Origin of the sequence: uncultured Tenacibaculum sp. (assembly GCF_947504135.1) — a bacterium.
In the GTDB taxonomy this organism is placed as follows: Bacteria; Bacteroidota; Bacteroidia; order Flavobacteriales; family Flavobacteriaceae; genus Polaribacter.
On record NZ_CANNGG010000001.1, the window covers coordinates 461373 to 576715 of the forward strand.

Genomic DNA, 115343 nt, shown 5'->3' on the forward strand with positions numbered 1-115343 from the left:
GAAAAAGTCATACCTCTACCTTTAAAGGTTGAGTGGTATTCTCCTCCAAAAATATGATTAGACAACCTACGTGTCTTTATTTCTATTTTTCGAACTTTTTTTAGTAACTCTTTTGTATCCATGTTTTCAATTGTCAGTTAACAGTTATCAATAATCAGTAAAGTATTTTAGGCTGATAATTGCTCATTGATAATTGATTAAGGTACTTGTACTTCGTTAATAATAGAGTTTATAATATCAATAGATGTAATGTTTTCAGCTTCTGCTTCATATGTAATACCAATTCTGTGGCGTAAAACATCATTTACTATTGCTCTAACATCTTCAGGTATCACGTATCCTCTTCGTTTGATGAAAGCATAACACTTTGCAGCTTTTGCTAAAGCGATACTACCACGAGGAGAAGATCCAAAACTGATAAGAGGCTTCAATTTCTCTAAATTATATTTTTCAGGATAACGAGTTGCGAAAACAATATCTAGGATATACTTTTCGATTTTTTCATCCATATAAACTTCATTAACTACGTTACGAGCTTTTATAATTTGGTCTATAGAAATTACAGGGTTTATTTTTTGAAAACTTCCATTTAAGTTTTGACGCATAATAAGTTGCTCGTCTTGCAATTTTGGATAATCAATTACAGTTTTTAGCATAAAACGGTCTACTTGTGCTTCAGGAAGAGGATAAGTTCCTTCTTGTTCTACTGGGTTTTGAGTGGCCATTACCAAGAATGGTTCATCTAATTTAAAAGTTTCATCTCCAATAGTGATTTGACGCTCTTGCATGGCTTCTAACAATGCAGATTGCACTTTAGCAGGAGCACGGTTAATCTCATCAGCTAATACAAAGTTGGCAAAAATTGGTCCTTTTTTAATAGAAAAATCATTTTCCTTTACATTGTATATCATAGTACCTACCACATCAGCAGGTAATAAATCTGGAGTAAACTGAATACGACTAAAGCTTCCGTCAACAGCTTTTGAAAGTGTGTTGATGGCTAAGGTTTTTGCCAGCCCAGGAACACCTTCTAATAAGATATGTCCATTTCCTAAAAGTCCAATTAGTAATCGCTCAATCATGTGTTTTTGACCCACAATTACTTTGTTCATTTCTGTAGTTAATAAGTCTACAAAAGCACTTTCTCTTTCTATTTTTTCATTGATGGCTCTTACATCTATATTCATAGTAATTGAAATAAATTAGAATTTTTATGAAACAAAGCTACAATAATAAGAAAATACCAGCTGTTAAAGTATGGTTAAAGCTAAAAACATTCTAGGTTGTCATTGTTTTTTCAAATAGATGCATATATTTTTATGTTTTTGTTTATTTTTTATGTTTAAATTTATTATTATTGTTATAAATTAACATATTTTAACGTTTTAACTTTAACTAAACTTAATTACTTATGGATAAAAAAAATAAAGTAATTGTCTTCATTTTATTGATGTCTTTTGCGTCAGTGATTGGTCAGACAATAAAAGGTAAAGTAACGGATGAAAGCGGAGCTCCGCTACCTTTTGTAAATGTTTTAGAAAAAGAGACTACTAATGGAGTAAGTACAGATGATAAAGGAGAGTTTACTCTTAATATAAAAAAGATACCAGTTACGTTGGTGTTCTCTTCGGTAGGATTCTCTACTTTAGAAAAAACAGTATACAAGGCTTCCTATGTTACAGTTGTTTTAAGAGATGATAATGTTTTAGATGAGGTTGTTTTAACAGGTAACCGTTCTAAACCGAGAACAATTTTAGACTCTGCTGTTCCAATTGATAATGTAAGTGTGAGGGAACTACAAGCAACAGGTCAAACAAATATTGACCAGATGTTAACGTACACAGTTCCTTCATACAATTCAAGTAACCAAACAATTTCTGATGCAACAGCGCATTTTGATCCAGCTGATTTACGAGGATTAGGGCCTAGTAGAACATTGGTTTTGGTAAACGGAAAGCGTAAAAATCAGAGTGCTTTAGTGTATGTAAATGATACACCAGGAAAAGGTGAAGTAGGTGTGGATATGAAAAGTATTCCTACTGCGGCTATTGAGAGAGTGGAGATTTTACGTGATGGGGCTTCTGCTCAATATGGTTCAGATGCTGTAGCTGGGGTTGTAAACATTATTTTAAAAAAAGGTGTTGAATTTACTCAAGTAAATGTAAACTCTGGAGTAACGAAAGAAGGAGACGGATTTAATATTGATGGAGATGTTAATCATACATTTACCTTTGGTGAAGGAGGTTTTGTGAATGCTACACTTGGTTTAAGTTATCAAGAGAAAACCGATAGGGCTGGTGAACCAGGAAAAGATGATTTGTTTGGTGTAGATAATCAATGGACACGAGATAATCCAGATTTAGGAATGATTATTGGACAGCCAGAAATGAAAAAAGGAGATTTGTTTGTGAATGCAGAATATCCTTTAAACGAGAATACTACACTATATGGTTTTGGTGGATTTAATATGCGACAAGGTAAAAGTTTTGCTCTTTATAGACCTCCATATTGGATTACAGATGATTTTGGATTGTTAACACCTCCAGGAGAAACTTATGATGGATTTCAACCAACCTTTGAAACAGATATTCAAGATGTTTTATTTACAGCAGGTAGTAGGTTTAAGTTAGGAGGATTTAATGCAGATTTAAGTGGTAGTTATGGTCGTAACTCTGTTGATTATACAATAGGTAATACAATTAATGTAAGCTTAGGAGCTAATAGTCCTACTTCTTTTGATGCAGGAGCATATGCTTTCAGTAATATTGTAGGAAACTTTGACATGAGTCGTTCTTTTGGAGATGTAAGTATAGGGTTTGGTGTTGAAGCAAGACAAGAACGATTTGAAGTAACAGCTGGAGAGGAGGCTTCGTATATTGATGGTGGAGCACAATCTTTTCCTGGTTTACAACCAAGTAATGCTTTAAATGAAACAAGAACTAACGTAGGTGGTTATGGTACATTAGATTGGGATGTTTCAGAAGACTTTTTAATAGGCGGGGCAGTTCGTTATGAGAATTATTCAGATTTTGGAGATAATTTTTCATGGAAAGTAAATTCTAGATATAAGTTAGGGGAAGCAGGAGTGTTAAGAGCTTCATATAGTACAGGATTTAGAGCGCCATCATTACATCAGGTATATTTGAGTAATGTACAAACTTTAGTTTCAGGAGGTACTATTTCAAATCAAGGAACATTCAATAATGTAAGTACAGTGATTCGAGATTTAGGAGTTGATCCGCTATTTGCTGAAACTTCTAAAAATGTTTCGGCAGGTATTACGGTAAAGGCTTCGAATGACTTTACAATTTCGTTAGATTATTACAATGTTAAAGTAGATGATAGAGTAGTGTTTTCTGGAGAAATTGGAGGTACTGACGATGACGGGAATCCAAATGCAGATGTTCAACAGATTTTAGATGATAATAGTGTTACAAGTATTAAGTTTTTTATTAATGCAGCAGATACAAAAACAGAAGGGTTTGATTATACAATGCGTTACAAAAATATAGATTTTGCTGCAGGAAAACTTGGATTGAATTTAGCGTTAAATATTAACAGAACAAAGTTAGAAGGAGAGGTGAAAACCCCTACTAAATTGGCAAATTATAAGAATGCCATATTTAACAGAAAAGAACAATCTAGAATTATTAGTGCAAGGCCTAATACTAAACTATTGTTTGGAGCAGATTATAAGTATAAAAAATTAACCGCATACTTAAATAATACATATTTTGGAGAAGTAACTTGGCAACATGCTACAGATCCTAATAAAGATCAAACATTTAGTGGAAAGATAATTACAGACATCTCTTTTGGGTATGAGTTTTCTGATATGATTTCGTTTAATGCACAAGTAAATAATTTATTTGATGTGTACCCAGACGAAATTGATACAAAGGGAGATGTTGTAACTGATTTAGGAGGTCGTTTTAAATACCCTTGGGAAGTAAATCAATTTGGATTCAATGGTATGACTTTTAAAGCAGGATTAACTTTTAAGTTCTAAGTTAATTATTTGATAATGAAAAAAAGCACCTTTTTGAGGTGCTTTTTTTTATTTTTTATATTCTTTTAAAAATAGTTTATCGTTTTCAAAAACCGCATAGGTATAATACTCAATCCAATCACCTGTATTAAGGTAAACACTGTTCTCTTTAAGTTGAATTTCTAAAGGAAGATGTCTGTGTCCAAAAACAAAATAATCGTAGTGTTTAGTTTCTAATTTACGTTTACAATATTGTACAAGCCACTCATTGTCTTCGCCTAAAAATTTAGCGTCCTCATCACCAGAAATCAATTTGTTTTTTACCGACATATATTGTCCTAATCGAACACCTAAATCTGGATGTAGCCAACGAAACATCCATTGAAATAGTGGGAATGTAAACACTTTTTTCATGCGTTTATACCCTTTGTCTCCAGGTCCTAATCCATCTCCATGACCAATTAAAAATAATTTATCATTGATTTTAAATTCTTGAGGAGAATGATACACGGGGATATTTAATTCTTTTTCAAAATAATCATGCATCCATAAATCGTGATTTCCAACAAAAAAGTAAATAGGAATACCACTATCTTTTATTTCTGCGAGTTTACCTAAAACACGTACAAAGCCTTTAGGAACAACAGTTTTATACTCAAACCAAAAATCGAATAAATCACCTAGAATAAAAATAGCTTCGGCATCTTTTTTAACTTCGTTTAACCATGCAACAAACTTTTGTTCACGAGGAAAACTAGCCTCAGAAGTTGGAGCTCCTAAATGTTGATCGGAAGCAAAATAGACTTTTTTATTTTCAGAAGTGTTGATTGAAATCAAATCGTAAATTTTGGTAAAAATAAGTATTTTACGCAGAGCTAGCACAAACAAATTTTGGCTACATTTGTTCAAGAACTTACATGAATCCACGTATATGAATCCGTTTGATGATACTTACTTTATGAAAAAAGCCTTACAAGAAGCAGAGTTAGCTTTTGATAAAGGAGAAGTTCCAGTAGGTGCAGTAATTGTTTTTAATAATCAAATTATTGCTAGAGCGCATAATTTAACTGAGTTGTTAAACGATGTTACAGCACATGCCGAAATGCAAGCGTTTACTGCAGCAGCAGATTTTTTAGGTGGAAAATATTTAAAGGACTGTGTCTTGTATGTGACCTTAGAGCCTTGTCAAATGTGTGCAGGAGCAAGTTACTGGACGCAAATAGGGAAAATAGTATACGGAGCAAGTGAACCAAAACTTGGTTTTAGTGTATTAAAAACAAAAATACATCCAAAAACAAAAGTAATATCAGGGGTTTTAGAAGAGGAATGCGGCTTTTTGTTGAAGAAGTTTTTTATTGAAAAACGCAATTTGAATTAAACATTATTTGATTTTCTAAAAATTAGAATAATGTTTGTTGTTTTGCTCCACTTTCGTGTTCCAATAACCACTTTTTACGCCAAACACCGCCTGCATATCCTGTTAATGAACCATCAGAACCTACAACTCTGTGACATGGAATAACTATCCAAATAGGGTTTTTACCATTCGCTGAAGCTACAGCTCTAATAGCTTTTACGTCGCCTAATTGTTTGGTTTGTTCTAAGTAGGTTCTAGTTCTTCCAAAGGGAATGTTTAATAATTCTTCCCAAACCGATTGTTGAAAGTTTGTTCCTTGTGGATTCAATTGTAGATTAAACGCTGTTCTTGTTCCTGCAAAATACTCGTCCAATTGTGTAACACATTCTTGTAAGCAATTTGGAGTCTCTTTCGGAAAGCTAACTGTAGCCAAAGTATCTTCATCCAATACAGAAATCGATTGGACTCCATTTTCATCACCATCAATTTTGGCAATTCCGATTGGGGTTTTATAATATGTGGTTTGTAAGTTAAACACCAAAAACGTCTTTAGAGTTCTGTGTTGTAATTTCCGAAATTTCATCGAAAGTCAATCCATAAATATCAACCAATTTATCTACTACATTAGTAATGTAACTACTCTCATTACGTTTTCCTCGGTACGGAGTAGGAGCTAGGTAAGGAGAATCGGTTTCTAAGACAATGTGTTTGATGTCAATTTGATGTAGAAACTTATCGATCTTTCCATTTTTAAACGTAGCTACACCACCAATTCCTAATTTCATGTTATAAGAAATTGCTTTTTCAGCTTGTGCTAAAGTTCCTGTAAAACAGTGAAAAATTCCATATAAATCCTCTCCTTTTTCAGTTTCTAAAACTTCAAAAATTTCATCAAAAGCATCACGACAGTGAATAACAATCGGTAGTTTTTTCTCTTTTGCCCACTGAATTTGTGTACGAAAAGCTTCTTGTTGTTGTGGTAAAAATGATTTATCCCAATACAAATCGATACCAATTTCACCAATTGCATAAAAATCACGTTGGTCTAACCACTCTTTTACATGTGCTAACTCTTCTTGGTAGTTTTCTTTTACCGAAGTTGGGTGTAACCCCATCATTAAAAACACATCGTTCGGGTAGTTTTTTTCTAAATCGAACATACGTTCAGTATAAGAACTATCAATAGCAGGAATAAAGAAACGAGAAACCCCAGCATCTTTTGCACGTTGTATCATTTCGTTTCTGTCTTCATCAAACTGGCTTGAGTATAGGTGTGTATGTGTATCGGTTATCATAATTTTAATAAAAATCCCTTTCGACTGTGTTCAAGGGGACATTGTATTATATTGTATCTTTGCGAGGACAAAAGTACAAGAAATGGCAAGTTTGAAAAAAGTATTACGAAAAAAGAAATACATCAAAATAAAACTCAAAAAAATGGTGACTAATCATTTGGAGTTAACTGCTGAAATTAATGGGGTAAATGGAACCTTTATTCTGGATACAGGAGCGTCTAATTCATGTGTTGGATTGGACTTAATTGAGCGTTTTAAACTTGTCTCTGAAGAGAGTGAGGTAAAAGCAGCAGGAGCTGGAGCAACCGATATGGAAACACAAAAGTCGGAAAATAATTCACTGAAAATTGGAAAGTGGAAAACCGAAGCTTGTGATTTAGTATTGTTTGACTTAACGCATGTAAATACTGCCTTAAAACAACATAATGCACAAGAGGTTGATGGAATTATAGGTGCAGATATCTTGGAAGCTGGTAAAGCGTTTATTGACTATAACAAAAAAGCATTGTACTTAAAGAAGCTTAAAAAGAAAAAAGTTAGAAAATTGAAAGTTCCTTTTTAATATTTAAGGAGGGCTCCCATTTCTGTTAACCTCTGATGTACATCATCATTAGGGTTAATTTTAATAATTTCTATATGAACATGGTTGTGGAATATTTTTCTCAAATGAGTAAGTAACTCTTGTTTGGAACTTTCTGAAATATTGTCAAAACCTAATAAATAATAAAAACCTTCAGTGTTTATATATCTGCCTAGATAGATATTTTGATTAGTAATGATACCTCTGGTTTTCTTTATAGATTTTATAAAGTCTTTTTCTGTTGATTTTTCAGGTTTTTTGAAAATCGTATAAATATATTCAATCTTAACTTTTTTAGATTTCAAAGAATCTTCGGTTAAGTTAAGCATGATATCATCTGTTACATCAACACCTCCTCTTATGTTAGTTTTGATGCTGTTTATAGTATTAGTCGGTCCATTTGGAATAGACCACCAACCAAGTATTGAAGAAATTAAATTATATTTTAATGTGTGTTTTTTAGTTTCTTCTTTATTGAGAAAGTATACAGGAGAAAATAAATTTATATTACCTACAATTAAGGAAATACTATAAGGATAGGTAATAAACCTATATCCCCTGTTAATACTTTTCTTTAAATCTTCTATTTTTAGTTCGTCTATATTTTTTAGGCGATATACCATTTAGAACTTTATAGCGAATTAACTTAAAACTTCTTTAATTCTCTTGATAGCTTCACGTAATTGTAATTCAGAAGCAGCATATGATAAACGAACACAGTTTGGTGCGCCAAAAGCTTCACCAGTTACTGTAGCTACATTTGCTTCTTCTAATAATAACATAGAAAAATCATTTGCATCTTTAATTTCTTTTCCTTGGATTGTTTTTCCAAAGAAATCAGAAATGTCGGGGAACACATAAAAAGCACCTTCAGGTACGTTTAACTTGAATCCTTCAATTTCTCCTAATAATTGTAATACTAAGTCTCTACGATTTTTAAACTCATCTACCATATACTGTACTTTTTCTGGTGATGCTTTTACTGCGGTAATTGCAGCACGTTGAGCGATACAGTTGGTTCCTGAAGTAATTTGACCTTGCATTTTTGTACATGCTTTAGCAATCCATTCAGGAGCTCCGATATAACCGATTCTCCATCCTGTCATTGCAAAAGCTTTCGCTAAACCGTTCACGGTAATGGTACGATCGTACATACTTTCAATAGCAGCAAAACTAAAAGGTTTTGTTCCGTAGTTAATGTGCTCATATATTTCGTCAGATAAAATATAAATATCCGGATGCTTCTCTAATACTTTAGCCAATGCTCTGTATTCTTCCTCGCTATAAATTGTTCCACTAGGGTTATTCGGCGAGTTAAAGAAAATCATTTTTGTTTTTGGCGAAATAGCGGCTTCTAATTGTTCTGGAGTGATTTTGAAATCGTTTTCAATAGAAGAAGGAATTTCGGTAAACTTAGCCTCACACAAAGTTGCAATTGCAGAATAGCTTACCCAATATGGAGCTGGTAATAATACTTCATCACCAGGGTTTAATAATACCTGAGCTACGTTGGCAATAGATTGTTTTGCTCCTGTAGAAACAACTACTTGGTTTGGAGCATATGTTAAGTTATTATCACGTTTAAACTTCTCGCAAATAGCTTCTTTTAACTCTACATACCCGTCAACTGGAGTGTATGAGTTGTAGTCTTGATTAATAGCTTCAATTGCAGCATCTTTAATAAAATTAGGAGTGTTAAAATCTGGTTCTCCTAAACTTAAACTAATGATGTCTTTACCTTCAGCTTTTAATTCTCTCGCTTTAGCAGCCATTGCTAAAGTTTGCGATACTGGTAAACTTTGAATTCTGTTTGATAATGCGTTTGACATTGTGTTGTTATGTTGTATGTTGATTTATGCTAATTGCGGTTTTTTTCCTAATTCAGCTAAGTGTCTAAAATGCTCTATAACTGCTTTACGTGTGGTTTTATATTCATTATAAGGAAGGTTAAATTCCTTAGCAGTTTCTTTTACAATTTGAGCTAACTTATTATAGTGAATATGAGAAATATTTGGGAAAATGTGGTGCTCTACTTGATGATTTAATCCACCTGTATAAAAGTTGATAAACCAATTTTTAGGGGCAAAATTTGCAGTGGTATATAACTGATGAATAGCCCAAGTGTTTTTCATATTACCATCTTCATCTGGTAAAGGAGTTTCTGTTTTAGGAACTATGTGTGCTAATTGGAAAACCACGCTTAAAATGATTCCTGCAGTATAGTGCATTACAAAAAATCCGATTAATACTTTCCACCAAGCAATATTCATTACTGCAATTGGTAATACAATCCAAAGTGAATAATAAATAACTTTCGAAACTACTAGTTTAGTCCATTCTCTAGCTGGATTTGGAAATTCTCCATACGATAACTTTCGCTTTAAGTAACTGTGCATTTGTTTAAAATCAGTAGTAATTGCCCAGTTAATCGTTAACAATCCGTATAAAAAGATTGAATAATATTTTTGGAATTTATGAATCCATAACCATTGTGTGTGTTTTGAAAAACGGATAATTCTACCAGCATCCATATCTTCATCATGATCTTGAATGTTAGTATAAGTATGGTGTAATACATTGTGTTGTACTTTCCAGTTATACACGTTACCTGCTAAAATATAAATACTGCTTCCAAAAAGTTTATTTACCCATTTTTTGCTTGAGAAAGATTCATGGTTAGCATCGTGCATCACATTCATTCCAACTCCAGCCATTCCAACTCCCATTAATACAGTTAAGGCTAATTTTATCCATTGAGACATATCAACAGTTAAAATTAATATGAATGGAACGATAAAAGTAGCTAACATAATTATTGCTTTTGAATATAGTTTCCAGTTACCTGTACGCTTAATGTTGTTTTCTTTAAAGTAAGTGTTAACTCTTTTATTCAGAGTTCTAAAAAACTTGGCTTTGTCTATTCTTGAGAAGTTTACTGTCTTCATTTATTGTTTGTTTGTACCGCAAAAATAAACGTTTTTGGTTCACGGTTATTGCTAAAGCTTAACTTTTTAACTAGATTAATATCTTTTGCAGAAAAATTAACAATACCAATTAGTTTTTTATTTTTGCAGCGGAAAAAATCACTAGATGGAACTTATAAAAAAATACTTTGGCAATTTAACGGAAACACAATTAGAACAATTTTCTAAGTTGCAAGAATTGTATCAAGATTGGAATTTGAAAATTAACGTTGTTTCTCGTAAAGATATTGATGAATTGTATTTACGTCATGTATTACATTCGTTAGGAATAGCGAAGGTAATGGAGTTTCAACCAGGAGCCAAAGTGATGGATGTAGGTACAGGAGGAGGTTTTCCAGGAATTCCGTTAGCTATTTTATTTCCTGAAACCCAATTTCATTTGGTAGATTCTATCGGAAAGAAAATTAAAGTAGTAAATGAAGTTGCTGAAGGTTTAGGTTTACAGAATGTGAAAACAACTCATGGGCGTGTTGAAGAAGTTGATGATACATACGATTTTATTGTAAGTAGAGCGGTAGCGCAAATGGAAACATTTCACCGTTGGGTGAAAAATAAAGTGCATAAAAAACAAAATCATGCACTTAAAAACGGAATTTTATATTTAAAAGGTGGTGACCTTACGGAAGAACTTGCGAACTTTCCTAAAGCCACCATTTATGATTTACCAGACTTTTTTGAAGAAGATTTCTTCGAAACTAAAAAAGTGGTGCATTTACCTATGAAATATAAAGGCTAAGCTTTTACAGAAGAAAAAACATAGTACATTTCAGTAGCAATTTGTAGGCTACACTCTAAGTATTTCTCTTTTTCTATAGGTGTACCGTCATATAGTTTAGGGTCTTCATAAGTAACAGGTACTCTTTTATCAGCACCAGCAATGAATTGACAACCCTCATCGGCTTGTGAACAAGTCATGATAGCGCAAAAAGCTGAGCTTGGATTAAAGTCATTATCATACTTTTTAGAAAAACCTATAATAGGTGATGCGTTATCAGCATATTTTACCGCGTATATAGGATTTGTTCCACCAGATAATTGTTGAATTTGAAATCCGTTATCAACCAAAGTGCTTGCTACTATTTCGTTCATCTCTGTAGCTTCTGTACCGCCAGAGTATGCGTTTACATTTGGTATTTGATAATAAAAAGTCATCGTTTGTGACCATACTTGCGACAAATGACTTCTTCTTGAATTATGAGTACAAATAAAATTTAGGCTTATCATCTCCTTATTCTCCAGTTTTTCCTGAATGTAACTTATAAGCGGTTGTAAAACTTGTTTTCGCTCTTCCGAAACAGTTGGTAAACTAGAAATAGTTTCCTGTAGTTCAGAAAACAGAGTTGAGGTTTGTGTTTTCATATTAACAGCATCCTGAGTTTGGTTCACATGCAGTTTGTTTTTGTAAATCAGATAATTTTACTCTTGGTTTTTCTTGTGGAATTCCGCAGTTATCTTTCGCCAAACAATCTGTTTGTTTTGTAGTTAATAAGAAGTTGGTTCCGTCAAAATCTAATCCATACTTCCCAATCGTACTTCCTTGATATTCCACTTCAATTTCTAAGTTAGGTGAAATGTTTAATGTCTTTTCAGATAATTCTATAATAGATATTAGTTTCTCAGGGTGTAATCGATGATCATAATCATTTGCGTTCCAAAGCTGAAAGTTAACCACTTCTTCATTTCTTACCACTCCACCACAATCGATAAAGTTATTAGTAACTTTTCCTACTTCTGTTACGTGAAAATGATTCGGAACTAAGCTACCGTCAGGTAATTGAAAAGCAATTGTTTTTAATGTGCTTAAATGTTGTTTAATTTCTGAGAGTTTCATGGTTATAGTGTTTATTGTAATATTACGATTAACGTATTCAAATTTTTTTAGCAACAGTTTTGGTTATTCACGTCAAGGTTTAAAAAAGAAGAAAGTAAGGTTTTAGTCTCTTTCCATGTTGATGGATTGATGCAATAGCAAACGCTAGTTCCTTCAATGGTTCCTTTAATAATGCCAATCTTCTTTAATTCCTTTAAATGCTGCGAAATGGTAGGTTGCGCTAAACCGATTTCATTTACCAAATCACCACACACGCAAGAATTCAATTTGAATAAGTGTTGTATAATAGCAATACGAGCTGGGTGCCCTAACACTTTTGCGATGGTAGCCAATTGATTTTGCTCTTCAGTAAATATTTCTGATTTGGTTAATCCCATTGATTCATTATTATATTGCAATATTACGATTAATAAGTAAAACACCAATTATTTTTAGTGTTATTTTTTATAAAAAGTTTAATACCAGCGCCTTTTCTTCTTTTTAGAAGCTTCTGATTTTCTTCCTTTTTTGTGTTTGCTAATGGTGTTTGGCTGCTTTTTAGGCTTAGGTTTTGCTAATGGAAATGGATGATCTTCTATAACTTTTATAGTTCTATCCGTAAATTCCTGAATAGCTTTAATGTACGAAGTTTCATCGGCACTACATAGTGAAAAAGCGATTCCAGATTTACCTGCTCTACCAGTTCTACCAATTCGGTGTACGTAAGTTTCAGGAATGTTAGGTAAGTCAACATTAATTACCGCATCTACTTTGCTAACGTCAATTCCACGAGCAGCAACATCGGTCGCAATTAAAATGTTGGCTTTATTGTTTTTGAAATCTTCAATAGCTTGGTTTCGTAAGTTTTGTGACTTATCACCATGCACACTGGTTGCTTTATAGCCGTTTTTCTGAAGTGTTTTCTCTAGTTTGTCAACCCCAAATTTGGTACGACGAAATATAATAATACGACCTTTTATGGTATTACGTAATAAGTGCAAACACAAATCGACCTTATGCTTTTTAGGGGTGTAGTACAGTAACTGACCAATGTTTGTTGAAGTAGTTTCTGCAGGTGAAATGTCTATCTTCTCTGGCTTGTATAACATTGATCGAGCCAAGTCACTTACTTTGTCAGGCATTGTTGCAGAAAATAGTAAGGTTTGTTTTTTACGTGGACATAATTCTTCAATCTTTCTTACATCGTCAATAAAGCCCATATCTAACATTAAATCAGCTTCATCTAAAACAAAAGTTTTCAGTTGGCGGACATCAATACTACCTTGTTTATGCAAGTCGATAAAACGACCTGGTGTAGCGATTAAAATATCTACCCCTTTTTCTAACACATCTTTTTGAGGCTGTGTAGACATACCACCGTATATAACAGTACTTCTTAAGTTGGTGTACTTACTATATGCTTTAAAATTTTCTTCAATTTGAATAGCTAGTTCTCGAGTAGGACTTACAATTAAAGCTTTGATTTTTTTTGCTCTTTTTTCAACATCATCTTCCTTAGAAAGCTCATGAATGATAGGTAAGGCAAAAGCAGCAGTTTTACCTGTACCCGTTTGTGCAGTTACAATTACATCTTTTTTATCGAGTACTAACGGAATTACTTCTTCTTGTACTGGAGTTGGTTTGTGGTGTCTTTCTTCAGTAAGTGCTTTTAAGATAGACTTGCTTAGGTGTAGGTCTGAAAACTGCATCAAAAATATTTTTTGCAAAGGTAGGCCAAAACAGAGAATGAAAAATTTATTTTATAGTATTTCAGAGGGCTAACTAAGTATAAACCCTTGCTAAAGGTACTTTTTACACTTTTTTGACAATTGATTTACACTTTTAACGGAAGCTTGCGATAGTTTTGATGAAAATTTTAAATACGAATAGTATGAAAACCATTAAAAATAGAATTTTGTTAGTTGGGGCATTGCTAACTATAGTTTTGGTAAGCGGGTTTGCTAAAAGTACTTCAATAGTTAAAACAAAAGAAAAAAAGGAGGTAACAGAAACTGAAAAAAATCAAACAATCAATATGTTTGTAACACACGGACATTGTAGTACGCCGTTTGGAGGTATTGTAGACGATTTAAAAGTAGATGTTCCAGTGCGAATGGATGCTGGAAATCCGTTAGAAAACATGCGTATTTCGTTTGAGGTTGATCCAAACTCATTCAAAGCATGTGGAGGCGATGAAGCTGATTTGACAGCAAGAATTAAAACCAAGGGAGTGTTTATTAATAATAAGAACGACAACATAACGTTTAGAACTACAAATGTTTTTGTTATGGGAGTAGATTGGTATCAAATTAACGGAATGCTATCTATTAAAGGAGTTGAAAAAGAAGTGAAGTTTTTTGCAACAGGAATTAGAGAATTTAATAATGCTATGGCTAGCTCATTGGTATTGCAAGGTCAAGTAAATTTATTGGATTGGGGTATTGACTATGATAAGCTAGTAAACGGACAATCATTAGATGTTCCTACAAAATGGTTGTATTTGAATATGAAAATTGAGTTGAGTTAACGTTAACTATCCATTATAACCTAATATAATTTCTGTAAAGTCGATAAAAAAAGTGTGATTCTGATGAAGTATCTTTTCTTTGCTTTTCTGTAGAGTTTAAAAGTGTTTTTATATCCTTCTTTATGAACTCTAACTCTAAAAGGATATTTAGGATTTCAGCCAATCTTTCTTTTAGAATTTGTGTTTCAGGTTTCATAGGTTTTTTACAAAAAAATATTTTTAAAGATATAAAATGATTTTAAAAGTAAGTATTCATTAAAAAATAGACTGCTCAGAAAGGGTAGTAAACTCCTCTAAAAAGCGCATGCCTCTGTAGGAGTTTCCTTTTTTATTCAATTTGGGGCTCCATACTGCAATCGCATATTGATTAGAGTGTATGGCAATAATGCCTCCTCCAACACCACTTTTGCCTGCGAGTCCTACTTTAAAAGCAAACTCACCAGATTCGTCGTAAAACCCACAGGTTTGCATCAAGGCATTAATCCTTTTCGATTGACTTTTGGTTAATATTTGTTTTCCTTGTCGTGTTTGTCCGTTATTGGCTAAAAAGAAGAATAATTCCGAAAGTTGTTCGCAAGTCAATTCCAGCGAACATAAATCGAAATAGAAGTCCAATACCACTTCAGGGTCGTTGTAGATGTTTCCGTAAGACTTTATAAAATTACACAAGGCAACATTTCTGTATCCTACCGATTTTTCTGAAGCCGCAATTTTTGCAGAATAGTTGATGTCTTTATTTTTAGAAAGACTTTTAATGAAACTCAATAAATCTTCCTTCGGGTTTACCAAACTGCTAATTAAAATATCGGCAATTATAATAGCACCTGCGTTGATAAACGGATTTCTAGGAATACCATTGTCAGTTTCTAATTGAACAAGTGAATTGAAACTGTTACCAGAGGGTTCTACACCCAATCTGTCCCAAATAGATTCACCAAGATGTTGATAAGCCAAACAAAGTGATAATACTTTAGCAATACTTTGAATAGAGAATTTTTCTTGAAAGTTTCCTAAACCAAAATTGGTGTTAGTAACTGTTGAAATATATACGCCAAATTTATCAGTATCAATGGTAGCTAATTCAGGAATATAGGTAGCCAACTCACCTATATTTTTCAATAGGAGCTATTTTTTGATATACAGCTTCAAGTATTTCTTTATAATTCATTGTTTATAAACGCTAATATGTGTTAAACGAAATTAGTTGAAATCTGTTTGAAAACAAATAAAAAAAGCAACCTCATTGAGGTTGCTTTTAACTTATAGTAAATTTCCGTAATCGGAATATTTTATCCTAAGAAAGGGTAACGATAATCAGTTGGAGAAACAAAAGTTTCTTTGATTAAACGAGGAGATACCCAACGTAATAAATTTTGAGCAGATCCTGCTTTATCGTTTGTTCCTGAAGCTCTTGCTCCACCAAATGGTTGTTGTCCTACTACAGCTCCTGTTGGCTTATCGTTTACGTAGAAGTTACCTGCACAGTTTTCTAGTGCTTTAGTAGCTTCAGCAATTGCATAACGATCTGTAGAGAATACAGCCCCTGTTAAAGCGTATTCAGAAGTTCCGTCAACTAATTGTAATGTTTCAGCCCAATCAGCATCTTCGTATACATAAATAGTAACTACAGGACCGAATAATTCAGTTTCCATAGTCGTGTATTTAGGGTTGGTAGTTAAGATAACTGTTGGCTCGATAAAGTATCCTTTAGATTTATCGTAGTTACCACCTGCAATAACTTCAGCGTCAGCATCAGCTTTAGCTTGGTCGATATAGCTAGCTAATTTATCAAAAGATCCTTCGTGGATTACAGCTGTGATAAAGTTGCTCATGTCTTCTGGAGAGCCCATTTTAAAAGAAGCGATATCTTCTTTTACATAATTTAAAGTTTCTTCAGCTAATGATTTTGGTAAGTATACTCTTGAAGCTGCAGAACATTTTTGTCCTTGGAATTCGAAAGCACCACGAGAAATACCAGTAGCTACTTGTTTAGCGTTTGCTGATGGGTGAGCAACGATAAAATCTTTACCTCCTGTTTCACCAACAATTTTTGGATATGTTTTATAGATGTGGATGTTTTCTCCAATTTTCTTCCAAATATCTTGGAATACGTTTGTAGAACCTGTAAAGTGGATTCCAGCAAAATCAGGAGAAGCTAATACAACTTCAGTAATATCAGCAGGATTTCCTAATACTAAATTGATAACACCATCAGGTAAACCAGCTTCTTTAAAGATTTGCATAATTACGTTCGCAGAAAAAACTTGGCTACTAGAAGGTTTCCAAACTACAACATTCCCCATCATTGCTGCAGATGCAGGTAAGTTTCCAGCAATAGCAGTAAAGTTAAACGGAGTTACAGCGTACACAAATCCTTCTAATGGTCTGTATTCAACGCGGTTCCAAATTCCGTCGTCAGAATTAGGTTGCTCACTGTAAATATCAGTCATATACTCTACGTTAAAACGTAAGAAGTCGATTAACTCACAAGCTGAATCAATTTCTGCTTGGTGAACTGTTTTAGATTGTGCAATCATTGTTGCAGCATTAATCTTTGCACGGTACGGACCTGCGATTAATTCAGCAGCACGTAAAAAGATAGCAGCTCTTTGCTCCCAAGGCATTTGTGCCCATTTAGTACGAGCTTCTAAAGCAGCAGCGATAGCTTTTTCAGCGTGCGATTTGTCTCCTACATGAAATTGTCCTACTACGTGTTGGTGGTCGTGAGGAGGAGTCATGTTTTCAGTCTTTCCTGTTCTAACTTCTTCACTACCGATATACATTGGTACATCCATAGATCCGTTAAAATATTCTTTGTATTGTTTAGAAACTGCTTCGCGCTCTGGAGATCCAGGAGCGTATCCTTTTACAGTTTCATTAATGGCAGTCGGTACGTGAAAAAATCCTTTTCCCATTTTGTATGTTGTTTGTTGAATTAAATTTCTTTCTTTGCTATTGAAAAGTTTTGAAAACTTTCTTAAAAAACAAAGTTAAGGTTATTTTAGGAATATTTAGGTAGACAAAAGGCTTGAATTTAATAAAAGAAGAACAACATGTGTACGGTAACTTATTTACCTTTAAAGGATAATAATTTTATTTTAACTTCTAATAGAGATGAAGATCCGAAGCGTAAAACAATTGCGCCAAAAACCTACTGTGAAGAAGGAGTGAAGTTAACATATCCAAAAGATGAGCTAGCTGGAGGAACATGGATTGGTTTAAGTGAAAAACACCGGTTGGTTTGTTTATTGAACGGAGGTTTTACCAAACACAAAAGAGCTGAGTCGTACCGCATGAGTAGGGGAGTTATTGTAAAGCAATTACTAAAGGTTGATAATCCTGTTGAAATGATTGAGAATTTTAATTTTGAAGGAATTGAACCTTTTACAATTGTTTTGGTTGATTGGAGTAAGAGTTTACAAGCGTATGAATTGGTTTGGGATGGGGATAAAAAACATTTTCAAGAGCTAGATGAAACTCCTAAAATATGGTCGTCTTCAACCTTGTACGATGAAGAAACAAAACAATTAAGAAAACAGTGGTTTACTGATTGGTTAAAAGAACACCCTTCGTACAATCAATCAGACATAATTGCTTTTCATCAAGATGAAACCAGAGGAACTCCAGAAATTTCATTAAAAATGAAACGTAGTTATGTTGAAACGGTAAGTATTACTTCTGTGGTAAAAAAAGAGGATGAACTTACCATGATTTACTACGACTTACATTCAAATATTAACACAATACAAGAAGAAATCATTCGTTCGTAATTAAACCTATTTGGTATCTTTGCCAAAAAAATAATATGAACAAAAGATTACTATTGCTATTCTCACTTATTTCTACTTTTTTGTTTACAAGCTGCTTTGAGTTTGTAGAAGAAGTTAGCTTTAATAAAGATGGTTCAGGTAGTGCTGTATTAACTATCAATTTAAGTAAAAGTAAAACAAAATTAGCCTCAATAATGTTGCTTGATAGTATTAATGGTTACAAAGTACCATCTAAAACTACTATTAGAAACAAAGTAAACGAAATAGTTTACAAAATAAAGCAGACCAAAGGGGTTCATAACGTAAAAAATACGCTAGATTTTAACGAATTTATAGTAACTGTTTCGTGTGATTTTGATAATGTTGAAGCTTTGAACGAAGTGATTTCTAACTTCAGTTCAAAAAAACATATAGAGGCGATTAAGAAGAATCAGCATTTCACATTTAACAAAGAAAATAAAACGTTTACTCGTAGTCATCATTTTGATTTAGGAAAAGAGTTTAAAAAAACAAAAAATCAAGATCGTAAAGTATTTGAAACGGCTACTTATACGAGTGTTTATCGATTTCAAGAGCCTATAAAATCAACGGAAAATACTCAAGCGAGAATATCACAAAGTAAAAAAGCAATTATGCTGCACTTACAAGCACAAGATATCATATCGAACACACAAACAATCAAAAATAAAATACAATTAGAGAATTAAATTTAGGATGAAAAAAATTATTGCTACACTACTGTTTTTAAATATACTTACAGTTATACAGGCTCAACGACTAGAGTCTAAGATACCTAACAACATAGATGTGTTAGTTTCTGCAAACGCAGAAAATTTATTTAAATTGATAGAAGTATCAGATATTGACAAAAATGCTATTGGAAAAGAAATTTTAAAGGATATTAATAGAAGACGTGATGAAGATAAAGTTTCTTCGGTTGCTAATGCAGGTGTGAATATTAATTCAAACGCATATTATTTCTTAACAAAGACGGATAGTATTTCGTATCATAACTTTTATGTTGAGTTAAACGATAGAAAAACGTTTGAATCTTTGTTGTATGAACGCGAAAAGAAGAAGCTTAAAACGGAAGGAAATTATAGTTACATCGCAGGACGTTCTTCTTTTAAAATTTGGAATGACCACACGTTATTACTTATAAACGGAAGTATGTCTTCATCATATTTCTCTTATAACAAAGAGCGTTTAGAGCAATTAAAGGAAGAAGGAGAATACAATTATAACTTTAAGAGAAGATTAGCTAGAGAATGGTCGAAAGAACATGGATTGAATGTTTTTGATAAAAACTACTCTAAATCAATTGCTTCAAACAGAAAATTCCAAAAAAGTAAAAAGAAAAATTCATCAGCAACATTATGGGTGCGTAATTATGGTGAGTTAATGACAGATATTTTTAAATCTTTTGGAAACAGCTTTTATCCTTTGTATGCAGAAGGAAATCAAAATGTTTACGGAGTAGAAGAAGTAACAGCAAACTTGTTTTTTGAAAAAGAAGATGCAAGAGTTTTGTTAGATATGGCAGTTAGTTCTGATATGAAAAGGTCTTTTAAGAAGATTTATAATAAGAGAATGGATCGTAATTTAGTTAATAGCTTCGATCATGATAAAGCTTTAGCTTTTTGGAGTATTTCTTTAAACACTGAAGAAACATTAAAGCAGTATCCAGAATTAATCAATAAAATGTATGGAGGTATTTTGCCTAAGTTTCAAGAAGAAATTGAAATTGTAGGAGATTTATTTTCTTTAGTAATAGACGAAAAAGCAATTGGCGAATTAATTACAGGTGATGCGTTGTTGGTATTGAACGATTTTGCTAAACAAGAAGTTGAGTACACTACTTACGAGTATGATAAGAATTATAAGCGTAAAGAGGTAACAAAAACAAAAGAAGATTTTGTGCCAGATTTTACATTAATGATTGGCTCTGAAAAAGAAGATTTATTAAATAAGTTTTACAGAATAGGAGAAAAGCACAAGGCGGTAAAAATTCAGGATAATGTGGTTGAGTTTGTAACTAAAAAAGCTGATTTACCATTTGGGTTATACTCAGTGGTTAAAAACGATGTGTTGTATTTAACGACTTCTAAAACTGGAGCATTAAATATTGCAAACGGTACTACAAATTTCAATACTAAAAAACACAGTAAATTAGTTAGGAATAACTCAACAGTATTATATGTTGATGTAAATGCTGTTTTAAACAAAGTACCAAACGAGTGGATGAGTAAGTCAGAAAAAGAAGCGTTACATTTTTCTACTGAAAACATGAATGATGCTTTATTTAGAGTGTCTAGAATGAAAGGAAATACAATTTCTTCTGAGTTAAAACTTTCAACACAAGGTACAGAAGAAAACACCTTAAAATTATTATTAAAGTTTATCAATTCGGTAGCTAAATAAACTGAATGATAAAAAAAATAGCATATACCTTTTTAATACTATGCTGTATTATAGTTACGGTTGGGTTTTTTAGATACAATCCAACCGTAATTTATGCAGGTAAGGTTCCTGTTTCTGCAGAGACGGTTATCCATATTAATCTTCGAGAAATAGAATACAATATACTTACCAGTTTTTTAGAGCATCCACTTTCTCAAGTAGACTTTAAAAAATCATCTGCAGTAAAAGAAAAACAACGCTCGTTGTTAGATCAAATTGAAATTCCAAGTAATGTGTTTCTGTATACCAATAAACAAGAGTTTAAAGGGTTTTTAATCAGTGATAAAGTTTCGGTTAAAAATAATTTTGTTGAAGTTTTAAAAGAGACGGGATTTAAAGAAGAAAAGGTAGGTATAACTACCATTTACAGGAAACAACAAGTTACTTGTGTAGTTAACAATAATAAAGTTCAAGTACTATTTAAGATTGATAAAAGTGCTAAGGTTTCTAATGAGTTAATAAAGGCTCTTGATAAAGGGAATTACTTTTCTGATGATGCTGAAATTTTTTCGAATATTAAAAAGCATAAAAGCCCGATAGCTTTTAGTGCGAATAAAGGAGGTTTTTTCAAAGTCTTGGTTGATGAAGGTCAGTTAAGTATTGAAGGGAAATTAAATGAAAATAACGATATTTTCTTGCCTTTTGAAGCTGGTTTTGAAGCTGGTGCTATCGCTACTATTTCAGGGAAACTAAATATAAAAAAGTTAGTCAATATTTTGCCTGAAAATGCTTCAGGAAAATTTAAAAAGCTTACTACATTATCGTTGGATTCTATCACTGCTAAATGGAATGGGGTAATGGACTTTAACCTCTCTTCCTTTGTTACGAAATCAGACACTATTGTAACTTATGAGTACGATGATGACTTTAACAAGGTTGCCAAAAAAGAAATTCAAAATATGATAACTCCCAACGTAACTTTTAACTTAGAAGGAGAAGGGTTGTGTGAGTATTTAAATAAAAAAGAGGTAATTAAAAGAGTAAACAATAGCGAAGTGTTAACTCTTATGCCTTTATTTACTACCTATAGTTTTTGTAATGAGGGAGAGCTACAATTCACTTCGCAAAAACAACCAGTTTTAAATAAGCTTAAAAAACTTGATGATAAGTTTTATTTTTTGTTTGATGTGGCTCAATATCAAGCAAAAGATAGGGGCGTATACTCCGTCAAAAACAAATATCTAGATAAAGTACAATCAATACAATTGTTTGTAGCTAGTAGTAATGACTTAAAAGCAACAGTAAAGTTAAAAAATACTTCAAAAAACTTCTTTTTACAACTATTGAATTAAAAATTAATACAGAGCGAAAGTTATAATCCACACAACTAGAATACCTATAAACATTAAGTTTATAAAAACGGTGTTTACAATAAAGTATTTTACTAGGGTTTTAAAGAACGACTGCCCGTAAAACTTTTTCATTGCTATAAATAAATATAGTAAAAAAAGCACTGAAAAAATTGTAGGTAAATTATTGCCACCTTTATTGATGAAGCTTATAATGTAAAAAATACTGGCGAGTAAGAAAAATACGGTTTGAACATGAAAAACAAAGACTAAATGTTCAACATAAGTGTATTTTCTTCGGGTGTATATAAATGCTAAGAAAAGAGTAAATAAAGGAAGTAAAACAAATAACGAAATAGAGATGTACGAGAAAAGCTGTTTGTTGAACTTGTTACGTTCATCGTCGTTTCTTACATATGAGTTTACGAGTTTAACTTTAGAGTATAAAAAACGGTTACTAAAATTCTTTTCAATTTTTAAACTATCTAGAGCGCTTTCAGTAGAAAGGTTTGGTTTTCTTCTTTAAACTTTAAAAAACTATAAAATACAGAATTGTTAATATGATTTTCAACTGAGTCTAATTCGGTTATTGAATCTTTTTTATTAGGTTTTAAAGAGTCATTTTTTTTTTGGGATTAAGTTTTATTTCTCCAAATACAAGGTCGTGTAGTTGACTAATATTAAGCTGTGTTTTCTTTTTGTTTTCAACGTTAATACTTAAAAGTGAGCTATTTTTAGGATATCCATTTCTAAGTTTTTCAAAATGGTCATAACTATTAATTGCTCCCAGAGTCAAAAAGAAAATAATTGTAGTAGCTAGATAAAACCGAAACGGATTAGTGTATCGAATTCTTCTTCCTTCAATATAGTCTTTTGAAACTTTTCCAGGGTTAATTAGCAAAGGAATTAATGTTCTCCAAAACTTCGTGTCTAAAGAAAAGAAACCAGCAAAAAGTTCACGTAAGAAAACACTTAAGGTAATTTTTTTCCTCTATTATGTTGTCCGCATTCAGGGCAAAATTTTTCACCACGAGTAAAAGGATATCCACAATTTAAACAGTTAAGGTCTTTTATAACTGTAACTTTATTTTTTTTGCTCATTAGTTTAAAATAGCAGTAGTAGTTAATTGAAAAGTTGGTATGATAACTAGGAATTCTTCTAAAGTTTTAGTGTTAATCATTTTATAGTTGCCGCCCATTGCTCCTGTTGTTGAGAGTAAGAAGCAATTAGATTTATAGTTGTAAATATCGTTTGGTTTTAAGATAGGAGTTTCTCCAACAACACCTTCGCCTTCTACATATTCAGTATTGTTAAGAGCATCGAAAATGACCCAAAATCGCTCAAGTAGTTTTACGGTTTCTTTTGATCTGTTTTCAATAGTGATGTAGTAGCTAAAGGCATAGTATTGCTGATAGCCCCTGTAAACGGTTCCTTTGAAAGAAGTTTTTACCGAAATTTTTATCCCCTTAGTTACTTGCTGAAACATAGGATAAAGATAGTTCTTTTTCACTTTTTAGTCAATGTTTATTATGAGACTCACCTGTTTTGATTAAAATATCCATTACCTACACCTATTACTCTGTCATAAATTTCACCAAAAGGTTTGTAGTAAACAATCACAGTGTATTCGTTTTCAGTTTGATAAAATGAACCATCGATTTCATGTAGATTTACAGAGTTTTTTGAGTTTAAAGTAGCGTAACTGTAGTTGTAAAACCCTTGTTTAAAAGGTAAAATAGCCTTGTATATTCCTTGACTAGAATCGTAGGTCATTTTATTTTCTCGTGTCAATTCGTAGTTGTTAAAAGCTCCATAAACATAAACTTCCTTGTTTTCGTAAGGCTCAAAAGCATCTAAAGAGAAATGAACTAAAGAATAATCAGCTTCAGTGTTATCTCTGTTATCAGCAACATCACGTTCAGTGGTTCTTATAACAAACTGTCCGTTAATATCAGGGTTGTAGGTATATGTTTTATCAGCCCTAGGCTCGTCTGTGTAGAGGTAGCTGTGGTATACGTTTTTGCGTTCTACTTTAGCAATATTTAAACTAGAGTTTCGTATCAGTTTAGTGTCAAAATTTAAAAACTCATTTCCACCCCAGAAATTAGTTTTTTCAGTGTGATTATATAAAAGTTGTTGAGGTTTTATAAAAATAGGTTGAAGATTAGTAATAGCTGTATTCCAATTATGGTTTTGAAACAATGTAATATTAATTTCTTGTGAAGGATTGTTGATTTGTAAATTGGGATGGTTTATTGAAAATTGAACAGTTTGTTGTTTGTTGGCTGTAGTGGCATTTCTACTTCTAAAAACAGCTACACCTACAGTGGTTAAATCTTCATAAAAAACACATCTTCTGGTAAAAACTACCTCGTAATTTTCATCAATAACAGAAATTAAATAATTGCCACTTTTGGTGATAATGGTGTTCTGATTAGGGATTTCTACCCAATAATGCGTGTAGGGCTGAAGCGTGTTGAATGAATTTGAAAAATTGATGATTTCGTTTTGTTCAAAACCTTGAATGTATTGGTTGCTAGTCATAGTGCTAGGTTTCCAATCATGTGTCATGTGTTCAATTTTGTATTGATATTGTTTGCTATCAGCCTCTAAATCATCAAAAGATAGTTTTAAAACATCTCCTAAACGTACAATTGGTGCGTATTGTTCAGAATTGTGCATAGGACGTAGTTGAACTGTTTTTATGTTTTGAGCATAGTTTGAAATAGCACAGAAAAAAATAGCGATAAATAAGTTTCTTATTTTCATGATATAACAAAAATATCAAAATATACGCCAAAGACAAGGTTTTTATTTAGAATAAATATAAATAAAGAGGTAAAGTAAATATATGGATTGTTTTGTTCTGTAAAGGGGGGTAAAATTTTTAAATTTGCGTGTTTTTAAGAAAATCAAATTAATCAGTTCCTATGTCAAAAGACATCCGTATTAAGAAAGGCTTGGATATCAAGCTAGTTGGCGAGGCAGAACAGGTAACTACCGAACTTCAATCAGGTAGTGTGTTTGCAGTAAAGCCAGATGATTTTCACGGCGTTATTCCTAAAATTTTAGCAAAAGAAGGTACAGAAGTAAAAGCAGGAGAAGCACTTTTTTATTCAAAAAGTGATGAGCGTGTTTTATTTCCTAGTCCTGTTAGTGGTAAAGTTACAGAAATCGTTCGTGGAGCACGAAGAAAAGTTTTAGCAATTAAAATCACTGCTGATGCACAGCAGGAATACAAAGATTTTGGTAAAAAAGATGTAGACGCAATGTCTGGAGAAGAGGTGAAAAATCACTTATTTGCTTCAGGTTGTTGGCCATTTGTAAAGCAACGCCCGTACGACGTAGTTGCAAATCCAAATCAAGCACCAAAAGCAATTTTTGTATCAGCCTATGCAAGTGCGCCTTTAGCAGCTGATTATGATTATGCGTTAAAAGGTAAAGAAGCAGAGTTACAAGCAGCTTTAACAGCGTTAACAAAGTTAACTACTGGTAAAGTTCATGTTTCTGTAGCGGCGAATTCAACATTATCTCCATTTAAAGGAGTTAAAGGTGTTGAATTACATAAGGTTTCTGGACCACACCCATCTGGTAATGTGAGTACACAAATCGCACAAATTAGTCCTATTAACAAAGGAGAGGTTGTGTGGGTAGTAACACCACAAGACTTAGTAGTTATTGGGGAGTTATTATTAACTGGAAAGTTTAATATTACTCGTACTGTTGCTTTAGCAGGATCTAAATTTAACAAGCCACAATACGTAACTGCTAAGGCAGGAGCGCAAATTGCTGATGTTGTTAAAGGAAACTTAGAAACTACTAATGCACGTGTTATTAGCGGAAACGTGTTAAGCGGAACGCAAGTAGGAGAAGAAGGTTTCTTAGGATATTACGATAATGTAATTACTGCAATTCCAGAAGGAGATGATTATGAATTCTTCGGATGGAATAAACCAATTTTTAATAAAATTTCTACTTCTAGAGCATTAACATTCTCTTGGTTAAATCCGAAGAAAAAATATGACTTAAATACTAATACTAACGGTGAGCACAGAGCATTTGTGGTAACTGGTTCGTATGAAGAAATTTTTCCGTTAGATATCTATCCGATGCAATTATTAAAAGCTTGTATGTATAAAGATCTTGACGAAATGGAAGGATTAGGAGCATATGAAATTGCACCAGAAGATTTTGCATTAACAGAATTTATTTGTGTATCGAAACAACCTCACCAAAAAATAATTCGTGAAGGATTAGATTTAATGAGAGAAGAATTAGGATAAGATATGGGCTTAAAACAAAATTTACATAATTTAAAAGAGAAATATAAAGGTACTAAGATGGCACCTGCGTTTAACGCAATCCACACCTTTTTATATTTGCCAAATGAGACTACTCATGGAGGAACTCATATCAAGGCAGCCGATGATTTAAAACGTACCATGAATACAGTAATTATGGCATTAGTACCATGTTTACTTTTCGGTATGTTTAATGCAGGGTATCAACACAACGCTGCAATTAATGGCTTTACTGAAGGAATGTCTTTCTTTAGTGGAGACTTTTGGAATATGGACAACTTCCTAGTTGGTTTAACTAAAATTTTACCATTAGTAATTGTATCGTATTTAGTAGGTTTAGTAATCGAATTTATCTTTGCTGTAATTAAAGGACACGAAGTAGAAGAAGGTTACTTAGTAACAGGAATGTTAGTTCCGTTAATCGTACCAGTAGACTTACCATTATGGATGTTAGCTGTAGCTGTAGCTTTCGGTGTTGTAATTGGTAAAGAAGTATTTGGTGGTACAGGAATGAACATCTTAAACCCAGCCTTAACCATTCGTGCATTTTTATTCTTCGCATATCCAACTTGGATGTCGGGAGATAAAGTATGGGTTCACGGTGCAGTAGAAGCTGCAGGAACTGCTGATGCAATTTCTGGTGAAACAGTTTTAGGAAGTTTAGCACAATCACAACCAATTAGTTATTCAGTTTCTGATATGTTCTTCGGATTTATTCCAGGTTCAGTAGGAGAAACTTCAACATTATTAATCTTATTAGGAGCTTTATTCTTAATCTTTACAAAGATTGGAAGCTGGAGAATCATGTTATCTTCAGTAATCGGAGCTTTAGTAATGGGATTCATCTTCAACCAAGTGGTTGATATGGGGTGGATTGGTGAAACGAGTAAGTTTTACGGATTAATGAGCTTAGATTTCTGGAAGCATTTATTAATTGGAGGATTTGCATTTGGTGCGGTATACATGGCAACTGACCCTGTAACTGCAGCACAAACTAACAAAGGGAAGTGGATTTACGGTTTCTTAATTGGATTTATCTCGATTATGATTCGTGTATTCAACCCAGCATATCCAGAAGGAGTAATGTTAGCGATCTTATTAATGAACGTATTTGCTCCAACTATCGATCACTACGTTGTTCAAGGAAATGTAAAGAGAAGATTAAAACGTTTAAAAGCTAAAACTGCCTAATTATGAGTAAGAAGACAGATAGTAATGGATATACGGTAGTATTCGCAATAGGAATGGTACTAGTAGTGGGTGCGTTGTTAGCTTTTACAGCGTCATCACTTCGCCCAACAATCGATGCAAACAAGCGTATTGAAAAGCAACAAAACATTTTGTATGCAATGGGTGTAAACGAAAATGACGAAACAAGTATTGAATTTGTTTCAAAAGATAAAGTAGCAGATGAGTTTGCAAAATACATCAAAAAGCAATTAGTAATCGAAGGAGAAAACGTTTCTGAAGATGCTAACGCATATTTAATTGATGTTAAAAAACAACAAACAGCAGCTAAAGAAGGTAAAACAAGAAAATTACCATTATTTGTAGGTGAAAAAGATGGAACTACATTTTACATCGCACCAATTAGAGGTAAAGGTCTTTGGGATGCTATTTGGGGATATGTTGCAATGGATAAAAACATGGTGGTACAAGGAGTTTTCTTTGATCATAAAGGAGAAACGCCAGGTTTAGGAGCCAACATTAAGCAACGTTACTTTATGGATGATTTTATTGGTGAAGATTTAATGAACAACGGTTCTTTTAAAGGAATTGCAGTTTCTAAATCTAACAATGATCCAAAGAATGAAGATAAAAATGATAACGAGGTAGATGCAATTGCAGGAGCAACTATTACAGGAGACGGTGTAGCTGCAATGATTAAAACCGAATTAGGTTTATACGTACCTTACTTTAAAACATTAAAATAAATATGGGACTTTTATCAAAAAAAGACGCAGCGTTAATTACTGATCCATTAGCAGATAATAACCCAATTACTATTCAAGTATTAGGTATTTGTTCTGCATTAGCAATTACGGCAGAGTTAAAAGCTTCAATAGTAATGTCTTTATCGGTATTATTTGTATTAGGAGTAGGAAATGTGGTAATCTCATTAATGAGAAATATTATTCCATCAAAAATTAGAATTATTGTACAGTTAATCGTAGTAGCAACCTTAGTAATTATTGTAGACCAAGTGTTAAAAGCATTTGCATACGACTTAAGTAAAACCTTATCGGTATTTATTGGGTTAATTATTACCAACTGTATTATTATGGGACGTTTTGAGGCTTTTGCTTTAGGTAACGGACCTTGGAGATCTTTCTTAGATGGTATTGGTAATGCTTTAGGATACGCAGTAATCTTAATTATTGTAGGATTCTTTAGAGAGTTATTCGGTTCAGGTACTTTATTAGGATTTAAAGTATTAGGAGATCCTATCGAAAAAACAGGATTGTATGCTTTAGGATACGAAAACAACGGATTTATGTTATTATCACCAATGGCGTTAATTGTTGTGGGTATTATTATTTGGGTACAGCGTACAAGAAATAAAGCATTAGTAGAAGATTAAAATAGTAATGAGATGTTAGATATGAGAATTGAGATGCTATCAATAAACTCACTACTAACTACTCAATACTAAATACTATAAAAATATGGAACATATAGAATTATTTTTCAAGTCGATATTTATAGATAACATGGTATTCGCAACCTTCTTAGGAATGTGTTCATACCTTGCAGTATCTAAAAAAGTATCAACAGCCGTAGGTTTAGGAGCAGCCGTTATTTTCGTATTAGCGGTAACTGTACCAGTAAACTGGTTGTTAGATCAGTATTTATTACAACCTGGAGCTTTAAAGTGGTTAGGAGCTGAGTATGCAGACTATGATTTAAGTTTCTTATCATTCATCATGTTTATTGCAACCATTGCAACCATGGTACAATTGGTAGAAATTATTGTAGAAAAATTTGCACCAGCATTATATAACTCTTTAGGAATTTTCTTACCGTTAATTGCTGTAAATTGTGCAATTTTAGGAGGATCGTTATTCATGCAATCTCGTGAAATCCCAACATTAGGTTTATCATTAACTTACGGTGTAGGTTCTGGTATCGGATGGTTCTTAGCAATTTTAGCAATTGCAGCTATTCGCGAAAAAATCAGATATTCATCTGTACCACCAGCGTTAAGAGGATTAGGAATTACATTTATCATTACAGGTTTAATGGCTATCGGATTTATGAGTTTCGGTGGAATGTTAACAGGTGGTGATGATGAAGGTAAAAAAGAAGAAACTACAGCAGTTCAGGTTGAAAAGAAAGAAGTAGAAGAGAAGAAAGTTGAAACAACTGAAGAGAAAGCTGAAGAATTAGCTAATAACACTAAAGAAATTACAGAATAATGGTATTTTTAGAAGTAAGCACAGGAGGAACAGTTGCTATTACAGTATTAGCGTTTTTGGCGGTAATCTTAGTTTTAGTAGCTTTATTATTATTTGTTAAGCAAAAATTGGCACCATCTGGACCTGTAAAGATTACAATTAATGGTGAAAAAACAATAGAAGTAGCATCAGGAGGTACTTTATTATCTACATTAGGTAATGAAAAAATCTTTTTACCATCAGCTTGTGGTGGTGGTGGTTCTTGTGTACAATGTGAGTGTCATGTAAATTCAGGTGGAGGAGAAGCTTTACCTACAGAAACACCACACTTTACACGTAAAGAATTACAACACGGTATCCGTTTAGCATGTCAGGTAAAAGTAAAGCAAGATATGGATATCTCTATTCCAGAAGAAATTTTCGGAATTAAGAAATGGGAAGCAACTGTTGTAAGAAATTATAACGTAGCAACTTTTATTAAGGAGTTTGTAGTTGAGATTCCAGAAGAAATGGATTATAAAGCAGGTGGGTATATTCAAATTGAAATACCACCATGTGAAGTAAAATATTCTGATATGGATATTTCTGCACATCCACAAGATCATCCAGGTGAACCTGATAAATTTGAGGCTGATTGGGATAAATTTAACCTAAGGCCATTGGTAATGAAGAATGAAGAAACTGTAGAGAGAGCATACTCTATGGCTTCTTATCCAGCAGAAGGAAGAGAAATCATGTTAAATGTTCGTGTAGCAACACCTCCTTTCGACCGTGCTAAAGGTGGATGGATGGATGTAAATCCAGGGGTGGCATCTTCGTATATTTTTAATCAAAAGCCAGGAGATAAAGTAACTATTTCTGGACCTTATGGTGAATTCTTTATCAATGATTCTGATGCAGAGATGTTATATGTAGGTGGTGGAGCTGGTATGGCACCAATGCGTTCACATATTTATCATTTATTTAGAACTTTAAAGACAGGTAGAAAAGTAACATACTGGTACGGAGGTCGTTCTAAAGCAGAGTTATTCTACATTCACTACTTTAGAGCGTTAGAAAAAGACTTTCCAAACTTTAAATTCTACTTGGCATTATCTGAGCCATTAGAAGAAGATAACTGGAAGGTTAAAAAAGATATTAATGATGAAAGCGGAGATGGTTTTGTTGGATTTATTCACCAAGTTGTAATAGACCAATATTTATCTAAGCATGAAAGTCCTGAGGATTTAGAATTATATTTCTGCGGACCACCATTAATGAACAAAGCAGTACAAAAAATGGGTGAAGATTTTGGTCTAGATGACGAAAACATCCGTTTTGATGACTTTGGAGGATAATCACTCAGTGATTTTAAAATATAAAACCGATACATTATTAATATTGTATCGGTTTTATATACAAAAAAAACAACCATTTATAATTAATAATCAGTCATTTGTAGTTTTTTTAACGTTTAGTTAAACTTAATAGCTTTCTTTTGTAGTCATCTACTAAAATATTTAAAACGAAGCTAAATCTATGAATTGCCCAAATTGTCAATCTATTTCTATTAGAAGAAAGAGAAGAAGTTTTTTTCAAAAAATTATCTTTTTTAACAAGAAAAAATTTAAGTGTTTTGATTGCAAAAAGATGTTCTTTGCAAGATGATTTATTCGTAAATCACATCAAATTTGTAAACAGGGTTATCTTGTTCATATTCAAAAACTTTAGCATAATCCATAACATTAGGAATGTTTTCTAGTTTGCACAAGTGAGCAACGACAGCACACAAACCATTAAATAAAGTTTCTTTATGTGTTGGGTTTTGAGGTTTGGGATTGTAATGACAGAGCGGAAGCGTAAATCCGCAAGCTTCTAAAAAAACTTTTTCAATTTGTAAGAGTTCTAAAGGAGAGTAACCATTAAATTTTCTACCTAAATTTTGATGTACCCTACCTATATAGCTTAACTCTAGCGAGCCATGACCATTTGTTAAATGTTTCCAGCTATCTCGGTTATCTAAAATATTACCAACCGCACAAGCTGAACAACATTCAGGGTTTAATTCGTCACTATGAAAAGCATTATAAAGCTTTATAAGTGCTTGCTCTAATCTTTTAGGTGTTTCCATAATCAATAATGAATTAAGTCCTTTAAATATACAAAATAATGGTTGTACCTTTGCATCAAATTATTGTTAATGACTACTTTTCAAGATTTAGACTTATCAAATCCACTACGAAATTCAATTGAAGAATTAGGTTTCGTTAATCCAACACCTATTCAAGAACAAGCATTTCCTGTAATTCGTTCAGGAAAAGACGTAGTGGGTATTGCTCAAACAGGTACAGGTAAAACCTTCGGGTATTTATTACCTATACTTCGTGATTTAAAGTTTTCAAAACAACAACATCCTAGAGTGATGATTTTAGTACCTACACGTGAATTAGTGGTTCAGGTAGTTGAAGAGATTGAAAAGCTAGCAAAATACATTACGTTGAAAACTGTAGGGGTTTATGGAGGTGTTAATTTGAACCGTCATAAAGAAGCAGTGATGCAAGGGGCAGATATTATAGTAGCTACTCCTGGGCGTTTATACGATTTAGCATTAAGTAATGTATTGAAGCTAAAATCTATTCAGAAGTTGGTAATTGATGAAGTAGATGTTATGCTTGATTTAGGTTTCCGTTTTCAGTTGTTAAATATCTTTGATTTACTACCACAACGACGTCAAAACATTATGTTTTCGGCAACTATGACGGAAGATGTAGAGGCATTAATTGATGATTTTTTTATAGCACCGCATAAAATAGCCATTGCAGTTAGCGGAACTCCGTTAGATAACATTCAGCAAATAAGCTATGATGTTCCGAATTTTTATACAAAAGTCAACTTATTGAACTATTTGTTATTCGATAAATCGGAGTTTAACAAAGTATTGGTGTTTGCACCGAATAAGCGAAATGCAGATAGATTGTTTGATTGTGTAGCTGAAGAATTTCCATCACAAGCTTGTGTAATTCATTCAAATAAAACACAGAACTACCGTTTGCGTTCTATTGAACAATTCAACAAAGGAGAAAAACGAATTTTAATTGCAACCGATGTAATTGCACGTGGATTAGATTTGGAGGAAGTTACGCATGTGGTAAACTTTAATGTACCACACTTCCCTGAAAACTATATGCACAGAATTGGTCGTACAGGTCGTGCAGAACATGAAGGAAAATCAATTTTATTTGCTACGGAAAAAGAGCAGGAAGCTAAACAACGAATTGAGGAGTTGATGAATTATACAATTCCGAAGTTAGAAATTCCTGAACAAGTTGAGATAACCAAGCAATTAACGGAAGAAGAACGTCCGAAGGAAGAAAGAGAAGTAAATAAAAATAGAACTTCTCAAGAGTATGAAGCAGGTCCAGCTTTCCATGAAAAAAAGGAAAAGAATAAAAAAACAAATCAAGGAGGTTCGTATAGAAGAGAGCTTGCTAAGAAATACAAAAAGCCAAAAACTAGAGGCGATAAAAACTATAATAAACGCAATAAGAAACGTAAATAATGCAAGAACTTACCAAGCAAGAACTCCACAATTTAGGAATGAATATTGTGGGTAAGAAACTGCAAGAAATGGGGTATGAATTTGTTGCAATCAATAGCGAGTTGAAAAAACATCCGCAGTTTGTGTTGTATAAAAAAGGAGAGCCTACCATTTTTGTATTGGTAAAAACTACAAATAACATTCAGTCACCACAAGAATATGATGTGTTATGGATGGAAACCTTTAAAGAACATGCAAAAAATCAAAACGCAAAAGTTTGGTATGCAGGAATTGGTATTGCGAATGCAGAGAGTGTAGAGCTACCTGTTTTTAAAGATCAACCTTATTACGTAGCTTTTGATGATTTTATTAAGTTTTAATACTTGTCATATCGAGTGATTTTGTTCTTGAGGAAAGCGAATAAGAACAAAATTATGTAAAGACATCTCTTAGTAATAAAGCATTTTAAATCGATAGGATTTTAGTATTTTTAACTATGGAAGAATTACTAGCCGATATTCGTAAATGTACTATTTGTAAGGACTTTATAGAACCTAATCCTGTTGTTTTAGCCAGTAAACGGTCAAAGACCATTATTGTTGGTCAAGCACCCGGAACAAAAGTACATCAATCAGGTATTCCTTGGGATGATGCTAGCGGAAAACAACTGCGAAATTGGTTAGGAGTAACTGATCATCAATTTTATGATAGTAATAATTTTGGGATTATTCCTATGGGATTTTGTTATCCAGGAAAAGGAAAATCAGGAGATCTACCACCAAGAAGAGAATGTGCTCCGAAATGGCATCAACCTTTATTAAATGAAATGCCCAACGTACAATTAGTTATTTTAATTGGGATGTATGCTCAGAATTACTATCTAAAAGACAAGGCAAAACGAACGCTTACCGAAACGGTAGATGCTTTTCACGAATATTTACCAGACTATTTTGTGTTACCACATCCATCACCAAGAAATCGATTTTGGTTAACTAAAAATCCTTGGTTTGAAAAGGAAGTATTGCCTCAATTAAAAAAGATAATTAAAGAGTTACTGTAGGACTAAAAAATAACCCAGTTTTCAAACAAATAAGTTAATTACTTTACATTGATAAATTCGTACTTTTGTAGCGTATGATAGAAACACGAGAAGCCATATCAGAAAAAGCGGTTTTAATAGGAATTATAACCCAACATCAAGACGAAAAACAGTCAGAAGAGTATTTAGATGAACTAGAGTTTTTAACTCTAACAGCAGGGGGGGTTGCAGTAAAGCGTTTTGTACAAAAGCTTGATAAGCCCAATCCGAAAACTTTTTTAGGGACGGGAAAGCTAGAAGATGTTAAAGCTTATATAGATTCAAACAATATTGGAACAGCTATTTTTGATGACGAATTATCTCCAGCACAGCTAAGAAATATCGAACGTTTTTTAGATTGTAAGATTTTAGATAGAACCAACTTAATCCTAGATATTTTTGCTAGTAGAGCACAAACAAGTTCGGCAAAAGCTCAGGTTGAATTAGCGCAATATCAATATTTGTTGCCTCGATTAACACGAATGTGGACCCACCTTGATAAACAAAAAGGGGGAATTGGTATGCGTGGGCCAGGAGAAACAGAGATTGAAACTGACCGTCGAATTATTCGTGATAAAATTTCATTGCTAAAAAAGAAGCTCGAAACCATTGATAAACAAATGGCGGTACAACGAAAGAACCGTGGGAAAATGGTGCGTGTTGCTTTAGTAGGTTATACAAACGTTGGGAAGTCTACTTTAATGAATGTAGTTAGTAAAAGTGAGGTTTTTGCTGAAAATAAGCTATTTGCAACCCTAGATACTACGGTAAGAAAAGTCGTCATTAAAAATATTCCATTTTTAATGACTGATACTGTTGGGTTTATTAGAAAATTACCAACTCAGTTAGTAGAATCGTTTAAATCTACGTTGGATGAAGTTAGAGAAGCCGATTTACTACTGCATGTAGTTGATATTACGCACCCAAACTTTGAAGATCATATCGCTTCTGTAAACAAAATATTAGACGAAATTAATAGTAAAAATAAGCCCACAGTTATGGTATTTAATAAGATAGACGCTTATACTCATGAAACTATTGATGAAGACGATTTGGTAACAGAAAAAACAAAAAAACATTACACGCTAGAAGACTGGAAAAGGACATGGATGTATGATTTAGGAACAGAAAGTATTTTTATATCAGCCTTAAATAAAGATAATTTAGAAGACTTTAAAGAGAAGGTATATGAAGAGGTAAAGAAGATACATATACAGCGTTTTCCTTATAATGATTTCTTATATAATGAATACTAGTTTTTTACGCTAAAAAAACATAACGATAACATAAAAAAGAACTTAGATAATTGCTGTTTAAGTTCTTTTTTACTATATTTATAATCGTTAACATAGTATTTTTATGCTTTTTTCAAGCATTGTAAATCAGTATTTTTAAACATTTTATCCCCCTAAAAAATGAAAAATAATATAACTTCACATAAGAAATCTGTACGATTTTTATTAGAACATCAAGTTAATAAGAGTTTATTCATTAATACTCAAAACTTAGTTTAAACAATCCTAAAACTTGCTAGTATTCATAAAGCTTTTAATTTTTAAATAGAGGCTGAAAGAATTGTCTGCTCAATTTTTGTTGGGTTACCGTGTTTTAACAAAACAGATTGTGATGAAAAAAATAATAATATTCTTGTTAGCTATTTTGTATAGTACGCATTTATTAAATGCACAAGAAAAATGTACATCTCAAGATCATAAAATACAAGATATTAATACTGTAGATAAATGTTTGATTGAAAAGCATGATGACAGTAATGATGAAGCTTCTACAATGGTTACCACAGTTACTAGTAGAAGATATTTAAAAAAGCGTGTTTATTTTGAAAAAGTTACTCGCTTAGCAGAAGACTTAAAAGCGAAAGAAATGCATACTTTCAATGCAATTAATAATTTAAAACTAGCTCGTTTAAGCAATCCTGCCCCAATTTTTAGAACTGTAGAAAGTAAGGGGATTTCTTTTGATGTAGTTGAAGAAATACCAATGTTTTTATCGTGTGCAGATGATTCAATAGATAAAACAGATTGTTTTAACTACGAAATGCAACAGCATATACTTAATAATTTAGTTTATCCAGTAAAAGCTTTAGATGAAGGGATAGAAGGAAGCGTGCAGGTAAGTTTTATAATTGACGAAACAGGTAAGGTAACAAGTATAAAAACAGAAGGTGAAGGAGTGCATGAAATCTTGAAACAAGAAGCAGAAAGAATTGTGTTGTTGCTCCCGAATTTTAAACCAGGAAAACAAGCTGGTTCGCCTTCAAAAGTATCCTATAGTTTTCCAATGAGCTTTACATTAAACACCGGTGTAGATTAACTGCTAAAAAATTTAATTTTTCACAAAAAAAGAGTAATTTTGCGCGCTGAAATATTTAGTCAATTAATCAATTGACTTAGAGATTGTTAAAACCCTTAAGTGTGAAAAAAGTAATTTTATTTATATTTTTAGTTTGTTTGTATACTACAAATGTAATGTCTCAACGTGAGGTTTGTGAAACTCCAGAAGAAACTTTAGACCTAAATAGTATTACTAAATGTACCATTGAGCCTAAAAGTAAAGACAATAAAGGTACGCGTCAAATCTCTGTTAAGGTTTCAGCAAACAGAAGATACTTGAAAAAAAGAGAAGTGTTTAAAAAGAAAGCTGTTTCTTCAGGTTCAGAGTTGTCTAGTGTAGGAACAGCTGAAGTTGAAAACACAAATCAACTTGCAGAAATTTCTCAGCCATTAACAATAAAAAATAACATCGAAGATATTACCAGTAAATTATCAGCAGAAGAAATAAAAAATGCTGAGAAATTTAGTACTGTAGATAAAATCCCTCTTTTTACAGCTTGTAAAAAAGCTAAAAAAGGAGAACGATTAGATTGTTTTAATGTTGAAATGGTAAAACATATTCAAAAACACTTCAGATACCCTAGTCAGGCGGTAAAAGAATCTGTTCAAGGCGAGGTTTGGGTTCGTTTTATTATTGATAAAAACGGACAGGTTAAAAACATCAAAACCTTAGGGCCTAAGGGCGGAGAGTTATTAAATAACGAAGCGGTTCGAGTTGTATCTCAATTACCTCAATTTATCCCTGGAAAAAAACAAGGAGATAACGCTTCAGTTAAATACGGATTCCCAATCATGTTTGCTCTAGATGAGTAAATAAATCAATAATAATTTACAAAAACTAATTAAAATAAACATTATGTTTAAAAAACTACTATCTATATTTTTAGTAGTTTGTGCTGTATCTGTATACGGACAAACGACTATAAATGGAAAAGTTTATGATGAATATTTAGAGCCTTTTTCTAATGCTGTAATTATTTCAGGAAATGATAGAACAATTTCAGATTTCGAGGGAAGTTTTATTTTAAAATCAGCATCAAACTATCCTGTAACAATCCAAGTTTCAGCTTTTGGATACAAAACAGAAATCATTGAAGTTGTATCTCAAGATCAAGAAATAAATGTAATTTTGAAAGAAAACATCGCATTAGAAGAAGTTGTAATTTCTGCATCAAGGTCTCCTGAACGAGTTATTGAATCGCCAGTAACCATTGAAAGAATGGGGATTGTTGATGTTAAAAGAAATACTTCTATCTCGTTTTATGACGGATTAACAAACTTAAAAGGAATCGAGTCGCGTGAAGCAAACTACGGATTCAAATCTGTTAACTCACGTGGTTTTTCTACTTTCGATAACACTCGATTTGTACAGTTAGTAGACGGGGTAGAAACATCAATTCCTGCATTAAATTTCTCAGCAGGAAATATTATGGGGCTTTCAGATTTAGATGTAAAAAATGTTGAAATTCTTCCAGGAGCATCTTCTGCTTTATATGGGGCAAACGCCTTTAACGGTATTTTGTTAATGAAAAGTAGAAACCCTTTTGATGATGCAGGTATTAGCACGTATATTAAAACAGGAAACATGTCGCAAGAAGCAGCAGGGAATAATGCTTTTTACGATGTAGGTGCACGTATGGCATATAAATTTAATAACTATTTAGCTGCAAAAGTAAACCTAACTTACTTTTCTGCAGAAGAGTGGCATGCTGATGATACTAGAAATACTACAGGAATTGGTGGTGTAGCAATTGATGGAGATAGAGATACCAATACAGATTACGATGGAGTAAATGTGTATGGAGATGATTTTTCAGTGGCTATTCCAGGTATTGGAAATGTAAGTAGAACAGGGTATGACGAAAAAGATTTAACAAATTATGATGGTTATAACTTAAAATTTGACGGATCTATTCATATCAGACCATGGGCTAATGATGCGTTCGAAATTATTTTAAATTCTCGTTTTTCTCGTGGAGACAATACTTACCAAGGATCCAACAGATTCTCTCAAAAAGGATATTTTATCGAGCAGTATAAATTAGAATTAAAAGGGAAGAATTTCTATGCAAGAGGATACTATACTGGAAACGATTCAGGAAAAACTCACGATTTACGATTTGCTGCAATTGCCTTAAATGAAAAGTACAATCCGACGCAAAACTGGTATAAAGAATACATAGACATGTATTCAGGAGTAATTAACGATCAAAATTACACTGCTTTTAACGATGCAGATGCAAGAAGATATGCTAACAGAAATAGATTTGTACCAGGATCAGCCGAATTTAAAACAGCATTAGAAGAAGTAATTAATACTCCAATAAACAAAGGAGGAGCTGGTATAAAAGATGAAACTTCTTTTTACCATTTTGATGCCAACTATAACTTTAAAGATATTATTCGTTGGGGAGAAATTCAAGTAGGAGGTTCTTATCGTAAGTATGATATTAACTCAAACGGAACATTATTTACCGATGAAAACGATAATATTGAGTTTGATATGTTTGGGGTTTACTCTCAAATTCAAAAGAAATTTTTAGAGGATAGATTAAAGTTTACAGGATCTGTTCGTTATGATAAATCTAAAAACTTCGAAGGAAACTTCTCGCCAAGGGTAGCATTAAACTATTCTTTAGGAGACTCAAAAAACCATATTTTAAGAGCTTCTTATCAAACAGGGTTTAGAAATCCAAGTACTTTAGAGCAATACTTCGGATTACGTTCAGGACCAAGTAATTATATTTTAGGAACTTCAGAAGAAAACTTAGACCGTTTTTCTACAATAGCAATGAATCAAGATGGTACTACCAATACAATTACTGGTAGAAACGTTTTTGACAACGCATTGGCAGGAGAAGATAACAGAGTTAAGCTTCATGTAAACCCAATTAAGCCAGAAAAAGTAACTTCTTATGAAGTAGGGTATAGAAGTATTATTGATTTAAATAGTAGAAACATTTTAGAATTAGATATTAATGGTTATTACAACCAGTATAACGATTTTGTAGCTTTTAAAGATGTTATTGTAGCTAATTATGGAGGTTTAGAAGCAGATGGAACACCAAACGCTTTAGCTAATGCAGCAATTGATAATGGAGACTATACATCGTTTGTACTTAACACAAATACACCAGCTAATGTAGATTCGTATGGTGTAGGAGTAGGGTTAAATACTAAAGTGTTTAAGACATTTAATTTAGGAGCAAATTATACGTATTCAAAACTAGTTTTTGATCAAAGTGAAGATTCAGGTTTTAAACCAGGGTTTAATACACCAGAGCATCAAGTAAAAGTAATGTTTGGTAACCCGAATTTATTTAACAACTTCGGATTTAATGTGAATGTAAGATGGCAAGATGAGTTTTTATGGCAGTCGAGTTTCTTAGATGATATGGTATCTGAAAGAACAGTATTAGATGCACAAATAAATTATAGAGTACCTTCACTTAAATCTAGATTTAAAATTGGAGGAACTAATTTAACAGGTAACGAATATATGGGAGCTCCTGGTTCAGGATTCATCGGTTCTATGTACTATGTTTCTTGGACAATTAATGACTAATTAATTTAGTTATATAAAATAAAATAGGCGTGAATTTATAATTCACGCCTATTTTTATTTAAGATAAAATGAGTTATTCATTTTCACTATCATCATTAATAATTCCTAATCGCTTAGCGCGCTGTTCCCAGCTCTTTCTAGCTAAAGTTTGAAGATTGGCTACGCTATCACTTTCATCCATAATTTCATAGCCTAAAAGTGTTTCTATAACGTCTTCTTGGGTTACTAATCCACTAACCGCTCCATACTCATCAACAACTAACGCTAAGTGTTCTCTTTGCTCAATTAATCGTTCAAATAAATTAGGAATAGATAACTCTCTACTAGCTATTATAATTTCACGTTTAATTGTTTTTAAAGGCTCATTTCCTTTGTTGTCAACCAAGGAAAGTAATAACTGATCTTTTAAAACATAACCTGTTATATTATCTGGGTTTTCAGCATACACAGGTATTCTAGAAAAACGCAAAGGTCTATTTTCATTAAAAAAAGCTTCAATGCTTTGGTTTTCATCAGCAGTAGTAAGAACTGTACGGGGAGTCATGATATGCTTTGCTTGTACTTGTTTAAAGTTTAGCATATTTCTAATCACCTTTCCTTCACTTTCATGAAAAACTCCTTCTTGTTCAGCAATGTCAGTCATTGCAGTAAAATCTTCTCTGCTTAGTACACTCTCACCATGGGCTCCTTTTCCAAATATTTTGGTAAAAAGTTGAAGTACCCATATAATACCAGTGTATTTGCAGATAAAGATTAAGATGTTTAAAGCTTTTGTTGAAAAGCCAGCTAAAGATTTCCAGTAGGTTGCTCCGATAGTCTTAGGAATGATCTCTGAAGCTACTAAAATTAAGATTGTCATTACAGCTGAAACGATAAAAACACCATTGCCGTCATCACTAAATATTTTTTTTGCCTGGGCACCTACTAAAATAGCTCCTACAGTGTGTGCAATAGTATTAACAGTAAGGATGGCTATAAGGGGTTTATCTACATCTTTTTTTAAGGTTTCTAAACCGTCAGCGTACGCTTTACCTTCTTTCTTTTTAACATTAACAAAAGTGGGTGTTACACTTAATAAAACAGCTTCAAGTATGGAGCATAAAAAGGAGAAAAATATAGATAAAGTTGCGTAAACAATTAAAAGTGTCATTCGTTAAAATTTTAAGCTAAAATACATAAAAAAGAAAACCTCAAGAAGAACTTCTTGAGGTTTTGAATATGTGTTTAGTAATGTTTTTAAAAACCGTAATTAATACCTAAACCAAATACCTCTCTTGTTTGAAATCCTTCAAAAGCATTATCATCGTAAATTGCTTGCATAGAAAGGTTCGCAGATAAATACTTGTTAACTTTCATCACTACATTAACAGTATAATCAATATCCACATTTTGAAAATCTTCTAAGTAGTTGCTATAAAGGTTTAAAATATTTTCTACCGAAACGTTTTTCATTACATCTAACTTGTAATAAGCGTTTAAAGCAGCCCCTAACTCATAACGAGTAGTTTCTCCTTGTGCAACACCAAAAGCATCTCCCATTTCGGTTAAATGTCCGTGCATTACTATTAATTTAGAAGTTGCAGGGGCAATGTTAACTTTTAAGTTATCGTGTTTTTTCCATAACATACCAGGTCCAAATTGAAAGTATGCAGGAGAAAAGAAGTGCGAAGTTTGAATACCATTCACATCAGTTGATGACATTTGTGTTTTAAAGTTGAAAAAAGCAGAATAGTACCAGTTCCCACCAGCTTTTTTACCTACTAAAGAGTTCAACTCTAAACGGTCATCTGTTTTTTTCATTTCTTCTCCTTTTAGTTTTGTTAAACCGTAAGAAGCAATTAATTTATTGTCCCAAGTCCAATCACCTTTTGTGTAGTTAAAATCGTAGTTTAAACCAATAGTACCAGAAATGTTGTTTGTACCTCCGGCTAACCAGTTATTAAAAGCAGATTGATTGAATAGGAAAGAAATGTTTCCACTTCGTTTCCATCCTTCTTTAGGTTCATCTTTTTTTTCTTGGGCATTGGCTGTTAAAGCACTAAATAAAACAGCGATTGCTAATAATTTTTTCATTTGGATAAATTTTAATTTATTTTTTTGAAGGCGCGAATGTACGCCTTACAAAAAGCTTAGACAAAGTTATTGATTAAAAGTCACGTTTTATGAAAAATATAATTTAATCCAAGTCCAAAAACTTCTTTAAACTGTACTTTACTAGAGGCGTCATCATCAATAATAGTATGTAAACTAAGGTTTGTTGAAAGGTTTTTGTTAATCTTCACAAAAAAGTTTAATTGATAATCTATGTCGATATTTTGAGGGTTGTTAAGGTAGTCAGAATATACGGCAAGAATATTTTCCATTGTTACATCTTTCATAATTTCTTTCTTGTAGTAAGCAGAAAGGTTAAAACCTAGCCCTAATTTTGAGGTTTTACCTTCTTCAACACCATATTTTCCTGAAAATTGATTAGAAACAAATGTATATCGTGCTGTAGCTGGTGCGATGTTTATCCTAGCATCGTCATTTCGTTTCCAAAGCATACCGGGACCAAAACTCCAATAAGCAGGAGAGAAAAAGTCAGAAACAGCTAATTTTGGTTCTTGCTTGTAGTCATACCCTCTAGAAAACTGCGTTTTAAAATTGCTAAAAAATGAGAAGAACCAAAGCTTAGAGGCTTTTAAACCTAATAAAGAGTTGTATTCAAATTGGTCTTCTGTTTTTCTCATTCCTTGACCGTCAACATAACTTAAACCGTAAGCAGATATAACTTTATTATCCCAGTTCCATTTCTTTTTTTTGTAGTTGAAATCATAACCAAGCGTCATGTTTCCTGCAACCGTATTGTTTCCTCCTGCAGACCAATTAGCAAAAGATGATTGGTTGAATAAAAAAGTATATTTTCCTGTAACCATCCATTTTTTTGGTGGGTTCTTTTTTACCAATACTTCAGGAGTAAGGAATCGTTTTATGATTGTAGAGCTATAGTTAACTTCTGCAGGAGCACTAATTAATTTTAATGTTGAAATACTATCTTTTTTAGTTCTTTGGGGAAATACAGAAAAAGAATAACATACAAATAGAAGTAAAAAGAGTTTTCTCATTTATAGGTAGTAAGTTAAGGAGTTTATAAATCAAATTACTTTTTTCTCTTATAAAGTGGAACAGTTGAACAAGCTTCACCAAACATAATGGTTTTAGCTATAGGTTTAATTTTTTCAATTAATAGGGTATATGCTGATGGTGGTATAGGCTTATTTGCACATCCTTTTATTATTACAGGCTTATCTTTATATTCGGAAGTGTCTAACTGTTGAATTATTTCTTGATATACTACAGTTTCTAATAATGTTAAGTCGCCAACAACAATCTTTTTAGCAAAAGGGGTAAGTTCAGTGGTCAGTAAAAGATAAGCCCATGAAGGAATAATAGCATCAGTAGAACAAGTTAAAGAAACATAACTGTCTTGGTATTGAGTCCAGTCATGGTTTTTTACAGACTCTCTAAAATCTTTTTCACGAAGAATCAATTCTTCAAATAACCAGTTTTTAATATCAAACACTACACGATTACCTTTAGGATAAAAATCTTCTAAATCTATTGTAGTAAGCTTGCTATTAGCAACTCTATTTATAATTTCTTCTGACATACTTTTAGTTGAAAAGTTTAAAGTTGTATGCTTTGTGTTTTGGTTGTTATACCATCAGTCTTATAGCATTCCTAATTCTAATTTTGCTTCTTCACTCATCATGTCTTGAGTCCAAGTGGGATCGAAAGTAATTTCAACCTCACAGTTATTAATCTCCTTTAAAGTTTTTACTTTTTCTTCTACTTCAACAGGTAAAGTTTCAGCAACAGGACAGTTAGGAGAAGTTAATGTCATTAATATTTTGGCATCATTCTCTTCTGATATGAAAACATCATAAATTAATCCTAGCTCATATATATCAACAGGTATTTCTGGATCGAAAATTGTTTTTAATACACGAACGATTTTATCTCCTAATTCTTCTAATTTATCTTCAGTCATAATTCTAAACTTCTTTAATTCGCTAATTTGCTTTGTTGAGCAATTGCATACATCTTTATTTGCTTTACCATTGATACTAATCCATTAGCACGCGTAGGGCTTAAATGTTCTTTTAAACCAATTTCATCAATAAAGTCAGTATCTGCATCTAAAATTGCCTTAGGTGTTTGGTCAGAAAATACCCTCAATAATAAAGCCACAATTCCTTTTGTTAAAATAGCATCACTATCGGCAGTAAACTCAATAGTGTCACCTTTTAACTCAGAATGCAACCATACTTTCGATTGACATCCTTTAATTAGATTTTGATCCAGTTTGTATGCTTCATCTATTAACGGCAGCGATTTACCTAACTCAATAATGTACTCATAACGCTCCATCCAGTCTTCAAACATTGAAAACTCGTCAATAATTTCTTCTTGTATTTCTTTGATAGTCATTTTTTAAAACTATTTTTGCAAAGTCAAAAAGACCGTTTTTAATTAAAGACGCAAAATTACGACAAAAAAGGCAGTTAACATGAGAGTTTAAGTCTTAATGAGTATAATTAGTAAAAATTTAAGTCTTAGTGATTTATAGAGACTTAATGAAATAAATGCATTTCTTCAGTTGAAGAAATTTTAAGTAGAGTTATGAGTAAATTATTAGCAGTAGGAACAGTAGCATTTGACGCTATAGAAACACCATTTGGAAAAACTGATAAAATCTTAGGAGGATCAGGAACATTTGTAGGATTAGCAGCTTCACAGTTTGGAGTACAAACAGGAGTGGTTTCTGTAGTTGGAGGAGATTTTCCGCAATCATACTTAGATATGATGAACGAAAAAGGAATTAATACAGATGGAGTGGAGATTGTAAAAGAGGGAAAAACATTCTTTTGGAGTGGAAAGTATCATAATGATATGAACTCTCGTGATACTTTAGTGACTGAACTAAATGTATTAGAGCATTTTCAACCAGTAGTTCCAGAGTCGTTTAAAGATGCGCCGATTGTAATGTTAGGTAATTTACATCCGTTAACTCAAGCATCTGTTTTAGACCAAATGAATGAAAGACCTAAGTTAGTAGTATTAGATACTATGAACTTTTGGATGGATATAGCATTAAACGATTTACACGAGGTTTTAAAACGTGTAGATGTTATTACAATTAACGACGAGGAAGCACGTCAGTTAAGTGGAGAATATTCTTTGGTAAATGCAGCAAAGAAAATTCATGAAATGGGGCCAAAATACGTGGTAATTAAAAAAGGGGAACATGGAGCTTTATTATTCAATGAAGGAAATATGTTCTTTGCACCAGCATTGCCATTAGCAGAGGTATTCGACCCAACAGGAGCTGGAGATACATTTGCAGGAGGTTTCTGCGGGTATTTAGCTAAAACCGAAGATATTTCATTCGAAAATATGAAGAGTGCAATTATATATGGATCTAACTTAGCATCGTTCTGTGTTGAAAAATTCGGAACACAGCGTATGGAGGCATTAACTAGCGAAGAGGTACAAGCGCGTTTAAAAGCGTTTAAAGAATTAACACAATTTGATATAGCATTATCATAAACTATAAATCCGCGCTTTTTGCTGCGGATTTTTTTATACAACACACAAAACTACAACACAACTAAATACTTGAAATTAAATGAGTGACGCTATTAAACACGAATGCGGAATTGCAATGGTTCGTTTAAAGAAGCCATTACAATACTATAAAGACAAATACGGTACCGCGTTTTATGGTGTAAATAAAATGTACCTGTTAATGGAGAAACAGCACAACCGGGGGCAAGACGGTGCTGGATTAGCAAGTATAAAATTTAATGTAGAGCCTGGAACAAGATATATAAGTAGAATCCGTTCCAACCAATCACAACCAATCCAGGATATCTTTGGGAAAATTAATCATAGAATCAATGGAGTTTTTGAAGAGAATCCAGATAAGGTTGATGATGTGAATTGGCAAGAAGAAAATGTACCTTACATTGGAAACTTATTTTTAGGGCACGTTCGCTACGGTACTTTTGGTAAAAACTCTATAGAGAGTGTGCATCCTTTTTTACGCCAAAGCAACTGGAAACATCAAAGCTTAATTGTTGCTGGTAATTTTAATATGACTAATTCTAAACATTTGTTAAATGATTTAATTGAATTAGGTCAACACCCTAAAGAGTCTACTGATACTGTAACAATTTTAGAAAAAATAGGACACTTCTTGCAGTCGGAAGTTTCAGATTTATATTTGAAAGCTAAAGAAGAAGGATTTAATAAAAAGGATGCTTCTCCTTATATAGAAGAACATTTAGATATTCAACGTATTTTAAAACGTTCGGCTAAAAACTGGGACGGGGGTTATGCTATGGCAGGTATGTTAGGACACGGAGATGCGTTTGTGTTGAGAGACCCATCAGCTATTCGTCCAGCTTTTTTTTATGAAGACGATGAAGTAGTTGTGGTTGCTTCTGAGCGTCCAGTTATTCAAACAGCTTTTAATGTAGATATCGATTCAATAAAAGAAATTGAAAGAGGTCATGCGTTAATTATTAAGAAAAATGGTCAAACAAGCATGTCGCCAATTTTAGAGCAACGTCCTAAAAAAGCATGTTCGTTTGAGCGTATTTATTTCTCAAGAGGTAGTGATGCATCAATTTATGAAGAACGTAAAAACTTAGGGAAATATGTGTTTCCTGAAGTTTTAAAATCTATTGATAGTGATATAGAAAATTCAGTGTTTTCTTACATACCAAATACGGCAGAAACATCATTTTTTGGAATGATGGAAGCAGCAGAAGATGTGTTAAATCAACAGAAAACAGATGCTATTTTAGCAGGTGGAGGAAAATTATCAAAAGAAAAGGTAACGGAGATTCTTTCTAAACGACCACGTTTTGAAAAGATAGCTATTAAAGATGCAAAACTACGTACTTTTATTACAGATGATAGTAGTCGTGATGATTTAGTAGCGCACGTATACGATATTACTTACGGAGTTGTAAAACCAACCGATAACTTAGTAATTATTGATGATAGTATCGTAAGAGGTACTACCTTGAAGAAAAGTATTATTAAAATCTTGGACCGATTGAATCCTAAGAAAATAGTAGTAGTTTCTTCTGCGCCTCAAATACGTTATCCAGATTGTTATGGTATTGATATGGCTAAGATTAACGATTTTATTGCTTTTAAAGCTGCGTTGGAATTGTTAAAAGAAACAAATCAGTATCATATTGTTGATGAAGTGTATCAAAAATGTAAGCAACAAGAAAACAGTGAAGATAAAGATGTGATAAACTACGTTAAGGAAATTTATGCTCCGTTTACTGATGAAGAAGTTTCTGAAAAGATTGCACAAATGTTAAAAACTGCAGAGATAAAAGCTGATGTCGAGGTGATTTTTCAGCCAGTAAGTGGTTTACATAAAGCTTGTCCAGACAATTTAGGAGATTGGTATTTTACTGGAGATTATCCTACTGATGGAGGTCACAGGGTGGTAAATCAAGCATTTATCAATTTTTATGAAGGAAATGATAAGAGGGCTTATTAATAATTAATTAGCCAGTAAATAAAAAAGAGTAATCGTTTGTTCGATTACTCTTTTTTTATGTGGTAAAATATTTTTAATTACATAGGTACTACAATGGCGCCAGAGAATTTTTCTCGGATTTCATTTAAAGCCCTATCAGCATGTAAGCGTGTTTTGTAATTTCCTACTTGTATTTTCCAGTTAGGTTCTTCGTACGTTAGTTTGGTGTAAATATCAGGGTATTCAACTTTGAACCTATTGCGTATGCTTCTAGCGCGTCTTTCAAGTCCATAATATAGTTGGATTCTGTAACCAGTTCCGTTGTGCTTGTTGTAAGCTCTCTTTTTCTCTATTAAAGAGTTAATGTTTTTGTTATCAGTGTATTTTGATTGTGCGTTAACACTAAAAACACCCGCTGAGAATAGAAGTATAAAAGTAATAATTAAGCTATGTTTTTTCATTTTGATGAATCTTTTTACAAAAGTAATGACTTGTGAGTTAATACATTGTTAACGCTAGTTATTTAGAATTGTTATAAATTACAGATTAGGATTCTCTTAACATTTCACAATTTAGACAGAAGTAGTACTTTTGTGCAACTTTCCGTGTGCTAATTTTAAAATTAGTGTAACAGAAAAAATTGTACCAAAATAGATACAAAACTTATATTTTATAGTATGAAAAGTGTGAATCATCACAGTCGGTTAACCAAAACTCTAGCAAAGAGTTTAGCTTTCTTTTTAGTTTTCTTAGTAAGTTTTTCGGCGTTCTCGCAAGATATAGACGAAGCGCGTCAAAAAGAAGGGAAGAAATTATTTAAGTCTTTATGTGCTTCGTGTCACAAGTTAGATAAAAAACTTGTAGGGCCTGCTTTAGGTAGTATTGAAGAGAAAAGGACTAATGAGTGGTTAAAAGCATGGATTAAAGATAATGCTGCTTTAAGAGCTACTGGAGATAAAGATGCTATTGCGATTTTTGAAGAATACAATGGGTCTAACATGACGGCTTTTCCTCAGTTAACTGATCAAAATATTGATGATATTTTGTATTATACAACTGTAGGTGAGGTGAAAAAAGCTGCTGCAGGAGGTGATGCTACTGCGGTGCAAGCTCAAGGAGATCAAGCTCCTCAATGGTTGATTTATATATTAGCAGCGGCAATTGTTGTAGCGTTTTTAATCATTGGTAGTTTATTAAAAACTATTAGTGAGTTAAAAGGAGCTCCAAAAACGCCAGGTTTAATGGGGCAGACTGCTGAATTATGGGAGGGTGTTAAGCGTAATACATTCTTAAAAGTGTTAACGGTAATTTTTGGAGCTTTAATAGCTGCATACTTCTTATTCGGTACGTTGTTTAAAGTAGGTGTTGATACAGGGTATCAACCAATTCAGCCAATTGCATTCTCGCATAAAATTCACGCAGGAGATAATAAGATAGATTGTCAATACTGTCACTCTGCAGCAAAACATAGTAAGCATTCGGGTATACCATCTGTAAATGTTTGTATGAACTGTCATAAGAATATTTCTGAAGTAGCAGAAGATACTAAAGTAGTAATGGATGACCATACGTTAGTAAAATCGGACTTAGATAAAGAAATCGCTAAGATTTACGAAGCTGCTGGTTGGGATCCAGAAAAATTAGAATACACAGGTAATACTAAGCCAATAAAATGGGTTAGAGTTCATGATTTACCAGATTTTGCATATTTTAACCACTCACAACACGTAACAGTAGGTGGGGTTGCTTGTCAAAAATGTCACGGGCCAGTAGAAGAAATGGAAGAAGTGTATCAATATTCTCCATTAACAATGGGTTGGTGTATCGACTGTCATAAGGATACTAAGGTAGACTTAAAAGGTAATGAATACTATGCTAAAATTCACGAAGAATTAGCTAAAAAGTACGGTGTTGAGCAAGTAACAATTGCACAATTAGGAGGAAAAGAGTGTGGTAAGTGCCACTATTAATCAAATTAGAAAGTAGAAAAACACATATATAAATGGCTTCAGACAAAAAATACTGGCAAAGTGTTGAGGAACTTAAAGGAAGTTCTATTGTTGAAACGCTACGTAATAATGAGTTTGTACAAGATATCCCTACAGATGAGTTTTTAGGCGATAAAGAAACCTTAGAAACTTCATCAACATCACGTAGAGATTTCTTGAAATATGTTGGATTTACCACTGCAGCAGCTTCTTTAGCAGCTTGTGAAGGTCCAGTAAGAAAATCAATTCCTTATGTAGTGCAACCTAATAATATCGTAGTAGGTGTTGCTGATTGGTACGCAACTACAATAGCAGATGGTTTTGATTTCGCAAACGTATTAGTTAAAACACGTGAAGGGCGTCCAATTCAAATCATGCCTAATAAAGAGGCAGGAGGTGTAACTAGCGCACGTACGCAAGCATCGGTTTTATCATTGTATGATGGTAAATTAAGATTAAGAGAACCAAGAAAAGGTGAAACTGAAATCTCTTGGGCTGATGCGGATAAAGAAATCGTGGCTAAATTAAACGAGTTAAAGAACGCTAACGAACCAGTAGTGTTATTAACAGGAACTTTAGCGAGTCCTTCTACTGATAAAGTTATTGCTGATTTTATCGCAGCTTATCCAAATGTTAAGCACGTAGTATATGATGCAATTTCTGAAAGTGCTACAGCTGATGCTTTTGAAGCTATGTATGGTAAGAGAGCTTTACCAGACTACGATTTTAGTAAAGCAGGAGTAATCGCGTCCATAGGGGCAGATTTTATTGGTGATTGGCAAGGCGGATACGAAAAGTCTTATGCAGAAGGTCGTAGAGTAGCAACAGGTGAAATGTCATACCATGTTCAAATAGAAGCTAACATGTCTTTAGCGGGAGCAAATGCCGATAAAAGAATTGTAGCTAAGCCATCTGAACAAATTTTCGCTTTAATCAATTTATACAATGCAGTAACAGGAAGTTCTCTTCCTTCTAAAGCAACCGCTTTTGATGCAGAGGTTAAGCAATTAGCTAACGATCTTAAAAAAGCAGGTTCAAAGGGAGTTGTAGTTACTGGATTAAATGATAAAAATGCACAATTAATTGCCTTAGCAATTAACAACGCATTAAACAGTGAAGTAATCGATACAAAAGCGGTAAACTTAACTCGCCAAGGTAACGATACTGAAGTTGCACAATTAGTAGCAGATATTAAAGCAGGAAAAGTAAAAGGTTTAGTTACGTATAACGTAAACCCAGTTTATTCTTTAGCAAATGCAGCTGATTTTGCAGAAGGAATTAAAAACTTAAAATTATCTGTTGCCTTATCTACTCAGAATGATGCAACAGCTAATGCTACACAATATACATTGCCAGCACCTCACAACTTAGAGAGTTGGGGAGATGTTATGGCTAAAGAAGGTGTTTATAGTTTAATGCAGCCTACTATTCAACCATTATTTAATACACGTCAGTTACAAGATGTTTTATTAAAGTGGTCAGGTAGTACAGTAAATTACTATGATACTTTAAAAGAGTTTTGGAGTACTAATGTTTTAGGAGGAGCTTCTTGGAATCAAGCATTACATGATGGTTTCTTTAAAGCTACAACTATTACTGAAGATGTTGCTTTTGAATCTACTACAGATGTAAATGCAGCAGCAGTAGGATTAGTAAAGTTAGCTAACAGTGCTTCAGGATTTGAATTAAACTTATATTCATCAACTGCATTAGGAGACGGGAAGCAAGCCAACAACCCTTGGTTACAAGAGTTACCAGATCCTCTTACCCGTGCTTCTTGGGATAACTACTTAACCGTTTCTATGGCAGATGCTAAAGAATTAGGTTTTGAAAACCCAGTAAAAGATAATGGAGCAATTAACGGTAACTATGCTAATGTAACGGTTAATGGAGTTACAATTAACAAAATTCCAGTAATAATTCAACCAGGTCAAGCTAAAGGATCAGTTGGTTTAGCATTAGGTTATGGTAGAACTCAAGGATTAAAGCCAGAGATGCAAGTAGGTATCAACGCATATCCTTTCTATCAAAACGGAAATAACGTACAATTCAACGTTTCTATTGAAAAAGCTTCAGGATGGCACAAGTTTGCTTGTATGCAAGTACAAAGCACTTTAGCTGGTCGTCATGATATCTTAAAAGAAGCTACTTTAAAAGAAGTAAACGATAAGAGTTTAGATCCTAAACATACATGGAACAAACCATTTATGGTTTCTTACGATCACCAAGAAGTTGAGGGAAGTAAAATCGACTTATGGGATGAGCATGATAGAAGTTTAGGACACCATTTCAACTTATCTATCGACTTAACATCTTGTACAGGATGTGGGGCTTGTGTTATTGCATGTCACGCAGAAAACAACGTGCCTGTTGTTGGTAAAGATGAGATGAGGGTAGGTAGAGATATGGCTTGGTTACGTATTGACCGTTATTATTCTTCAACTGTTGTAGATAAGCAACACGAAGCAACAATGACGTTAGAAGAGTTCAAAGCTCAGAACCCTAACTTAGCGAACCAAGAAGTTGAAAGAAGATATACTGAAAAAGTATTAGAATTAAGCAAAGGAGATTTATTTGATGCTTTAGAAAATCCAGCTGAAAACCCACAGGTTGCTTTCCAACCAATGATGTGTCAGCACTGTAACCACGCACCATGTGAAACAGTATGTCCGGTAGCAGCAACATCTCACGGTCGTCAAGGTCAAAACCAAATGGCATATAACCGTTGTGTAGGTACTCGTTACTGTGCAAACAACTGTCCATATAGAGTTCGTCGTTTCAACTGGTTTAACTACGCTGAAAACAACGAGTTTGACTTTAATATGAACAACGAGTATGGAAAAATGGTATTAAACCCAGACGTAGTAGTTCGTTCTCGTGGAGTTATGGAAAAATGTTCTATGTGTATTCAAATGACACAAGCTACTATCTTAAAGGCTAAGAAAGAAGGTAGAGCTGTTAACAAAGATGAGTTTGAAACAGCATGTTCATCTGCTTGTTCTACTGGAGCTATGGTGTTTGGAGATATAAACAATTCTGAAGATACAGTTACAGCATTAAAAGAAGATAAAAGAGCTTTCCACGTGTTAGATTATATTGGTACAAAACCAAACGTAGTGTATCAAGTGAAAGTAAGAAATACAAACGAAGCTTAATAGTAAAATTAATAAGTATATAGATTTATGTCGTCTCATTACGAATCATCTTATAGAGAACCTTTAATACTTGGTGACAAGAGTTACCATGATATTACTGAAGATATTGCTAGACCTATTGAAGGGAAAGCAAACAAAAATTGGTATATAGCATTCTATATCTCTTTAGCAGCAATGTTATGGGGATTTGGATGTATCTTCTACACCGTAGGAACAGGTATTGGTGTTTGGGGATTAAGTAAAAACATCGGTTGGGCATGGGATATTACCAACTTCGTATGGTGGGTAGGTATTGGTCACGCCGGTACACTTATCTCTGCCGTATTATTATTATTCCGTCAAAAATGGAGAATGGCAATTAACCGTTCTGCAGAAGCGATGACAATTTTTGCGGTATTCCAAGCAGGATTGTTCCCAATTATTCACATGGGACGTCCATGGAACGGATACTGGGTATTACCAATTCCTAACCAATTCGGATCATTATGGGTTAACTTTAACTCGCCATTATTATGGGATGTATTCGCGATTTCTACGTATTTATCGGTATCATTAGTTTTCTGGTGGACTGGTTTATTACCTGATTTTGCAACGATTCGTGATAGAGCTGTAAAACCTTTCCAAAAGAAAATTTATGCATTATTATCTTTCGGATGGTCTGGTAGAGCTAAAGACTGGCAACGTTTTGAAGAAGTGTCGTTAGTATTAGCAGGTTTAGCAACTCCATTAGTACTTTCTGTACACACAATTGTATCGATGGACTTCGCTACTTCTATCAACCCAGGATGGCACTCAACAATTTTCCCTCCTTACTTCGTAGCAGGGGCGATCTTCTCAGGATTCGCAATGGTACAAACCTTATTAGGTATTATGCGTAAGGTTACGAACATGGAAGCATATATTACGCGTTTACACGTAGAGTATATGAACATCGTAATTATTTTAACAGGTGGTATTGTAGCTGTAGCTTATGCAACTGAATTCTTCATAGCATGGTATACAGGTTCTCCTTATGAAAACTATACATACTTATCGTTTGGTGCTGAAGCAGGAGCTTATGGATGGGCATTCTGGTCGTTATTAATCTGTAACATTTTCACTCCACAGTTATTATGGATCAAAAAGATTAGAAGAAGTTTTATCTGGTCTTTCATTATCTCAATTGTAATTAATATCGGTATGTGGTTTGAGCGTTTTGATATTATCGCAATTGTATTAAGTAAAGGACAATTACCATCTACATGGTGGCGTTTTGAACCAACGTTTGTAGACGTAGGTATCTTTATAGGAACTATCGGGTTCTTCTTTGTATTATTCTTATTATATGCAAGAACATTCCCAGTAATCCCTACGGCAGAGATTAAGACTATTTTGAAATCATCAGGTGAGAATTTTAAAAAATCAAGAGAAGAGAACAATGAGCACTAATAAAGTAATTCACGCATTATACAATGATGATGATATCTTAATGGATGCCGTTAAGAAAGTAAAGTCAGAAAATCATCATATTGAAGAAGTATTTTGTCCATTCCCAGTTCACGGATTAGACAAAGCAATGGGCTTAGCTCCAACACGTTTAGCTATTACTGCTTTTTTATACGGTATTACAGGTTTATCAGTAGCAGTATGGTTAACATGGTATACTATGATTGCTGATTGGCCTCAAGACATTGGTGGTAAACCAAACTTTTCTTGGGCAGCTAACATGCCAGCCTTCGTGCCAATTTTATTCGAATTAACAGTATTCTTCGCAGCACACTTAATGGTAATCACTTTTTATATGAGAAGTAGAATTTGGCCATTTAAGGAAGCTGAAAACCCAGATCCAAGAACTACAGATGATCATTTCCTAATGGAAGTTCCAGTTCATGGAAACGAAGATGAGTTAGTAGCATTGTTAGAAACAACAGGAGCTGTAGAAATTAACGTAGTAGAAACGCACTAATAAAGAGATATGAAGAGTTTAAAAATAATTATCGCTTTAGCTGTAGTAGCAACAAGCTTAAGTTCTTGTAACGATAAACGCAAACCACAAGTACAGTTTATGCCAGATATGTATGTGTCTGTACCTTACGATGCTAACGGTGCTGAAGGCGTAAATAAGGACATGGTAAATAAACTACCTGTGGCAGGTACTGTGAGTAGAAATGGTGTAGTAGCTTATGATATTCCTGATACAAATGAAGGATATGAAAAAGCGAAAGCAGAATTAAAAAACCCATTACCAACAACTGAGGAAAACTTAGAAAAAGGTAAAGTGTTATACGATATTTACTGTGCTTCTTGCCACGGTACAAAAGGAGACGGAAACGGAGTATTATCTCAAAGAGATAAATTCAACGGTATTCCAAGTTATACCGATAGAGAGTTAACACCAGGAAACATTTACCACGTAATTATGTATGGTAAAAACTTAATGGGATCTCACGCGTCACAGTTAAGATACAACGAGCGTTGGCAAGTTGTACAATACGTAGAAAAATTAAGAAGCGAATTAAAATAAGTCTATAATAGATAGTTAAGATATGTACCAGTTTTCAGGAAAATTAAAAATGCTAGCTATTGTTTTAATGGCTGTAGGACTTTTAGGAACAGGTTATAGTTTCTTTTCAGCACCTAAAACATTAGAAGAAGCAAAAGAAATTTTAGCAAAACAAGATGCTCACCATGGTGGTCATGAAGCAACAGCTACTCACACTGAAGAGGAGCATGCTGAAGAAGCTAAAGTAGAAGAGCATGTAGAAGAAGTAGCTACTGAAGAAACTCAAGCGGATAGCACAGCAACTCAAGTAGAAGAGCCTACAGTTAGTACTGCAGAGCAAGAACAAGACTCAACAGTTGTTAATGCAAATGAAGCTGAAGTTAAGGAAGAAGTAGCACAAACTGAAGTAAAAGAAGAAACTCATGCAGTAGCTGAGGCACATGGTGAAGATCATGATGCTCACGCAGAGCACGCTTTACACCAAATGCAAAACAGACCATGGTCTGCAATGTATGTAGCTTTATTATTCTCTTTAGGAATCACGTTATTAGTTTTAGCTTTTTATGGATCTCAAATCGTTGCACAAGCAGGATGGTCAGTAGTATTACACAGAGTAATGGAAGCTATTTCTTCAAACATACATTACGTAAGTGTTTTCATGTTAGCGTTCTTAATATTAACAGCGATGCACATGAACCACTTATTTACTTGGATGGGAGAAGGAGTAACTGATCCTACAAGTGAAAACTACGATGCTATTGTAGATGGTAAAAAATGGTGGTTAAACACTCCAGGATGGTTAATTAGAAGTATTGTATACTTAGCAGGATGGAATGTTTACTATTTCATTATCAGAAAGTGGTCTTTAGCACAAGATAATGGAGACTTAAAACAACACAAGAAAAACTATAATGCTACAGTTATTTTCTTAGTATTCTTTATGATTACTGAAAGTATGGCATCATGGGATTGGATTATGAGTATCGACCCACACTGGTTCTCAACTTTATTTGGATGGTATGTATTAGCTACTTTCTTAGTATCTGCTTTAACAGTAATTGCTATGGTAACTATTTACTTACGCTCAAAAGGAGTATTACCATTAGTAAATGATAGCCATATTCATGACTTAGCGAAATTTATGTTTGGTTTCTCAGTATTTTGGACGTACTTATGGTTCGCTCAATTCATGTTAATTTGGTATGCAGACATGCCAGAAGAAACAACATATTTCTTATTACGTTTCAATGAATACAAGGTGCCGTTCTTAGCAATGGTTGTAATGAACTTTATTTTCCCAGTATTATTATTAATCAACAGTGATTTTAAGAGCAGACCTTGGTTTGTAATCTTAGGTGGTGTTGTAATCTTAGCAGGTCACTATATTGACTTATTTGTAATGATTATGCCAGGTACCGTTGGTGGTCAATGGGGATTCGGAATTGGTGAAATAAGCGGATTATTATTCTTTACAGGATTATTTATCTTTGCTACGTTTAGTGCATTTGCTAAAGCTAATCCAGTACCAAAAGGAAACCCTTACTTACACGAAAGTGAAACCTATCATTACTACAACATCGAACACACAGGAGAAGATAGTAATCATCATTAATTAAAAAGAATTAATAAACAAATAGTTTAGATAATATGCTCGCTTTATTTTATATTTTCATAGCAGTTGCAATCGGAGTAAGTTTTTGGCAAATTACTCGTATAATGAATTTCCGTTCTGTAATTGCTACAGATGAAGACAACGAAAAACAAGCTAAATACTCGTTAGCTTTCCTAGCATTCCTTTATGCAATGATGATTTATTGCTTAATAGCAATGAATGTAATCATGTTACCTGAAGCTGCTTCTGTTGAAGGAGAGCATGACGATAACTTATTCAATATTACATTTTGGTTAATTGGAATCGTTCAGTTCGGAATGCAGTTTTTAATTTTCTTCTTTACTTATAAGTACAGAGGAAATAAAAACAACAAAGCATTATTTTATGCTGATAGCCACAAATTAGAGTTAATTTGGACAACAATTCCTGCAGTAACAATTGTACTGTTAATCGGATACGGTTTATGGGCTTGGAACAATATTATGTATGTTGGAGACGATGAAAACCCAATTGTTATTGAGGTTTACTCTCAACAATTCCGTTGGGATGCTCGTTATGCAGGTGAAGACAACCAATTAGGTCTTGGTAATGTAAACTTTATCAAAGGAATTAACACTATGGGTGTAGACATGTCTGACCCAAGTGCACAAGACGATAAGCAAGTAACAGAATTGTATTTACCAAAAGGTAAAAAGATATTATTCAAGTTCCGTTCACAAGACGTATTACACTCTGCTTATATGCCTCACTTTAGAGTGCAAATGAACTGTGTTCCAGGTATGGTTACTCAATTTGCTTTCACACCAAAGTATACAACTGCTGAAATGCGTCAGAATTCAGAAGTGGTTGCTAAAACGGAAGGAATTAACAAAATTAGAAGAGCTAAAGGAGAAGACCCATATGAGTTTGATTATGTATTATTATGTAATAAAATTTGTGGAGCGTCTCACTACAATATGCAAATGAAAATTACTGTTGTAGAAGAAGAGGAATACAACAAATGGTTGTCAGAACAAAAAACATTAGCTCAAGTAATTAAATAAGATATTTTTTAAAAGTATATAAAGATTATGTCAGATCATCATCACAAAGAAACATTTGTAACTAAATATATCTTTAGTCAAGATCACAAAATGATCTCTAAGCAGTACCTAGTTACAGGTATATTTATGGGTATCATAGGAGGTTTTATGTCTATGTTGTTTCGTTTACAAATTGCATGGCCAGATACGTCGTTTTCAATTGTTGAAGCGTTCTTAGGTAACCATCAAACAGATGGAATTATGAACCCAGATATGTACTTAGCGTTAGTTACAATACACGGTACAATCATGGTATTCTTTGTATTAACGGCAGGTTTAAGTGGTACCTTCTCTAACCTTTTAATTCCGTTACAAATTGGAGCACGTGATATGGCTTCAGGATTCTTAAATATGGTATCATACTGGTTATTCTTTTTATCATCAGTAATCATGATTATTTCACTGTTTGTGGAAGCAGGACCAGCATCTGCAGGATGGACAATTTATCCGCCATTATCTGCCTTACCACAAGCAATTCCAGGTTCAGGTACAGGTATGACATTATGGTTAGTATCTATGGCAATTTTCATTGCTTCATCTTTACTAGGATCATTAAACTATATCGTAACAGTTTTAAACTTACGTACCAAAGGAATGAAAATGACAAGATTGCCGTTAACAATGTGGGCTTTCTTCATTACAGCAATTATTGGTGTAATTTCATTCCCAGTATTATTATCAGCAGCATTATTATTAATTTTTGATAGAAGCTTTGGTACTTCTTTCTACTTATCAGATATTTTTATTTCTGGAGAAGTATTACACTACCAAGGAGGTTCACCAGTATTATTTGAACACTTATTCTGGTTCTTAGGTCACCCTGAGGTATATATCATCTTATTACCAGCATTAGGTATTAGTTCTGAAGTAATTTCTACTAACGCACGTAAACCTATCTTCGGATACCGTGCAATGGTTGGATCTATTATGGCAATTGCATTCTTATCTACAATCGTATGGGGTCACCACATGTTCGTATCAGGAATGAATCCATTCTTAGGTTCTGTATTCACATTTACAACAGTATTAATAGCAATTCCATCAGCAGTAAAAGCGTTTAACTACGTAACTACACTATGGAAAGGTAATTTACAGTTAAACCCAGCTATGATGTTCTCTATCGGATTAGTTTCTACATTCGTAACAGGAGGTTTAACAGGATTAGTATTAGGAGATTCAGCATTAGATATTAATGTTCACGATACCTATTTCGTAGTGGCTCACTTCCACTTGGTAATGGGGGTATCTGCCTTGTTAGGAATGTTTGCTGGTGTGTATCACTGGTTCCCTAAAATGTATGGTAGAATGATGAACAAAACATTAGGTTATTGGCACTTCTGGTTAACAATTATTACAGCTTACGGAGTATTCTTCCCAATGCACTTTATTGGTTTAGCTGGTTTACCACGTCGTTACTATACAAACACAAGCTTCCCAATGTTTGACGATTTAGCCGATATTAACGTATTCATGACTATCATGGCTATTATCGGTGGAGCTGCTCAGTTAATCTTTATTGCTAACTTCTTTATCTCTATGTATAGAGGTCAAAAAGCTACGCAAAACCCTTGGAATGCAAATACATTAGAGTGGACTACCCCTGTAGAGCATATCCATGGAAACTGGCCAGGAGAAATTCCTGAAGTTCACAGATGGGCTTACGATTACAGTAAAACAGATGAAAATGGTGAGTATGTTCACGGAAAAGATTTCGTGCCTCAAACAGTACCATTATTAGATGGAGAAGAGCCATCTTAATAAAAAGTAAAAAATAAAAAGCCTCCCAATTTTGGGAGGCTTTTTATTTTTATAAACTTAAGAATTCTTTATAATACGTATCTTAGCATAGTAAAGAGCTAAGTAACATATATTACAAAACAACCGTTTTATTTCAAGTATATTTGCAACTATATGAACGAAAACCTAAACCCTGAAAACAAACATTATTCTAATGAAGAGTTAGACGTTGAAAAAAAGCTGCGTCCACTGTCATTTGATGATTTTACAGGTCAAGATCAAGCGATAGAAAATCTTAAGATTTTTGTTGAAGCAGCAAATCAGCGTGATGAAGCGTTAGACCACGCCTTATTTCATGGACCTCCGGGGTTAGGAAAAACGACGTTAGCACACATTTTAGCGAATGAGTTGGGAGTAGGAATTAAAGTTACCTCAGGTCCTGTTTTAGATAAACCAGGAGATTTAGCAGGTTTACTAACCAACTTAGATGAAAGAGATGTACTTTTTATAGATGAAATCCATCGATTAAGTCCTGTAGTAGAAGAATACCTGTATTCGGCTATGGAAGATTATAAAATCGATATTATGATTGAATCTGGGCCTAATGCACGTACAGTACAAATCAATTTAGAACCGTTTACTTTAGTAGGAGCAACTACTCGTTCAGGACTACTTACAGCACCAATGAGAGCTCGTTTTGGAATCAGTAGTCGATTACACTATTACTCAACTGAGCTGCTAACCAACATTATTCAACGAAGTGCTTTTATATTAAAAGTGCCAATTTCTATGGAAGCTGCTATTGAAATAGCAGGAAGAAGTAGGGGAACACCACGTATAGCGAATGCATTATTGCGTAGAGTACGCGATTTTGCACAAATAAAGGGAGATGGTACCATTACTATTGAAATAGCTAGATATGCGCTAAAAGCATTAAATGTTGATGCACATGGGCTAGATGAAATGGATAATAAAATACTATCTACGATTATTGATAAGTTCAAAGGTGGTCCAGTTGGAATTACCACGTTAGCTACAGCTGTCGCAGAAAATTCAGAAACAATAGAAGAAGTGTATGAACCTTTTTTAATTCAACAAGGGTTTATCATGCGTACGCCAAGAGGAAGAGAAGTAACCGATTTGGCTTATAAACATTTAGGTAGAATTAAAGGAAGTAGCCAAGGAGAGCTCTTTTAAAAATGAAACTACTAAAAAAACTCATACCGATACTAGAATGGTTGCCTAACTATAAAAAATCACAATTAAGAGGTGATGTAGTTGCAGGTATAACGGTTGCTATTGTGTTAATTCCACAAGGTATAGCGTATGCACTTATTGCTGGATTACCACCAATTTATGGGTTATATGCCGCATTAATGCCTCAATTAATGTATGCTTTTTTTGGTACATCACGCCAAGTAGCAATTGGTCCTGTAGCAATGGATTCATTAATCGTAGCAACAGGAGTTTCTACTTTAGCATTAACAGGATCTGAAAGTTATATTGGTATAGCAATATTACTTGCGTTAGTGGTAGGGGCTATTCAATTTTTAATGGGAATTTTCCGCTTAGGTTTTGTAGTTAACTTCTTGTCGAGACCTGTAATAACAGGGTTTACATCAGCCGTAGCTTTAATTATTGGATTGAATCAGTTTAGAAATTTATTTGGAGTAGATTTTGTACAAAGCGATCAAATACATGTGTTGTTAGAAGATATTTTGTTCCGACTTCAATATTTTAAAACAAATACTACGATTATAGGTTTACTAGCCTGTGTGGTTATTATAATTTTTAGAAAAGTAAATAGAAAGATTCCAAATGCATTAATCGTTGTGATATTAGGAATTGTAACAATACGTCTTTTTGGAGATCAACTTACAGATGTAGCTATTGTAAAAGATATTCCTTCAGGACTTCCTAAGTTTTCAATACCAGTAATTGATGTAGCATTAATACGAGAATTAATACCAATTGCTGCAACATTGGTTATGGTAGGGTATTTAGAAACCATTTCTATAGGAAAAACGTTGGAAGCTAAACAAGATGAATACAGAGTCCGACCAAACCAAGAACTAGTAGCGTTAGGATTAAGTAATATGGTTGGATCGTTGTTTCAATCATATCCTTCAGCATCAAGTTTCTCTCGTTCGGCAATCAATGCAGAATCAGGAGGAACAACAGGAGTTTCAGCAATCGTTTCGGCATTATTGGTAGTAATCACCTTACTTTTCTTAACACCAGTATTTTACCATTTACCTAAAACTATTTTATCAGCAATTATTATTGTTGCAGTTTTTAACTTGATAAATGTACAAGAAGCAAGAAGGTTATGGAAAGCGAATAATTTAGATTTCTGGTTATTATTAGCTACTTTTTTAGCAACGATTTTCTTCGGAATTGAATACGGAATTTTAATAGGAGTAGTTTTATCGTTAATCGTTTTAATTTTTAGAACCTCAAGACCTTACGTAGCTGAGTTAGGAAAAGTACCAAATTCAGATTTCTATCGTAATAAAAACAGATTCAAGGAAGTTATCATAGAAGAAGAAATTTTAGTGTTTCGCTTTGATGCACAATTATTTTATGCCAATTCAAACTATTTTCGTGATAAATTAGACGAAATGGCAGCAGAAAAAGGAAAGGCATTAAAGTTGATTGTTTTAGATGCAGAGAGTATTAACAGAGTAGATAGTACGGGTATAGATATGTTAAAAGAACGTATAGTTTATTTTAACAAGCATAATATCCAATTCTATTTTGCAGGAGTGAAAGGGCCAGTAAGAGATGCCTTTTTTAGAGGTGGTTTATTAGATGTTGTAAGTTTAGATCACTTTTTTATGCGTGCTAACGGAGCCGTAAATTTTTATAAAACAGGAGATAACCAAAACCAAAAAAAATACGCACAATACATACATCAGGCGTATAAATAACTATATAATATTATGAAAATAGAGCAAATTTATACAGGTTGTTTAGCACAAGGAGCCTATTATATTGAAAGTAACGGAGAAGTAGCAATTATAGATCCATTACGTGAAGTAGATCCTTATATAAACAGAGCTGAAAAAGATGGCGCTAAAATCAAATATATTTTTGAAACGCATTTTCATGCAGATTTTGTAAGTGGTCACGTAACCCTTGCAGAAAAAACAGGAGCAACGATTGTATATGGACCAACAGCGAAAACGAACTACGAGGCTCATATCGCAACAGATGGTGAAGTGTTTACGTTAGGTGATATTACCATTACCGTATTACATACACCAGGGCATACCATGGAAAGTGCTTCTTATTTGTTAAAAGATAAAGACGGAAAAAACCATGCAATTTTTAGTGGAGATACCTTATTCTTAGGAGATGTAGGTCGTCCTGATTTAGCGCAAAAAGCAGCAAACTTAACACAAGAAGAATTAGCAGGATTGTTGTACGACAGTTTACGTACAAAAATTATGACGTTGGAAGATGAAGTAATCGTTTATCCAGCACACGGAGCAGGTTCAGCTTGTGGTAAGAATTTAAGTAAAGAAACAGTTGGAACGATTGGAGATCAAAAGAAAACCAATTACGCATTGCGTGCAGACATGACCAAAGAGGAGTTTGTTAAAGAAGTAACAGACGGATTATTGCCTCCGCCTGAATATTTTCCTTTAAATGTAAAAATGAATAAGGAAGGATACCAATCTATCGATGAAGTTATTAAAAGCGGAGCAAAAGCTTTATCAGTAGAAGATTTTGAAAAAATAGCAAATGAAACAGATGCGTTGGTATTAGATGTTCGTAATCAAGCAGAATTTATTCAAGGATTCATTCCGCAATCAATTTTTATTGGTTTAGGAGGAACATTTGCACCATGGGTAGGAGCCTTAATTAAAGATGTTACACAACCAATTTTATTAGTTACCCCTGAAGGACAAGAAGAAACGACGATTACACGTTTATCTCGTGTTGGTTTTGACAATGTATTAGGGTATTTAGATGGAAGTTTTGATGCTTGGAAATCAGCAGGAAAAGAAGTAGATACCTTGCGTTCGGTTCCTGCAACTGTTTTAGCAGAAGAACTTACAAAGGGAGCTCCAGTTTTTGATGTGCGTAAACCAGGAGAATATGCAAGTGAGCATATTATAGATGCACCAAGTACTCCGTTAGATTTCTTAAACGATCATATTGAAGAGTTTCCAATAAAAGGAGATTTTTATGTGCATTGTGCAGGTGGATATCGTTCAGTAATTGCAGCATCTATTTTAAAAGCTAGAGGATTCCATAACATAATTGATGTTGCAGGTGGATATAAAGCAATTAAAGAAACTGATATTCCAAGGTCAGCAGCTGTTTGTCCATCAACTTTAAAATAAAAAGAATGAAGAGAGGTGTATTTTTAGTAGGTTTATTTTTAACAGTAGTATTGTCGTGTAAACCTCAAACCAATGAGGCAAAAGATATCACGGTTGAAAACTTGCAGTTAGTTTTAGAAAACGAAGATAACGTACAGTTATTAGACGTTAGAACTCCACAAGAATGGGCAGAAGGAGTAATCAAAGATCCGATAAAAATAGATATTACAGGAGATGACTTTGAAGGAAAGGTTTTAGAAAAGTTAGATAAATCGCAACCTGTATATATTTACTGTCGCTCAGGAGGTAGAAGTAAAAAAGCTACGGAACTCCTAGCTAAGAAAGGATACAAAGCCTACAATGTTCTAGGAGGAATTTTAGAATGGGAAGAAAAAAATAAAGAATAAGAAAATCCCGAGCATTTGCTCGGGATTTTTTGTACATAGTGTTTTTACTTAATTACATATTCCTTATTTAAGTCGAAAATTTTGTGCCCGAATATTTTTTTCTTTTTCAAGTCCACTACAATAATCAGAAATACATTTTTGTTTTTTAGTCGGAAGTAAAATATGGTCAAAAGTTTTTAAATCATTTCGATAAACTTTTTCCACAAGTTCATTTTCGTAAACAATCCGGTTCACGATTTGATTTTTAGTCAATTTTTTTACATAATTCCATATGTCAATCGGCTCATTAATCTCCATTTCTGTAATGTCTGTCATTCCATTGTCAAAGCTGTTTTTAAATTCAGTTTCTGTTAATTCTTGTGTCATTTAGGACAATGTGATTAAGGTTATGAGTTCGTCTTAATGATTTATATCTACCGATAACGAAGTTAGTCTTTTAGAACTTAATTTTCAAGAGCATAAAAAAACCGAGACAATTGTCTCGGTTTTTTGTTTTTCTAGCATTTTTCCACTTAAAACTTTAACGTTGCACCTACTAAAAAGTTTCTAGTAGCTTGCGGAAAGTATCCTTGGACTTCAAAAGAAGTTCCAGGAGTATCCCAAGTATTTAAATAGGTGTATCCTCTATCAACATATTCTTTATCAAAAAGATTGTTTACCAATCCTGTAAAAACAATAGATTTAAAAACTTTGTTCATTTTTAATTCATAACTAACATTAAAATCACTAACGTAATAGCTATCTAGTTTAGAGGCTTCTGTGTTTGTGTTACTTAAATATTGTTCACCAACAAATTTAGACAGTAAAGCTAATTGTAGCCCTTTTGCAGGCTTATAAACCAAAGCATTTCCAGCAATAATATTAGGAGAAAAAGCAATATCCGTAGTTCCAATATTACGTTGAACACCATCACGATCTAATATAAAATTGTTGATTTTATTACTACTTACCGTAAGATTTTGGTTAATGTTAAACTTGTCTGAAACGTTAAAATTAGCATCAATTTCTACTCCTAAACGGTAGCTATCTTTAACGTTTTCTCGTAAATATTCTCCAACATCATTCAGTCCACCTGTTTGAATTAATTGATTATCGTAAGACATATAGTAGATATTAGTATTCAATTGAACTGTTTTATTGTGCAAACGCCATCCCAATTCAAAATCATCTAAGGTTTCATGTTGTACGTTGATACCGTTTTGAAAATCATCACGGTTCGGTTCTCTATTCGCACGCGCATACGATGCATAAATACTGTTCTCCTTATTGATAGTGTAAGTAACCCCTAGCTTAGGATTAAAGAAGCTAAACGAGGTATCAATATTTAAAGGATTTCTATCAGAAGTTAATCCGCCGGTTGTATAATCAATAAATCTACCTTGTACATCAACAAAAGCTTTTAAATTATCAAAAACATTAAAAGTAGCTTTAGAAAAAACACTAAAATCATTCTTTTTAGCATCACTAAAATAGTAACGATCTCTAATGCTAGCACCATCTGCAAATTGTGTAGCCCAAATAACTTCACCAAAATGATCTCCTGTATAATTACTATAAGAAGCACCAGAGATTAACTCGAATTTTTCAGTTTTATAAGTAACGTTAGCATTAGCTACATAAAAATCATTATCCAACCAACGACGAACGATAACATCGCTTCTGTCAACAATTACATTACCATAATCAACAGCATCTTTGTCCTCTTTAAACTGTTCAAAATATCCTTCTCCTTTGGTATAATTTAATCCAATATTGGTAGACCAGTTATCAGAGAGTTTCTCATTCCAGTGTAATTGGTAGTGATCTTGCCAATAATTATCAGTTTCGTTGTCATAGGTATACGGATTTTGACGACGGTTTTCTTGTAATTCCTCAGCGCTTAAACCATACCAAGCTTGGTACGTTCTTTCTTTTCCTCCAAAAGCTAAGACTTTAATCAACGTATTGTCATCTGTATAGCTACCTTGTAAGAAATACGATTTTAAATCGGTAAAAGCACGGTCAACATATCCGTCAGAATAAATGTTAGACAAACGTCCTGCAAACTCAAAATGATCGTTTAGTTTTCCAGTAGTAAATTTTACGGTGTGCTTTCTTGTTCCGAACGAACCAAAAGCGTTTGAAATTTCTCCACCAGCTTCTTCTGAAACAGCATCGGTTAAGATGTTTAAACTAGCTCCAAAGGCTCCAGAACCGTTCGTAGACGTTCCTACACCACGCTGTAATTGTAAGCTTTGGGTTGATGAAGCAAAATCTCCCATATTCACCCAAAAAGTTCCATGACTTTCAGAGTCGTTGTATGGAATTCCGTTAATCGTAACATTCACACGAGAAGCATCCGAACCACGTACGCGAATATAAGTATAACCAACACCCGCACCTGCATCTGAAGATGAAGTTACCGAAGGTAAGTAGTTTAGTAATACAGGAATATCCTGTCCTAAATTACGCTTTTCTATTTCTTGTTTGCTAAGGTTAGAGTGTGTTACAGGCGCATCTGCTTTTACACGAACAGCAGAAACTAGTACTTCATCTAACACTGTTTCGTTAGAAATTAATTGAAAGGTAATTTGTTGGTTGTTGGTAAGTTCAACTTCTTGCGAAGTACTTTTAAATCCTACATAAGAGACCTCAATAGTATGCGTTCCTTTGGTTAAGTTTAATTTGAATTTACCATTAAAGTCGGTTGAAGTTCCTTTGGTTTGATTTCTAACAGCAACGGTTGCACCCACTAAAGGTTCTTGATTTTCATCAACTACTTTACCAGATAAAATAAACGTTTGTGCGCTCGTTGTTAATGTTGTGAATACTACGAGTAAAAAAGTTACTATCTTCACTTTTTTATGAAAAGACATCGGTCCCATTTATAAAAACAAAATCGAATAAAAAGAGGTAATTATTCTTTAGTTAAAAATTGAATAATTAAAATTTATCATTACGAGGAGTTTACGACTAAGTAATCTTTTCTTCAGTAAACAAGTTTCTCGTAATAATTGGTTTCCAAATGGCGATTATCGCCTCCCTAAACAGCATTACCTGTTCCAGGTTCGTTGGGTATGATCTCAGCCTGAATTTAATTATGAATTATAAATGATTAATTACAAATTATTTTAATAATCAAAATTCGTAATTCCACAATTCGTAATTCAAATAAGGCACCCCTTTATGAGAACAGTGCAAAGGTAAATATGAAATATGAATTAAGCGGGATAAATAGCGGGTTTTTCTAGGCTTGTTTATAAAAGAACAAGAAGTTATTAAGTAAATAAAAAAACATTCTAGCCAATTTATAGATTTAACTCAATGCATTCCATTGTAATTTTAATATTTTAGTGGTGAAAATATCAGACATTTATGAGTAAACCTTTTAAAACGAGCGTTAATAAAACGCATGATTTTGACTTTACTGAAGCGCAAATAGAGGCGTTAGACATAGTAGAAAAATCACAAAATAACTACCACGTACTTGATGATAACCAATCGTATCAAGCTACCATACTTCAAACAAATTTCAACAAAAAAACATACACCATTCAAATCAACGGAAACACCTATGAGGTGAATATTTCTAACGAATTAGATATGTTGATTGATGAATTAGGTTTAGAAGTAGCTGCAGAGAAAAAAGAAAACGATATCAAGGCACCAATGCCTGGGTTAATTGTTTCTGTTGATGTTGAAATTGGTCAAGAAGTAAAAGAAGGTGATGGAATTTTGGTATTAGAAGCCATGAAAATGGAGAATACTTTACAAGCACCAAGAGACGGAGTCGTAAAATCGATAGCGGTTCAAGCAGGAGACAAGGTAGAAAAGAATACGGTTTTAATAGAAATGGAATAATATGAAAAAGATATTAGTAGCAAATAGAGGAGAAATTGCCTTGCGTGTAATGCGTACAGCAAAAAAGATGGGAATTAAAACGGTAGCAGTTTTTTCTGAAGCAGACAGAAATTCACCACACGTAACTTTCGCAGACGAAGCAGTATGTATTGGTCCTGCACCATCCAATCAATCGTATTTATTAGGAGATAAAATTATTGAAGTAGCGAAAGAGTTAGATGTAGATGGAATTCACCCAGGATACGGATTTTTAAGTGAAAATGCAGCCTTTGGAGAAGCCGTAGCAAAATCAGGAATTGTATTTATAGGTCCAAAAACTCATGCTATTGAAGTAATGGGAAGTAAATTGGCAGCAAAAGATGCAGTAAAAGCCTATGATATTCCGATGGTTCCAGGTATTGATGAAGCGGTAACCGATGTAGAATATGCATCGAAAGTAGCAAATGAAATTGGGTATCCGATTTTGATTAAAGCTTCAGCAGGAGGTGGAGGAAAAGGAATGCGTGTTGTTGAAAAAGAAGCAGATATCAAAGAACAAATGCAGCGTGCAATTTCAGAGGCAGAATCAGCTTTTGGAGATGGTTCTGTATTTATAGAAAAATATGTAGGATCACCACGTCATATCGAAATCCAAGTGTTGGCAGATGCTCACGGAAACGTAGTACACTTATTTGAACGCGAATGTTCGGTACAACGTCGCCACCAAAAAGTAGTAGAAGAAGCACCATCAAGTGTGTTGACTCCAGAAATTAGAGAAGCCATGGGAGCCGCAGCAGTAAGAGTTGCGAAAGCCTGTGATTATTTAGGAGCAGGAACCGTAGAGTTTTTATTAGATGAAAACAAGAACTTCTATTTCCTAGAAATGAATACACGTTTGCAAGTAGAGCATCCAGTTACGGAACTCATTACGGGAGTAGACTTGGTAGAACAACAAATAAAAATAGCAAGAGGAGAGGAGCTATCATTCACACAAGAAGACTTGCAAATTAACGGACACGCGCTAGAGTTACGTGTATATGCAGAAGATCCGTTAGACAATTTTGCTCCGAGTATTGGAGTGTTGGAAACCTACCAACATCCGAAAGGAGAAAATATTCGTGTAGATGATGGTTTTGAAGAAGGAATGGAAATTCCTATTTATTACGACCCGATGATTTCTAAATTGATTACCTACGGAAATACGCGCGAAGAAGCTATTGAGTTAATGAAACAAGCGATTAGTAACTACAAAGTAAAAGGAATAGAAACTACGTTGCCGTTCGGAAAGTTCGTATGCGAACACGAAGCTTTCACCTCAGGGAATTTCGATACTCATTTTGTAAAGAAATATTACACACCTGAGTTGTTAGAAGCAGGATATGAAAAAGAAGCGAAGATTGCTGCACAAGTAGCTTTACAGCAGTATTTAAAAGAACAACGTATTTTAAAAACTTGTTAATACATAATTTGCGTTAGGGATTGCAGCGGCATCCTTTTGTTGTCAGTTCGAGTTTGCGAAGCAAGTATCGAGAACCAACAAAAGATATAGCGGAAAGCCCGACCCTTGGGGAACGCCCAAAAAAAGAATATAGATGAAATCTAAAATAGAAGAATTACAACATAAACTTACCGAAGCAAAGTTAGGAGGCGGACAACAACGCATCGACCGTCATCATCAAAAAGGAAAATTAACCGCTCGTGAGCGCATCGATTATTTCTTAGATGAAGGTTCTTTTGAAGAAGTAGGCATTTTAGTAACTCATAGAACCACCGATTTCGGAATGGAAAATCAGAAGTTTTATGGTGACGGAGTGGTAACAGGATACGGAACTGTAAACGGACGCTTAGTGTACGTGTTTGCACAAGACTTTACGGTATTTGGAGGTTCATTATCAGAAACACATGCAGAAAAAATCTGTAAGATTATGGATTTAGCGGTAAAAGTAGGAGCACCATTAATCGGATTGAACGATTCTGGTGGAGCACGTATTCAAGAAGGAGTACGTTCGTTAGGTGGTTATGCCGATATTTTTTACAGAAACGTACAAGCATCAGGAGTAATCCCACAAATATCTGCGATTATGGGACCTTGTGCGGGTGGAGCAGTATATTCACCAGCCATGACCGATTTTACCGTTATGGTAGAAAACTCAAGTTATATGTTTGTTACGGGACCCAACGTAGTAAAAACAGTAACCAATGAAGAAGTAACTTCAGAAGAGTTAGGAGGAGCAAGTACGCATGCAACCAAATCGGGAGTTACACATTTAACGGCTGCAAATGATGTACAATGTTTGGAAGATATCAAAACATTGTTGAGTTATATGCCACAAAATAATCAAGAAACTACAGCAAAATTACCATTTGAATTAGGCGATGAAATAAGAGAAGAGTTAGCCAATATAGTTCCAGATAATGCGAACAAACCGTACGATATGCGTGCCGTAATTGACGGTATTGCCGATGCGGATTCATTTTTTGAAATCCATAAAGATTACGCCGATAATATCGTAGTTGGATTTGCGCGTTTAGGAGGAAGAAGTGTGGGGGTTGTTGCCAACCAACCGATGAGTTTAGCAGGGTGTTTGGATGTAAACAGTTCTAAAAAAGCAGCACGATTTACCCGTTTTTGTGATTGTTTTAATATTCCGTTATTGGTATTGGTAGATGTACCAGGGTTTTTACCAGGAACTGACCAAGAATGGAATGCTATTATTACCAACGGAGCAAAATTATTGTATGCATTGAGTGAAGCTACCGTGCCAAGAGTAAGTGTAATTACCCGTAAAGCCTATGGTGGAGCGTATGACGTAATGAACTCAAAACATATTGGAGCAGACATGAACTTTGCATGGCCTAGTGCAGAAATTGCGGTAATGGGAGCCAAAGGAGCGAGTGAAATTATCTTTAAAAAGGAAATTGCAGAAGCTGACGACCACGAAGCGAAACTTGCTGAAAAGGAAGCAGAGTATGCTGATAAATTTGCGAATCCTTACCGAGCAGCAGAACGCGGATTTGTAGATGAGGTAATTTTACCACAAGACACCCGTAGAAAACTAATCAAAGCTTTTGCAATGTTAGAGGGTAAAAAAGTAGAAAGACCTAATAGAAAACACGGGAATATTCCGTTGTAATAATTAGAATTTAAACTTCTTGCGGCTTTCTTTTTTATCAGAAAGCCGTTTTTTTTCGTCTAAACGTTTGGTGATCGCTGCTTTTTTAGGTTTAGTAGCTTTACGTACTTTAGGTACTACTAAAGCTTGTTCTAAGAGGTTAAAAAAGCGTTCAGTTACCAATTCTTTATTGCGGTGTTGTGAGCGGCTTTCTTGAGAGCTTAGCATGAGTGTATTTTCTTTAGAGAGTCTGTTCGCTAAGTTTTTAAGGAGTAGCGCTTTTTCTTTGTCCGAGAGCCCTAACGAGTCTTCAATAGTAAAACTTAACTCTACTTTAGAGGAAACCTTGTTTACATGTTGTCCTCCAGCACCTGAGCTTCGTACGGCTTTAAAGTTGAGTTCTTTAAGAAGTTGTTCTTTGTTCATAGTGTTTGTGAATGTCTCAAATATAGGGAATCTATTGCTGTTTGTAAAGGGGGCTTGCCCTCGTGAATGGTTAAAGATAAAAAGGAAAAGATTACTTCACGATCACTTCAACTACGCTCAGTGTTGGTTTGTAATGACGGTATGTTTTTGAGGTTCGTCATAACGAGGAGTGCTAACGACGTGGTTATCTTTTTGTCGACAAGCAGATTGCTTCTCCCGAAGTATCGGGATCGCAATGACGAATAAAACGGACTTCATTACGAGGAGGATGCGACGAAGTAATCTGTATATTGAGAACTCATAATTTAAAGATTGCTTCGTTCCACTCGCAATGACAACACATGTGTTTTACATATCGTAATTAGGTGTGTCGGGTGATTGGTGCATGAAGTGCATGTCTAAATCGGTAAGGGTGTCGGAAAAAGAGTATAAGTTTTCTTTTTTTGTGAGTAATTCATCAATAATTTCGACTGCTTTTTTCAATCGGGTCTCTTTGTCGCCTTTTAACAACACATACGGACGGTTGTATTTTTTCAACGCATTTTCAAAGGCTTTAAACATTTCCAAACGTTGTTCGGGTCTGTCGCGTAAATCATCCGCTTCCCAAGGCGTATCGATATAGGTTAAGAAATAAATATCGTAGCTGTTTGCAATGGCAGCCTCGTCTAATTTCGGATCTACGAATCCGCCATAATACTCTTCAGAATATACTTTGGTTTCTAACAAATCGGTATCACAAATGAGTACTTTATCCGCTTTTTTAGCCAATTCATTTTCCAAGTCCATTTGTCCTTCAGCAATCGGAATTAAATCGTGTTGCTCACAAGTTTTACGTTCGTTGTTCCACTTATCTTGCAAGTATTCACGCGCAAATTCGGGAGCCCAAACGGTATTATAATGACGTGCTAACTGTCCAGAAAGGGTTGTTTTTCCTGTGCTTTCAGGTCCAAATAATACCACTTTTACAAGGTTGATGGGTTGTTGTGTAAGTGCTTTTTCCATGCTAAATATCCTGCAATTGCTATAAAGGTAAATAATAAATATTGAAAACTGGTAAAGGTAAATCCTTTATAAAAGTACAAAGGAACGGAAATGATATCTCCGATAATCCAATAAATCCAGTTTTCTATTTTTCTTTTTGCCATGAGCCACATTCCTACAAAGAAAATGGCAGTGGTAACGGTGTCTACATAAGCTGTCCAGCTCGTCCATTTATCAAAAGCGGTATACACAGAATAGACAAAAACTAAGGTGGCTACAAATATGGCTACGCTTTGTTTTTTTTCTTTAGATGTTGTTCTAGAAATAGGAGTTACATGTGTGGCATCTACTTTTCGTGTCCAGATATACCAACCGTACACACTCATCATAAAGTAGTACCCGTTAATCATCATATCGCCTAATAGTTCCCATTTTAACAAGAGGTATACAAAAATAGCAGTGCTTATCATCCCCGTTGGGAATACCCAAATTTTATTCTGTTTAGAATACCAAACGGATAAAAAACCAAAGATAACGGCAATAATTTCTAGCCAAACATCAATAAGGTTGTAATCAGCATACTGCCCAAAAAGGAAATCAAAAAGTTGGCTCATAATCGCTACGATCGGTTTTTACGATTTTCATAAATAGCAATCCGTTGTCAATCAATTCAAAGGCATTTTTCAATTCAGCAGTAACCAAACGCATCACAGTATCATAATCTCCATACACTTGTGTGCTTAACGGATTTTCTAATACGGTTAATCCCGAGGCTCTTAATTTTTTGATGAAATTGATAATTGGTTCTTCAAATTCGTTCTGAAGCGGACTTAATGTCAATTCTACAGATATTTTCATGGTTGTTCCTAATTAGAAAGATGCAAAGTTACTAAAGTTAAGTTGTTGTTGAGCAGGAAAGGTTTTTGGAGATTTTTTAGTAGCAAAGTTTTTTTATTTGCAAAGATGCAGAGCTTCAAAGTCTCATAGTGGCAAAGTTGTGATTTAGAGCAGGTGTTTTTTTAACAAGCGCATACGCAGGTAAAGCCTTCCATTTCTAAAAAGTGGATGTCGTACTCAGAGGTTTGTCCTTCGTACAAGATTTTTCCAGTGGTTTGATTGGTGTCAAAAGAGAAATCTTCAATATAAATGTTTTCTAAGAAGCGGAGTTTTTTCTTTCCGTAGATTTTATACAAACTTTCTTTGGCGCCCCAAACAATGGTGAGTTTACTTACCAAAGCATCGTGGTTGGCTATGGATTTATATTCTTCTATAGGGGTGAATTTGTGTGCGATTTTTACAATTTTGTCGCGCTGCATTTCAATATCTATCCCCACAGGTTGTGTATCGGAAATAATAATTGCCGAAAAGGTAAATGAATGGGTGATTGAAATGAATTTACCGTCTTTTAAGTGTGGTTTTCCGTAACCATCGTATAGTAAATCATCATCGGTATATCCAACTTCTTTTAGTAAATGACGTACGCTCATAAAGCCTCTTTGGTGTAAATCGGACTTCATGCCGTTTACTCTTTGTTGATTTCCTTTTGTTAAAGAAACATCGTTAGAAAGTTGTTCAAAAGATTCTTCAATCTTCCAAATCAATGCTTTAGCATGGTTGTTTACCGTTAATGTTTTGTAAAGAGGCATATTTTAGAAAGTTATTTCGTAATTTTGTGACTCAAATTTAAGATACATAAATATACAAAAATATGAGCACAAAAACCGCGACATATGTTCCTTACAAAGTTAAAGATATTTCTTTAGCTGATTGGGGAAGAAAAGAGATTGAATTGGCAGAAGCTGAAATGCCAGGGTTAATGAGTTTACGCGAAGAGTATAAAGATGAGCAACCTTTAAAGGGAGCAAGAATTGCAGGATGTTTACACATGACGATTCAAACTGCGGTTTTAATTGAAACGTTACAGGCTTTAGGTGCTGAGGTTACTTGGAGTTCTTGTAATATTTTCTCTACGCAAGATCAAGCTGCTGCTGCTATCGCTGCTGCTGGAACTCCTGTTTATGCTTGGAAAGGTATGAACGAGGAAGAGTTTGATTGGTGTATTGAACAAACATTATTCTTTGGTGAAGATAAGAAGCCATTAAACATGATTTTAGATGATGGTGGAGATTTAACGAATATGGTTTTAGATAAATATCCTGAGTTAGCTCCTGGAATTAAAGGTTTATCTGAAGAAACTACTACAGGGGTACACCGTTTATACGAGCGTATGAAAAACGGAACGTTACCAATGCCAGCGATTAACGTAAATGACTCGGTTACTAAATCGAAGTTTGACAATAAGTATGGATGTAAAGAATCTGCTGTAGATGCAATTCGTCGTGCTACTGATGTAATGTTAGCTGGTAAAAGAGTAGTGGTTTGTGGTTATGGTGATGTAGGTAAAGGTACTGCGGCTTCTTTCCGTGGAGCTGGTTCTATCGTTACTGTTACTGAAATTGATCCTATTTGTGCGTTACAAGCTGCTATGGACGGTTTTGAAGTAAAGAAATTAGAAACTGTTGTAGGTAAGGCTGATATTGTAATTACTACTACTGGTAACAAAGATATCGTTCGTTCTGAGCACTTCGAAGCAATGAAAGATAAGACTATCGTTTGTAACATCGGTCACTTTGATAACGAAATTCAAATGGCTTGGTTAAATGATACTTACGGAGATACTAAGGTTGAAATTAAGCCTCAGGTTGATAAGTATACAGTAAAAGGAAACGATATTATCGTATTAGCTGAAGGACGTTTAGTAAACTTAGGTTGTGCTACAGGTCACCCAAGTTTTGTAATGTCTAACTCATTTACAAATCAAACTTTAGCGCAAATCGAGTTATGGAATAATTCTGATGCGTATAAAAACGAGGTGTACATGTTACCAAAACACTTAGATGAAAAAGTAGCAAAATTACACTTAGCTAAGATTGGTGTTGAGTTAACTGAGTTACGTGAAGACCAAGCTGAGTATATTGGAGTAACTGTTGAAGGTCCATATAAACCAGAACACTATAGATACTAGATTATAGATTATAGATTTGAGATTTTAGAATCAAGAGTCAAGACACAAAAAATCCCGCAACATTGTTGCGGGATTTTTTTATGCTTTTTATAAACGTTTTGTTTTATTCAGTAGGAATACGCTCATCAATCATTTTTAAAGGCATACCTTCCATTAAATCGATTAAGTCTAAAATGTCTCTTACTTTTTCTTCTTCTTCGGCTTGTTCTGTTACAAACCATTGTAAAAAGATTTCAGAAGTGAAATCGCCTACTTTTCTTGCAGTTTTAAATATGTGGTGAATAGATTTGGTAACTTCTATTTCTGCATCTAAAGAAGCTTCAAAAATAGCTCGTAAGCTTTCAAATTCGTGAGCAACTTCAGTAGCTACAGGTGACATTGCACTACCGCCATTATCGTTAACGAATTTGAATATTTTCATCATGTGCTCTCTTTCTTCTTCCGCTTGCTTATAAAAGTATGTAGCGCTATTTCTAAGTTCTCTTTGGTCGCACCATGATGCCATGGCTAAATATTTAGAAGAGGCTTGTTGCTCCATTGTTATTTGGTGGTTTAGCAAATCAACTACTTCCACGTCTAAAATCATGTCTCTTCTTATTGCTGTTTCCATAATATTTTGTTTAGTTTTAATACTATAAAGATACAGATTATAAGACTCTAAAAAGAATAGAGAGGCTAATTTAAAGCTAGTCTTAGTAAAGGGTTTCCTGCTTAAAAACAGCTAAAAGAAGTTCTCGTAATTCTATAAGTTGAGGTACATCTAAGAATAATAAGTGCTTGTTGTCTGCTGCAAAAAGGAGTACGAAGTTATCACCGTCGATAATCGTTTCTAATGATTCGTACGAAGCGCGTTCTAATACTTTTTTCCTGAAGGCTAATAGTTGGCAGAAAGTAAAATCTATTACTTTATGGCCTAAATCTAGCTGGTAGCAGTTTCTGCCACCACAAGATATTTTAAACGATACATCTTCTGTAAAAAAATTCATTCGGCAAATATAATTATTTTTAATCAATCTAAAGAAGAATAATGTAAGGAATAAAAAAGCCCGCAAATTTGCGGGCTTTTTATTATAAAATATCTTTTAAGACTAGATATTTAATGATTCAAACAACTCAACTAATTTAGGATTAGAAGGTCTTGGAGCGTTAGAATCTACAATGTTTCCTTCTGGATCTAATAAAATAAATCTTGGAATTCCTGATACTCTATACGCATCCATGAAAGACTTATCTTCTTTAGCATATAATTGTACTCCTGATAATTCTTTATCAACAATCATTTTTTTCCAAGTTTCATAGTCTTTTTGTCTGTCAACAGAAATACTTACGAACTCGATGTTTTTATTGTGATATTTTTCTTCAACTTTCTTTAAGAAAGGAATTTCGTTTTTACAAGGCTGACACCAAGTAGCCCATAAATCGATATACACGTATTTTCCTTTTAAATCATCTAAAGAAGTAGTACCTCCAGCATTGTTTTCGTAGTCAACGAACTTAGGAGATGCCATACCTTTTGCTAAGTTTTTAGTAGTGTATTGCTTGTCACCATATACTTTAGTTAAGTATTTTTCTAAACCAGTAATACTTTGTTTTTGGTTTGCAGCAAATGTAGAATCTAAAGCAGCTTCATCAACTCTTTTGTTAAAATCATCAACAAAATTAGAAACTTTAGCTCTAAATTCTAATTCTGGTAAATCCATTAATTCTTTATCTCCAAATAATTTTTCTTGCTCCATAGAAGATTTAGCGATGAAAGCACTTTCTTTAGAACCTTCTCCTGTAAAAGTGATAGTTTCATCAAACTCATTCGTATCAAGAGTCATGTTAATATCAGCTCCGTTTTTTAAGTATAGAGTAGCGTATTCTTTACCATCAAAAAGTCTGTAAAAGCCATCTTTAACATTCATAGTATCTTTAAACATACCATTTTCATCAACTTTTATTACTCTGTTGAATTTAAATTGAGGGTTAGATATTACAACAGAATCTGAATTCTTATTTGTTATTTTTCCAGAAAATGTAACATAATCTTTTGATTCTTTGCTACATGCAACGATTGCTAGCGCTAAAAGCGATGAATAGATGAATTTTTTCATTTATAAAAAATTTTTTAAAGTGGTGCGTAAATTTATAAATATTATTCCAAGAACAAGTGTTAAAAAACTATTAATCGTGTATAATAATACTCTTTTCTAATAGTATTAACGGGATTTTCTTTGATCAAAGCGATTTTTAAATCACTTTTGTCTATTACTTTGGAATACGCTCCTTTTTCTGACGGTTAGCTTAACCAACCCTCTCTATCTAAACTACGATATTGAATTGCTTCTGTAATATGTTCTGACCGTATACCTTCTGAATTTGCCAAATCGGCAATGGTACGAGATACTTTTAAGATTCGGTCATAAGCTCTAGCCGATAGGTTTAACTTTTCCATGGCTATTTTCAATAAGCTTTTACTTTCTTCTGATAATTTACAAAATTCACGAATTTGTTTTACATTCATTTGTGCATTGTAATGAATGTTTTCAAAATCTTTAAATCTAGTTGTTTGAATTTCTCGAGCAAGCGTAACTCTTTTTCTAATATCTACACTGCTTTCTCCTTTTCGTTCATCAGAAAGCTTATCAAAAGGTACTGGTGTTACTTCAATATGAATATCGATTCTGTCTAATAGCGGACCCGATATTTTGCTTAAATAACGTTGCATTTCAGCAGGAGAGGAGGTGATAGGCGAATCTGAATTGTTGAAATATCCTGAAGGACTAGGATTCATACTAGCAACTAACATAAAACTACTAGGGTAGTTTACGGTAAAACGCGCACGTGATATAGTAACTTCTCTATCTTCTAAAGGTTGACGCATTACCTCTAAAACGGTACGCTTAAATTCGGGAAGTTCATCTAAAAATAATACTCCGTTGTGTGCTAATGAAATTTCACCCGGTTGCGGATATTGTCCGCCGCCAACTAATGCAACGTCCGAAATTGTATGATGGGGGCTACGAAAGGGGCGTTGATACATTAAGCCAGTATTCTTTACCTTTCCTACTACAGAATGTATTTTGGTGGTTTCTAACGCTTCGTGTAATGTCATGGGAGGGAGGATAGAAGGAAGTCGTTTGGCTAACATTGTTTTTCCTGCACCTGGAGGGCCAATTAATATAATGTTATGTCCGCCAGCAGCAGCAATTTCCATACAACGTTTTATAGACTCTTGTCCTTTTACATCAGCAAAATCAAACTCTGGAAAGTCCATATGTTTGTAAAACTCAGCACGAGTATCTACTGTTGTAGGTTCAATTAGCTTATTACCATCAAAATGATTGATAACTTCCATAATATTGTCTACACCGAGAACATTTAAGTCATTAACAATAGCAGCTTCTTTAGCGTTTTCTTTGGGAAGAATGAAGTGTTTAAACCCTTCTTCACGAGCTTTAATAGCAATTGGTAATGCTCCTTTTATAGGTTGTAAACTTCCATCTAAAGAAAGTTCTCCCATAATTATATAGTCTCCAATGTTTTCAGATTGTATTTGGTTAGAAGATGCTAAAATCCCAACAGCTAAGGTTAAATCATAAGCAGCACCTTCTTTTCGAATATCGGCAGGAGCCATATTTATTATGATTTTCTTTCCAGGGAGCTTATAACTGTTGTTGGCTAATGCAGCTGAAATTCTGTACGAACTTTCACTTACGGCTTTATCGGGTAATCCTACCAAATGATAACCTATTCCCTTGTCGATATTCACTTCAACGGTAATTGTTGTAGCTTCAATTCCAAAAACAGCACTTCCGTAAACTTTTACTAGCATATTTTCCTCTTTCTGTTAAAGATATAAAAAATATGTTAAGCTATTGCGTTTGATTTAGTTATGCTTGTTCTTCGTCTTTTTTCAATGAAGGAAAAACAAACCTGTATAACTTTTGCATGCTTAAGAATATAAAAACAACAAAAACGATAGCGAGTATAGGCAAGAAGATAGAAAAAGCAGACATTACCACGGAGGTGCCTGTTTCAACTGTTGAAATTATAGGGTTTGCAACGCCAGCTGTTGTAGCTGTTGAAGTTAAACGAGCAGAAGCTGTAGTTCCTTTTATTGCCGTTGCTGTTCCTCCACCAGCAATAATTGCCAGTGCCCAAGTAATTACGGGAGATAAATCGGCAACAGTTGAAACCATTACAGCTGTACCCGCAATGGCAGCTAACGGAATGGCTATAGTATCGAGTACGTTGTCAAACCAAGGAATGTAATAAGCAAATATTTCCAATAAAGTTGCGACTCCTAATGTGATAATAGCAGGAGAACTTGCAACCCACATCCAGTTCTCGTTTAAAGGGATAGCTTGGTAATAACCAGCTAAACTTAAAGCAAACAAAGGCAGGAAAACTCTAAATCCGACTGAAGCGGCTAGCCCGATTCCTAAAAAGATACTGATGATTGTTTCTGGACTCATCTTTTTTAATGTAAGATATAAAAAAAGCCCCTTTTAAAAAAGAGGCTTTGTAAATATTATAATACGAATACTAAAATTAGTTAGAGTTAAATCTATCTAAACCAGTTTTTAACCAATTATAGTATGTTGTATGATCTGTATACTGTTGAGGTGAGTTTAATACTTCTAACTCAGGACTCATTAATACATAGAATGGTTGAGAAGCAGTTTTAAAGTTTGCTGCTTGTAAGGTAGCCCACTTATCACCATAGGTTCTAATTCTTTTTACTTTACCGTTAGATTTGATAAAATCGAATTGTTCTTCTTCTGGTAACATTCTTTGGTGATCATCTACGTATAAAGAAATTAATACATAATCATCATTGATTAAAGAATATATGTTTGGTTGACTCCAAATATTTTCTTCCATTTTACGACAGTTAACACAAGCCCACCCTGTAAAATCTAATAATACTGGTTTATTTACAGATTTAGCGTAAGCAATACCTTCGTCAAAATCTTTAAAACAGTTTAAGTTAAGAGGACAGTGATTGTCTTTTTCATAAATACTATGGAATTTAGGAGGAGCAAAACCACTTAATAATTCATTTTGATTCCAAGCTGGTTTTTCCATTACTCCAGGAGCTAAATACACAGATAAAGCTAATGCACCTATACCTACTAACACTCTGAAAAGCGTCATTTTTCCATACTTTTTTCCAATAAATCCGAATAAGTAAAGAGCTAATAGGAATGCAATTAAAGCCCAGATACCGATAAAGATTTCTCTCTTTAATAATCCCCAGTGACCAACTAAGTCTGCATTTGATAAGAATTTGAAAGCGAAAGCTAATTCAATAAATCCTAAAACAACTTTAACTGTGTTTAACCATCCACCAGATTTTGGTAAAGTGTTTAACCAGTTAGGGAACATTGCAAATAAAGCGAATGGTAATGCTAAAGCTAAACCAAATCCTACCATACCTACAGATAATTGCGTAGCACCACCGCTTAACGATCCTGCTAATAAAGAACCTAAAATCGGTCCAGTACAAGAGAACGATACAATTGCTAATGTTAACGCCATGAAGAATATTCCAATAAATCCTCCAACGTTAGAAGCACTGTCTGCTTTATTACTCCAAGAGCTAGGTAACGTTAATTCGTAGAATCCGAAGAAAGAACCCGCAAAGAATATTAGAACAACAAAGAAGAATAAGTTTAACCAAATATTGGTAGAGATGTTATTTAAAATCTCTGGATCTAAAGAGTCTAAGAAATGGAAAGGAAGACTTATTAATCCGTAAATTAATACGATAAAGAATCCGTATAAAATTGCACTACCAATACCTTTACCTTTTTTCTCTGTACGTTTTGTAAAGAAAGATACCGTTAAAGGAACCATTGGGAATACACATGGAGTTAAAAACGCCAATAATCCACCAACAAAACCTAATAAGAAAATATTTAATAAACTGTTATCTTTTTCTTCTCCATCAACACTAGTGTCTGTAGAGCTTTTTAATAAAACAGTGTTTTTTAAATCTAAATTTAACGATTGAGATAATTCTTTACTTTTATCATCTACTTCAGCAACAGTTTGTTCTACCACTTCTCCTGTTAAAGAGAATGTAAAGTCTTCATCAAAAGGTAAACAATATTCTTTACAAACTTGAGCGTCAAGATTTAAAGTTACTATTGTTAATGTAGGGTCAGAAACAGTAATTCGTTGTACTAATTTACCTTCTTCAACGAAAAAGATCTCGTCTTTTCCCCAAATTTCACTAAACTGTGTTTCAGTTTCACTTTCTTTAGCTTTACCGTTTAGGGTGTATCCAGTTTGTCCTTCTGCAGGAGAAATTGTCATAGGTAAAGAAGCATCTTCTGGGTTATACTGAGAGTATAAGTGCCAGTCTTCAGCTATTAATACGTCAAAAATAAGGTCGTACTCGGTATCAGAGATTTTTTCTACCTTAGGAGTAACAACTACGGGGTTATCATCAGATTGAGAATAAACCGCTAAACCTATGAATAATAAAAATAGAGTAAAGAATTTTTTCATTCTATGTAGTTTGATGGGGTTAATTAAATACTAATTTGTAATAGTTTGGTCGTTTTTTCTGTTGGTAAAAAGCGTCTGTCTTGTCGTTTTCCTATAATCCAAATAATCTCATTTTTACTAGAACAGAGGAACCAAATTTTATTTTTATTTATAATTGATATTTTCTCGTCTTTAAAATACTTACTTATTTTTTTCTTTCCTAGCATTCCTGTAGGATAAAAAAAATCGCCGGAATTCCAACGTCTAAGCTTTAGGGGATAACTAAGAAGTTCATTATCAACATAAATACTTTTTTGATTAGTATCTGTTTTTTCTTGAACCCTTTTTAGTAACAGCCTAATAGGAACTGTAATTTCTTTGTTTTCCTCCCTAATAGTGTAAACCTCTTCTTTAATAGAGGATTTTTCACTAGTGCGTAAAAGTAATAAAAAATCTCTGTCTTTCAACAAAGTATAAAATTTTGTTAAAATCTGCTTGCCAGATTGTGCATAAATCAAGTTGTAAACATCGTTCCATTCCCTGAATTCATAAGGCTTTAGTAGCTGATAGAGGTATGCTTTTGGGTTGGATAACTTTAACAGTTTTTCAATATTTATTTTTAACAAATCACCCTCTTTTGAAATGATTTCGTAGGTAATGTCCTCTATTTTATCATCAATAATTTGTTGAGATTCTTTTAAATGATCAATTGTTTTATTGAAGTTTTTTAAAACACTAGCATTCAGTTCTTTTAATATAGGTGTAACTTGATGCCGTATTTTATTTCGAAGATATTTGGTTTCCGAATTACTTTCATCTTCACGCCATTCAATATTATTTTGTTTAGCGTAGTTTAAAATTTCCTCGCGAGAAAAAACAAGCAACGGACGAACAATGTTTCCATTAATAGGAGGGATGCCTGTTAGTCCTTCTAACCCTGTGCCTCTAGTAAGGTTGATTAAAAAAGTTTCTAAATTATCATCAGCATGATGAGCTGTAAGTAAGTGTTCGAAAGAATATTCTTTACTTAATTTATCAAACCAATTGTAGCGGAGTTCTCTCGCAGCTAATTGTGTTGATAGTTTATTACTGTCAGCATATTCATTCGTGTCAAAACGGGTTACATAGGTGTTAATCCCTAGTTTTTTTCCTAAGTTTTTAACAAATTCTTCATCTTTATCACTTTCTTTTCCTCTTAGTTGAAAGTTACAATGTGCTAAGGAAATGTCAAAGTTAAGTTGATGTAATAAATGTGTTAGTACTACGCTGTCAACTCCACCAGAAATAGCGATGAGCAGTTTTTTACTTTTAAAAAAAGGAAAATGTTCGTCAATATGTTTAGCTAATTCTTGGAGCATAAAAACTGTAGGTAACTATTGTAATTGAGTGTTTAACCAGTTTACTACGTCTTGCAGCATTTCTTCTTTACACAAGTCATTTTGTAACTCATGATATCCGCCTTCGTATAATTTTAAGCTAGCTTTCGAGCTATTGTTGGCAAAAGCTTCTGTTCCTTTATAATCAATAATTTTATCACCAGTACCGTGTAGTAATAACATAGGTGTTTTTAAGGAACTAGCATTTTCAATAGCCCATTCACCAGCATCAATAAAAGATAACGAGAAATTAGGACTCACTTTATCATGCACCAATGGATCATCAATATACTTTTGAACTTCAACAGGATCTCGAGATACATCATTAACATCTAACTCATTGCCTAAAGTTATTGAAGGAGCAATTTTTTGCATAATTTTTCCTAGTGATAGTTTCCAAGCGGGCGGCTCAAAAGCCAAACGTAAAAAAGGACTGGTAGCTATAACTCCGTTTAGATGGTGTTTTTCTCTAAGCGTGTAATTAATTACAGTGTTACCTCCCATAGAATGCCCATATAAAAAGGTAGGTTTGTCGCCAAAAACCTCTTTAGCTTTGTCAATTAGTTTGGTTACACTTTTTAAAACATAATTGTAACCTGGGTTATGTCCTCTTTTTCCTGTTGTTTTTCCATGTCCGAAGTGATCAAAAGCAATTACACCAAAATTGTTGTCGGTTAGTTTTTTTGCAACATGTTCATACCTTCCAGAATGTTCTCCCATTCCGTGAACAATTACCACTATGGCTTTTACAGTTTCTGGTTGCCAATACTGACCAAAAAACTCAGTTTTATGAAAATTGAATGTGAATGTATGGTGTGTCATTAGTCTCTTGTAATGTTTCCGTTTTCTAAAATATTAAAAATAATAGTAGAAGGAGCGTCAGAAATATATTCAACTAATTCAATACTATTTTTATTAAGAGTAGAGGTGGTTTTTAACATTCCTTCTGCAATTTCATCATAAGCTAGTACTTGACTGTTAATTATATTGAATTGCTTATCGTAAGTTACTAGCATTGAAATAAGCTCGCTGTTGTTTGGGTAAAAGTAATAAACAACCGATTGGAAATTTTCTGATAACTCTGGAAGATACGAAACACCTATTTTACTTTCTTCAGTTAATTGATCATCAAAAATTGAAGGTAATTTTAAAAGCTCTTGTTGTGATTTGGTTAATAGTTTTCCTTCTGCATGATTGCTAAAGTTTGTACTGTCAACTAAAGGAACCGTTTTAGTAGGATACTCATTTAAAAATGAATATTTGTTTGATTTACAAGAAGCAGCTGTAACAATAACAGCGATAAAAAGAAAAATTTTAAAGGTGTTTTTCATCTCTTTATTTTTTTAATAGATTTTTGATTGCAAAATACAAGTTACGAGTATTTGCTATAAATATAGTTAACTTTTGTTAGTATGCGTTAAAACATACTTCATAGCCTTTGCTTTTAGCAAACATTCTTCGTATTCTTTTTCTGGAGTAGACTTTGCAGTAATGGCACCACCTACTGAATAGGAAACGTATTTGTTTTCTGAATTGTATAAAATACTTCGGATAACTACGTTAAAATCGAAGTCGCCATTTGGAGTAAAATAGCCGACGGTTCCAGAGTATAGGCCACGTTTGGTTTCTTCTAACTCTTCAATAATTTTCATGGCTGAAATTTTTGGAGCCCCGGTCATACTGCCCATGGGGAAGGTGTCTTTAATTACATCAACTGGGTGTGTTGTGTTTTTAATTTCTGAAACTACAGTAGAAATCATTTGATGTACTTGCTTAAACGAATATACTTTACATAGTTCTTCTACTTGGACACTTCCTTTTTTAGCAGTTCTTGATAAGTCGTTACGAACTAAATCTACAATCATAATATTTTCTGACCGTTCTTTTTCATCGCGGGCTAAATCAAAAGCTATTTTTTCATCTTCAATCGGGTCAATCAAACGTTTTGCAGTTCCTTTTATAGGTTGCGAAATAATTTTAGAATCTTCTTTTCTAATATATCGTTCGGGAGTTGCAGATAGTAAGTAATGATTATCGTTTCTGAAAAAAGTAGCAAATGGAGGTTCCGATATTTTGTTTAATTGTGTGTATACTTTATATGGATTTATAACTGTGTTTTCTGCATAGAATTCTTGACAGAAGTTAGCTTCATAAATATCTCCTCTATGTATATGTTCTAATACTTTTTCTACTTTTTGATGGTATTCATCTTTATGAATACGGAGCTTTATTTTTACTTCATCAGTTTCCTCTTGTTGATAATTATCAATAGAAGGGTTCGTTTTAATTATATCTTCAAAATCTTCTTCTAATTCATCATCAATCATTTGTAAGTAATGAAACTCAACAGTATTTCCTTTGATGAAAATTAATTTTTGAGGTTGAAAAAAATATAAATCAGGAAAATGAAGTCCGTCAAAATTCTTAGAAGTTAGTTTTTCTACATCATTTTTAACATCATAACTAATGTAGCCAAAGATGTAGTCTTTGGTGAAAGATTGATATTCTTTAAGTTTGTCAAAAGCGTTGTGATAATCTGTTTTAATAGAAGTAAATTCTTCTACAGCTAAAGCACAATCGAAAGAGCTATATTGTTGCTCGTAATTGTTAGAGTCTAGCCAAATAGCTGTTTCAAATTGTTTAGCCCAAACAAACAGTTTTTGTTTGAAGAGCTCAGGGGTGTCTATAGAAAAAATACGGACGGTTCTTGACATCGCCACAAAAATAAGAAACCCGATAGAAATACTGCTATCGGGTTTAGGTTTTATATGCTTTTAAGGATTATTCTTTTTTTGAGTTTTCGTAGGCTTTTATTTTCTTTTCAACTTCCTCTAAAATACCTTCAAAAGTTTTTTCTTCAGTCGTTTCTTCACCGTTTTTAATAATTGTATTAGTAATAGTAGCTTTAGCTGTACCATCATCATTCTTTTCAATGTTTACTTTAACGATGTTTTCTAATTTGTTTTCTGTAGTAAAATCAGCATCTGTAGAAAGTTTTATTTCGTGTTGTTCACCATTTTTGTCAATCCAAACTTTAATATCTTCTGTCTTTTCATGTGTTTCAGAAGAAGTATGTCCGCCTGATATTGGAGCAATAACTAAACCAACTAAACACGTAAGTTTAATTAAAATATTCATTGATGGTCCAGAAGTGTCTTTAAAAGGATCTCCAACAGTATCTCCTGTAACAGCGGCTTTATGTGCGTCTGAACCTTTGTAAGTCATTTCTCCGTTTATTTCAACACCTGCTTCAAAAGATTTTTTTGCATTATCCCAAGCACCACCAGCATTATTTTGAAAAATAGCCCACATAACACCCGATACACAAACACCAGCCATATAACCACCTAAAGGTTCAGGGCCAAAAGCTAACCCGATAATAATAGGTGTGATGATGGTTATTAATCCTGGTAAAATCATTTCCTTTAAAGCAGCTTTGGTTGAGATATCTACACACTTTGCGTATTCTGGAGTGCCTGTACCTTCCATGATTCCTGGAATTTCTTTAAACTGACGACGTACTTCGTGTACCATTTCCATAGCTGCTTTCCCTACAGATTGCATTGCTAATGCTGAAAATATTACAGGAATCATTCCTCCAACAAAAAGCATAGCTAATACATCGGCTTTAAAAATGTTTATTCCGTCAATTCCTGTAAAAGTAACATAGGCAGCAAATAATGCTAAAGCAGTTAAGGCAGCAGAAGCTATGGCAAAACCTTTACCAACCGCAGCAGTTGTGTTTCCAACAGAATCTAATATATCAGTACGTTCACGAACGTGATCTTCTAACTCACTCATTTCAGCAACTCCACCAGCATTGTCAGCAATAGGTCCGAAAGCATCAATAGCCAATTGCATTGCAGTAGTTGCCATCATTGCTGAAGCTGCTAAAGCAACTCCATAAAATCCTGCAAAGTAATACGAACCATAAATTGCAGCTGCAAATAATAAAACAGATAAGAAAGTAGACTTCATACCTACCGCTAAACCAGCAATGATGTTGGTTCCTGCGCCAGTAGCACTGTTTTGAACGATGTCCAGTACAGGTTTTTTACCTAAGCTAGTGTAGTAAGAAGTTACCATAGAAATTAAGGCTCCAACCGCTAAACCGATACAAGCAGCCCAGAATACATTTATAGAAGAAACTTCTTGAATGCCTTCACCAAAGAAATTCATGCGCATGGTTTCAGGTAACATCCATTTAATTAAAAAGAAACTTGCTGCTAAAGTTAATATAATAGCTGTCCAGTTACCAGTATCTAATGCTTTTTGAACTTGAGCTTCTTTTGCAGAGTTATCTTTAATTCCGACAAAAAAAGTTCCAATAATGGAAGCCACAATACCAACGCCAGCAATTACTAATGGAAGTAATATTGGTCCCATTCCGTTAAATGCATCAGAAAATGCAGAATCTATCGACATATCTCTAATAACATAGTTTCCAAGTACCATGGCTGCTAATACTGTTGCTACATATGAACCGAATAAATCGGCTCCCATACCTGCAACGTCACCTACATTATCACCTACATTATCTGCAATGGTAGCGGGGTTACGTGGATCGTCTTCAGGAATTCCTGCTTCTACTTTTCCAACCAAATCAGCTCCTACGTCGGCAGCCTTGGTGTAAATACCACCACCTACACGAGCAAACAAAGCAATTGATTCAGCTCCTAGAGAAAATCCTGCTAAAGCTTCTAAAACAACTGTCATTTCATTGTAAAAATTTCCTCCTTCAGTAATAAATAGACCAATAAAAATAAGAAAGAATAAACTTAATCCTAGTACAGCTAAACCAGCAACTCCAAGACCCATTACGGTTCCTCCTCCAAAAGACACTTTTAAAGCTTGTGGTAAACTGGTTTTGGCAGCTTCTGCTGTTCTTGCATTAGCGTCAGTTGCAATTCGCATTCCTATGTTACCAGCTAAGGCAGAGAAAATTGCCCCTATGATAAAGGCAGGAACAATCATTATACTTGTGGTTTCTACTAATTGTGAAATGCCGAATAGCGCTAGTGATGCTATAATTACGAAGATTAATAACAATCGATATTCAGCAGTTAAAAAAGCAAGGGCTCCTTCTTTAATACTTTTAGAAATAGCTTTCATTTTATCATTTCCTGCATCTTGCTTTCTAACCCAGACCATTTTTGTGTACATAAAAATGAGTCCTAAAAGTGCCAAAATAATAGGCATATATATCATGTTTTGTTTCATGTTATTGTTATTTGATTAGTTATAAGTGTTCGTAAATATAACAAAATCAATAACTAAACAAAAAACCTCTCAGTTGTAACTGAGAGGTTTTTTGTTTTATATAGGATAATTTTTACAGATTAAATCTTGAAATTTCCATTAGCTTTATGTTCGCTATTTTCATAACGCTCTAAACACTTGTCTAAAATTTCGTAAGCTTCATCTGAATTACCCCAATCACCAATATCTACTTTCTTTTTTTCTAAGTCTTTGTAAACTTGGAAGAAGTGAGTGATTTCTTGTTGACGGTGTGGGTTTAAGTCAGATAAATCATTGTATTTGTTCCAGATTGGATCAGATACTGGTACACAAACGATTTTTTCATCTGGACCTTTTTCGTCTGCCATATGGAAAACACCAATAGGCTTTACTTCCATAACACACATTGGGAAAGTTGGTTCTGCTCCTAAAACTAATACGTCTAATGGGTCTCCGTCTAATGCTAAAGTTTGAGGAATAAACCCATAGTCTCCAGGATACATCATTGACGAGAATAACATTCTGTCAAAACGAATTTTTCCTAAATCAAAATCGTATTCGTATTTGTTTCTACTTCCTTTTGGTATTTCAATTAAAACATCAACTGTTTTTCTTTCTTTTGCGGTCATATATTCTTAACTTTTCTTCGTTTTCTAAAATCGGTTTGCAAAAGTAACGATTTATTACTTTTTTTTAAGAAAAAACTGGTTTATTTTATGGTTAATTGTATGATTATAAGCCAGGTTTAATTCCTATACGAATAGCAAACTTAGGGGTTGGAGCAACTGTAGAACCTGCTGGAGGTGTGTAATTGCTTCTCCAAATAGCGTCAATTCTCAGAAAACGTAAGTTACCGTAACCTATATTTTCTAGACCAAAACCATACTCATAATACATCTTATTCGGAGCATTGTAATTTATGTTTCCAGCATTTATAGCCCTGTTCTTTGCTGAAACTGTTCCGTAAGCTGCTCTAAAAGTGATTAAGCTACGTAGCTTTAGTTTGTTTACTAATGGGATTCTATTTAATATGTATCCATTAAAGTGATGTTCAAAATGTCCTGCTAAATACTCATCAGTAACAAAATCGTAATAATTTAGTAAGGTAAAAGTATCTTTCACTAAAGAAAAAGATTGGTTAGCAGGTACCGGACTTAATAAAGCGATTGGTACATTTCCGAAAGTTTTTCCAGCTTCAAAAGTAGCGTCTAAAATCCCGAATTTACTTAGTAAAATAGGTTGGTTGTACTTGAATTGAATTTTGTCATAGTTGTGTGTACCGTTGAAAACATCTTTGTATCCTTTGCGGTAGTTTAAAACCAAGGTTGGAAAAACATTTTTCCCAAAACGTCTTTCTACTCCTAAACCATACACAAATCTACCTGGAGTATAAGTAAGGTAAACATCAGAAGCTACATCTGTTAATTTTGATTGAATATCTCCGTTTTCGTCAATATAATCCATAGAGAAATATCGTTCGTCAGCAGAAGAAATTTTTGCATGAGAAAGGTTTATTCCAAAATGTAAATTTTGTTGAATTTGATAATCAAAATTTGTAGCAATCTTTTCTACATTGGATAAAAAGTAGTTGTCGCCTCTAGAAAATACAGCAGCCGTACCAAAGCTTCTACCTAAAAGTTGGGTAGTGTTTAATAAAGAGCTTCCTAATTGTTCAATATCTTTTTGATATGCAACACCAACAGAGATTCTTGGTTTGTAAGATAGAAGATAGCGGCCTTCAGCAGCATATTTTATTTTTTTATCTTTAAAACCGTAGGCAACATGACCTGTTAAACGAAATCGATCATCTTTAGTAACAAAAGTTCTAAAGCCTAATTTGGTTCTAAAACCTTCAACTTGGTTGTTGGCAAAAATAGTCCATAAAGGACCAATTTGAAAACCTAAATTGGTGTTTAGGTATCCGCTAGAGACCGTATTAATAAGTCCCGTGATGTTTTTTATTTGCTTTTTCTTTTTAACGTTTTTAATTAATTCATACGTTTTTTTGCTTTCATCACTCTGAATAGATTCCCAGTATGTGTCTTCTTTTTCATACTGATTAGGTCTTATTTTTTCAATTTTTTCTTTGTAGAAATTTTCAGAAAGAGGTTTGTTTAAAATGTAGTTTTCAAACGTAATGTTTTTCTTAATCGTTAAACCTTTATTACTGTCATTTTTATCAATAAAAGTAAAATCTCCTTCGTAAGCATTTTTAGTAGGAATGTAAATACTATCGTTTCTAACTTCGAATTCTTTTTCAAAAGTTAACCCTCTTACAAAGTTTAGGTTGATACTTTTATGGACTTTCATTTTTAGCTTTTTTATAGAAAAGCTTTTGTCTGCAATCCATAAATTTCCTTGAAATGCTAAATCACCATCTCTTCTAGGAAAGAAGTAGATATTGTATAATTTTTGGTTGTTGTCAACAATACTATCGTATAAAACATAATCGTAAGTAGAAAAACCATCTGTAGATAGTGGGCTTACAAATGACTTGCGTAATAACGTGATGTCATTTTGAAACACATCAATATTTTGAAAAGTGTTCGCCATCCTATCAAAAACAAATCCTTGAGCGTTTAATCCTTCCGATTTTTCAGCTTCAATATCTTCTCTAACAGTATTATTTAGGTTATTTCCGTATATGTTAGAAACTTGTTCTTTTATAAATATAGGAATGTAATAGTTAACCCCGTCACTATCATATTGGACCTCGTTAATTGCTTGTTTGTATTCTTTCTTAAATATTTTTTTTAAAAAAACTGTATCCAAGTTGTTTAACCCTATTTCTGTTGAGGTGTTTTTTTTGTATTGATAGTAGTTCGCTAAGCTAAGTCCGTTTTTTCTTTTACGTTTCCAGACTTCTTTTAGAATTTTATAAGCAGGGTTTTCTTTCTTTTTTAAACGAATTTTAGGCTTAGTTACAATAACTACTTCATCTAACTGATTACTCTCTTCTTTTAAAGTAATATTTAAGAAGCTTGTTTTTTGGTTGATTTCTATTGAGTGCTTCTGAAAACCTACAAATGAAATTTCTAGAGTTCCTCTATTTTTTTGAGTTTTTAAATAGAATTTACCATTATCATCGGTGGTTGTACCAAAAGTGGTGTTTTTTAAAACTACATTAACAAAAGGTAAGGGATTGTTAAATTCATCAACAACTTTTCCTTGTAGTGTTATTTGAGCGCTTAAATAACTGGTTGTTAGTAGTAATAGTAGAGTTAGCAGATTTTTCATCATTTTTTTTACTACAAAATCCTTTTGACCAAAGTCAAAAGGATTTTAATTTATTTTTCAATTTCTTTTTTCTTCAATTATTTGCGGTACATTACCTCTTTTACGGCTGATACAACATCGTTTGCATTAGGCAACCATTCTTCCAATAATACTGGAGAATATGGAGCAGGAGCATCGGCAGTTGTAATTCTTTTAATAGGAGCATCTAAGTAATCAAATGCCTCGTCTTGTATTCTAAATGTAATTTCTGATGAAACACTTCCAAATGGCCATGCTTCTTCTAATATTACCAATCTATTAGTTTTTTTAACAGATTCTAAAATAGTTTTATGATCCATTGGACGAACCGTACGTAAATCAATAACTTCAACTGAAATTCCTTCTTTAGCTAATTCGTCAGCAGCTTTGTATGCTTCTTTAATAATTTTACCAAAAGAGACTACCGTAACATCGGTACCTTCTCTTTTAATGTCAGCAACTCCAATAGGGATGATATATTCTCCTTCAGGAATTTCCATTTTATCGCCATACATTTGTTCAGACTCCATAAAAATAACTGGATCATCATCTCGTATAGCAGCTTTTAATAAACCTTTTGCGTCGTATGGATTAGAAGGAACAATTACTTTTAATCCTGGGCAGTTAGCGTACCAGCTTTCAAAAGCTTGTGAGTGTGTTGCTGCTAATTGACCTGCAGAGGCTGTAGGTCCACGGAAAACAATAGGGCAGTTAAATTGTCCACCACTCATTTGACGGATTTTTGCAGCATTGTTAATAATTTGGTCAATTCCTACTAAAGAGAAATTAAAAGTCATATACTCAACAATAGGGCGGTTACCGTTCATTGCTGATCCTACAGCAATACCACCAAAGCCTAGTTCGGCAATAGGAGCATCAATAACACGTTTGTCACCAAACTCGTCTAGCATTCCTTTACTGGCTTTATATGCTCCGTTATACTCAGCAACTTCTTCACCGATTAAATAAATGCTTTCATCTCTACGCATTTCTTCGCTCATTGCTTCGCAAACGGCTTCTCTAAATTGTACTGTTTTCATACGTTTTATAAGTAGTTGTTTATCAAGAGTGCAAAAATAATAAAAATAGGGGTAATATTGTAGTTTTAAAAACAACAAATGATTATGTAATAATAATACCTTAATTTTGAGACTGATTAATGTTAAGGAAAAAATTTATTATGCGCGCATAATAAATTAAAAAAAATCCTTAACTTCGTGGCATAAAATTAAGTTTCTTTAAAACAACGATATATATGAAAATATTAGTTTGTATCAGTCATGTACCTGATACTACTTCAAAAATCAACTTTACTGATAACGATACAAAGTTTGATACTAACGGGGTTCAATATGTTATTAATCCATACGACGAGTTTAGCTTAACTCGTGCCATGTGGTTTAAAGAAAAGCAAGGAGCGAGTGTAACTGTAGTAAATGTTGGAGGAGCTTCTACAGAGCCTACTTTACGTAAAGCGTTAGCAATTGGAGCAGATGATGCAATTCGTGTAAACGCTGAACCAACTGACGGTTTTATGGTAGCTAAAGAATTAGCTGAAGTTGTTAAAAATGGAGGATATGATTTAGTATTAGCAGGAAAAGAATCTGCTGACTATAACGGACAAATGGTTCCTGGAATGTTAGCCTCTTTGTTAGATTTTAACTTTGTTAATGGTTGCGTTGGTGTAGAGGTAGATGGAACAAATGCTACTTTAGATAGAGAGATTGACGGAGGAGAAGAAAAAGTGTCTTCAACATTACCAATGGTAATTGCAGGTCAAAAAGGAATTGTAGAAGAAAAAGATTTACGTATTCCTAATATGAGAGGTATTATGATGGCGCGTAAAAAGCCATTAAGTGTAGTTGAACCAACTGGTGCAGCAGCAGCGACAGCAACTCAAAACTTTGAAAAACCAGCACCAAAAGGAGCTGTTAAGTTAGTTGATAATGTTGATGATTTAATTGATTTATTACATAACGAAGCAAAAGTAATTTAATCAGTTGAACTGTTTTAATAGAGTTTAAAAGAAAGAATAAAAATACTTGTTAGTGTTTAATGATTAAAAACTAACCACTAACGACTAAAAAATAAATAAATATGTCTGTATTAGTTTTTGCCGATTCATCGGAAGGAAAATTCAAAAAAACAGCTTTTGAAGTTGTTTCATACGGAAAAAAAGTAGCAGAACAATTAGGAAGCGACTTAGTAGTGTTAACTATTAATGGAGGTGATGCTTCTGAATTATATACTTACGGAACAGAGAAAGTAGTAGAGGTAAAGAATGACTTATCTTCATTCAATGCTAAAGCATATGCTTCAATTATTAAACAAGTAGCAGAAGCAAAAGGAGCTAACACGGTAATTATTGACTCAAGTGTTGATGGATTAACTGTAGGGCCATTAGTAGCTGTAGCTTTAGAAGCAGGATATGCTTCAAATGCAGTAGCGTTACCAAGTAGCACAAGTCCTTTTGTTGTTAAGAGAAAAGCATTTTCAAACAAAGGATTCAATAATACTGAAATCTCAACAGAGAAAAAAGTAATAGGTGTTGCTAAAAACTCTTACGGAGCACATGAAAATGCAGTAAGTGGTTCTGCTGAGAGTTTCGATGCTACATTACCTGATTTAGGAGTAAAATCTGAAAATATTAATAGAGCAACTGGTAAAGTTACTATTGCTGATGCTGATATTGTTGTTTCTGCAGGTAGAGGTTTAAAAGGACCTGAAAACTGGGGAATGGTTGAAGAGTTAGCTGATGTTTTAGGTGCTGCAACTGCATGCTCTAAGCCTGTATCTGATTTAGGATGGCGTCCTCATAGCGAACACGTTGGTCAAACTGGTAAGCCTGTAGCTTCAAACTTATACATAGCTATAGGTATTTCAGGTGCAATTCAGCATTTAGCAGGAATTAACGCATCTAAAGTAAAAGTAGTTGTTAACACAGATCCAGAAGCACCTTTCTTTAAAGCTGCTGATTATGGTATTGTTGGTGATGCTTTTGAAGTTGTACCTCAGTTAGTAGAAAAATTAAAAGCTTTTAAACAAGCATAAAATAGTGGTAATTTTTTCTTTTTCTAGAAATTAGAGTTCAACTCATAATTTTTAGTAAATTGTGCCCACTTTAGAAGGCTGTCTAAAATTTTAAGCAAAAGGCCTAAATTTAGACAGTTTTTTTGTATTTTATGATGATTGATTGTACATGAGTTTAATTAAACTAACTATAAAAGGGATTTCGTATAGCCAAACACAAAGTGGGGCATATGCTTTAGTGCTAAGTGAAATGGAGGGAACCAGAACACTTCCTATAATCATAGGAGCGTTTGAGGCACAATCAATAGCAATAGCCTTGGAAAAAGAAATCCGTCCACCAAGACCACTTACTCACGATTTATTTAAAACGTTTTCTGATCGATTCTCTATCACCGTTAAACAAGTAATTATACACAAGTTAGTTGATGGAGTATTTTATTCAAGCTTAATTTGTGAAAGAGAAGGAATAGAAGAGGTTATTGATACAAGAACATCAGATGCTATAGCATTGGCAGTTCGATTTGAAGCTCCAATTTTTACATATGAAAACATTTTAGATAAAGCAGGTATTTATCTAAAAATGGATGAAGAGTTAACAATTGAAGAAGATTTAGAATCTGATGAAGATGAAATCGAGTTTTCAATAGAAGAAGAAGGAAAGGATAATTACTCACACTTATCTTTAGAAGAATTGCACGAACAACTTAACGATGCTGTGGCGAACGAAAATTATGAGTTGGCGGCCAGAATCCGTGATGAAATCAGCAAACGTTCTTAATTAAAATCATTTAAAATGAAGAAACTATTTACTTTCATAATGCTTTGCGTTACGATGATAACTTTTGGTCAAAGCATTGAAAAAAAGTGGAATTTCTCATCAATCACAACAACTGAAGGAGATTCAATTGTTAGGATAAACTCTGCAGATGTTCTTAATCTGTCAGAAGGAAAATTCAACTACTCATTAGTTGATAAAGATAGTTTACAAGCCTCAGGAAACTATATTCACCAAAACAACTTATTAATTTTTAATTACAACCAACCTAACGATACTGTTCGCTATTACAATGTGGTTGAATTAGCAGAAGACGGATTAATACTTTCTGAGAAAAATATGTTGTATAAGTTTACAACAGAGCCAGTAGCAGCTTCAGTTATTGAAGCTGAAGAAGCTGAACAAAAAGTGAGTGAAATAATTCCGAGTCAAGGTTTTTCTTTCCAAAGTTTATGGAGAGGAGCTCTAGGGATGATAACATTACTAATTATTGCTTTTTTATTTAGTGCAAACCGAAGAGGAATAGATTGGAAGACAGTCGGATTAGGATTAGCATTTCAATTGTTAATTGCTATTGGGGTTTTAAAAGTTCCTTTTGTACAAAAAACATTTGAGCTAGTTGGAGGCTTGTTTGTAAGTGTGTTAGACTTTACAAGAGCAGGAAGTGAGTTTTTATTTAGCGGTTTAGTTGCTGATATGGATTCTTTTGGATTCATCTTTGCTTTTCAAGTATTGCCTACGATTATTTTCTTCTCTGCATTAACCTCACTTTTATTTTACCTAGGAGTTATTCAAAAAGTAGTAAAAGGATTGGCATGGTTATTATCTAAAGGATTAAAAATTTCAGGAGCAGAAAGTTTATCTGTGGCAGGAAATATTTTCTTAGGGCAAACCGAAGCGCCTCTATTAATAAAAGCGTACTTAGAAAAAATGAACCGTTCTGAAATCTTATTAGTAATGATAGGAGGAATGGCAACTGTGGCAGGAGCAGTATTAGCAGCGTATATTGGTTTCTTAGGAGGAGATGACGAAGCATTACGTTTATTATATGCAAAGCACTTATTAGCAGCGTCGGTAATGGCAGCACCAGGAGCAATTATTATTTCTAAAATATTATACCCACAAACTGAAAAAGTAAATACAGATGTACAAGTTTCATCAGAAAAAATTGGCTCAAATATTTTAGATGCTATAGCTAATGGAACAACTGAAGGCTTACAATTGGCGATGAATGTTGCAGCAATGTTATTAGTATTTATTGCATTTATAGCCATGATAAATGGTGTTTTAGGTGGAATAGGAGGTTTTGATGGGATTGAATATTTCAGCTGGAAATTTACTTCTTTGAATGAGTTGATTGAAGGAGCTACACCATACGAAGCATTATCATTAGAATTTATTTTAGGATATGCCTTTGCACCTTTAATGTGGTTAATTGGAGTCGCTAAAGAAGATATGGCGTTAATGGGACAATTATTGGGTATTAAATTAGCTGCAAGTGAGTTTGTAGGGTATATTCAATTAGCTGATTTAAAAAATGCAGCGAGCGCTACGCATTTAACCTATAATAAATCAATTATTATGGCAACCTATATGTTGTGCGGTTTTGCCAATTTTGCTTCTATAGGAATTCAAATTGGAGGTATTGGTTCATTAGCACCAGGTCAACGTAAAAATTTATCTGAATTTGGAATGAAAGCATTAATAGGAGGTACAATTGCTTCATTAATGTCTGCAACTATTGCGGGAATGATTATCGGCTAGTGACGATTATTAGAGACAAAAAAGTTAATAACTTATTAATATAATTTTAAAGAGCATCTGCATTTTGTGTAGATGCTTTTTTATTTTTACCTTGATTAATTAACATGAAAGTTTAACGATTAAACGGAGAAGGATGAAGCAGTATTTAGATTTAGTACAACACGTTTTAGACAACGGAAACGAAAAAGGAGATAGGACAGGAACAGGGACCAAGAGTGTTTTTGGTTATCAAATGCGATTTGATTTAAGTGAAGGTTTTCCGATGGTAACGACCAAGAAGCTACATTTAAAATCGATTATTTATGAACTATTGTGGTTTATAAAAGGTGATACTAATGTTAAATACCTTCAGGAAAATGGTGTTCGTATTTGGAATGAATGGGCAGATGAAAATGGCGATTTAGGTCCAGTCTATGGTCATCAATGGCGTAATTGGAATAGTGATGAAATAGATCAATTAAAAGAAGTAATAGAAACACTAAAAACGAATCCAAATAGCCGTAGGATGTTGGTTTCTGCTTGGAATCCGTCAGTGTTACCAGATACTTCTAAATCGTTTGCAGAAAACGTAGCGAATGGGAAAGCAGCGCTTCCACCATGTCATGCTTTTTTTCAGTTTTATGTAGCTGATGGAAAATTATCATGTCAACTGTATCAGCGTAGCGCGGATATCTTTTTAGGAGTTCCGTTTAATATTGCATCATATGCATTGTTTACCATGATGGTAGCTCAAGTTTGTGGTTATGAAGCTGGAGAGTTTATTCATACTTTTGGAGATGCACATATTTATAATAACCATCTGGATCAATTGGAATTACAACTATCTCGTGATCCAAGACCATTGCCAAAGATGACAATTAATCCTAAAATAAAGAATATTGAAGATTTTACTTTTGACGATTTTGAGTTGATTGATTATAACCCGCATCCTCATATCAAAGGAATTGTAGCTGTATAATTTAACTTTATTTTTTGTAGTTTGTTTAGTAAATTTGTAGGAAACCAGCTAAAATCTATAAAAAATGACCACAGATATCGATACTTTAAAGGACGCTCTCTATGAAAAAATAGCCGATATACAAGATGAAAATGTGTTAAAAGCTATTAATACCTTGGTTGATAATATCAAAAATGAGGCTTTTGAAGAAGCGAGTACCGAAAAGATTGATCTTACAGGATATATAAAAGAATGGGTTAAAAATATGTAAACCCTTAAAGTAAAATTTATGATTACACTTATTGCTGCCATTGCAAAAAATAATGCTTTAGGAAAAGATAACGACTTAATTTGGCATTTACCAGCCGACCTAAAAAGGTTTAAACAAATTACATCAGGTCATCATATTTTAATGGGGCGTAATACTTTTGAAAGTATTGGTAAACCATTACCAAATCGTACCTCTGTTATTATTACTAGAAATAACGATTACTTTAAAGATGGATGTTTAATAGCAAATAATATTGAACATGCAATTGAACTTACGGAAGGAAATAATGCATTCATCCTAGGAGGTGCTCAAATTTATAAGCAAGCTTTAGAACAAGACTTAGTAGATCGTTTGGATATTACTATTGTGCATCACGAATTTGAAGCAGATGCTTTTTTTCCAGAGATAGATAAAACTGTTTGGAAAGAAGTAGCTAGAGAAGATTTTAAAGCAGATGAGAAAAATAAATACGATTACAGTTTCGTTTCTTACGAAAAGAGAAAAGATTAAGGATATAAGGTTAAAGTAAATAAACCTTGAATCTTTTATCTAAAAATCCATCAATCTAAAAGTATGTCAATACAACTTACAGGAATATCAAAAACTTACGGAACACAAAAAGCAGTAAATACTATTTCTTTTGAAGCAAACAAAGGAGAAATTGTTGGGTTTTTGGGTCCAAATGGAGCAGGAAAATCAACTACGATGAAAATCTTAACAGGTTTTATTCAGCCATCAGCAGGAAGTGTTTTGGTAAGTGGTATAGATGTAATTACAAATCCTATCGAAGCTCAAAAAAAGATAGGGTATTTACCAGAGCATAATCCGTTGTATTTAGATATGTATGTTAAGGAATACTTACAATTTCAGGCATCTTTACATAAAATTGATAAGGCAAAAGTTGCAGAGGTGATTGAACAAGTAGGCTTATCTGTAGAAGCGCACAAAAAAATCAATCAATTATCTAAAGGATACCGTCAACGTGTAGGATTGGCAGCAGCTATTTTACATAATCCAGAAGTGTTGATTTTAGATGAACCTACCACGGGGTTAGATCCTAATCAACTGGTTGAAATTCGTGAATTAATAAAAGAGTTAGGAAAAGATAAAACAGTATTGCTATCTACGCACATTATGCAAGAAGTAGAGGCAGTTTGTGATCGCGTTATTATTATTAATAAAGGAGAAATAGTAATTGACAAGCCGATATCCGAATTAAAAACAGACACAGAACAAGTGATACGAGTAACGTTTGATTACAAATTAGAAGAACAGTTTATCAAACGATTACCGAATATTAAAACCTTTAAAAATACCTTAGAAAACAACTGGGTTTTAACCTTTGACACTTCAGAAGATATGCGTCCAGTAATTTTCGATTTTGCTCAAGAAAATGGGCTTAAAATCTTAGGACTAAATACCGAGAATAAAAACTTAGAGAGTTTGTTTAGAGAATTAACCAATTAATCCTATGAACATCCAAAAAAATATAGTTTTAAAAAGAGTTGATAAGAAACCGATTTTGATTGATGTGTTTTTTTTGGAAGAATTTATCAATCAGCCAGTAGTTGTTTTTTGTCACGGTTATAAAGGTTTTAAAGATTGGGGTGCTTGGAACTTAATGGCTGAAACTATAGCCAAAGCAGGATGTTGTTTTGTAAAGTTTAATTTTTCTCACAACGGAGGTGCTATTGATAACCCTATTGATTTTACAGATTTAGAAGCTTTCGGAAATAATAATTACACAAAAGAACTTAATGATCTAAATGATGTTTTAGGTTGGGTGCAATCTTATTTTAAAAGCAATAAAAATGTAGATGCAGATATTATCAATTTAATAGGTCATAGTCGTGGAGGTGGTATTGCTATTATCAAAGCTTCTGAAGACTCTAGAGTTTCAAAGCTTATTACGTTAGCAAGCATAAGTGACTTTGGAAAAAGAACAGCTACAATTGGTGATTTAGAAGAATGGAAAAGAAATGGAGTAAAGTATGTTGTTAACGGAAGAACTAAGCAACTAATGCCTCATTATTACCAGTTTTATGAAGATTTCAAAGTCAATGAAAACCGACTTCATATCAAATCAGCAGTAGAGAAACTAACGATTCCGTACTTAATTATTCATGGAGATAGTGATACTTCTGTTTCACTTAATGAAGCGAAAGAACTTTATGATTGGAATTCTAATAATGAATTAAAAATTATTCCGGAAGCTGACCATGTGTTTAATGTTAAGCATCCTTGGGAGCAATCAAAATTATCAAAAGAATTAGCAAGTGTAGTAGAGGAGGTTTTATTGTTTTTTAATAAATAAATTCAATTAAAAATGTTAGCTGGAAAAATTCTTTTTAAACCATACCTTTTTCCAGATTCTTTTTAGAATTAAGAACGTAATATTTTCAATATACCTATCAATATCGTTAGATTCAGTAATTTGTGAGTCTTTTTCAGAAACATCAATACGATACAAAAGATTGGTATACGAACTAAAATCATGTAATACAAGTTCTTTAATTGATTTCTGGAGTTCTTTTTTTAATTCTAAAGGAGTATTATTTTCAGAAAAAGTTAAATCAATTCCAGTTAAACTAAAATCTTTGTTAAGTTGAATTATGAGCTGTTTATATAACTTTTGATTGACTACATTTGTTAATAAATCGATACTGTTTATATAACTAGGTAGCATTTTAATTTAACTTGTAATTAATAAATTGCTCGTCTAAAGCCTTTAAAAATTCACTAGATACTTTAATCTTAGTTGTTCTACTCGGTAAGCTTAATTCTATTTTTTCTTCAGCATCCCAAATGGTAAAATATAAACTTTGTGAGCCTTTGTTAGTAGCAAACAAGTGTTGTAGCTCTTTTATAGTGTTGTCTTTTACTTCTTGTAGAGGAATTTTTATGGTGAGTTTTTTACACATTTTATCCATAATATCGTGTAATAGTAAAAACTCATTAAATCCAACTCTAGGTTCACCTTTCACACCTTCTTTATTAGTCCAACCAGGTTTGATCGTAGTTTTGATATATAGAAATGAATTTGGAACCAAAAAGTGTTTAAACTTTAAATAATCTTCACCAAAAATTCGGAATTCAAAACTATCGTTATAATCTTCCATTGTAAAAGCAGCCCATCCTTTACCTGCTTTTGATACACGATGCTGTACATCAGTAACAATTCCAGCAAAAGAAAGTCCTAAACCTTCATATTGAGCGATGTTTTTAAAATGTGCTAGAGAAGCGTTGCAAAACTTTAGTTCGTTTTTAAAATCATCAAGTGGATGTGCAGAAATATACATTCCTACTACTTCTTTTTCACGAGCTAATAATTCCATAGTTCCCCAAGTTTCACATTCAGGAATTAAAGGTTCAGGTAAATCAACATCCGAAGCTTCTCCAAATAAAGATACCTGAGATGAATTCTGATTTTCTTGAAACTTATTTCCAAAGCGAATAGCCTTTTCTAAAAAAGTTTGTCCTTTTTCATCTTTCACATAATACTGCGCTCTGTGAGTATCTGTGAAGGAATCAAAACCACCAGCTAATACTAAACCTTCAAAAGCTTTTTTGTTAGCAACACGTAAATCAACACGTTTTGCTACATCAAAAATAGAAGTGTAATGCCCATTTTCTTTGCGTTCGTCAATAATTGCTTTAACAGCAGAACCACCTACACCTTTAATTGCCGCCATACCAAAACGAACAGCACCATCTTTATTTACAGAGAATTTAGCATACGATTCATTTACATCAGGGCCTAGTACCTCTAACCCCATGCGTTTACATTCCTCCATAAAAAACGAAACCGTTTTAATGTCATTCATGTTGTTGGAAAGTACTGCTGCCATGTATTCGGCAGGGTAGTGGGCTTTTAAATAAGCTGTTTGATAAGCAATCCAAGCATAACAAGTAGAGTGCGATTTGTTAAAGGCATAGGATGCGAAAGCCTCCCAATCTTTCCAAATTTTCTCTAGGGCTTTTTCATCATGACCATTGGCCTTTGCTTGATTCACAAACTTAGGTTTCATTTTCGCTAGTACCGCAGCTTGCTTTTTACCCATTGCTTTACGGAGTACATCAGCCTCACCTTTGGTAAAATCAGCTAACTTTTGCGAAAGTAACATTACTTGCTCCTGATATACTGTAATTCCGTAGGTCTCTGCTAAATATTCTTCCATGGCAGGAAGGTCGTACTGAATTTCTTCATCCCCATGTTTTCTTCTAATAAAAGAAGGAATATATTCTAAAGGACCTGGACGATAGAGGGCGTTCATTGCAATTAAGTCAGCAAAAACAGTAGGTTTTAACTCACGCATATACTTTTGCATTCCAGGAGATTCGTATTGGAATATACCTACCGTTTCTCCTCGTTGGAAAAGTGCATAAGTTTCTTCATCATCAATAGGGAAATTTTCAGGGTCAAGCTCTACACCATGGCGTGCTTTTACAATTTTTACTGTATCCTTGATTAGGGTTAATGTTTTTAACCCCAAAAAATCCATTTTTAATAATCCTGCACTTTCTACTACCGAGTTGTCAAACTGGGTAACATACATGTCGGAATCTTTGGCAACAGATACCGGTACGAATTTGGTAATATCATCAGGAGTAATAATTACCCCACAAGCGTGAATTCCAGTATTACGAACTGAACCTTCTAAAATTCTAGCTTTGTTAATGGTTTCTGCTTCCAGACCATTACCATTGGCAATAGCTTTTAGCTCATTTACCATTTCTATTTCTTCAGAACGAAGCTTTTCTTTTAATCCTTTCTCATCTAAAGAAAAGATTTTTTTCAATTTCATTCCTGGAATTAACTTAGCAATTCTATCGGCTTCAAATAGAGGTAAGTCAAGTACACGAGCGGTATCACGTACAGATGATTTAGCTGCCATGGTACCATAGGTAATAATTTGTGCTACTTGATTAGCACCATATTTTTCAATTACATAATCCATTACGCGGCTACGACCTTCATCGTCAAAGTCGATATCAATATCGGGCATCGATACACGTTCAGGGTTTAAGAAACGCTCAAAAAGTAAGTCGTACTGGATAGGGTCTATATTAGTAATCCACAAACAATAAGCAACTACCGAACCAGCTGCAGAACCACGTCCTGGACCTACTGATACATCCATGTTTCGTGCTTCTCGAATAAAATCTTCTACAATTAAGAAATATCCAGGGTATCCTGTTTTGGCAATTACATCCAGCTCAAAATCTAAACGTTCTCGGATTTTATCGGTAATTTCTCCATAACGTTTTTTGGCTCCTTCATAGGTCAAATGACGTAAAAAATTATTTTCACCTCTTTTTCCTCCATCTTCAAGATCTTTTTCATCTCTAAACTCTTCTGGAATATCAAAAGCAGGTAATAATACATCACGAGCTAAGCCAAAAGGTTCTATTTTATCTACAATTTCTTGAATGTTAATAATAGCCTCAGGTAAATCAGCAAAGAGTTTTTTCATCTCTTCAGTAGATTTAAAGTAGTATTCGTCGTTAGGTAAACCATAACGATAGCCTCTTCCTCGACCTTTAGGAGTAGCTTGTTTTTCACCATCTTTTACACACAATAAAATATCGTGAGCATTGGCGTCTTCTTTATCTAAGTAAAAAGTATTGTTCGTAGCAACAATTTTAATATCATGCTTTTTAGAGAATGAAAGTAGAGTTTCGTTCACAACTCTTTCATCTTCTTGTCCGTGACGCATCAATTCGATATATAAATCTTCTCCGAATTGTTCTTTCCACCAAAGTAAAGCTTCTTCTGCTTGAGCTTCACCTACATTTAATATTTTACTAGGAACTTCACCATATAAATTTCCTGTTAATACAATTACATCTTCTTTGTATTGCTCAATAACTTTTTTGTCGATTCTTGGAACATAGTAAAAACCATCCACGAAAGCAATGGAAGACATTTTTGCTAAATTGTGGTATCCCTTTTTATTTTTAGCAAGTAAAACGACTTGATATCCATTGTCTTTTTGACTTTTATTGGTATGGTCTTCACAAACATTAAACTCACAACCTACGATAGGTTTTAAAACACTTTGTGTAGGTTCTTCTCCTTTTTCTAAGGCTTCTTTATTAGCTGCTTCAGCTGCTTTGTTGTGTCCTAATACAGCCTGTACAAAATGGAAAGCAGCCATCATGTTACCAGTATCGGTCATGGCAACTGCAGACATATTGTCCTTAGCAGCAGCATTTACAATATTACCAATTTGAATGGTAGATTGTAAAACAGAATACTGTGTATGGTTGTGTAAGTGGGCAAACTTAACACTTTCAAGCTCTGCTAATCCTTCTGCGGTAGAAATTGTATTAGCTTCTTCAGTTTCAGATGACTTTCTTTTGCGTATTTTTTCACTTTCCTTTTTAAGGTTTAAGTGCTTAAGTCCGATTACCTGTATTGGGTTCGGATTTGCTTCTGTATAACGTTGAAAATAATCAGAAGGAACGTCTAACTGTTCTTCTGTATACTGACGTAAACGAATTAATTCTAAGAAACACCTTGTAGTTGATTCTACATCGGCAGTAGCGTTATGTGCTTCTCCAAAACCTGTTCCGAATAAATGATTGTGTAATTCGGTAAGAGTTGGAAGTTTAAACTTTCCTCCACGACCACCAGGAATTTGACATAATTGTGCCGTATGCTCGGTACAAGTATCCAAAACAGGTAATTCTGTTAAATTGTTTTCAACACCTAAACGATGAAACTCACACCCCATAATGTTGACATCAAAACCAACATTTTGACCAACAATAAACTTCGTTTTTTGTAATGCATTGTTGAATAGTTCTAACCCTTCACTCAACTGAATTCCTTGCTCAATAGCTAAATCAGTAGAAATTCCGTGAATACGTTCTGCATCGTACGGAATATTGAATCCGTCAGGTTGTATTAAGAAATCGTTATGTTCAATTAAATTTCCTAACTCATCATGTAATTGCCATGCAATTTGTATGGCTCTGGGCCAGTTATCGGTATCGGTTATTGGAGCATTCCAGCTTTTAGGTAATCCAGTAGTTTCGGTATCGAAAATTAAATACATGGGCAAAAGATAATTACTTGAAGTGTTTTGGATAAAACAAAGTGTAAAAATACGAAGAATTTACATTGTTATTAAGAGAAGTTATTAACGAGTGTTTTTACTTAATGTAAAGGCTTGAATAGCTGATTGTAATCAGTAAATAGATGTTAAGTGTAGGTTAATTTTAAAATAAAAATAAAAAAAGTGATTGATAATCAATTAATAAGATTACATTTGTACTTTAATATAATATTTTTTACAATGAAAGAAGGAACAGTAAAGTTCTTCAATGAATCTAAAGGTTTTGGATTTATTACAGAGTCAGGATCAAACACAGAACATTTTGTACACGTATCAGGTTTAATCGATGAGATTAGAGAAGGTGATACTGTTGAGTTTGAACTTAAAGAAGGAAAAAAAGGATTAAACGCAGTTAGCGTTAGAGTATTATAATATACCTCACAATTTATTTTTCTTAAGAGCCTGTTTAACAGGCTCTTTTTTATTGTAATAAAGTTGTTTTTTTACTTTTAATTGAAAAATATTTTATAATTTTGCGCCCACTTATTACGAGATAATAAGATTTATTAATAACCAAGGTCGCGAACCTTAAAAATTAAAATTATGCCTGTAAAAATTAGATTACAAAGACACGGTAAAAAAGGAAAACCATTTTATTGGGTAGTAGCTGCTGATTCAAGAGCTAAAAGAGACGGTCGTTTCTTAGAAAAAATCGGAACTTACAATCCAAATACTAATCCTGCAACTATCGACTTAGATGTTGACGGAGCTGTAAAGTGGTTACAAAATGGTGCTCAACCAACCGATACTGCTAGAGCAATCTTATCTTATAAAGGAGCTTTATTAAAGAATCACTTAGCTGGAGGAGTAAAAAAAGGAGCTTTAACTGAAGAGCAAGCAGAAGCTAAATTTACTGCTTGGTTAGAAGAAAAAGCCGCTAAAGTTGCTGGTAAAACAGAAGGTTTAGCAAAAGCTGAAGCAGAAGCTAAAGCAAAAGCTTTAGAGGCTGAAAAAGCTGTAAACGAAGCACGTATAGCTGCTGCAACTCCTGCTGTAGAAGATAGCGAGGATGTTGTTGCTGAAACAGGTGCTGATAGCGAAGAATAAAAACTGTACTACGATGATGCAAAAAGAAGATTGCTTTTATCTTGGCAAAATCGTTAAAAAACATAGTTTTAAGGGTGAGGTAGTTATTAAGTTAGATACTGATGAACCCGATCTTTACGAAAATTTGGAATCAGTTTTTGTCGAATTAGGCAATAATCTGATTCCTTTTTTTATTGAAAAATCTACCCTAAGTAAAGGAACTATGTTTAGAGTAAAATTTGAGGATGTAGATACCGAAGCAGATGCCGAAGCTATTTTACGTTCTGAAGTTTATTTACCATTAGACTTACTCCCTAAATTATCAGGTGATAAATTTTATTATCATGAAGTAATAGGCTTTAGGGTTGTTGATACTACTTTTGGAGAGGTAGGAAACATAGTAAGTATTAATGATTCTTCTGCACAACCCTTATTTGAAATTGATAGAGAGGGAAAAGAAGTTTTTATTCCTATGATTGATGACTTTATTAAAAAAGTAGATAGAGAAAATCAAGTAATAGAGGTGAATACTCCTGAAGGATTAATTGAGTTGTATTTAGGATAAGAGAAGATAATTTTATAGAATAAACAAAAAACGGAAGGAATTGATCCTTCCGTTTTTTATTTAAAGCTGTTAATTTAAACAGCTTCTTTTACAACTTTTAATTTATAGTGTTTTTTGTTTATCTCTTTTGCAATTAAGTCCTTTGTTCTAATTACATCGGTTATTTGAAGATTTCTACCGTTAAAATTTCTTTTAACAATAACTCTTTCTAGCCAATACAATTCTCCTTTAAAAAGTAAAGGGAAGAATAAAAAGCGGCTTACTTTTCTTTTTATCCTTTTTTGAGAGGGTTTTAGATTAATTTTCATTTCCTTTTGTTTAATTATGTAAAATTTTTACGTGTAATACAACAAGAAAATTCAGTTCTTTTTTTTGAAAAGAATTAGATATTTAGGGGTAGGGGAATGCTGTCGAAGCGAAAATATTAATAACGCTTTGTTAAAGCAGTGTGAAAATAGGTAAAATTTTACGGATAAGAGTACAGAATCGTCCAGAATATTATGAAGTGTGTTTTTAAAATATACACATCTGTCTATTAGTTGTTTAATTTGTTTTTTTGAAGTTTGTTTTTGAGGGAAAATAAGAAGTCTGGATGATTTCGGACTCTAAAAAACATATTCAAACACGCAGTCTTCTCCGCTTTCAAAAACCTGTTGCATTCCTAGGTAATTAAAACCTAAGTTTTTTAGCAGTTTTTGAGATTTTTCATTTTTAGGCATGGTTAAAGCCAATACTTTTTCTTGTTTGAATTTAGTACGAACGTATTCTATAATCAATTTTGTAGCTTCAGTAGCATAACCTTTACCTCTTCCTTCAGGTAAAAAAGCATATCCAATATCAATAAAATCTAATTTGTCTCTTTGTAGTGCCGTTGATGCTCCAATAGGTCTGTTGGTTTCTTTTAAAAGAACCGTAAAAAAACCTAATCCACCTAATTTTGAATTTTTAAATAAAATGCCCTTTAAATAGACTTCTGTTTCTTCAATAGATTTTAAATTTTTATCACCAATAAATTGGATCCAATCAGGGTCGTTGAATAACTCGAAATAAAAAGGTGCATCACTCACCAGAGCATCTCGTATGATTAATCGTTCGCTTTCTAATAACATAGCCTAAATATAAATTAAAAATGTACTTTTGCGAAGCAAAAAAAGAATAAAATGAGTTTATTACAAGAATTACAAGATAGAAGCGGAAATCAATGCGAGTTGTGCGGATCAAAAAGCGATTTGTCAATATATGAAGTACCACCAATTTCTACTGGTGGAGTAGATGGTAGTTTACTGGCTTGTAGCACTTGTATTGAGCAAATTGAAGACACAGATAAAACAGATGTTAATCACTGGCGTTGTTTAAACGATAGTATGTGGAGTGAGTTTAGAGCGGTAAAAGTTGTAGCTTGGAGAATGTTACATCGTGTTAAAAAGGATGGGTGGTCACAAGACTTATTGGATATGATGTATTTAGAAGATGAAGAATTACGTTTTGCTGAAGCTACAGGTGAGCATTTAGATGAGAGTGAAAAAATAATTCATAGAGATGTAAACGGGGCTATTTTACAAGCGGGGGATAATGTAGTATTGATTAAAGACTTAAAGGTGAAAGGTTCTAGTATGGTAGCTAAGCAAGGAACCGCTGTGCGTAGAATTTCGTTAGATCCTGAAAATGCTAAATATATTGAAGGTAAAGTGGGGGCTACTCAAATAGTAATTATTACCGATTACGTCAAGAAAATGGCGGAGAAGGAGTAATATTAAAATAAAAAAGCTGAGAATTAACTCAGCTTTTTTTATTTTTCAGTATTATAATACACTTTATAAAACTTCATTTTCTTATCTTCATCATACCCTTGTTCTAAGTATTCAGCAGAAGCATCAGGAGCATCAACATCAATTTTAATTTGAATATTGGTATCTAATTTAATTTCTGTTTTAAACTTACTTTTTTCCTTTTTTAAAACTACATCAGATACTTCAAAGTTATTGCGAATTAATACATCGTTTAACTTTTCAAAGTGCTGTTTGTAGTCTTCAAAAAGATCTTTATGCTTGTCTTCTTCAAAAACTTCATCTTTGAAACCGTGATAGTCTACGCTTTCATGCTCTTTAAAATAATCAACAGTATTAGCTAAGAAGTTACTTTGCTCTTGTTTTCCTAATTCAGGTTTTAAAACTTCTTCAGAAAACTCTTTACACATTTCTAGATAGTTCTGAGTGTGTAAATTACGATCATCAGCATACTTTACACTTAAAAAGTTTTTAATCCAGTATTGCGCATCGTATTGGTTATTGTCTACCGATAAAACTACGGTTCCTTCTGTATCAGAAGAGTTTAAAATTAAACAACCCTTATCCAATCTTTTTGTTGAGATTCCTTTTTGAACTACCACATCAAAACTATCATCATCTAAATAGGTCTGAAAGAAATCTACTTTACTTTCAATTTTAAAAACCCCAACAGCTTCGGTTAAAACATCTTTATATTCGATACCTTCAAAATAAGCAACAATAACATCACCCGTTTTAATATTGGCAGAATTTGATTGCTCGTATAAGTGATTAACAATGTTTTTAGAATGTTCAATAAAAACCTCATTACTATCATCTTCAAAAATATCAGAACAATATTTATTGATTTCGTTTAGGCGAACATCAGCATGATGACTAAAACGATAACTTTGCGTAACAGCCCCGAAAGGTTTTAATAAAAAAGGAAGTAATAACTCGTAGCTTTCTTCATCAAAACGAACTAAACTTTCTGAAAAAGCATTTTGTCCGCTATTGTATTTGTTAGCTACTTTGTGAATAATACACTTATTTATTTCGGTACGAGTTCTTTTAATCATCTTCTAAAAAATTGGAAGACAAAAATAGAAAAATTAAAGTTTCAATTTTAATTGTTCTGGTAACAATTTAAATGATTTTCGGTGGTAGTGAGTTGCACCAAATTGAAGAATAGCTTCGCGGTGTTCTTTAGTAGGATATCCTTTGTTTTTTTGCCAGTTATATTGAGGGAATTCTTGATGAATTTTCTCCATATACTCATCACGATAGGTTTTTGCAAGTACAGAGGCAGCTGCTATACTCATGAATTTAGCGTCTCCTTTTACAATGGTTTGATGAGGTGTTTCTTTAAAAGGTTTGAATTTGTTTCCGTCAACAATAATAAATTCAGGTTGAATAGACAATTGTTCTATTGAACGATGCATTCCAGTAATAGATGCTTGTAAAACGTTTAGTTCATCAACCTCTTCTTGATGTATAAATGAAACTCCATAAGCAAGCGCATGCTCTTCAATATATGGTCGAAGTTTTTGTCGTTTTTTTTCTGAAATTTGTTTAGAGTCGTTTAATAGCTCATGTTGAAAATTATTAGGTAAAATAACCGCAGCAGCTACAACAGGTCCTGATAAACAGCCCCTACCAGCTTCATCTGTTCCTGCTTCTAATTCATAACCGCTATAATTTAATTGCAACATGCTACAAATTAACAGATTTCAAAGAAATTAATGGTGATTTTTGTCGTTAAATTATTTTACTTTTGTTGCTATGAAGAAAAATTTCTTAGTATTTTTTTGTTTGATAAGTGTTCAGGTAATTTTTGCCCAAATAAGAACAATTGATGGAGGCTTTGGAAGAGGTAGAGGAGGACTTAATCAAAATATGGATTCACTACCTGATAATGAAATAAACGTAAAACTTAGTGGAAAAACTAAGTATACTGACTATAAGATTATATCACACAAGAATGATACTACAATTGTAGACACCACATTAACAATTCAAAAAGAGTACAAGTTCAATTTCTTAAGAAAGGATAATTTTGAATTATTGGCTTTTCATAATCAAGGGCAAACTTTTAACAATTTAGGGTACGATTTTACGAATATCTCACGATTTCCAGATATAGGTTTTAGAGCAAAAATGTTCAATTATTTTGATATTGAAGATGTGAATTATTATCATGTGCCTACGCCAACTTCTGAAATAATGTATCGTACAGGTTTGGAACAAGGGCAGGTTGTAGACGCATTATTTACTACAAATTTTTCTAAACGATTTAACGTAGCGATAGCTTATAAGGGGTTGCGTTCTTTGGGTAAATACAGGAATTCTTTAGCAAGTACAGGGAATTTTAGAGTAAGCTTTAGCTATGAAACTCCTAAAGGACAATATGCGATAAAAGGGCATGCTGTAAATCAAGATTTTTTTAATCAGGAAAGTGGAGGGTTAACAGAAACATCTTTAGCTGCTTTTATAAACGATGATCCTAACTTTAGTACTAACAGAGGTAGGATGGATGTTGTTTTAAATAATGCAGAAAACAACTTAGATGCAAAACGTTTGTATTTTGAACATACCTTTAAATTACTTTCATCGAAAGATAGTGTAACCCAAAGAGATTTTTCAAATTTAAAATTAGGGCATTCATTTACGAGAGATTCTAAATTCTATCGTTTCAATCAAGGAACAGCGACACCTGACGTATTTGGTGACGTCAATATTTCTAGCGGAATAAGTAACAAGACGAAATATTTACTGTATAACAATCAATTATTTTTAGACTTTAACTCTAAGTATGTTTTAGGGAAGTTTCGAGTTAAAACAGGAATAACTTCATATAGCTACGGATACGAAAACTTGCAAAACAACACGGTTGGAATTACTAAGAACAAATTAATAGGAGATGCTGTTTCGTTTGGAGCGGATTGGAATGGACGTATAGGAAACTTTCACGTAAATGCTTCCGGAAGTCTTACTCCGGGAAGCGGACGTTTATCAGGAAATCAATTTTCAGGAGAAGCTTTTTATAAGAAAGATAGTGTGTTTACCGTAAAAGGTAGGTTAGGAATTAGTAACAAATCGCCTAATTTTAATTTCTTATTACATCAAAGTAGTTATGATGACTATAATTGGGAAAACAATTTTTCTCAAATAGGAATTCATAGTTTAGGAGGTGTACTTGATTCTAAATGGGGAAATGCTTCGTTAGATATTACTAATATTAGTAATTATACCTATTTTGATGAAAATGGACAGCCACAACAATTTTCAGGAGATGTTAATTATTTAAAAGCGAAAGCTTCTAAAGAGTTTACTTTTGGAAAGTTTGCTTTAGATAATACTCTAATGTATCAAAAAGTAGCAAGTGGGAATAGTGTTTTTAGAGTTCCAGAATTTGTTACACGTAACACATTTTACTATACTGATGAATGGTTTAAAGGGAAACCTTTGTTAGTGCAAATAGGAGCTACATTTAAATATTTTTCAGAATATAAAGCAAATGCTTACAATCCTTTGTTAGCAGAATTTACTTTGCAAAACGATACAGAAATAGGTTACCCAACAGTTGATTTATTTTTTAATGCACGTGTAAGAAGAACTCGAATTTATTTTAAAGCAGATAATATTAGTTCTTTTGCGTTTAAAAAGAATTATTTTTCAGCACCAAACTATCCGTATAGAGATTTTGTAATTCGTTTTGGAGTGGTTTGGAATTGGTTTATTTAATAATATGAAACAAAAATTACGACAAAATTGGAAGCTATTTTTAATAGTAAGTTTAACTCTAGGTTTAGCGCCTTTTAAACCACCTCATATTGTAGGAAAGCTTCAATGGATTGCTGGAGGAAATGCTTTTTCTGGAGAGCACGCGATGCAATTCATGGATTGGTTTGATGTGTTTTTACACGGAACTCCATGGGTACTTTTAATAGTTTCTACGATCCTAAATCTTTTAACATTAAAGTCTAAGAATTAATAGGAATACTATTTTCTTATCAAAAAAAACCTCACTTTTTTAAAGTGAGGTTTTGTGTATTATTTAGATATAAGTTGTTTTATTTTAATTCTGAAAGCTGCATATATTAATGTGGTAAATGGGCTCAACCAGTTAAACATAGCATAGAAAGCATAATCTATAACAGGAACTCCTAATACCCCCGAGTGATAAGCCCCACAAGTGTTCCATGGAATTAAAACAGAAGTTACTGTACCAGAGTCTTCCAGTGTTCTACTTAAGTTTTCAGGAGCTAAACCTTTATCTCTATAGGCTTGAGCATACATTTTTCCTGGAACGACAATTGCTAAGTACTGATCAGACGCTGTAAAGTTTAATCCAATACAAGTAGCAACCGTGCTAGCAAATAAACCAAATACAGAGTCAAATAAACTCAACATAAAGCTACTAATTTTAGCTAGGGCGCCAATAGCATCCATCACTCCACCAAAAACCATTGCTAATAAAATTAACCATACAGTTCCAAGCATTTTTTTCATTCCTCCTGCTGTAAATAAATCTTTTAAAACTTCATTTTCTGTAGCGACAGAAGTTTCAACAGTAATAGCTTGCATTATTCCTTTATATGAAGCTTCAAAGTTTAACTTTTCAACACCAGCAACTTGTGCTACTACATGTGGTTGAAAGATTAAAGCAAAGACCCCACCTAGAATTGTGCCCGCCAAAAGAGCAATTAAAGGAGGTGTTTTTTTAATAATTAAAATAATAACCAATACAGGTACTATAAATAGCCAGGGTGTGATATTGAAAGCTTTGTTAATATCAATAAGCATTTTTTGTGTATTAGCATCGCCTGTAGTTGTTTGTGTAAAACCAAGTATGATAAAAAATATGATAGTCACAATAAATGTGGGTACAGTAGTATAAGTCATATACCTTATGTGTGTAAACAGATCAGTTCCTGCCATGGCAGGGGCTAGGTTGGTTGTATCAGACATTGGAGACATTTTATCACCAAAATAAGCTCCTGATAAAACAGCACCTGCGGTCATTCCTAAAGAAATTCCTAAAGCTTCTCCAATACCTATTAAAGCAATACCTACAGTAGCTGAGGTTGTCCAAGAACTACCTGTTGAAATAGAAATCACCGCAGAAATGATTAAACATGCTACTAAAAATATCGTCGGATTTAAAATTTGAAGTCCGTAATAAATCATTGAAGGAATAATACCGCTAATAAGCCATGTTCCTGCCAAGGATCCTACCATTAAGAGTATTAAAATGGCTCCTGCGGTAGATTTAATGTTCTCGGCAACTTCTTCTATCATTCTCTCATAAGAAACCTTATTTTTAAAACCTACAATTGCCGCTACAGCTCCACCTAATAATAAAATAAATTGATTACTTCCGCTTAGAGCATCATCACCAAAAACATATACATTGTATGCTAACATTCCAATCAGAGCAAAAACAGGAATCAGCGCTTCCCAAATAGTCAATTCTTTATTTTGGATTATTTTTTGATCTTCAATTTTAATTTCTGAAAGGTTTTTATCGTCTTGCATGTGTAGTTTTTTTCGGCTTGTAATGTTACGATTTTGAATAGAATTACACAAATCGAATCAGTTAATGACTTTCTTTAAGAAAAATTGAAAAGAAATGATAGATAAACAAAAATGTCACTTTAAACAATGTAAAAGAAATCAATAGTTTTTTACACTGTTTAAAATGACAAGTTTTAAAATATAAAATAGAGGTTTTTACAGTACACCAACCTCTTTCATACATTCTTTC

108 protein-coding genes and 1 pseudogene (2 of these 109 cut by a window edge) are annotated in these 115343 nt (G+C 33.5%); 55 read left to right on the forward strand and 54 right to left on the reverse strand.

Annotated elements, in window-relative coordinates:
* Both Q0663_RS02185 and Q0663_RS02190 read right to left on the reverse strand, forming a co-directional pair.
* A protein-coding gene (locus tag Q0663_RS02185) for a DUF58 domain-containing protein (protein ID WP_299005614.1) crosses the window boundary here: on the reverse strand, positions 1 to 122 show its beginning. It extends 745 nt beyond the left edge of the window; 122 of the gene's 867 nt are visible here — the first part of the coding sequence; the start codon lies at positions 120 to 122; its stop codon lies off the left edge, out of view.
* A 75-nt stretch (positions 123 to 197) separates the two neighbouring features.
* Positions 198 to 1187 carry an AAA family ATPase gene (locus tag Q0663_RS02190; protein WP_299005617.1) on the reverse strand — a complete coding sequence of 330 codons (990 nt, stop codon included), beginning with the start codon at positions 1185 to 1187 and terminating at the stop codon, positions 198 to 200.
* A 224-nt stretch (positions 1188 to 1411) separates the two neighbouring features.
* Between Q0663_RS02190 and Q0663_RS02195 the strand changes: the two genes are divergently transcribed.
* Positions 1412 to 4009: a TonB-dependent receptor gene (locus tag Q0663_RS02195; RefSeq protein WP_299005620.1), complete on the forward strand. Its 2598-nt coding sequence runs from the start codon at positions 1412 to 1414 to the stop codon at positions 4007 to 4009.
* 48 nt (positions 4010 to 4057) lie between these two features.
* Here Q0663_RS02195 and Q0663_RS02200 read toward each other — a convergent pair whose 3' ends face one another.
* The gene (locus tag Q0663_RS02200) at positions 4058 to 4825 is read right to left on the reverse strand and encodes a UDP-2,3-diacylglucosamine diphosphatase (RefSeq protein ID WP_299005623.1); all 768 of its coding nucleotides are present in this window, start codon (positions 4823 to 4825) and stop codon (positions 4058 to 4060) included.
* 94 nt (positions 4826 to 4919) lie between these two features.
* On the opposite strand from Q0663_RS02200, the gene Q0663_RS02205 reads away from it, so the two are divergent.
* Positions 4920 to 5366 carry a nucleoside deaminase gene (locus Q0663_RS02205; protein WP_299005626.1) on the forward strand — a complete coding sequence of 149 codons (447 nt, stop codon included), beginning with the start codon at positions 4920 to 4922 and terminating at the stop codon, positions 5364 to 5366.
* Between the two features lie 22 nt (positions 5367 to 5388).
* Here Q0663_RS02205 and Q0663_RS02210 read toward each other — a convergent pair whose 3' ends face one another.
* On the reverse strand, positions 5389 to 5883 hold the full coding sequence (locus Q0663_RS02210; protein ID WP_299005629.1) for a methylated-DNA--[protein]-cysteine S-methyltransferase: 495 nt from the start codon (positions 5881 to 5883) through the stop codon (positions 5389 to 5391).
* Positions 5876 to 6640 carry a TatD family hydrolase gene (locus tag Q0663_RS02215; protein WP_299005632.1) on the reverse strand — a complete coding sequence of 255 codons (765 nt, stop codon included), beginning with the start codon at positions 6638 to 6640 and terminating at the stop codon, positions 5876 to 5878. Before Q0663_RS02215 ends, Q0663_RS02210 begins: the two co-directional genes overlap by 8 nt.
* Positions 6641 to 6722: 82 nt before the next feature.
* Between Q0663_RS02215 and Q0663_RS02220 the strand changes: the two genes are divergently transcribed.
* Positions 6723 to 7202: a retropepsin-like aspartic protease gene (locus Q0663_RS02220; RefSeq protein ID WP_274634474.1), complete on the forward strand. Its 480-nt coding sequence runs from the start codon at positions 6723 to 6725 to the stop codon at positions 7200 to 7202.
* Here the strand turns inward: Q0663_RS02220 and Q0663_RS02225 are convergent.
* Genes Q0663_RS02225 through Q0663_RS02235 form a run of 3 tightly spaced genes read right to left on the reverse strand, consistent with a single transcriptional unit; the run spans position 7199 to position 10165 of the window.
* Positions 7199 to 7843: a hypothetical protein gene (locus tag Q0663_RS02225; RefSeq protein WP_299005635.1), complete on the reverse strand. Its 645-nt coding sequence runs from the start codon at positions 7841 to 7843 to the stop codon at positions 7199 to 7201. The two genes, Q0663_RS02220 and Q0663_RS02225, sit on opposite strands and share 4 nt — an antisense overlap.
* Before the next feature lie 18 nt (positions 7844 to 7861).
* Positions 7862 to 9049 (reverse strand): pyridoxal phosphate-dependent aminotransferase, encoded by a 1188-nt coding sequence (locus Q0663_RS02230; protein ID WP_299005638.1) that lies wholly within the window; start codon positions 9047 to 9049, stop codon positions 7862 to 7864.
* Between the two features lie 24 nt (positions 9050 to 9073).
* Positions 9074 to 10165 carry an acyl-CoA desaturase gene (locus Q0663_RS02235; protein WP_299005641.1) on the reverse strand — a complete coding sequence of 364 codons (1092 nt, stop codon included), beginning with the start codon at positions 10163 to 10165 and terminating at the stop codon, positions 9074 to 9076.
* A 145-nt stretch (positions 10166 to 10310) separates the two neighbouring features.
* Between Q0663_RS02235 and rsmG the strand changes: the two genes are divergently transcribed.
* The gene (gene rsmG, locus Q0663_RS02240; RefSeq protein WP_299005644.1) at positions 10311 to 10940 is read left to right on the forward strand and encodes a 16S rRNA (guanine(527)-N(7))-methyltransferase RsmG; all 630 of its coding nucleotides are present in this window, start codon (positions 10311 to 10313) and stop codon (positions 10938 to 10940) included.
* On the opposite strand, the gene Q0663_RS02245 is transcribed toward rsmG, so the two are convergent.
* The 4 genes from Q0663_RS02245 to Q0663_RS02260 all read right to left on the reverse strand — a co-directional run bounded on the left by Q0663_RS02245 (position 10937) and on the right by Q0663_RS02260 (position 13723).
* The gene (locus Q0663_RS02245; protein WP_299006324.1) at positions 10937 to 11563 is read right to left on the reverse strand and encodes a protein-tyrosine-phosphatase; all 627 of its coding nucleotides are present in this window, start codon (positions 11561 to 11563) and stop codon (positions 10937 to 10939) included. The genes rsmG and Q0663_RS02245 overlap by 4 nt on opposite strands.
* Position 11564: 1 nt before the next feature.
* Complete coding sequence (locus Q0663_RS02250) at positions 11565 to 12035, reverse strand: DUF6428 family protein (RefSeq protein ID WP_299005647.1); 471 nt, start codon at positions 12033 to 12035, stop codon at positions 11565 to 11567.
* 47 nt (positions 12036 to 12082) lie between these two features.
* Positions 12083 to 12412 (reverse strand): helix-turn-helix transcriptional regulator, encoded by a 330-nt coding sequence (locus tag Q0663_RS02255; protein WP_299005650.1) that lies wholly within the window; start codon positions 12410 to 12412, stop codon positions 12083 to 12085.
* 78 nt (positions 12413 to 12490) lie between these two features.
* Positions 12491 to 13723 (reverse strand): DEAD/DEAH box helicase, encoded by a 1233-nt coding sequence (locus tag Q0663_RS02260; protein ID WP_299005653.1) that lies wholly within the window; start codon positions 13721 to 13723, stop codon positions 12491 to 12493.
* Between the two features lie 182 nt (positions 13724 to 13905).
* Between Q0663_RS02260 and Q0663_RS02265 the strand changes: the two genes are divergently transcribed.
* Entirely contained in the window at positions 13906 to 14541 is a 636-nt protein-coding gene (locus tag Q0663_RS02265) for a YceI family protein (protein WP_299005656.1), read from the forward strand.
* Positions 14542 to 14796: 255 nt separating this feature from the next.
* Here the strand turns inward: Q0663_RS02265 and Q0663_RS02270 are convergent.
* Positions 14797 to 15709: pseudogene (locus Q0663_RS02270) on the reverse strand (glutaminase).
* A gap of 121 nt (positions 15710 to 15830) precedes the next feature.
* Positions 15831 to 17456 carry an L-glutamate gamma-semialdehyde dehydrogenase gene (gene pruA, locus Q0663_RS02275; protein WP_299005658.1) on the reverse strand — a complete coding sequence of 542 codons (1626 nt, stop codon included), beginning with the start codon at positions 17454 to 17456 and terminating at the stop codon, positions 15831 to 15833.
* Positions 17457 to 17594: 138 nt separating this feature from the next.
* Here pruA and Q0663_RS02280 point away from each other — a divergent pair, with 138 nt between their 5' ends.
* Genes Q0663_RS02280 through Q0663_RS02295 form a run of 4 tightly spaced genes read left to right on the forward strand, consistent with a single transcriptional unit; the run spans position 17595 to position 22063 of the window.
* Positions 17595 to 18311 (forward strand): NRDE family protein, encoded by a 717-nt coding sequence (locus Q0663_RS02280; protein WP_299005661.1) that lies wholly within the window; start codon positions 17595 to 17597, stop codon positions 18309 to 18311.
* Between the two features lie 35 nt (positions 18312 to 18346).
* The gene (locus Q0663_RS02285) at positions 18347 to 19018 is read left to right on the forward strand and encodes a hypothetical protein (protein ID WP_299005664.1); all 672 of its coding nucleotides are present in this window, start codon (positions 18347 to 18349) and stop codon (positions 19016 to 19018) included.
* A gap of 7 nt (positions 19019 to 19025) precedes the next feature.
* A complete protein-coding gene (locus Q0663_RS02290; protein WP_299005667.1) occupies positions 19026 to 20732 on the forward strand; it encodes a hypothetical protein in 1707 nt (568 codons plus the stop codon).
* A gap of 5 nt (positions 20733 to 20737) precedes the next feature.
* Positions 20738 to 22063 carry a hypothetical protein gene (locus Q0663_RS02295; protein WP_299005672.1) on the forward strand — a complete coding sequence of 442 codons (1326 nt, stop codon included), beginning with the start codon at positions 20738 to 20740 and terminating at the stop codon, positions 22061 to 22063.
* 607 nt (positions 22064 to 22670) lie between these two features.
* Here the strand turns inward: Q0663_RS02295 and Q0663_RS12655 are convergent.
* The 3 genes from Q0663_RS12655 to Q0663_RS02305 all read right to left on the reverse strand — a co-directional run bounded on the left by Q0663_RS12655 (position 22671) and on the right by Q0663_RS02305 (position 24830).
* Positions 22671 to 23042: a DUF3667 domain-containing protein gene (locus Q0663_RS12655; protein ID WP_367171428.1), complete on the reverse strand. Its 372-nt coding sequence runs from the start codon at positions 23040 to 23042 to the stop codon at positions 22671 to 22673.
* A gap of 118 nt (positions 23043 to 23160) precedes the next feature.
* On the reverse strand, positions 23161 to 23547 hold the full coding sequence (apaG, locus tag Q0663_RS02300) for a Co2+/Mg2+ efflux protein ApaG (protein WP_299006327.1): 387 nt from the start codon (positions 23545 to 23547) through the stop codon (positions 23161 to 23163).
* Positions 23548 to 23597: 50 nt separating this feature from the next.
* Positions 23598 to 24830: a DUF5103 domain-containing protein gene (locus Q0663_RS02305; protein ID WP_299005674.1), complete on the reverse strand. Its 1233-nt coding sequence runs from the start codon at positions 24828 to 24830 to the stop codon at positions 23598 to 23600.
* Between the two features lie 161 nt (positions 24831 to 24991).
* Here Q0663_RS02305 and Q0663_RS02310 point away from each other — a divergent pair, with 161 nt between their 5' ends.
* The 6 genes from Q0663_RS02310 to nqrF all read left to right on the forward strand — a co-directional run bounded on the left by Q0663_RS02310 (position 24992) and on the right by nqrF (position 31094).
* Positions 24992 to 26344, forward strand: coding sequence for a Na(+)-translocating NADH-quinone reductase subunit A (locus Q0663_RS02310; RefSeq protein WP_299005676.1), 1353 nt, complete (start codon positions 24992 to 24994; stop codon positions 26342 to 26344).
* A 3-nt stretch (positions 26345 to 26347) separates the two neighbouring features.
* Positions 26348 to 27553 (forward strand): NADH:ubiquinone reductase (Na(+)-transporting) subunit B, encoded by a 1206-nt coding sequence (locus tag Q0663_RS02315; RefSeq protein WP_299005678.1) that lies wholly within the window; start codon positions 26348 to 26350, stop codon positions 27551 to 27553.
* Positions 27554 to 27555: 2 nt separating this feature from the next.
* The gene (locus Q0663_RS02320) at positions 27556 to 28296 is read left to right on the forward strand and encodes a Na(+)-translocating NADH-quinone reductase subunit C (protein WP_299005680.1); all 741 of its coding nucleotides are present in this window, start codon (positions 27556 to 27558) and stop codon (positions 28294 to 28296) included.
* A 2-nt stretch (positions 28297 to 28298) separates the two neighbouring features.
* Positions 28299 to 28943, forward strand: coding sequence for an NADH:ubiquinone reductase (Na(+)-transporting) subunit D (locus Q0663_RS02325; protein ID WP_299005682.1), 645 nt, complete (start codon positions 28299 to 28301; stop codon positions 28941 to 28943).
* Between the two features lie 85 nt (positions 28944 to 29028).
* Positions 29029 to 29778, forward strand: coding sequence for an NADH:ubiquinone reductase (Na(+)-transporting) subunit E (gene nqrE / locus Q0663_RS02330; RefSeq protein WP_028891370.1), 750 nt, complete (start codon positions 29029 to 29031; stop codon positions 29776 to 29778).
* Entirely contained in the window at positions 29775 to 31094 is a 1320-nt protein-coding gene (gene nqrF / locus Q0663_RS02335; RefSeq protein ID WP_299006329.1) for an NADH:ubiquinone reductase (Na(+)-transporting) subunit F, read from the forward strand. Before nqrE ends, nqrF begins: the two co-directional genes overlap by 4 nt.
* 311 nt (positions 31095 to 31405) lie before the next feature.
* Here the strand turns inward: nqrF and Q0663_RS02340 are convergent, their stop codons facing one another.
* On the reverse strand, positions 31406 to 31867 hold the full coding sequence (locus Q0663_RS02340; protein WP_299005686.1) for a Na(+)-translocating NADH-quinone reductase subunit F: 462 nt from the start codon (positions 31865 to 31867) through the stop codon (positions 31406 to 31408).
* Positions 31868 to 31936: 69 nt separating this feature from the next.
* Between Q0663_RS02340 and Q0663_RS02345 the strand changes: the two genes are divergently transcribed.
* The 7 genes from Q0663_RS02345 to Q0663_RS02375 all read left to right on the forward strand — a co-directional run bounded on the left by Q0663_RS02345 (position 31937) and on the right by Q0663_RS02375 (position 40268).
* Positions 31937 to 33295 (forward strand): DEAD/DEAH box helicase, encoded by a 1359-nt coding sequence (locus Q0663_RS02345; protein WP_299005689.1) that lies wholly within the window; start codon positions 31937 to 31939, stop codon positions 33293 to 33295.
* Complete coding sequence (locus Q0663_RS02350; protein ID WP_299005692.1) at positions 33295 to 33654, forward strand: Na(+)-translocating NADH-quinone reductase subunit F; 360 nt, start codon at positions 33295 to 33297, stop codon at positions 33652 to 33654. Before Q0663_RS02345 ends, Q0663_RS02350 begins: the two co-directional genes overlap by 1 nt.
* A 116-nt stretch (positions 33655 to 33770) precedes the next feature.
* Positions 33771 to 34334 carry a uracil-DNA glycosylase family protein gene (locus Q0663_RS02355; RefSeq protein ID WP_299005695.1) on the forward strand — a complete coding sequence of 188 codons (564 nt, stop codon included), beginning with the start codon at positions 33771 to 33773 and terminating at the stop codon, positions 34332 to 34334.
* A gap of 74 nt (positions 34335 to 34408) precedes the next feature.
* Positions 34409 to 35608 carry a GTPase HflX gene (gene hflX / locus Q0663_RS02360; protein WP_299005698.1) on the forward strand — a complete coding sequence of 400 codons (1200 nt, stop codon included), beginning with the start codon at positions 34409 to 34411 and terminating at the stop codon, positions 35606 to 35608.
* Positions 35609 to 35978: 370 nt separating this feature from the next.
* Positions 35979 to 36683, forward strand: a complete 705-nt coding sequence (locus tag Q0663_RS02365; protein ID WP_299005701.1) for an energy transducer TonB — start codon at positions 35979 to 35981, stop codon at positions 36681 to 36683.
* Positions 36684 to 36784: 101 nt separating this feature from the next.
* Positions 36785 to 37516 carry an energy transducer TonB gene (locus Q0663_RS02370; RefSeq protein ID WP_299005704.1) on the forward strand — a complete coding sequence of 244 codons (732 nt, stop codon included), beginning with the start codon at positions 36785 to 36787 and terminating at the stop codon, positions 37514 to 37516.
* 43 nt (positions 37517 to 37559) lie between these two features.
* Positions 37560 to 40268 (forward strand): TonB-dependent receptor, encoded by a 2709-nt coding sequence (locus tag Q0663_RS02375; RefSeq protein ID WP_299005707.1) that lies wholly within the window; start codon positions 37560 to 37562, stop codon positions 40266 to 40268.
* A gap of 73 nt (positions 40269 to 40341) precedes the next feature.
* On the opposite strand, the gene Q0663_RS02380 is transcribed toward Q0663_RS02375, so the two are convergent.
* The 6 genes from Q0663_RS02380 to Q0663_RS02405 form a co-directional block, all read right to left on the reverse strand.
* Positions 40342 to 41418 (reverse strand): CNNM domain-containing protein, encoded by a 1077-nt coding sequence (locus Q0663_RS02380; protein WP_299005710.1) that lies wholly within the window; start codon positions 41416 to 41418, stop codon positions 40342 to 40344.
* Positions 41419 to 41504: 86 nt separating this feature from the next.
* Positions 41505 to 42341 (reverse strand): DUF3078 domain-containing protein, encoded by an 837-nt coding sequence (locus Q0663_RS02385; RefSeq protein WP_299005712.1) that lies wholly within the window; start codon positions 42339 to 42341, stop codon positions 41505 to 41507.
* Between the two features lie 80 nt (positions 42342 to 42421).
* A complete protein-coding gene (locus tag Q0663_RS02390; protein WP_299005714.1) occupies positions 42422 to 43372 on the reverse strand; it encodes a DUF3078 domain-containing protein in 951 nt (316 codons plus the stop codon).
* Between the two features lie 35 nt (positions 43373 to 43407).
* Positions 43408 to 43917 (reverse strand): DUF2480 family protein, encoded by a 510-nt coding sequence (locus Q0663_RS02395; RefSeq protein WP_299005717.1) that lies wholly within the window; start codon positions 43915 to 43917, stop codon positions 43408 to 43410.
* A gap of 60 nt (positions 43918 to 43977) precedes the next feature.
* Positions 43978 to 44298, reverse strand: a complete 321-nt coding sequence (locus tag Q0663_RS02400; RefSeq protein WP_115899355.1) for a DUF59 domain-containing protein — start codon at positions 44296 to 44298, stop codon at positions 43978 to 43980.
* A gap of 14 nt (positions 44299 to 44312) precedes the next feature.
* A complete protein-coding gene (locus Q0663_RS02405; protein ID WP_299005732.1) occupies positions 44313 to 44738 on the reverse strand; it encodes a SufE family protein in 426 nt (141 codons plus the stop codon).
* A 192-nt stretch (positions 44739 to 44930) separates the two neighbouring features.
* On the opposite strand from Q0663_RS02405, the gene Q0663_RS02410 reads away from it, so the two are divergent.
* Together Q0663_RS02410 and Q0663_RS02415 are read left to right on the forward strand one after the other, a co-directional pair.
* Positions 44931 to 45857 carry a PfkB family carbohydrate kinase gene (locus Q0663_RS02410; protein ID WP_299005735.1) on the forward strand — a complete coding sequence of 309 codons (927 nt, stop codon included), beginning with the start codon at positions 44931 to 44933 and terminating at the stop codon, positions 45855 to 45857.
* A 79-nt stretch (positions 45858 to 45936) separates the two neighbouring features.
* Positions 45937 to 47835, forward strand: a complete 1899-nt coding sequence (locus tag Q0663_RS02415) for an amidophosphoribosyltransferase (protein WP_299005738.1) — start codon at positions 45937 to 45939, stop codon at positions 47833 to 47835.
* A gap of 77 nt (positions 47836 to 47912) precedes the next feature.
* On the opposite strand, the gene Q0663_RS02420 is transcribed toward Q0663_RS02415, so the two are convergent.
* On the reverse strand, positions 47913 to 48275 hold the full coding sequence (locus Q0663_RS02420) for an SPOR domain-containing protein (protein ID WP_299005741.1): 363 nt from the start codon (positions 48273 to 48275) through the stop codon (positions 47913 to 47915).
* A 216-nt stretch (positions 48276 to 48491) separates the two neighbouring features.
* Between Q0663_RS02420 and Q0663_RS02425 the strand changes: the two genes are divergently transcribed.
* The 12 genes from Q0663_RS02425 to Q0663_RS02480 all read left to right on the forward strand — a co-directional run bounded on the left by Q0663_RS02425 (position 48492) and on the right by Q0663_RS02480 (position 64608).
* A complete protein-coding gene (locus Q0663_RS02425; RefSeq protein ID WP_299005744.1) occupies positions 48492 to 49784 on the forward strand; it encodes a c-type cytochrome in 1293 nt (430 codons plus the stop codon).
* Positions 49785 to 49816: 32 nt separating this feature from the next.
* On the forward strand, positions 49817 to 52957 hold the full coding sequence (locus tag Q0663_RS02430) for a TAT-variant-translocated molybdopterin oxidoreductase (protein WP_299005746.1): 3141 nt from the start codon (positions 49817 to 49819) through the stop codon (positions 52955 to 52957).
* Between the two features lie 27 nt (positions 52958 to 52984).
* Positions 52985 to 54385: an NrfD/PsrC family molybdoenzyme membrane anchor subunit gene (nrfD, locus tag Q0663_RS02435; RefSeq protein ID WP_028891351.1), complete on the forward strand. Its 1401-nt coding sequence runs from the start codon at positions 52985 to 52987 to the stop codon at positions 54383 to 54385.
* Positions 54375 to 54902 carry a DUF3341 domain-containing protein gene (locus tag Q0663_RS02440; protein WP_299005749.1) on the forward strand — a complete coding sequence of 176 codons (528 nt, stop codon included), beginning with the start codon at positions 54375 to 54377 and terminating at the stop codon, positions 54900 to 54902. Before nrfD ends, Q0663_RS02440 begins: the two co-directional genes overlap by 11 nt.
* A gap of 9 nt (positions 54903 to 54911) precedes the next feature.
* The gene (locus tag Q0663_RS02445; protein WP_299005752.1) at positions 54912 to 55460 is read left to right on the forward strand and encodes a cytochrome c; all 549 of its coding nucleotides are present in this window, start codon (positions 54912 to 54914) and stop codon (positions 55458 to 55460) included.
* A gap of 22 nt (positions 55461 to 55482) precedes the next feature.
* Complete coding sequence (locus Q0663_RS02450) at positions 55483 to 57051, forward strand: quinol:cytochrome C oxidoreductase (RefSeq protein WP_299005756.1); 1569 nt, start codon at positions 55483 to 55485, stop codon at positions 57049 to 57051.
* Between the two features lie 35 nt (positions 57052 to 57086).
* Entirely contained in the window at positions 57087 to 58094 is a 1008-nt protein-coding gene (locus Q0663_RS02455; RefSeq protein WP_299005759.1) for a cytochrome c oxidase subunit II, read from the forward strand.
* A 27-nt stretch (positions 58095 to 58121) separates the two neighbouring features.
* Positions 58122 to 59891 carry a cbb3-type cytochrome c oxidase subunit I gene (locus Q0663_RS02460; RefSeq protein ID WP_028891346.1) on the forward strand — a complete coding sequence of 590 codons (1770 nt, stop codon included), beginning with the start codon at positions 58122 to 58124 and terminating at the stop codon, positions 59889 to 59891.
* A 153-nt stretch (positions 59892 to 60044) separates the two neighbouring features.
* Complete coding sequence (gene ruvB, locus Q0663_RS02465; RefSeq protein ID WP_120185687.1) at positions 60045 to 61067, forward strand: Holliday junction branch migration DNA helicase RuvB; 1023 nt, start codon at positions 60045 to 60047, stop codon at positions 61065 to 61067.
* A 2-nt stretch (positions 61068 to 61069) separates the two neighbouring features.
* The gene (locus tag Q0663_RS02470) at positions 61070 to 62800 is read left to right on the forward strand and encodes a SulP family inorganic anion transporter (protein WP_299005762.1); all 1731 of its coding nucleotides are present in this window, start codon (positions 61070 to 61072) and stop codon (positions 62798 to 62800) included.
* Between the two features lie 12 nt (positions 62801 to 62812).
* Complete coding sequence (locus Q0663_RS02475) at positions 62813 to 64222, forward strand: MBL fold metallo-hydrolase (RefSeq protein ID WP_299005764.1); 1410 nt, start codon at positions 62813 to 62815, stop codon at positions 64220 to 64222.
* A 5-nt stretch (positions 64223 to 64227) separates the two neighbouring features.
* A complete protein-coding gene (locus Q0663_RS02480) occupies positions 64228 to 64608 on the forward strand; it encodes a rhodanese-like domain-containing protein (RefSeq protein ID WP_299005767.1) in 381 nt (126 codons plus the stop codon).
* A gap of 63 nt (positions 64609 to 64671) precedes the next feature.
* On the opposite strand, the gene Q0663_RS02485 is transcribed toward Q0663_RS02480, so the two are convergent.
* Together Q0663_RS02485 and Q0663_RS02490 are read right to left on the reverse strand one after the other, a co-directional pair.
* Positions 64672 to 64974 (reverse strand): hypothetical protein, encoded by a 303-nt coding sequence (locus Q0663_RS02485; RefSeq protein WP_299005770.1) that lies wholly within the window; start codon positions 64972 to 64974, stop codon positions 64672 to 64674.
* 146 nt (positions 64975 to 65120) lie between these two features.
* On the reverse strand, positions 65121 to 67445 hold the full coding sequence (locus Q0663_RS02490; RefSeq protein ID WP_299005773.1) for a TonB-dependent receptor: 2325 nt from the start codon (positions 67443 to 67445) through the stop codon (positions 65121 to 65123).
* 517 nt (positions 67446 to 67962) lie between these two features.
* Between Q0663_RS02490 and Q0663_RS02495 the strand changes: the two genes are divergently transcribed.
* From Q0663_RS02495 to Q0663_RS02505, 3 genes are all read left to right on the forward strand, one after another.
* On the forward strand, positions 67963 to 68448 hold the full coding sequence (locus Q0663_RS02495) for an acetyl-CoA carboxylase biotin carboxyl carrier protein subunit (protein ID WP_299005776.1): 486 nt from the start codon (positions 67963 to 67965) through the stop codon (positions 68446 to 68448).
* 1 nt (position 68449) lies between these two features.
* Entirely contained in the window at positions 68450 to 69886 is a 1437-nt protein-coding gene (accC, locus tag Q0663_RS02500; RefSeq protein WP_299005778.1) for an acetyl-CoA carboxylase biotin carboxylase subunit, read from the forward strand.
* Between the two features lie 133 nt (positions 69887 to 70019).
* On the forward strand, positions 70020 to 71561 hold the full coding sequence (locus tag Q0663_RS02505; RefSeq protein WP_299005783.1) for an acyl-CoA carboxylase subunit beta: 1542 nt from the start codon (positions 70020 to 70022) through the stop codon (positions 71559 to 71561).
* Between the two features lie 3 nt (positions 71562 to 71564).
* Here Q0663_RS02505 and arfB read toward each other — a convergent pair whose 3' ends face one another.
* The 5 genes from arfB to Q0663_RS02530 all read right to left on the reverse strand — a co-directional run bounded on the left by arfB (position 71565) and on the right by Q0663_RS02530 (position 74593).
* On the reverse strand, positions 71565 to 71966 hold the full coding sequence (arfB, locus tag Q0663_RS02510; protein ID WP_299005786.1) for an alternative ribosome rescue aminoacyl-tRNA hydrolase ArfB: 402 nt from the start codon (positions 71964 to 71966) through the stop codon (positions 71565 to 71567).
* 348 nt (positions 71967 to 72314) lie between these two features.
* Complete coding sequence (locus tag Q0663_RS02515; protein ID WP_299005789.1) at positions 72315 to 72968, reverse strand: ATP-binding protein; 654 nt, start codon at positions 72966 to 72968, stop codon at positions 72315 to 72317.
* On the reverse strand, positions 72929 to 73561 hold the full coding sequence (gene pnuC, locus Q0663_RS02520) for a nicotinamide riboside transporter PnuC (protein WP_299005791.1): 633 nt from the start codon (positions 73559 to 73561) through the stop codon (positions 72929 to 72931). Before pnuC ends, Q0663_RS02515 begins: the two co-directional genes overlap by 40 nt.
* Complete coding sequence (locus tag Q0663_RS02525; protein WP_281980614.1) at positions 73545 to 73805, reverse strand: hypothetical protein; 261 nt, start codon at positions 73803 to 73805, stop codon at positions 73545 to 73547. The genes pnuC and Q0663_RS02525 overlap by 17 nt, the downstream gene beginning before the upstream one ends.
* A gap of 161 nt (positions 73806 to 73966) precedes the next feature.
* Entirely contained in the window at positions 73967 to 74593 is a 627-nt protein-coding gene (locus Q0663_RS02530) for a 4'-phosphopantetheinyl transferase superfamily protein (RefSeq protein WP_299005803.1), read from the reverse strand.
* A 62-nt stretch (positions 74594 to 74655) separates the two neighbouring features.
* Here Q0663_RS02530 and ahcY point away from each other — a divergent pair, with 62 nt between their 5' ends.
* Positions 74656 to 75972, forward strand: a complete 1317-nt coding sequence (ahcY, locus tag Q0663_RS02535) for an adenosylhomocysteinase (protein WP_125066630.1) — start codon at positions 74656 to 74658, stop codon at positions 75970 to 75972.
* A 103-nt stretch (positions 75973 to 76075) separates the two neighbouring features.
* On the opposite strand, the gene Q0663_RS02540 is transcribed toward ahcY, so the two are convergent.
* The 14 genes from Q0663_RS02540 to Q0663_RS02605 form a co-directional block, all read right to left on the reverse strand.
* Positions 76076 to 76582: a ferritin gene (locus Q0663_RS02540; RefSeq protein WP_299005812.1), complete on the reverse strand. Its 507-nt coding sequence runs from the start codon at positions 76580 to 76582 to the stop codon at positions 76076 to 76078.
* An 82-nt stretch (positions 76583 to 76664) separates the two neighbouring features.
* On the reverse strand, positions 76665 to 76958 hold the full coding sequence (locus Q0663_RS02545; RefSeq protein ID WP_299005815.1) for a hypothetical protein: 294 nt from the start codon (positions 76956 to 76958) through the stop codon (positions 76665 to 76667).
* A gap of 102 nt (positions 76959 to 77060) precedes the next feature.
* Entirely contained in the window at positions 77061 to 78068 is a 1008-nt protein-coding gene (locus Q0663_RS02550; protein WP_299005818.1) for a TlpA disulfide reductase family protein, read from the reverse strand.
* Positions 78069 to 78253: 185 nt separating this feature from the next.
* On the reverse strand, positions 78254 to 79789 hold the full coding sequence (locus Q0663_RS02555) for a YifB family Mg chelatase-like AAA ATPase (protein ID WP_299005821.1): 1536 nt from the start codon (positions 79787 to 79789) through the stop codon (positions 78254 to 78256).
* A gap of 58 nt (positions 79790 to 79847) precedes the next feature.
* On the reverse strand, positions 79848 to 80432 hold the full coding sequence (locus Q0663_RS02560) for a DUF4126 domain-containing protein (RefSeq protein WP_299005824.1): 585 nt from the start codon (positions 80430 to 80432) through the stop codon (positions 79848 to 79850).
* Positions 80433 to 80508: 76 nt separating this feature from the next.
* Positions 80509 to 82473 carry a cytochrome c biogenesis protein CcdA gene (locus tag Q0663_RS02565; protein ID WP_299005826.1) on the reverse strand — a complete coding sequence of 655 codons (1965 nt, stop codon included), beginning with the start codon at positions 82471 to 82473 and terminating at the stop codon, positions 80509 to 80511.
* A 23-nt stretch (positions 82474 to 82496) separates the two neighbouring features.
* Positions 82497 to 83810: a tRNA lysidine(34) synthetase TilS gene (tilS, locus tag Q0663_RS02570; RefSeq protein WP_299005829.1), complete on the reverse strand. Its 1314-nt coding sequence runs from the start codon at positions 83808 to 83810 to the stop codon at positions 82497 to 82499.
* A gap of 15 nt (positions 83811 to 83825) precedes the next feature.
* The gene (locus tag Q0663_RS02575) at positions 83826 to 84650 is read right to left on the reverse strand and encodes an alpha/beta hydrolase (RefSeq protein ID WP_299005832.1); all 825 of its coding nucleotides are present in this window, start codon (positions 84648 to 84650) and stop codon (positions 83826 to 83828) included.
* On the reverse strand, positions 84650 to 85159 hold the full coding sequence (locus tag Q0663_RS02580) for a hypothetical protein (RefSeq protein WP_299005834.1): 510 nt from the start codon (positions 85157 to 85159) through the stop codon (positions 84650 to 84652). The genes Q0663_RS02575 and Q0663_RS02580 overlap by 1 nt, the downstream gene beginning before the upstream one ends.
* A gap of 66 nt (positions 85160 to 85225) precedes the next feature.
* On the reverse strand, positions 85226 to 86542 hold the full coding sequence (gene pabB, locus Q0663_RS02585) for an aminodeoxychorismate synthase component I (RefSeq protein ID WP_299005836.1): 1317 nt from the start codon (positions 86540 to 86542) through the stop codon (positions 85226 to 85228).
* 67 nt (positions 86543 to 86609) lie between these two features.
* Positions 86610 to 89048, reverse strand: a complete 2439-nt coding sequence (locus Q0663_RS02590; protein ID WP_299005838.1) for a sodium-translocating pyrophosphatase — start codon at positions 89046 to 89048, stop codon at positions 86610 to 86612.
* Between the two features lie 119 nt (positions 89049 to 89167).
* Positions 89168 to 89695, reverse strand: a complete 528-nt coding sequence (locus Q0663_RS02595; protein WP_299005841.1) for an inorganic diphosphatase — start codon at positions 89693 to 89695, stop codon at positions 89168 to 89170.
* 103 nt (positions 89696 to 89798) lie between these two features.
* On the reverse strand, positions 89799 to 92306 hold the full coding sequence (locus Q0663_RS02600) for a DUF5686 family protein (RefSeq protein WP_299005845.1): 2508 nt from the start codon (positions 92304 to 92306) through the stop codon (positions 89799 to 89801).
* 74 nt (positions 92307 to 92380) lie between these two features.
* Entirely contained in the window at positions 92381 to 93361 is a 981-nt protein-coding gene (locus tag Q0663_RS02605; protein ID WP_299005848.1) for a pyruvate dehydrogenase complex E1 component subunit beta, read from the reverse strand.
* 215 nt (positions 93362 to 93576) lie between these two features.
* Here Q0663_RS02605 and Q0663_RS02610 point away from each other — a divergent pair, with 215 nt between their 5' ends.
* The 9 genes from Q0663_RS02610 (at position 93577) to Q0663_RS02650 (ending at position 101412) form a co-directional block, all read left to right on the forward strand.
* Positions 93577 to 94317 carry an electron transfer flavoprotein subunit beta/FixA family protein gene (locus tag Q0663_RS02610; protein WP_099215631.1) on the forward strand — a complete coding sequence of 247 codons (741 nt, stop codon included), beginning with the start codon at positions 93577 to 93579 and terminating at the stop codon, positions 94315 to 94317.
* A gap of 101 nt (positions 94318 to 94418) precedes the next feature.
* Positions 94419 to 95372 (forward strand): electron transfer flavoprotein subunit alpha/FixB family protein, encoded by a 954-nt coding sequence (locus tag Q0663_RS02615; protein WP_299005853.1) that lies wholly within the window; start codon positions 94419 to 94421, stop codon positions 95370 to 95372.
* Positions 95373 to 95520: 148 nt separating this feature from the next.
* Positions 95521 to 96129 (forward strand): bifunctional nuclease family protein, encoded by a 609-nt coding sequence (locus tag Q0663_RS02620; RefSeq protein ID WP_299005856.1) that lies wholly within the window; start codon positions 95521 to 95523, stop codon positions 96127 to 96129.
* 15 nt (positions 96130 to 96144) lie between these two features.
* Positions 96145 to 97890, forward strand: coding sequence for a nucleoside transporter C-terminal domain-containing protein (locus Q0663_RS02625; protein WP_299005859.1), 1746 nt, complete (start codon positions 96145 to 96147; stop codon positions 97888 to 97890).
* A gap of 133 nt (positions 97891 to 98023) precedes the next feature.
* Positions 98024 to 98848, forward strand: coding sequence for a thymidylate synthase (locus tag Q0663_RS02630; protein ID WP_299005862.1), 825 nt, complete (start codon positions 98024 to 98026; stop codon positions 98846 to 98848).
* A 64-nt stretch (positions 98849 to 98912) separates the two neighbouring features.
* Positions 98913 to 99098 carry a hypothetical protein gene (locus Q0663_RS02635; RefSeq protein ID WP_299005864.1) on the forward strand — a complete coding sequence of 62 codons (186 nt, stop codon included), beginning with the start codon at positions 98913 to 98915 and terminating at the stop codon, positions 99096 to 99098.
* Between the two features lie 18 nt (positions 99099 to 99116).
* Complete coding sequence (locus Q0663_RS02640; RefSeq protein WP_299005867.1) at positions 99117 to 99608, forward strand: dihydrofolate reductase; 492 nt, start codon at positions 99117 to 99119, stop codon at positions 99606 to 99608.
* Between the two features lie 63 nt (positions 99609 to 99671).
* On the forward strand, positions 99672 to 100565 hold the full coding sequence (gene gldA / locus Q0663_RS02645; protein WP_299005871.1) for a gliding motility-associated ABC transporter ATP-binding subunit GldA: 894 nt from the start codon (positions 99672 to 99674) through the stop codon (positions 100563 to 100565).
* Positions 100566 to 100569: 4 nt separating this feature from the next.
* On the forward strand, positions 100570 to 101412 hold the full coding sequence (locus Q0663_RS02650) for an alpha/beta fold hydrolase (RefSeq protein ID WP_299005874.1): 843 nt from the start codon (positions 100570 to 100572) through the stop codon (positions 101410 to 101412).
* 15 nt (positions 101413 to 101427) lie between these two features.
* Here Q0663_RS02650 and Q0663_RS02655 read toward each other — a convergent pair whose 3' ends face one another.
* Complete coding sequence (locus tag Q0663_RS02655; protein WP_299005877.1) at positions 101428 to 101784, reverse strand: hypothetical protein; 357 nt, start codon at positions 101782 to 101784, stop codon at positions 101428 to 101430.
* Between the two features lies 1 nt (position 101785).
* Complete coding sequence (gene dnaE, locus Q0663_RS02660) at positions 101786 to 106159, reverse strand: DNA polymerase III subunit alpha (protein ID WP_299005882.1); 4374 nt, start codon at positions 106157 to 106159, stop codon at positions 101786 to 101788.
* A gap of 240 nt (positions 106160 to 106399) precedes the next feature.
* Between dnaE and Q0663_RS02665 the strand changes: the two genes are divergently transcribed.
* The 3 genes from Q0663_RS02665 to rimM all read left to right on the forward strand — a co-directional run bounded on the left by Q0663_RS02665 (position 106400) and on the right by rimM (position 107810).
* On the forward strand, positions 106400 to 106591 hold the full coding sequence (locus Q0663_RS02665; RefSeq protein WP_028891302.1) for a cold-shock protein: 192 nt from the start codon (positions 106400 to 106402) through the stop codon (positions 106589 to 106591).
* Between the two features lie 171 nt (positions 106592 to 106762).
* On the forward strand, positions 106763 to 107266 hold the full coding sequence (locus Q0663_RS02670) for a 30S ribosomal protein S16 (protein ID WP_299005896.1): 504 nt from the start codon (positions 106763 to 106765) through the stop codon (positions 107264 to 107266).
* Between the two features lie 16 nt (positions 107267 to 107282).
* A complete protein-coding gene (gene rimM / locus Q0663_RS02675; protein ID WP_299006331.1) occupies positions 107283 to 107810 on the forward strand; it encodes a ribosome maturation factor RimM in 528 nt (175 codons plus the stop codon).
* A 74-nt stretch (positions 107811 to 107884) separates the two neighbouring features.
* Here the strand turns inward: rimM and Q0663_RS02680 are convergent, their stop codons facing one another.
* Positions 107885 to 108118, reverse strand: a complete 234-nt coding sequence (locus Q0663_RS02680) for a hypothetical protein (protein ID WP_299005900.1) — start codon at positions 108116 to 108118, stop codon at positions 107885 to 107887.
* A gap of 297 nt (positions 108119 to 108415) precedes the next feature.
* On the reverse strand, positions 108416 to 108919 hold the full coding sequence (locus tag Q0663_RS02685; protein WP_299005903.1) for a GNAT family N-acetyltransferase: 504 nt from the start codon (positions 108917 to 108919) through the stop codon (positions 108416 to 108418).
* 51 nt (positions 108920 to 108970) lie between these two features.
* Here Q0663_RS02685 and Q0663_RS02690 point away from each other — a divergent pair, with 51 nt between their 5' ends.
* Positions 108971 to 109561, forward strand: a complete 591-nt coding sequence (locus tag Q0663_RS02690) for an alkylphosphonate utilization protein (protein ID WP_299005906.1) — start codon at positions 108971 to 108973, stop codon at positions 109559 to 109561.
* Positions 109562 to 109599: 38 nt separating this feature from the next.
* Here the strand turns inward: Q0663_RS02690 and Q0663_RS02695 are convergent, their stop codons facing one another.
* Together Q0663_RS02695 and Q0663_RS02700 are read right to left on the reverse strand one after the other, a co-directional pair.
* A complete protein-coding gene (locus Q0663_RS02695) occupies positions 109600 to 110655 on the reverse strand; it encodes a nucleoid-associated protein (protein WP_299005911.1) in 1056 nt (351 codons plus the stop codon).
* A 33-nt stretch (positions 110656 to 110688) separates the two neighbouring features.
* Positions 110689 to 111288 (reverse strand): ribonuclease HII, encoded by a 600-nt coding sequence (locus tag Q0663_RS02700; RefSeq protein ID WP_299005913.1) that lies wholly within the window; start codon positions 111286 to 111288, stop codon positions 110689 to 110691.
* A 70-nt stretch (positions 111289 to 111358) separates the two neighbouring features.
* Between Q0663_RS02700 and Q0663_RS02705 the strand changes: the two genes are divergently transcribed.
* Complete coding sequence (locus tag Q0663_RS02705) at positions 111359 to 113320, forward strand: putative porin (protein ID WP_299005915.1); 1962 nt, start codon at positions 111359 to 111361, stop codon at positions 113318 to 113320.
* A 4-nt stretch (positions 113321 to 113324) separates the two neighbouring features.
* On the forward strand, positions 113325 to 113570 hold the full coding sequence (locus Q0663_RS02710; protein WP_299005917.1) for a hypothetical protein: 246 nt from the start codon (positions 113325 to 113327) through the stop codon (positions 113568 to 113570).
* A gap of 59 nt (positions 113571 to 113629) precedes the next feature.
* Here Q0663_RS02710 and nhaC read toward each other — a convergent pair whose 3' ends face one another.
* Together nhaC and Q0663_RS02720 are read right to left on the reverse strand one after the other, a co-directional pair.
* The gene (nhaC, locus tag Q0663_RS02715; protein WP_299005920.1) at positions 113630 to 115114 is read right to left on the reverse strand and encodes a Na+/H+ antiporter NhaC; all 1485 of its coding nucleotides are present in this window, start codon (positions 115112 to 115114) and stop codon (positions 113630 to 113632) included.
* A 195-nt stretch (positions 115115 to 115309) separates the two neighbouring features.
* Positions 115310 to 115343 carry the 3' portion of an aminotransferase class I/II-fold pyridoxal phosphate-dependent enzyme gene (locus Q0663_RS02720; protein ID WP_299005923.1) on the reverse strand. 1166 nt of this gene lie beyond the right edge of the window, so 34 of the gene's 1200 nt are visible here — the last part of the coding sequence; its start codon lies off the right edge, out of view; the stop codon is at positions 115310 to 115312.

Coding starts and splice junctions, on each gene's coding strand:
- Q0663_RS02355 (WP_299005695.1), top strand. CDS start 33,771: ATGGAAGAATTACTAGCCGATATTCGTAAATGTACTATTTGTAAGGAC.
- Q0663_RS02655 (WP_299005877.1), bottom strand. CDS start 101,784: ATGCTACCTAGTTATATAAACAGTATCGATTTATTAACAAATGTAGTC.
- pruA (WP_299005658.1), bottom strand. CDS start 17,456: ATGGGAAAAGGATTTTTTCACGTACCGACTGCCATTAATGAAACTGTA.
- Q0663_RS02620 (WP_299005856.1), top strand. CDS start 95,521: ATGAGTTTAATTAAACTAACTATAAAAGGGATTTCGTATAGCCAAACA.
- Q0663_RS02680 (WP_299005900.1), bottom strand. CDS start 108,118: ATGAAAATTAATCTAAAACCCTCTCAAAAAAGGATAAAAAGAAAAGTA.
- ahcY (WP_125066630.1), top strand. CDS start 74,656: ATGAGCACAAAAACCGCGACATATGTTCCTTACAAAGTTAAAGATATT.
- Q0663_RS02350 (WP_299005692.1), top strand. CDS start 33,295: ATGCAAGAACTTACCAAGCAAGAACTCCACAATTTAGGAATGAATATT.
- Q0663_RS02485 (WP_299005770.1), bottom strand. CDS start 64,974: ATGACACAAGAATTAACAGAAACTGAATTTAAAAACAGCTTTGACAAT.
- nhaC (WP_299005920.1), bottom strand. CDS start 115,114: ATGCAAGACGATAAAAACCTTTCAGAAATTAAAATTGAAGATCAAAAA.
- Q0663_RS02400 (WP_115899355.1), bottom strand. CDS start 44,298: ATGACTGAAGATAAATTAGAAGAATTAGGAGATAAAATCGTTCGTGTA.
- Q0663_RS02640 (WP_299005867.1), top strand. CDS start 99,117: ATGATTACACTTATTGCTGCCATTGCAAAAAATAATGCTTTAGGAAAA.
- Q0663_RS02375 (WP_299005707.1), top strand. CDS start 37,560: ATGTTTAAAAAACTACTATCTATATTTTTAGTAGTTTGTGCTGTATCT.
- Q0663_RS02685 (WP_299005903.1), bottom strand. CDS start 108,919: ATGTTATTAGAAAGCGAACGATTAATCATACGAGATGCTCTGGTGAGT.
- Q0663_RS02260 (WP_299005653.1), bottom strand. CDS start 13,723: ATGCAGTTTTCAGACCTACACCTAAGCAAGTCTATCTTAAAAGCACTT.
- Q0663_RS02425 (WP_299005744.1), top strand. CDS start 48,492: ATGAAAAGTGTGAATCATCACAGTCGGTTAACCAAAACTCTAGCAAAG.
- ruvB (WP_120185687.1), top strand. CDS start 60,045: ATGAACGAAAACCTAAACCCTGAAAACAAACATTATTCTAATGAAGAG.
- Q0663_RS02700 (WP_299005913.1), bottom strand. CDS start 111,288: ATGTTGCAATTAAATTATAGCGGTTATGAATTAGAAGCAGGAACAGAT.
- Q0663_RS02205 (WP_299005626.1), top strand. CDS start 4,920: ATGAATCCGTTTGATGATACTTACTTTATGAAAAAAGCCTTACAAGAA.
- Q0663_RS02430 (WP_299005746.1), top strand. CDS start 49,817: ATGGCTTCAGACAAAAAATACTGGCAAAGTGTTGAGGAACTTAAAGGA.
- Q0663_RS02515 (WP_299005789.1), bottom strand. CDS start 72,968: ATGGAAAAAGCACTTACACAACAACCCATCAACCTTGTAAAAGTGGTA.
- Q0663_RS02450 (WP_299005756.1), top strand. CDS start 55,483: ATGTACCAGTTTTCAGGAAAATTAAAAATGCTAGCTATTGTTTTAATG.
- Q0663_RS02415 (WP_299005738.1), top strand. CDS start 45,937: ATGAGTGACGCTATTAAACACGAATGCGGAATTGCAATGGTTCGTTTA.
- Q0663_RS02635 (WP_299005864.1), top strand. CDS start 98,913: ATGACCACAGATATCGATACTTTAAAGGACGCTCTCTATGAAAAAATA.
- Q0663_RS02345 (WP_299005689.1), top strand. CDS start 31,937: ATGACTACTTTTCAAGATTTAGACTTATCAAATCCACTACGAAATTCA.
- Q0663_RS02295 (WP_299005672.1), top strand. CDS start 20,738: ATGATAAAAAAAATAGCATATACCTTTTTAATACTATGCTGTATTATA.
- Q0663_RS02390 (WP_299005714.1), bottom strand. CDS start 43,372: ATGAGAAAACTCTTTTTACTTCTATTTGTATGTTATTCTTTTTCTGTA.
- Q0663_RS02220 (WP_274634474.1), top strand. CDS start 6,723: ATGGCAAGTTTGAAAAAAGTATTACGAAAAAAGAAATACATCAAAATA.
- Q0663_RS02665 (WP_028891302.1), top strand. CDS start 106,400: ATGAAAGAAGGAACAGTAAAGTTCTTCAATGAATCTAAAGGTTTTGGA.
- Q0663_RS02455 (WP_299005759.1), top strand. CDS start 57,087: ATGCTCGCTTTATTTTATATTTTCATAGCAGTTGCAATCGGAGTAAGT.
- Q0663_RS02380 (WP_299005710.1), bottom strand. CDS start 41,418: ATGACACTTTTAATTGTTTACGCAACTTTATCTATATTTTTCTCCTTT.
- Q0663_RS02470 (WP_299005762.1), top strand. CDS start 61,070: ATGAAACTACTAAAAAAACTCATACCGATACTAGAATGGTTGCCTAAC.
- Q0663_RS02215 (WP_299005632.1), bottom strand. CDS start 6,640: ATGATAACCGATACACATACACACCTATACTCAAGCCAGTTTGATGAA.
- Q0663_RS02410 (WP_299005735.1), top strand. CDS start 44,931: ATGAGTAAATTATTAGCAGTAGGAACAGTAGCATTTGACGCTATAGAA.
- Q0663_RS02575 (WP_299005832.1), bottom strand. CDS start 84,650: ATGACACACCATACATTCACATTCAATTTTCATAAAACTGAGTTTTTT.
- Q0663_RS02550 (WP_299005818.1), bottom strand. CDS start 78,068: ATGAAAAAATTCATCTATTCATCGCTTTTAGCGCTAGCAATCGTTGCA.
- Q0663_RS02255 (WP_299005650.1), bottom strand. CDS start 12,412: ATGGGATTAACCAAATCAGAAATATTTACTGAAGAGCAAAATCAATTG.
- Q0663_RS02545 (WP_299005815.1), bottom strand. CDS start 76,958: ATGAATTTTTTTACAGAAGATGTATCGTTTAAAATATCTTGTGGTGGC.
- nrfD (WP_028891351.1), top strand. CDS start 52,985: ATGTCGTCTCATTACGAATCATCTTATAGAGAACCTTTAATACTTGGT.
- Q0663_RS02290 (WP_299005667.1), top strand. CDS start 19,026: ATGAAAAAAATTATTGCTACACTACTGTTTTTAAATATACTTACAGTT.
- Q0663_RS02560 (WP_299005824.1), bottom strand. CDS start 80,432: ATGAGTCCAGAAACAATCATCAGTATCTTTTTAGGAATCGGGCTAGCC.
- Q0663_RS02530 (WP_299005803.1), bottom strand. CDS start 74,593: ATGCCTCTTTACAAAACATTAACGGTAAACAACCATGCTAAAGCATTG.
- Q0663_RS02525 (WP_281980614.1), bottom strand. CDS start 73,805: ATGAAAATATCTGTAGAATTGACATTAAGTCCGCTTCAGAACGAATTT.
- Q0663_RS02385 (WP_299005712.1), bottom strand. CDS start 42,341: ATGAAAAAATTATTAGCAATCGCTGTTTTATTTAGTGCTTTAACAGCC.
- Q0663_RS02420 (WP_299005741.1), bottom strand. CDS start 48,275: ATGAAAAAACATAGCTTAATTATTACTTTTATACTTCTATTCTCAGCG.
- Q0663_RS02305 (WP_299005674.1), bottom strand. CDS start 24,830: ATGAAAATAAGAAACTTATTTATCGCTATTTTTTTCTGTGCTATTTCA.
- Q0663_RS02460 (WP_028891346.1), top strand. CDS start 58,122: ATGTCAGATCATCATCACAAAGAAACATTTGTAACTAAATATATCTTT.
- Q0663_RS02495 (WP_299005776.1), top strand. CDS start 67,963: ATGAGTAAACCTTTTAAAACGAGCGTTAATAAAACGCATGATTTTGAC.
- Q0663_RS02555 (WP_299005821.1), bottom strand. CDS start 79,789: ATGCTAGTAAAAGTTTACGGAAGTGCTGTTTTTGGAATTGAAGCTACA.
- Q0663_RS02600 (WP_299005845.1), bottom strand. CDS start 92,306: ATGATGAAAAATCTGCTAACTCTACTATTACTACTAACAACCAGTTAT.
- Q0663_RS02395 (WP_299005717.1), bottom strand. CDS start 43,917: ATGTCAGAAGAAATTATAAATAGAGTTGCTAATAGCAAGCTTACTACA.
- Q0663_RS02365 (WP_299005701.1), top strand. CDS start 35,979: ATGAAAAAAATAATAATATTCTTGTTAGCTATTTTGTATAGTACGCAT.
- Q0663_RS02405 (WP_299005732.1), bottom strand. CDS start 44,738: ATGACTATCAAAGAAATACAAGAAGAAATTATTGACGAGTTTTCAATG.
- tilS (WP_299005829.1), bottom strand. CDS start 83,810: ATGCTCCAAGAATTAGCTAAACATATTGACGAACATTTTCCTTTTTTT.
- Q0663_RS02480 (WP_299005767.1), top strand. CDS start 64,228: ATGAAGAGAGGTGTATTTTTAGTAGGTTTATTTTTAACAGTAGTATTG.
- Q0663_RS02325 (WP_299005682.1), top strand. CDS start 28,299: ATGGGACTTTTATCAAAAAAAGACGCAGCGTTAATTACTGATCCATTA.
- Q0663_RS02590 (WP_299005838.1), bottom strand. CDS start 89,048: ATGAAACAAAACATGATATATATGCCTATTATTTTGGCACTTTTAGGA.
- Q0663_RS02315 (WP_299005678.1), top strand. CDS start 26,348: ATGGGCTTAAAACAAAATTTACATAATTTAAAAGAGAAATATAAAGGT.
- Q0663_RS02310 (WP_299005676.1), top strand. CDS start 24,992: ATGTCAAAAGACATCCGTATTAAGAAAGGCTTGGATATCAAGCTAGTT.
- Q0663_RS02710 (WP_299005917.1), top strand. CDS start 113,325: ATGAAACAAAAATTACGACAAAATTGGAAGCTATTTTTAATAGTAAGT.
- Q0663_RS02190 (WP_299005617.1), bottom strand. CDS start 1,187: ATGAATATAGATGTAAGAGCCATCAATGAAAAAATAGAAAGAGAAAGT.
- apaG (WP_299006327.1), bottom strand. CDS start 23,547: ATGTTTCAGCAAGTAACTAAGGGGATAAAAATTTCGGTAAAAACTTCT.
- gldA (WP_299005871.1), top strand. CDS start 99,672: ATGTCAATACAACTTACAGGAATATCAAAAACTTACGGAACACAAAAA.
- Q0663_RS02265 (WP_299005656.1), top strand. CDS start 13,906: ATGAAAACCATTAAAAATAGAATTTTGTTAGTTGGGGCATTGCTAACT.
- Q0663_RS02445 (WP_299005752.1), top strand. CDS start 54,912: ATGAAGAGTTTAAAAATAATTATCGCTTTAGCTGTAGTAGCAACAAGC.
- Q0663_RS02230 (WP_299005638.1), bottom strand. CDS start 9,049: ATGTCAAACGCATTATCAAACAGAATTCAAAGTTTACCAGTATCGCAA.
- Q0663_RS02440 (WP_299005749.1), top strand. CDS start 54,375: ATGAGCACTAATAAAGTAATTCACGCATTATACAATGATGATGATATC.
- Q0663_RS02580 (WP_299005834.1), bottom strand. CDS start 85,159: ATGAAAAACACCTTTAAAATTTTTCTTTTTATCGCTGTTATTGTTACA.
- Q0663_RS02475 (WP_299005764.1), top strand. CDS start 62,813: ATGAAAATAGAGCAAATTTATACAGGTTGTTTAGCACAAGGAGCCTAT.
- Q0663_RS02705 (WP_299005915.1), top strand. CDS start 111,359: ATGAAGAAAAATTTCTTAGTATTTTTTTGTTTGATAAGTGTTCAGGTA.
- Q0663_RS02505 (WP_299005783.1), top strand. CDS start 70,020: ATGAAATCTAAAATAGAAGAATTACAACATAAACTTACCGAAGCAAAG.
- accC (WP_299005778.1), top strand. CDS start 68,450: ATGAAAAAGATATTAGTAGCAAATAGAGGAGAAATTGCCTTGCGTGTA.
- Q0663_RS02340 (WP_299005686.1), bottom strand. CDS start 31,867: ATGGAAACACCTAAAAGATTAGAGCAAGCACTTATAAAGCTTTATAAT.
- Q0663_RS02615 (WP_299005853.1), top strand. CDS start 94,419: ATGTCTGTATTAGTTTTTGCCGATTCATCGGAAGGAAAATTCAAAAAA.
- Q0663_RS02225 (WP_299005635.1), bottom strand. CDS start 7,843: ATGGTATATCGCCTAAAAAATATAGACGAACTAAAAATAGAAGATTTA.
- Q0663_RS02695 (WP_299005911.1), bottom strand. CDS start 110,655: ATGATTAAAAGAACTCGTACCGAAATAAATAAGTGTATTATTCACAAA.
- Q0663_RS02670 (WP_299005896.1), top strand. CDS start 106,763: ATGCCTGTAAAAATTAGATTACAAAGACACGGTAAAAAAGGAAAACCA.
- Q0663_RS02280 (WP_299005661.1), top strand. CDS start 17,595: ATGTGTACGGTAACTTATTTACCTTTAAAGGATAATAATTTTATTTTA.
- Q0663_RS02245 (WP_299006324.1), bottom strand. CDS start 11,563: ATGAAAACACAAACCTCAACTCTGTTTTCTGAACTACAGGAAACTATT.
- hflX (WP_299005698.1), top strand. CDS start 34,409: ATGATAGAAACACGAGAAGCCATATCAGAAAAAGCGGTTTTAATAGGA.
- Q0663_RS02195 (WP_299005620.1), top strand. CDS start 1,412: ATGGATAAAAAAAATAAAGTAATTGTCTTCATTTTATTGATGTCTTTT.
- Q0663_RS02605 (WP_299005848.1), bottom strand. CDS start 93,361: ATGAAAACAGTACAATTTAGAGAAGCCGTTTGCGAAGCAATGAGCGAA.
- dnaE (WP_299005882.1), bottom strand. CDS start 106,159: ATGTATTTAATTTTCGATACCGAAACTACTGGATTACCTAAAAGCTGG.
- Q0663_RS02285 (WP_299005664.1), top strand. CDS start 18,347: ATGAACAAAAGATTACTATTGCTATTCTCACTTATTTCTACTTTTTTG.
- Q0663_RS02610 (WP_099215631.1), top strand. CDS start 93,577: ATGAAAATATTAGTTTGTATCAGTCATGTACCTGATACTACTTCAAAA.
- Q0663_RS02250 (WP_299005647.1), bottom strand. CDS start 12,035: ATGAAACTCTCAGAAATTAAACAACATTTAAGCACATTAAAAACAATT.
- pnuC (WP_299005791.1), bottom strand. CDS start 73,561: ATGAGCCAACTTTTTGATTTCCTTTTTGGGCAGTATGCTGATTACAAC.
- Q0663_RS02320 (WP_299005680.1), top strand. CDS start 27,556: ATGAGTAAGAAGACAGATAGTAATGGATATACGGTAGTATTCGCAATA.
- Q0663_RS02630 (WP_299005862.1), top strand. CDS start 98,024: ATGAAGCAGTATTTAGATTTAGTACAACACGTTTTAGACAACGGAAAC.
- Q0663_RS02650 (WP_299005874.1), top strand. CDS start 100,570: ATGAACATCCAAAAAAATATAGTTTTAAAAAGAGTTGATAAGAAACCG.
- Q0663_RS02595 (WP_299005841.1), bottom strand. CDS start 89,695: ATGACCGCAAAAGAAAGAAAAACAGTTGATGTTTTAATTGAAATACCA.
- Q0663_RS02235 (WP_299005641.1), bottom strand. CDS start 10,165: ATGAAGACAGTAAACTTCTCAAGAATAGACAAAGCCAAGTTTTTTAGA.
- Q0663_RS02565 (WP_299005826.1), bottom strand. CDS start 82,473: ATGAAAAAATTCTTTACTCTATTTTTATTATTCATAGGTTTAGCGGTT.
- rimM (WP_299006331.1), top strand. CDS start 107,283: ATGCAAAAAGAAGATTGCTTTTATCTTGGCAAAATCGTTAAAAAACAT.
- nqrE (WP_028891370.1), top strand. CDS start 29,029: ATGGAACATATAGAATTATTTTTCAAGTCGATATTTATAGATAACATG.
- Q0663_RS02540 (WP_299005812.1), bottom strand. CDS start 76,582: ATGGAAACAGCAATAAGAAGAGACATGATTTTAGACGTGGAAGTAGTT.
- pabB (WP_299005836.1), bottom strand. CDS start 86,542: ATGTCAAGAACCGTCCGTATTTTTTCTATAGACACCCCTGAGCTCTTC.
- Q0663_RS02625 (WP_299005859.1), top strand. CDS start 96,145: ATGAAGAAACTATTTACTTTCATAATGCTTTGCGTTACGATGATAACT.
- rsmG (WP_299005644.1), top strand. CDS start 10,311: ATGGAACTTATAAAAAAATACTTTGGCAATTTAACGGAAACACAATTA.
- arfB (WP_299005786.1), bottom strand. CDS start 71,966: ATGAACAAAGAACAACTTCTTAAAGAACTCAACTTTAAAGCCGTACGA.
- Q0663_RS02690 (WP_299005906.1), top strand. CDS start 108,971: ATGAGTTTATTACAAGAATTACAAGATAGAAGCGGAAATCAATGCGAG.